124 protein-coding genes and 1 pseudogene (1 of these 125 only partly in view) are annotated in these 110949 nt (G+C 66.5%); 95 read left to right on the top strand and 30 right to left on the bottom strand.

The features are described from left to right. From ABUA37_RS08780 to map, 30 genes and pseudogenes are all read left to right on the top strand, one after another. A protein-coding gene (locus ABUA37_RS08780) for a hypothetical protein (protein ID WP_349898768.1) crosses the window boundary here: on the top strand, positions 1-537 show its 3' portion. It extends 162 nt beyond the left edge of the window; the window shows 537 of its 699 coding nt (coding positions 163-699); the start codon falls outside the window, past its left edge; it ends in the stop codon at positions 535-537. Positions 538-664: 127 nt separating this feature from the next. Then, on the top strand, positions 665-1588 hold the full coding sequence (locus tag ABUA37_RS08775; protein WP_349898767.1) for a hypothetical protein: 924 nt from the start codon (positions 665-667) through the stop codon (positions 1586-1588). Further along, a complete protein-coding gene (locus tag ABUA37_RS08770) occupies positions 1554-2075 on the top strand; it encodes a DUF6121 family protein (RefSeq protein ID WP_349898766.1) in 522 nt (173 codons plus the stop codon). Before ABUA37_RS08775 ends, ABUA37_RS08770 begins: the two co-directional genes overlap by 35 nt. A gap of 312 nt (positions 2076-2387) precedes the next feature. Continuing rightward, the gene (rpsL, locus tag ABUA37_RS08765) at positions 2388-2762 is read left to right on the top strand and encodes a 30S ribosomal protein S12 (RefSeq protein WP_325517316.1); all 375 of its coding nucleotides are present in this window, start codon (positions 2388-2390) and stop codon (positions 2760-2762) included. Continuing rightward, positions 2762-3232, top strand: coding sequence for a 30S ribosomal protein S7 (gene rpsG / locus ABUA37_RS08760; protein ID WP_325517318.1), 471 nt, complete (start codon positions 2762-2764; stop codon positions 3230-3232). The genes rpsL and rpsG overlap by 1 nt, the downstream gene beginning before the upstream one ends. Before the next feature lie 117 nt (positions 3233-3349). Next, a complete protein-coding gene (fusA, locus tag ABUA37_RS08755; protein WP_349898765.1) occupies positions 3350-5464 on the top strand; it encodes an elongation factor G in 2115 nt (704 codons plus the stop codon). A 157-nt stretch (positions 5465-5621) separates the two neighbouring features. After that, entirely contained in the window at positions 5622-6815 is a 1194-nt protein-coding gene (gene tuf / locus ABUA37_RS08750) for an elongation factor Tu (protein ID WP_349898764.1), read from the top strand. Positions 6816-7441: 626 nt separating this feature from the next. Then, positions 7442-7750 carry a 30S ribosomal protein S10 gene (gene rpsJ / locus ABUA37_RS08745; protein ID WP_009773132.1) on the top strand — a complete coding sequence of 103 codons (309 nt, stop codon included), beginning with the start codon at positions 7442-7444 and terminating at the stop codon, positions 7748-7750. Between the two features lie 26 nt (positions 7751-7776). Further along, a complete protein-coding gene (gene rplC / locus ABUA37_RS08740; RefSeq protein ID WP_349898763.1) occupies positions 7777-8427 on the top strand; it encodes a 50S ribosomal protein L3 in 651 nt (216 codons plus the stop codon). Positions 8428-8431: 4 nt separating this feature from the next. Then, positions 8432-9085, top strand: a complete 654-nt coding sequence (gene rplD / locus ABUA37_RS08735) for a 50S ribosomal protein L4 (RefSeq protein ID WP_349898762.1) — start codon at positions 8432-8434, stop codon at positions 9083-9085. Continuing rightward, a complete protein-coding gene (gene rplW / locus ABUA37_RS08730) occupies positions 9082-9381 on the top strand; it encodes a 50S ribosomal protein L23 (RefSeq protein ID WP_325517329.1) in 300 nt (99 codons plus the stop codon). The genes rplD and rplW overlap by 4 nt, the downstream gene beginning before the upstream one ends. Before the next feature lie 18 nt (positions 9382-9399). Then, positions 9400-10239 carry a 50S ribosomal protein L2 gene (rplB, locus tag ABUA37_RS08725; protein WP_349898761.1) on the top strand — a complete coding sequence of 280 codons (840 nt, stop codon included), beginning with the start codon at positions 9400-9402 and terminating at the stop codon, positions 10237-10239. Between the two features lie 12 nt (positions 10240-10251). Further along, the gene (gene rpsS / locus ABUA37_RS08720; protein WP_325517333.1) at positions 10252-10533 is read left to right on the top strand and encodes a 30S ribosomal protein S19; all 282 of its coding nucleotides are present in this window, start codon (positions 10252-10254) and stop codon (positions 10531-10533) included. Positions 10534-10557: 24 nt separating this feature from the next. Then, on the top strand, positions 10558-10962 hold the full coding sequence (rplV, locus tag ABUA37_RS08715; RefSeq protein ID WP_349898760.1) for a 50S ribosomal protein L22: 405 nt from the start codon (positions 10558-10560) through the stop codon (positions 10960-10962). Beyond that, the gene (gene rpsC, locus ABUA37_RS08710; protein ID WP_349898759.1) at positions 10962-11765 is read left to right on the top strand and encodes a 30S ribosomal protein S3; all 804 of its coding nucleotides are present in this window, start codon (positions 10962-10964) and stop codon (positions 11763-11765) included. Before rplV ends, rpsC begins: the two co-directional genes overlap by 1 nt. A 2-nt stretch (positions 11766-11767) precedes the next feature. Next, positions 11768-12187, top strand: coding sequence for a 50S ribosomal protein L16 (rplP, locus tag ABUA37_RS08705; protein ID WP_325517339.1), 420 nt, complete (start codon positions 11768-11770; stop codon positions 12185-12187). Then, positions 12187-12534: a 50S ribosomal protein L29 gene (rpmC, locus tag ABUA37_RS08700; RefSeq protein WP_349898758.1), complete on the top strand. Its 348-nt coding sequence runs from the start codon at positions 12187-12189 to the stop codon at positions 12532-12534. The genes rplP and rpmC overlap by 1 nt, the downstream gene beginning before the upstream one ends. 2 nt (positions 12535-12536) lie before the next feature. Continuing rightward, on the top strand, positions 12537-12830 hold the full coding sequence (gene rpsQ, locus ABUA37_RS08695) for a 30S ribosomal protein S17 (protein ID WP_325517343.1): 294 nt from the start codon (positions 12537-12539) through the stop codon (positions 12828-12830). Between the two features lie 32 nt (positions 12831-12862). Next, the gene (rplN, locus tag ABUA37_RS08690) at positions 12863-13231 is read left to right on the top strand and encodes a 50S ribosomal protein L14 (RefSeq protein ID WP_325517345.1); all 369 of its coding nucleotides are present in this window, start codon (positions 12863-12865) and stop codon (positions 13229-13231) included. Between the two features lie 2 nt (positions 13232-13233). After that, positions 13234-13581 (top strand): annotated as a pseudogene (gene rplX, locus ABUA37_RS08685) (50S ribosomal protein L24); the annotation flags it as partial. 215 nt (positions 13582-13796) lie between these two features. Beyond that, positions 13797-14393 (top strand): 50S ribosomal protein L5, encoded by a 597-nt coding sequence (gene rplE, locus ABUA37_RS08680; protein WP_349898757.1) that lies wholly within the window; start codon positions 13797-13799, stop codon positions 14391-14393. Positions 14394-14469: 76 nt separating this feature from the next. Beyond that, positions 14470-14868 (top strand): 30S ribosomal protein S8, encoded by a 399-nt coding sequence (gene rpsH / locus ABUA37_RS08675; protein WP_147783464.1) that lies wholly within the window; start codon positions 14470-14472, stop codon positions 14866-14868. 6 nt (positions 14869-14874) lie between these two features. Further along, the gene (rplF, locus tag ABUA37_RS08670) at positions 14875-15411 is read left to right on the top strand and encodes a 50S ribosomal protein L6 (RefSeq protein ID WP_349898756.1); all 537 of its coding nucleotides are present in this window, start codon (positions 14875-14877) and stop codon (positions 15409-15411) included. A gap of 2 nt (positions 15412-15413) precedes the next feature. Continuing rightward, entirely contained in the window at positions 15414-15785 is a 372-nt protein-coding gene (gene rplR, locus ABUA37_RS08665; RefSeq protein WP_349898755.1) for a 50S ribosomal protein L18, read from the top strand. Between the two features lie 32 nt (positions 15786-15817). Continuing rightward, the gene (gene rpsE, locus ABUA37_RS08660; protein ID WP_407075367.1) at positions 15818-16492 is read left to right on the top strand and encodes a 30S ribosomal protein S5; all 675 of its coding nucleotides are present in this window, start codon (positions 15818-15820) and stop codon (positions 16490-16492) included. Next, positions 16492-16677: a 50S ribosomal protein L30 gene (gene rpmD, locus ABUA37_RS08655; protein ID WP_325518113.1), complete on the top strand. Its 186-nt coding sequence runs from the start codon at positions 16492-16494 to the stop codon at positions 16675-16677. The genes rpsE and rpmD overlap by 1 nt, the downstream gene beginning before the upstream one ends. Continuing rightward, positions 16677-17267: a 50S ribosomal protein L15 gene (gene rplO, locus ABUA37_RS08650; protein ID WP_349898754.1), complete on the top strand. Its 591-nt coding sequence runs from the start codon at positions 16677-16679 to the stop codon at positions 17265-17267. Before rpmD ends, rplO begins: the two co-directional genes overlap by 1 nt. A gap of 73 nt (positions 17268-17340) precedes the next feature. Beyond that, positions 17341-18666 carry a preprotein translocase subunit SecY gene (secY, locus tag ABUA37_RS08645; protein ID WP_349898753.1) on the top strand — a complete coding sequence of 442 codons (1326 nt, stop codon included), beginning with the start codon at positions 17341-17343 and terminating at the stop codon, positions 18664-18666. Further along, positions 18663-19268: an adenylate kinase gene (locus ABUA37_RS08640; RefSeq protein ID WP_349898752.1), complete on the top strand. Its 606-nt coding sequence runs from the start codon at positions 18663-18665 to the stop codon at positions 19266-19268. The genes secY and ABUA37_RS08640 overlap by 4 nt, the downstream gene beginning before the upstream one ends. Positions 19269-19274: 6 nt before the next feature. Next, a complete protein-coding gene (gene map / locus ABUA37_RS08635) occupies positions 19275-20105 on the top strand; it encodes a type I methionyl aminopeptidase (RefSeq protein WP_349898751.1) in 831 nt (276 codons plus the stop codon). Between the two features lie 89 nt (positions 20106-20194). Here the strand turns inward: map and ABUA37_RS08630 are convergent, their stop codons facing one another. After that, positions 20195-22117, bottom strand: coding sequence for a BglG family transcription antiterminator (locus tag ABUA37_RS08630; RefSeq protein WP_349898750.1), 1923 nt, complete (start codon positions 22115-22117; stop codon positions 20195-20197). Between the two features lie 260 nt (positions 22118-22377). Between ABUA37_RS08630 and ABUA37_RS08625 the strand changes: the two genes are divergently transcribed. The 13 genes from ABUA37_RS08625 to ligD all read left to right on the top strand — a co-directional run bounded on the left by ABUA37_RS08625 (position 22378) and on the right by ligD (position 32479). Next, complete coding sequence (locus ABUA37_RS08625; protein ID WP_349898749.1) at positions 22378-22743, top strand: PTS sugar transporter subunit IIB; 366 nt, start codon at positions 22378-22380, stop codon at positions 22741-22743. Continuing rightward, positions 22736-23002, top strand: a complete 267-nt coding sequence (locus ABUA37_RS08620) for an HPr family phosphocarrier protein (protein ID WP_349898748.1) — start codon at positions 22736-22738, stop codon at positions 23000-23002. Before ABUA37_RS08625 ends, ABUA37_RS08620 begins: the two co-directional genes overlap by 8 nt. A 9-nt stretch (positions 23003-23011) precedes the next feature. Beyond that, positions 23012-24688 carry a phosphoenolpyruvate--protein phosphotransferase gene (gene ptsP, locus ABUA37_RS08615; RefSeq protein ID WP_349898747.1) on the top strand — a complete coding sequence of 559 codons (1677 nt, stop codon included), beginning with the start codon at positions 23012-23014 and terminating at the stop codon, positions 24686-24688. A gap of 35 nt (positions 24689-24723) precedes the next feature. Next, positions 24724-26226, top strand: a complete 1503-nt coding sequence (locus ABUA37_RS08610; RefSeq protein WP_349898746.1) for a PTS mannitol transporter subunit IICB — start codon at positions 24724-24726, stop codon at positions 26224-26226. A 39-nt stretch (positions 26227-26265) separates the two neighbouring features. Next, entirely contained in the window at positions 26266-26703 is a 438-nt protein-coding gene (locus ABUA37_RS08605) for a PTS sugar transporter subunit IIA (RefSeq protein WP_349898745.1), read from the top strand. Next, positions 26703-27848, top strand: a complete 1146-nt coding sequence (locus ABUA37_RS08600; RefSeq protein WP_349898744.1) for a mannitol-1-phosphate 5-dehydrogenase — start codon at positions 26703-26705, stop codon at positions 27846-27848. Before ABUA37_RS08605 ends, ABUA37_RS08600 begins: the two co-directional genes overlap by 1 nt. A 241-nt stretch (positions 27849-28089) precedes the next feature. Then, positions 28090-28311: a translation initiation factor IF-1 gene (gene infA / locus ABUA37_RS08595; RefSeq protein WP_325516630.1), complete on the top strand. Its 222-nt coding sequence runs from the start codon at positions 28090-28092 to the stop codon at positions 28309-28311. Positions 28312-28403: 92 nt separating this feature from the next. Continuing rightward, a complete protein-coding gene (rpmJ, locus tag ABUA37_RS08590) occupies positions 28404-28520 on the top strand; it encodes a 50S ribosomal protein L36 (protein ID WP_325516628.1) in 117 nt (38 codons plus the stop codon). A gap of 201 nt (positions 28521-28721) precedes the next feature. Beyond that, entirely contained in the window at positions 28722-29096 is a 375-nt protein-coding gene (rpsM, locus tag ABUA37_RS08585) for a 30S ribosomal protein S13 (protein WP_349898743.1), read from the top strand. 48 nt (positions 29097-29144) lie between these two features. Continuing rightward, positions 29145-29543, top strand: a complete 399-nt coding sequence (gene rpsK / locus ABUA37_RS08580; RefSeq protein WP_325516626.1) for a 30S ribosomal protein S11 — start codon at positions 29145-29147, stop codon at positions 29541-29543. A gap of 177 nt (positions 29544-29720) precedes the next feature. Then, a complete protein-coding gene (locus ABUA37_RS08575; RefSeq protein ID WP_349898742.1) occupies positions 29721-30716 on the top strand; it encodes a DNA-directed RNA polymerase subunit alpha in 996 nt (331 codons plus the stop codon). Positions 30717-30764: 48 nt separating this feature from the next. Beyond that, complete coding sequence (gene rplQ, locus ABUA37_RS08570) at positions 30765-31367, top strand: 50S ribosomal protein L17 (protein WP_349898741.1); 603 nt, start codon at positions 30765-30767, stop codon at positions 31365-31367. Positions 31368-31468: 101 nt separating this feature from the next. Then, positions 31469-32479, top strand: coding sequence for a non-homologous end-joining DNA ligase (ligD, locus tag ABUA37_RS08565; protein WP_349898740.1), 1011 nt, complete (start codon positions 31469-31471; stop codon positions 32477-32479). Between the two features lie 5 nt (positions 32480-32484). Here the strand turns inward: ligD and ABUA37_RS08560 are convergent, their stop codons facing one another. After that, the gene (locus ABUA37_RS08560) at positions 32485-33537 is read right to left on the bottom strand and encodes an ATP-dependent DNA ligase (RefSeq protein WP_349898739.1); all 1053 of its coding nucleotides are present in this window, start codon (positions 33535-33537) and stop codon (positions 32485-32487) included. A gap of 63 nt (positions 33538-33600) precedes the next feature. Then, the gene (locus tag ABUA37_RS08555) at positions 33601-35526 is read right to left on the bottom strand and encodes an acyltransferase family protein (RefSeq protein WP_349898738.1); all 1926 of its coding nucleotides are present in this window, start codon (positions 35524-35526) and stop codon (positions 33601-33603) included. 93 nt (positions 35527-35619) lie between these two features. Between ABUA37_RS08555 and truA the strand changes: the two genes are divergently transcribed. From truA to glmM, 4 genes are all read left to right on the top strand, one after another. Further along, positions 35620-36564: a tRNA pseudouridine(38-40) synthase TruA gene (truA, locus tag ABUA37_RS08550; RefSeq protein WP_349898737.1), complete on the top strand. Its 945-nt coding sequence runs from the start codon at positions 35620-35622 to the stop codon at positions 36562-36564. A gap of 143 nt (positions 36565-36707) precedes the next feature. After that, positions 36708-37154, top strand: a complete 447-nt coding sequence (gene rplM, locus ABUA37_RS08545) for a 50S ribosomal protein L13 (protein ID WP_349898736.1) — start codon at positions 36708-36710, stop codon at positions 37152-37154. A gap of 31 nt (positions 37155-37185) precedes the next feature. Continuing rightward, entirely contained in the window at positions 37186-37689 is a 504-nt protein-coding gene (rpsI, locus tag ABUA37_RS08540; protein ID WP_349898735.1) for a 30S ribosomal protein S9, read from the top strand. A gap of 28 nt (positions 37690-37717) precedes the next feature. Further along, positions 37718-39079, top strand: coding sequence for a phosphoglucosamine mutase (gene glmM, locus ABUA37_RS08535; RefSeq protein WP_349898734.1), 1362 nt, complete (start codon positions 37718-37720; stop codon positions 39077-39079). Positions 39080-39196: 117 nt separating this feature from the next. On the opposite strand, the gene coaA is transcribed toward glmM, so the two are convergent. After that, positions 39197-40153: a type I pantothenate kinase gene (gene coaA, locus ABUA37_RS08530; RefSeq protein ID WP_349898733.1), complete on the bottom strand. Its 957-nt coding sequence runs from the start codon at positions 40151-40153 to the stop codon at positions 39197-39199. Between the two features lie 63 nt (positions 40154-40216). On the opposite strand from coaA, the gene glmS reads away from it, so the two are divergent. The 4 genes from glmS to tsaE are packed head-to-tail and all read left to right on the top strand — an operon-like array spanning position 40217 to position 44052. Then, positions 40217-42070: a glutamine--fructose-6-phosphate transaminase (isomerizing) gene (gene glmS / locus ABUA37_RS08525; RefSeq protein WP_349898732.1), complete on the top strand. Its 1854-nt coding sequence runs from the start codon at positions 40217-40219 to the stop codon at positions 42068-42070. Between the two features lie 4 nt (positions 42071-42074). Continuing rightward, the gene (locus ABUA37_RS08520) at positions 42075-42446 is read left to right on the top strand and encodes a holo-ACP synthase (RefSeq protein WP_349898731.1); all 372 of its coding nucleotides are present in this window, start codon (positions 42075-42077) and stop codon (positions 42444-42446) included. Beyond that, complete coding sequence (gene alr / locus ABUA37_RS08515) at positions 42443-43561, top strand: alanine racemase (protein WP_349898730.1); 1119 nt, start codon at positions 42443-42445, stop codon at positions 43559-43561. The genes ABUA37_RS08520 and alr overlap by 4 nt, the downstream gene beginning before the upstream one ends. Beyond that, a complete protein-coding gene (gene tsaE, locus ABUA37_RS08510) occupies positions 43558-44052 on the top strand; it encodes a tRNA (adenosine(37)-N6)-threonylcarbamoyltransferase complex ATPase subunit type 1 TsaE (RefSeq protein ID WP_349898729.1) in 495 nt (164 codons plus the stop codon). Before alr ends, tsaE begins: the two co-directional genes overlap by 4 nt. Positions 44053-44070: 18 nt before the next feature. On the opposite strand, the gene ABUA37_RS08505 is transcribed toward tsaE, so the two are convergent. Beyond that, the gene (locus ABUA37_RS08505; RefSeq protein WP_349898728.1) at positions 44071-44796 is read right to left on the bottom strand and encodes an AAA family ATPase; all 726 of its coding nucleotides are present in this window, start codon (positions 44794-44796) and stop codon (positions 44071-44073) included. Between the two features lie 71 nt (positions 44797-44867). On the opposite strand from ABUA37_RS08505, the gene tsaB reads away from it, so the two are divergent. The 4 genes from tsaB to ABUA37_RS08485 all read left to right on the top strand — a co-directional run bounded on the left by tsaB (position 44868) and on the right by ABUA37_RS08485 (position 47590). Further along, the gene (gene tsaB, locus ABUA37_RS08500) at positions 44868-45617 is read left to right on the top strand and encodes a tRNA (adenosine(37)-N6)-threonylcarbamoyltransferase complex dimerization subunit type 1 TsaB (protein ID WP_349898727.1); all 750 of its coding nucleotides are present in this window, start codon (positions 44868-44870) and stop codon (positions 45615-45617) included. Next, positions 45614-46102, top strand: a complete 489-nt coding sequence (rimI, locus tag ABUA37_RS08495; protein ID WP_349898726.1) for a ribosomal protein S18-alanine N-acetyltransferase — start codon at positions 45614-45616, stop codon at positions 46100-46102. Before tsaB ends, rimI begins: the two co-directional genes overlap by 4 nt. Continuing rightward, positions 46099-47142, top strand: a complete 1044-nt coding sequence (gene tsaD, locus ABUA37_RS08490) for a tRNA (adenosine(37)-N6)-threonylcarbamoyltransferase complex transferase subunit TsaD (RefSeq protein WP_349898725.1) — start codon at positions 46099-46101, stop codon at positions 47140-47142. Before rimI ends, tsaD begins: the two co-directional genes overlap by 4 nt. 100 nt (positions 47143-47242) lie before the next feature. Then, entirely contained in the window at positions 47243-47590 is a 348-nt protein-coding gene (locus ABUA37_RS08485) for a hypothetical protein (RefSeq protein WP_349898724.1), read from the top strand. A 92-nt stretch (positions 47591-47682) separates the two neighbouring features. Here the strand turns inward: ABUA37_RS08485 and ABUA37_RS08480 are convergent, their stop codons facing one another. Beyond that, a complete protein-coding gene (locus tag ABUA37_RS08480) occupies positions 47683-48909 on the bottom strand; it encodes a THUMP-like domain-containing protein (protein WP_349898723.1) in 1227 nt (408 codons plus the stop codon). A 227-nt stretch (positions 48910-49136) separates the two neighbouring features. Between ABUA37_RS08480 and groES the strand changes: the two genes are divergently transcribed. From groES to guaA, 12 genes are all read left to right on the top strand, one after another. Next, complete coding sequence (groES, locus tag ABUA37_RS08475; protein WP_325516914.1) at positions 49137-49433, top strand: co-chaperone GroES; 297 nt, start codon at positions 49137-49139, stop codon at positions 49431-49433. Positions 49434-49518: 85 nt separating this feature from the next. Further along, positions 49519-50454, top strand: coding sequence for an EamA family transporter RarD (rarD, locus tag ABUA37_RS08470; RefSeq protein WP_349898722.1), 936 nt, complete (start codon positions 49519-49521; stop codon positions 50452-50454). A 21-nt stretch (positions 50455-50475) separates the two neighbouring features. Continuing rightward, positions 50476-51756, top strand: coding sequence for an ABC transporter substrate-binding protein (locus tag ABUA37_RS08465; protein WP_349898721.1), 1281 nt, complete (start codon positions 50476-50478; stop codon positions 51754-51756). A 102-nt stretch (positions 51757-51858) separates the two neighbouring features. Beyond that, positions 51859-53361, top strand: a complete 1503-nt coding sequence (gene guaB / locus ABUA37_RS08460; RefSeq protein ID WP_349898720.1) for an IMP dehydrogenase — start codon at positions 51859-51861, stop codon at positions 53359-53361. A 221-nt stretch (positions 53362-53582) separates the two neighbouring features. After that, a complete protein-coding gene (locus ABUA37_RS08455; RefSeq protein ID WP_349898719.1) occupies positions 53583-54530 on the top strand; it encodes a type IV toxin-antitoxin system AbiEi family antitoxin domain-containing protein in 948 nt (315 codons plus the stop codon). Positions 54531-54710: 180 nt separating this feature from the next. Next, a complete protein-coding gene (locus ABUA37_RS08450) occupies positions 54711-55829 on the top strand; it encodes a GuaB3 family IMP dehydrogenase-related protein (RefSeq protein ID WP_349898718.1) in 1119 nt (372 codons plus the stop codon). 34 nt (positions 55830-55863) lie between these two features. Beyond that, positions 55864-57594, top strand: coding sequence for a glycerol-3-phosphate dehydrogenase/oxidase (locus tag ABUA37_RS08445; protein WP_349898717.1), 1731 nt, complete (start codon positions 55864-55866; stop codon positions 57592-57594). An 11-nt stretch (positions 57595-57605) separates the two neighbouring features. Further along, positions 57606-58181, top strand: coding sequence for a cation:proton antiporter regulatory subunit (locus tag ABUA37_RS08440; protein ID WP_349898716.1), 576 nt, complete (start codon positions 57606-57608; stop codon positions 58179-58181). An 8-nt stretch (positions 58182-58189) separates the two neighbouring features. Further along, on the top strand, positions 58190-59653 hold the full coding sequence (locus ABUA37_RS08435) for a cation:proton antiporter (RefSeq protein ID WP_407075366.1): 1464 nt from the start codon (positions 58190-58192) through the stop codon (positions 59651-59653). A gap of 5 nt (positions 59654-59658) precedes the next feature. Continuing rightward, positions 59659-60504 carry an SURF1 family protein gene (locus tag ABUA37_RS08430; RefSeq protein ID WP_349898714.1) on the top strand — a complete coding sequence of 282 codons (846 nt, stop codon included), beginning with the start codon at positions 59659-59661 and terminating at the stop codon, positions 60502-60504. A gap of 9 nt (positions 60505-60513) precedes the next feature. Then, complete coding sequence (locus tag ABUA37_RS08425) at positions 60514-60975, top strand: DUF3817 domain-containing protein (protein WP_349898713.1); 462 nt, start codon at positions 60514-60516, stop codon at positions 60973-60975. Then, positions 60965-62548 carry a glutamine-hydrolyzing GMP synthase gene (guaA, locus tag ABUA37_RS08420; RefSeq protein ID WP_349898712.1) on the top strand — a complete coding sequence of 528 codons (1584 nt, stop codon included), beginning with the start codon at positions 60965-60967 and terminating at the stop codon, positions 62546-62548. Before ABUA37_RS08425 ends, guaA begins: the two co-directional genes overlap by 11 nt. Positions 62549-62982: 434 nt before the next feature. Here the strand turns inward: guaA and ABUA37_RS08415 are convergent, their stop codons facing one another. The 5 genes from ABUA37_RS08415 to ABUA37_RS08395 all read right to left on the bottom strand — a co-directional run bounded on the left by ABUA37_RS08415 (position 62983) and on the right by ABUA37_RS08395 (position 67778). Beyond that, complete coding sequence (locus ABUA37_RS08415) at positions 62983-63870, bottom strand: CPBP family intramembrane glutamic endopeptidase (protein WP_349898711.1); 888 nt, start codon at positions 63868-63870, stop codon at positions 62983-62985. A gap of 98 nt (positions 63871-63968) precedes the next feature. Next, positions 63969-64829 carry a helix-turn-helix transcriptional regulator gene (locus ABUA37_RS08410; RefSeq protein WP_349898710.1) on the bottom strand — a complete coding sequence of 287 codons (861 nt, stop codon included), beginning with the start codon at positions 64827-64829 and terminating at the stop codon, positions 63969-63971. Between the two features lie 150 nt (positions 64830-64979). Continuing rightward, complete coding sequence (locus tag ABUA37_RS08405; RefSeq protein ID WP_349898709.1) at positions 64980-65945, bottom strand: hypothetical protein; 966 nt, start codon at positions 65943-65945, stop codon at positions 64980-64982. Next, the gene (locus tag ABUA37_RS08400) at positions 65942-66292 is read right to left on the bottom strand and encodes a PadR family transcriptional regulator (RefSeq protein ID WP_349898708.1); all 351 of its coding nucleotides are present in this window, start codon (positions 66290-66292) and stop codon (positions 65942-65944) included. Before ABUA37_RS08400 ends, ABUA37_RS08405 begins: the two co-directional genes overlap by 4 nt. A 70-nt stretch (positions 66293-66362) precedes the next feature. Next, positions 66363-67778 carry an outer membrane protein assembly factor BamB family protein gene (locus tag ABUA37_RS08395; protein WP_349898707.1) on the bottom strand — a complete coding sequence of 472 codons (1416 nt, stop codon included), beginning with the start codon at positions 67776-67778 and terminating at the stop codon, positions 66363-66365. A gap of 145 nt (positions 67779-67923) precedes the next feature. Here ABUA37_RS08395 and ABUA37_RS08390 point away from each other — a divergent pair, with 145 nt between their 5' ends. Further along, positions 67924-68355: a VOC family protein gene (locus ABUA37_RS08390; RefSeq protein ID WP_349898706.1), complete on the top strand. Its 432-nt coding sequence runs from the start codon at positions 67924-67926 to the stop codon at positions 68353-68355. 104 nt (positions 68356-68459) lie between these two features. On the opposite strand, the gene ABUA37_RS08385 is transcribed toward ABUA37_RS08390, so the two are convergent. Further along, positions 68460-69083: a dihydrofolate reductase family protein gene (locus ABUA37_RS08385; RefSeq protein WP_349898705.1), complete on the bottom strand. Its 624-nt coding sequence runs from the start codon at positions 69081-69083 to the stop codon at positions 68460-68462. Positions 69084-69217: 134 nt separating this feature from the next. Between ABUA37_RS08385 and ABUA37_RS08380 the strand changes: the two genes are divergently transcribed. The 5 genes from ABUA37_RS08380 (at position 69218) to ABUA37_RS08360 (ending at position 71960) form a co-directional block, all read left to right on the top strand. Beyond that, positions 69218-69766 (top strand): isochorismatase family protein, encoded by a 549-nt coding sequence (locus ABUA37_RS08380; protein ID WP_349898704.1) that lies wholly within the window; start codon positions 69218-69220, stop codon positions 69764-69766. A gap of 106 nt (positions 69767-69872) precedes the next feature. After that, positions 69873-70193 carry an ArsR/SmtB family transcription factor gene (locus tag ABUA37_RS08375; RefSeq protein WP_349898703.1) on the top strand — a complete coding sequence of 107 codons (321 nt, stop codon included), beginning with the start codon at positions 69873-69875 and terminating at the stop codon, positions 70191-70193. Next, the gene (locus ABUA37_RS08370) at positions 70190-70672 is read left to right on the top strand and encodes an SRPBCC domain-containing protein (RefSeq protein ID WP_349898702.1); all 483 of its coding nucleotides are present in this window, start codon (positions 70190-70192) and stop codon (positions 70670-70672) included. Before ABUA37_RS08375 ends, ABUA37_RS08370 begins: the two co-directional genes overlap by 4 nt. A gap of 73 nt (positions 70673-70745) precedes the next feature. Then, positions 70746-71111, top strand: a complete 366-nt coding sequence (locus ABUA37_RS08365; protein WP_349898701.1) for a hypothetical protein — start codon at positions 70746-70748, stop codon at positions 71109-71111. A gap of 12 nt (positions 71112-71123) precedes the next feature. Next, entirely contained in the window at positions 71124-71960 is an 837-nt protein-coding gene (locus tag ABUA37_RS08360; RefSeq protein WP_349898700.1) for an alpha/beta fold hydrolase, read from the top strand. Positions 71961-72128: 168 nt separating this feature from the next. On the opposite strand, the gene ABUA37_RS08355 is transcribed toward ABUA37_RS08360, so the two are convergent. Next, on the bottom strand, positions 72129-72917 hold the full coding sequence (locus tag ABUA37_RS08355; protein ID WP_349898699.1) for an alpha/beta fold hydrolase: 789 nt from the start codon (positions 72915-72917) through the stop codon (positions 72129-72131). A 72-nt stretch (positions 72918-72989) separates the two neighbouring features. Between ABUA37_RS08355 and ABUA37_RS08350 the strand changes: the two genes are divergently transcribed. Next, positions 72990-73313: a thioredoxin family protein gene (locus ABUA37_RS08350; RefSeq protein WP_349898698.1), complete on the top strand. Its 324-nt coding sequence runs from the start codon at positions 72990-72992 to the stop codon at positions 73311-73313. Here the strand turns inward: ABUA37_RS08350 and ABUA37_RS08345 are convergent. From ABUA37_RS08345 to ABUA37_RS08325, 5 genes are read right to left on the bottom strand one after another with little or no spacing between them, the layout of a single operon-like run. Beyond that, positions 73310-74080 carry an SDR family NAD(P)-dependent oxidoreductase gene (locus tag ABUA37_RS08345; protein ID WP_349898697.1) on the bottom strand — a complete coding sequence of 257 codons (771 nt, stop codon included), beginning with the start codon at positions 74078-74080 and terminating at the stop codon, positions 73310-73312. The two genes, ABUA37_RS08350 and ABUA37_RS08345, sit on opposite strands and share 4 nt — an antisense overlap. A 49-nt stretch (positions 74081-74129) precedes the next feature. After that, a complete protein-coding gene (locus ABUA37_RS08340; RefSeq protein ID WP_349898696.1) occupies positions 74130-74921 on the bottom strand; it encodes an HpcH/HpaI aldolase family protein in 792 nt (263 codons plus the stop codon). Then, positions 74918-75832 carry a cupin domain-containing protein gene (locus ABUA37_RS08335; RefSeq protein WP_349898695.1) on the bottom strand — a complete coding sequence of 305 codons (915 nt, stop codon included), beginning with the start codon at positions 75830-75832 and terminating at the stop codon, positions 74918-74920. Before ABUA37_RS08335 ends, ABUA37_RS08340 begins: the two co-directional genes overlap by 4 nt. Positions 75833-75846: 14 nt before the next feature. After that, the gene (locus tag ABUA37_RS08330) at positions 75847-76779 is read right to left on the bottom strand and encodes a BKACE family enzyme (protein WP_349898694.1); all 933 of its coding nucleotides are present in this window, start codon (positions 76777-76779) and stop codon (positions 75847-75849) included. After that, on the bottom strand, positions 76779-77699 hold the full coding sequence (locus ABUA37_RS08325) for a DUF6282 family protein (RefSeq protein WP_349898693.1): 921 nt from the start codon (positions 77697-77699) through the stop codon (positions 76779-76781). Before ABUA37_RS08325 ends, ABUA37_RS08330 begins: the two co-directional genes overlap by 1 nt. Before the next feature lie 209 nt (positions 77700-77908). Between ABUA37_RS08325 and ABUA37_RS08320 the strand changes: the two genes are divergently transcribed. The 7 genes from ABUA37_RS08320 to ABUA37_RS08290 all read left to right on the top strand — a co-directional run bounded on the left by ABUA37_RS08320 (position 77909) and on the right by ABUA37_RS08290 (position 84768). Continuing rightward, on the top strand, positions 77909-78697 hold the full coding sequence (locus tag ABUA37_RS08320) for an IclR family transcriptional regulator (protein WP_349898692.1): 789 nt from the start codon (positions 77909-77911) through the stop codon (positions 78695-78697). Between the two features lie 76 nt (positions 78698-78773). Further along, positions 78774-79646, top strand: coding sequence for an ABC transporter permease (locus tag ABUA37_RS08315; RefSeq protein WP_349898691.1), 873 nt, complete (start codon positions 78774-78776; stop codon positions 79644-79646). After that, positions 79643-80503, top strand: a complete 861-nt coding sequence (locus tag ABUA37_RS08310) for an ABC transporter permease (RefSeq protein WP_349898690.1) — start codon at positions 79643-79645, stop codon at positions 80501-80503. The genes ABUA37_RS08315 and ABUA37_RS08310 overlap by 4 nt, the downstream gene beginning before the upstream one ends. 31 nt (positions 80504-80534) lie before the next feature. After that, on the top strand, positions 80535-81653 hold the full coding sequence (locus ABUA37_RS08305; protein WP_349898689.1) for an ABC transporter ATP-binding protein: 1119 nt from the start codon (positions 80535-80537) through the stop codon (positions 81651-81653). Between the two features lie 227 nt (positions 81654-81880). Then, entirely contained in the window at positions 81881-82966 is a 1086-nt protein-coding gene (locus ABUA37_RS08300; RefSeq protein ID WP_349898688.1) for an extracellular solute-binding protein, read from the top strand. A gap of 55 nt (positions 82967-83021) precedes the next feature. Beyond that, positions 83022-83810, top strand: coding sequence for an IclR family transcriptional regulator (locus ABUA37_RS08295; RefSeq protein WP_349898687.1), 789 nt, complete (start codon positions 83022-83024; stop codon positions 83808-83810). Further along, on the top strand, positions 83794-84768 hold the full coding sequence (locus ABUA37_RS08290) for a cyclase family protein (RefSeq protein WP_349898686.1): 975 nt from the start codon (positions 83794-83796) through the stop codon (positions 84766-84768). The genes ABUA37_RS08295 and ABUA37_RS08290 overlap by 17 nt, the downstream gene beginning before the upstream one ends. A gap of 57 nt (positions 84769-84825) precedes the next feature. On the opposite strand, the gene ABUA37_RS08285 is transcribed toward ABUA37_RS08290, so the two are convergent. From ABUA37_RS08285 to ABUA37_RS08265, 5 genes are all read right to left on the bottom strand, one after another. Continuing rightward, entirely contained in the window at positions 84826-86253 is a 1428-nt protein-coding gene (locus tag ABUA37_RS08285) for an NAD-dependent succinate-semialdehyde dehydrogenase (protein ID WP_349898685.1), read from the bottom strand. After that, a complete protein-coding gene (locus ABUA37_RS08280; protein WP_349898684.1) occupies positions 86250-87476 on the bottom strand; it encodes an iron-containing alcohol dehydrogenase in 1227 nt (408 codons plus the stop codon). The genes ABUA37_RS08285 and ABUA37_RS08280 overlap by 4 nt, the downstream gene beginning before the upstream one ends. 62 nt (positions 87477-87538) lie before the next feature. Beyond that, the gene (locus tag ABUA37_RS08275; RefSeq protein ID WP_349898683.1) at positions 87539-88711 is read right to left on the bottom strand and encodes an acetyl-CoA C-acyltransferase; all 1173 of its coding nucleotides are present in this window, start codon (positions 88709-88711) and stop codon (positions 87539-87541) included. Then, positions 88708-89370: a CoA transferase subunit B gene (locus ABUA37_RS08270; protein ID WP_349898682.1), complete on the bottom strand. Its 663-nt coding sequence runs from the start codon at positions 89368-89370 to the stop codon at positions 88708-88710. The genes ABUA37_RS08275 and ABUA37_RS08270 overlap by 4 nt, the downstream gene beginning before the upstream one ends. A 1-nt stretch (position 89371) precedes the next feature. Continuing rightward, positions 89372-90100, bottom strand: a complete 729-nt coding sequence (locus ABUA37_RS08265; RefSeq protein WP_349898681.1) for a CoA transferase subunit A — start codon at positions 90098-90100, stop codon at positions 89372-89374. A gap of 122 nt (positions 90101-90222) precedes the next feature. On the opposite strand from ABUA37_RS08265, the gene ABUA37_RS08260 reads away from it, so the two are divergent. Then, positions 90223-91008, top strand: coding sequence for an IclR family transcriptional regulator (locus ABUA37_RS08260; protein WP_349898680.1), 786 nt, complete (start codon positions 90223-90225; stop codon positions 91006-91008). A 148-nt stretch (positions 91009-91156) separates the two neighbouring features. Here the strand turns inward: ABUA37_RS08260 and ABUA37_RS08255 are convergent, their stop codons facing one another. Continuing rightward, positions 91157-91582: a MarR family winged helix-turn-helix transcriptional regulator gene (locus ABUA37_RS08255; RefSeq protein WP_349898679.1), complete on the bottom strand. Its 426-nt coding sequence runs from the start codon at positions 91580-91582 to the stop codon at positions 91157-91159. An 84-nt stretch (positions 91583-91666) separates the two neighbouring features. Between ABUA37_RS08255 and ABUA37_RS08250 the strand changes: the two genes are divergently transcribed. The 3 genes from ABUA37_RS08250 (at position 91667) to ABUA37_RS08240 (ending at position 93529) form a co-directional block, all read left to right on the top strand. Continuing rightward, positions 91667-92566: an alpha/beta hydrolase family esterase gene (locus ABUA37_RS08250; protein WP_349898678.1), complete on the top strand. Its 900-nt coding sequence runs from the start codon at positions 91667-91669 to the stop codon at positions 92564-92566. Between the two features lie 46 nt (positions 92567-92612). Beyond that, positions 92613-93215 (top strand): dihydrofolate reductase family protein, encoded by a 603-nt coding sequence (locus ABUA37_RS08245; protein ID WP_349898677.1) that lies wholly within the window; start codon positions 92613-92615, stop codon positions 93213-93215. 143 nt (positions 93216-93358) lie between these two features. Then, the gene (locus ABUA37_RS08240) at positions 93359-93529 is read left to right on the top strand and encodes an MYXO-CTERM sorting domain-containing protein (protein WP_349898676.1); all 171 of its coding nucleotides are present in this window, start codon (positions 93359-93361) and stop codon (positions 93527-93529) included. A gap of 342 nt (positions 93530-93871) precedes the next feature. Here ABUA37_RS08240 and ABUA37_RS08235 read toward each other — a convergent pair whose 3' ends face one another. The 3 genes from ABUA37_RS08235 to ABUA37_RS08225 are packed head-to-tail and all read right to left on the bottom strand — an operon-like array spanning position 93872 to position 95999. Then, the gene (locus ABUA37_RS08235) at positions 93872-94690 is read right to left on the bottom strand and encodes a Bax inhibitor-1/YccA family protein (protein WP_349898675.1); all 819 of its coding nucleotides are present in this window, start codon (positions 94688-94690) and stop codon (positions 93872-93874) included. A gap of 9 nt (positions 94691-94699) precedes the next feature. Continuing rightward, entirely contained in the window at positions 94700-95239 is a 540-nt protein-coding gene (locus ABUA37_RS08230; protein WP_349898674.1) for a hypothetical protein, read from the bottom strand. Then, on the bottom strand, positions 95232-95999 hold the full coding sequence (locus tag ABUA37_RS08225; RefSeq protein ID WP_349898673.1) for a zinc ribbon domain-containing protein: 768 nt from the start codon (positions 95997-95999) through the stop codon (positions 95232-95234). Before ABUA37_RS08225 ends, ABUA37_RS08230 begins: the two co-directional genes overlap by 8 nt. Before the next feature lie 48 nt (positions 96000-96047). Between ABUA37_RS08225 and ABUA37_RS08220 the strand changes: the two genes are divergently transcribed. Both ABUA37_RS08220 and ABUA37_RS08215 read left to right on the top strand, forming a co-directional pair. Beyond that, positions 96048-97052 (top strand): glycerophosphodiester phosphodiesterase family protein, encoded by a 1005-nt coding sequence (locus ABUA37_RS08220; RefSeq protein WP_349898672.1) that lies wholly within the window; start codon positions 96048-96050, stop codon positions 97050-97052. A 157-nt stretch (positions 97053-97209) separates the two neighbouring features. Further along, positions 97210-99660 (top strand): ATP-dependent helicase, encoded by a 2451-nt coding sequence (locus ABUA37_RS08215; RefSeq protein ID WP_349898671.1) that lies wholly within the window; start codon positions 97210-97212, stop codon positions 99658-99660. 22 nt (positions 99661-99682) lie between these two features. Here ABUA37_RS08215 and ABUA37_RS08210 read toward each other — a convergent pair whose 3' ends face one another. Both ABUA37_RS08210 and ABUA37_RS08205 read right to left on the bottom strand, forming a co-directional pair. Beyond that, positions 99683-100591 carry an SDR family NAD(P)-dependent oxidoreductase gene (locus tag ABUA37_RS08210; protein WP_349898670.1) on the bottom strand — a complete coding sequence of 303 codons (909 nt, stop codon included), beginning with the start codon at positions 100589-100591 and terminating at the stop codon, positions 99683-99685. After that, a complete protein-coding gene (locus ABUA37_RS08205) occupies positions 100588-101064 on the bottom strand; it encodes a MaoC family dehydratase (protein WP_407075364.1) in 477 nt (158 codons plus the stop codon). Before ABUA37_RS08205 ends, ABUA37_RS08210 begins: the two co-directional genes overlap by 4 nt. A 226-nt stretch (positions 101065-101290) precedes the next feature. Between ABUA37_RS08205 and ABUA37_RS08200 the strand changes: the two genes are divergently transcribed. After that, entirely contained in the window at positions 101291-102838 is a 1548-nt protein-coding gene (locus tag ABUA37_RS08200) for an acyl-CoA synthetase (RefSeq protein ID WP_349898668.1), read from the top strand. Here ABUA37_RS08200 and ABUA37_RS08195 read toward each other — a convergent pair. Then, the gene (locus ABUA37_RS08195; protein WP_349898667.1) at positions 102826-103353 is read right to left on the bottom strand and encodes a MarR family winged helix-turn-helix transcriptional regulator; all 528 of its coding nucleotides are present in this window, start codon (positions 103351-103353) and stop codon (positions 102826-102828) included. The two genes, ABUA37_RS08200 and ABUA37_RS08195, sit on opposite strands and share 13 nt — an antisense overlap. 162 nt (positions 103354-103515) lie before the next feature. On the opposite strand from ABUA37_RS08195, the gene ABUA37_RS08190 reads away from it, so the two are divergent. From ABUA37_RS08190 to ABUA37_RS08160, 7 genes are all read left to right on the top strand, one after another. Then, positions 103516-104007, top strand: coding sequence for a MarR family winged helix-turn-helix transcriptional regulator (locus ABUA37_RS08190; RefSeq protein WP_349898666.1), 492 nt, complete (start codon positions 103516-103518; stop codon positions 104005-104007). Between the two features lie 122 nt (positions 104008-104129). Next, positions 104130-105611 carry an aldehyde dehydrogenase family protein gene (locus tag ABUA37_RS08185; protein ID WP_349898665.1) on the top strand — a complete coding sequence of 494 codons (1482 nt, stop codon included), beginning with the start codon at positions 104130-104132 and terminating at the stop codon, positions 105609-105611. A 205-nt stretch (positions 105612-105816) separates the two neighbouring features. Continuing rightward, positions 105817-106980 carry an ADP-forming succinate--CoA ligase subunit beta gene (gene sucC, locus ABUA37_RS08180; protein ID WP_349898664.1) on the top strand — a complete coding sequence of 388 codons (1164 nt, stop codon included), beginning with the start codon at positions 105817-105819 and terminating at the stop codon, positions 106978-106980. Between the two features lie 50 nt (positions 106981-107030). After that, positions 107031-107918: a succinate--CoA ligase subunit alpha gene (gene sucD, locus ABUA37_RS08175; RefSeq protein WP_349898663.1), complete on the top strand. Its 888-nt coding sequence runs from the start codon at positions 107031-107033 to the stop codon at positions 107916-107918. Between the two features lie 268 nt (positions 107919-108186). After that, on the top strand, positions 108187-109401 hold the full coding sequence (locus ABUA37_RS08170) for a cell division protein PerM (protein ID WP_349898662.1): 1215 nt from the start codon (positions 108187-108189) through the stop codon (positions 109399-109401). A gap of 138 nt (positions 109402-109539) precedes the next feature. Further along, entirely contained in the window at positions 109540-110139 is a 600-nt protein-coding gene (gene purN / locus ABUA37_RS08165; protein ID WP_349898661.1) for a phosphoribosylglycinamide formyltransferase, read from the top strand. 226 nt (positions 110140-110365) lie between these two features. After that, entirely contained in the window at positions 110366-110854 is a 489-nt protein-coding gene (locus tag ABUA37_RS08160; protein WP_349898660.1) for an FBP domain-containing protein, read from the top strand. Positions 110855-110949: the final 95 nt, after the last annotated feature.

The raw sequence follows: 110949 nt of genomic DNA, 5'->3' as shown, positions 1-110949 counted from the left end.
CTGGTGAAGTTGAAGCGCCAATATGACACACTGCCCGAGCTCAAGAAGGAGCTGCAGAAGCTGCAGATTTCCGCGCCGGAGTCACCGGATCTCGATGACTTCCTCGATCAGCTCCAGGCGCTGGCGGAGGCGAACGGCGTGACGCTCACCGCGGTCACGGCAGCAGAGGCGACCGCGTACGGAGGGGAAGCAGGCTCGACGGCGGCCCCGACGGCCCCGGCACCGACCGTCCCGGCACCGACGAGCACCGCGACCCCCGCAGCGGGCGGGTCGCCTTCTCAGTCCGGCACGGGCGTCGCATCGACTCCCGCCCCAACCACCGACGGGGTCTTCACGGTGCCGGTGACGGTGGCGCTAAAGGGCACGCCGGAGCAGATCATGGCATTCATCGATGCGGCACAGAAGGGTCCTCGATTCTTCCTCGTGACGAACAGTTCATTCACGGGAACGAAACCCGCCGAGGACAGCACAGGCACGCTCGCCGGTTTCGTGTTCGTTGTGAAGGATGCACCCGCCGTAACCACCACGACAAAGTGACGGCGCCCAGCGGCCGGGCTCCAGTGCGGGCCCGGCCGCTGTCAACCGCTGTCGGCACGTGAGACTGCATTGCTAGAGTGACTCCGTCGGAACCGGATGCCCGCAGGGGCCAGGCGAGGAGTGCATCATGAGCGAGAAAACCCCAGCAACGCCAGAAAGTGACGCCGCAAAAGAAGGTGCTCCCGCCGTGGAGCCCGTGGATTCTCTCGAGCCTCACGGCGAAGCGCTCATCCTGCCGCCCGAGCCCCAGTCCGTGCGGTCCACGGATTCTGCGGTCGGCGCGCCCGCCGTCGAGCCCACCGTGACGGAGTCGTCCACCCCCGAGTCGCCTGCCGATTCCACAACCGTCGTAGAGCCCGTGGATTCACACACCGTCGATGACGAAGTCGACTACGGACCCGTCGAAACCTCCGACGATGCCGAGGCAGACAGGGCGCCCGAGGCCGTTGCCAAGCCTGCGCCCACACAGACCGTGTACGTGCACGCGCCGGTACCTCCACGCAAGCGTGGCAACCGTGGCATCGGTTCCCTCATCGCGCTCGGCTCGGCCATTATCTTCGGGGCGATCTACGCCGTTGTCGTGCTTGCCATCACGCCGCTGTTCGCACCTCCGCGTGCCGTGGGGTTCGAGTTCCTCGGCTTCCTCACCAGCGCCGCATTCTTCGTGCCGGTGCTCGTCTTCGCTGTCGTCTTCATCCTGCTTGTGCTGCTTCTGAACCGCGCCAACTGGTGGGCCTACATCCTCGGCAGTCTCTTCGTCGGAGTGCTGGTCTACTTCGTCAGCATCGGTATCCTGCTGCTCGTCAACGGTGTGGTCGGGCTCACTCCAAGCGCCGCAGCGAGGGCGTTCCGGGCGGCCGCGCAATCACCCGTCATCGTCGCAGGGGCGCTGGTGGCCAGGGAGGTCTCCCTCTGGATGGGTGCGGCGGTGGCGGCTCGCGGACGCCGGGTCAGGGCCCGCAACGCCGAGGATCGCGCCGCATTCGATCGCGACACCGCGAGGGCGCGCGCCGAGTATGAGCGAGCGGTGGCCGCAAACGCTGCCCAGTGATCCTGCAGGCCCGCCGGACGAGCCGGAGGCTCCGCGAGAGGCATCGTCGCTGAGCCGAGCTCTGCTCGCCGCGATCATGGCGGTCGTGCTCTTCGCCGCCTTGCTCATCGCCACCTATGGCGCGATCAGCCTGTTCACCGGGCTCGACCCGATCAGTCAACCGGATGTCAGTCCCCTGATCGGTCCCATGATGGCCGCCGTCGCCTGTGCACTGGTCTTCGTGTCGGTGTTGATGAGCCTCCGGCCCCGGGGCGGCCCGCTTCGACTGCCGTGGGCGCGGTCGATCATCACCGCGATCACCGTCTACCTCGTGGGACCAGCGGTGGGTGCAATCCTCGTCGCCATCGATCGGGCCGACCTCTTCGCCGCGGTGCTCTTCTTCGCCGCGGCCGTCACCGGGCCCTTCATCGTCGCGTCCGCACTCCTGGCGATTCCCGTCGTTCTGTTCACGCCGCTTCTCGCCTCGAGCACCAGCCGTCCGCGCTAGCGGTTCTTCGCTCACAGCGCAGCGGACTCATTTGACCGCATACACCCTGAAGAGCTATTCTTCTTCGTGGTGTGCGCTTTGCCGTGCGCTTGACGTGTGTCCGCTGGTCGTATAGTTTCCAGCCCCGCACCAAGCACAGGCATCAGGCATACAAGCTGGGTTTATTCGTCACCGAACGGCCCCCACGGCATACCACTCAGAAACTCGCACCGTGGGTTTCGCGTGTGGTGCAAAACGATCCGAACCAGTCATGTTCCGGGTCGGATGCTAAGAACAATCTGTCACCGTGCAGTAAATACAAGGAGTATGTAGTTGCCCACCATTCAGCAGTTGGTCCGTAAGGGCCGCAGCCCGAAGGTCGTCAAGACCAAGGCGCCCGCCCTCAAGGCGAACCCACAGCAGCGCGGTGTGTGCACCCGCGTGTACACGACCACCCCGAAGAAGCCGAACTCGGCTCTGCGCAAGGTCGCTCGTGTGAAGCTTTCCAACGGCACCGAGGTCACCGCCTACATCCCCGGCGAGGGCCACAACCTGCAGGAGCACTCGATGGTGCTCGTCCGCGGCGGTCGCGTGAAGGACCTCCCCGGTGTGCGCTACAAGATCGTGCGCGGCGCGCTCGACACCCAGGCAGTCAAGAATCGTAAGCAGGCTCGCAGCCGCTACGGAGCGAAAATGGACAAGAAGTAATGCCACGTAAAGGACCAGCACCGAAGCGTCCCGTTGTAGCGGACCCGGTCTACGGAGCCCCCATCGTCAGCCAGCTCGTCAACAAGATCCTTCTTGATGGCAAGAAGGGCCTTGCTGAGAAGATCGTCTACGACGCCCTGCTCGGCGTCTCGGCCAAGACCGGTGCGGATGCGGTGGTCACCCTCAAGAAGGCGCTCGACAACGTGCGCCCCACCCTCGAGGTCAAGTCCCGCCGTGTCGGTGGATCGACGTACCAGGTGCCGGTCGAGGTCAAGCCTCACCGCGCCAACACCCTCGCACTGCGTTGGCTCACCACCTACGCCAAGGGTCGCCGCGAGAAGACCATGACCGAGCGCCTCACCAACGAGATCCTCGACGCATCCAACGGCCTCGGTGCCGCGGTGAAGCGTCGTGAAGACACTCACAAGATGGCTGACGCCAACAAGGCGTTCGCGCACTACCGCTGGTAATCAATCACGTTATGTGAGCCTGTCGCGTTCGTTCCCTGAGCTTGTCAAAGGGGCGAACGCGACGGGCTCAATCGCCGGGTTTCGCCGGCATTCATCCCCAATCTTTCGGAGGAACCTGTGGCACAGGAAGTGCTCACCGACCTGAACAAGGTCCGCAATATCGGCATCATGGCGCACATCGATGCCGGCAAGACCACCACGACTGAGCGCATCCTGTTCTACACGGGCGTCAACCACAAGATCGGCGAGACCCACGATGGGGCATCGACGACGGACTGGATGGAGCAGGAGCAGGAGCGTGGAATCACGATCACCTCCGCCGCTGTCACCTGTTTCTGGAACAAGAACCAGATCAACATCATCGACACCCCCGGCCACGTCGACTTCACGGTCGAGGTCGAGCGCTCGCTGCGTGTGCTCGACGGCGCCGTTGCTGTCTTCGACGGCAAGGAGGGCGTTGAGCCCCAGTCGGAGACCGTGTGGCGTCAGGCCGACAAGTACGACGTTCCGCGCATCTGCTTCGTCAACAAGATGGACAAGCTCGGTGCCGACTTCTACTTCACCGTCGACACCATCATCAACCGCCTGGGCGCGAAGCCGCTGGTCCTCCAGCTGCCGATCGGCTCCGAGAGCGACTTCGTTGGTGTCGTCGACCTCGTCGAGATGCGTGCCCTCGTCTGGGAGGCCGACTCCAAGGGCGACGTCACCATGGGTGCCAAGTACGAGGTTCGGGAGATCCCGGATGATCTCAAGGAGAAGGCTGCGGAGTACCGCCAGCTGCTGCTCGAGACCGTCGCCGAGACCGACGACGCCCTGCTTGAGAAGTTCTTCGGTGGCGAGGAACTGACGGTCGCCGAAATCAAGGCCGGCATCCGCAAGCTCACCGTCGCTAGCGAGATCTACCCGGTCCTGTGTGGCTCGGCGTTCAAGAACCGCGGCGTGCAGCCGATGCTCGACGCGGTCATCGACTACCTGCCCAACCCGCTCGACGTCCCCGCCATTCAGGGTACGGACCCGCGCGACGAGGAGAAGGTCATCGAGCGCCACCCGGATGCGAAGGAGCCGTTCGCGGCTCTCGCGTTCAAGGTTGCCGTGCACCCGTTCTTCGGGCGTCTCACCTACATCCGCGTGTACTCCGGACACCTCGACAGTGGCGGCGCAGTCACCAACTCGACGAAGGGCAAGAAGGAGCGCATCGGAAAGATCTTCCAGATGTACGCGAACAAGGAGAACCCGGTCGACTCGGTCACCGCGGGTCACATCTACGCGGTCATCGGCCTCAAGGACACCACCACCGGTGACACGCTATGTGACTCGAACAACCAGGTTGTTCTCGAGTCGATGACGTTCCCGGAGCCGGTCATCGAGGTCGCGATCGAGCCGAAGACCAAGGCCGACCAGGAGAAGTTGGGTATCGCTATCCAGAAGCTCGCTGAGGAAGACCCGACGTTCCGCACCGAGCAGAACCAGGACACGGGCCAGACGGTCATCAAGGGAATGGGCGAGCTTCACCTCGACATCCTGGTCGACCGGATGAAGCGCGAGTTCAACGTCGAGGCCAACGTGGGCAAGCCCCAGGTTGCGTACCGCGAGACGATCCGTCGCGTTGTGGACAAGTACGACTACACCCACAAGAAGCAGACCGGTGGCTCTGGCCAGTTCGCCAAGATCCAAATCTCGCTCGAGCCGCTCGAGGTGACGGCGGAGAAGACCTACGAGTTCGAGAACAAGGTCACGGGTGGCCGCGTTCCGCGCGAGTACATCCCGTCCGTCGATCACGGTATCCAGGATGCGCTGCAGGTCGGCGTGCTCGCGGGATACCCGATGGTGGGCGTCAAGGCGATCCTGCTCGATGGTGCATCGCACGACGTCGACTCGTCCGAAATGGCGTTCAAGATCGCCGGCTCGATGGCGTTCAAGGAGGCGGCTCGCAAGGCCGACCCCGCGCTGCTCGAGCCGCTCATGGCCGTCGAGGTGCGCACCCCTGAGGAATACATGGGTGACGTCATCGGCGACCTCAACTCGCGTCGTGGCCAGATCCAGTCGATGGAAGACGCGACTGGCGTCAAGGTCATCTCGGCGAAAGTTCCGCTGTCGGAGATGTTCGGGTATGTTGGCGACCTGAGGTCGAAGACCTCTGGCCGTGCGGTGTACTCAATGTCCTTCGACAGCTACTCAGAGGTGCCGCGTGCGGTGGCCGACGAGATCATCCAGAAGAACAAGGGCGAGTAATCGGCCGGCCTGGCAACAGGCGCTTCTGGGTGGGCAGCGACCTCGGTCGTGAAACCGCTCGGGTACACCGAGTAACATATCTACACACTCCAAACCAAGAGCGTCCGGTCTCATCTCGGATCGGGCGCACTCGACGAACGTCCTGAGGAGGACCACTGTGGCTAAGGCCAAGTTCGAGCGGTCGAAGCCGCACGTAAACATCGGAACCATCGGTCACGTTGACCACGGAAAGACCACGCTGACGGCGGCCATCTCCAAGGTGCTTGCCGACAAGTACCCTTCCGCCACCAACGTTCAGCGCGACTTCGCGTCGATCGACTCCGCTCCAGAAGAGCGCCAGCGCGGCATCACGATCAACATCTCGCACGTCGAGTACGAGACGCCGAAGCGCCACTACGCGCACGTCGACGCCCCGGGCCACGCTGACTACATCAAGAACATGATCACCGGTGCCGCTCAGATGGATGGTGCAATCCTCGTGGTTGCAGCTACCGACGGCCCGATGGCCCAGACCCGTGAGCACGTGCTGCTCGCGAAGCAGGTCGGCGTGCCGTACCTGCTGGTCGCGCTCAACAAGTCCGACATGGTCGACGACGAGGAGATCCTGGAGCTCGTTGAGCTCGAGGTTCGCGAGTTGCTCTCCAGCCAGGACTTCGACGGCGAGAACGCTCCCGTTGTCCGCGTCTCCGCGCTCAAGGCTCTTGAGGGTGAAGAGAAGTGGGTGCAGAGCGTCCTCGACCTCATGCAGGCCGTTGACGACAACGTGCCTGACCCGGTGCGCGACAAGGACAAGCCGTTCCTCATGCCGATCGAGGACGTCTTCACGATCACCGGTCGTGGAACCGTCGTCACGGGCCGCGCAGAGCGCGGAACCCTCGCTATCAACTCCGAGGTCGAGATCGTCGGCATCCGCCCGACGCAGAAGACCATCGTCACGGGTATCGAGATGTTCCACAAGCAGCTCGACGAGGCATGGGCCGGCGAGAACTGTGGTCTCCTGCTCCGCGGCACCAAGCGTGAGGATGTCGAGCGCGGCCAGGTCGTCGTGAAGCCCGGCTCCACGACCCCGCACACGAACTTCGAGGGCACCGCCTACATCCTGTCCAAGGATGAGGGTGGCCGTCACAACCCGTTCTATGCGAACTACCGCCCGCAGTTCTACTTCCGCACCACCGACGTCACCGGCGTCATCACGCTGCCCGAGGGCACCGAGATGGTCATGCCCGGCGACACCACGGAAATGTCGGTCGAGCTGATCCAGCCGATCGCCATGGAAGAGGGACTCAGCTTCGCGATCCGTGAGGGTGGCCGCACCGTCGGCGCCGGCACGGTGACCAAGGTCGTCAAGTAACACCAGTTCCACCAGCGAAGGGCCGCACCCCTCGGGTGCGGCCCTTCGTCGTTCCGCGCCCCACCTCACCCTCGTGCGACGGCTGCCGCTTGTCGCGACGGCGCACGTTCGAACTGCAGCCCTCGCGCCAAACGCCAGCCCTCGGTCGAAACCGAGAGCGCGACACGCCCGGGTTTGCGACGCGTGTCAGAGTGTGGCAAACTCGTCTAGTTCAACATTCCCGGCGATTGCGTCGGGATCACTGCCAGGCAGTGCATAGATGTGGACGCCGGGCAGTCAATGCCAGCGGGTGTCGATCTAGGCCGCGGGTAGCAGAACCGGTACCGAGAACGGCGACAACCAGCAGTGGTAGACGCTGATTCGAGGTGCACAGCTTAATCGACCTCGAGAATCATGCGGTGACGTGTGTGCCTCATCCGGGCAACACGCCCGAGCGCGGGGGTCGGCCAGTGTCCAATAAACACCGGCGAGGTGAGCACGGGAGCAATCGCGTGTGAGCCGCACATTGAAACATCAACAGTGGTGCGACAGCAGAAGTGCTTCGCAGCGCGCGAGCCCTCGGGCCCGCCGCAAGCAGACCAAGCCAGAACACGTAACACCCAAGTACTACAGAGAGAGAGTCAGACATGGCGGGACAGAAGATCCGCATTCGACTTAAGTCGTATGACCACGAGGTCATCGACAGCTCGGCGCGCAAGATCGTCGACACGGTGACCCGCGCGGGTGCGACGGTCGTCGGCCCGGTTCCGCTGCCTACTGAGAAGAACGTGATCGCCGTGATCCGCTCCCCTCACAAGTACAAGGACAGCCGCGAGCACTTCGAGAAGCGCACCCACAAGCGACTGATCGACATCATCGATCCGACGCCGAAGGCTGTCGACTCGCTCATGCGCCTCGACCTGCCGGCCGACGTCAACATCGAGATCAAGCTCTAGAGCAGATAGACCAATAGGGAAAACCAATGTCTACAACTAAGACGAGCAAGGGCCTCCTGGGCACCAAGCTCGGCATGACCCAGGTCTGGGATGCCAACAACAAGCTGATCCCGGTGACCGTCGTGGAGATCACGCCGAACGTCGTGACGCAGGTTCGCACGCCGGAGATCGACGGCTATAGCGCCGTTCAGATCGCCTACGGCCAGATCGACCCGCGCAAGGCGAACAAGCCGGCCACCGGCCACTTCGACAAGGCCGGTGTCACGCCGCGCCGCCACCTCACCGAGGTTCGCACCGCAGACGCCGCCGAGTACTCGCTCGGCCAGGAGATCGCGGTTGACATCTTCGAGGTCGGCCAGAAGGTCGACGTCGTCGGCACCAGCAAGGGCAAGGGCTTCGCCGGTGTCATGAAGCGCCACAACTTCAAGGGCGTCAGCTCTTCCCACGGTTCGCACCGCAACCACCGCAAGCCGGGCTCGATCGGTGCATCTTCGACCCCGAGCCGCGTCTTCAAGGGCATGCGCATGGCGGGCCGGATGGGTGGCGAGCGGGTCACCGCGATGAACCTCACCGTTCACGCCGTCGACCTCGAGAAGAACATCATCCTGGTCAAGGGCGCCGTTCCCGGCGCTCGCGGCCGCATCGTATTCGTTCGCAACGCAGTGAAGGGGGCGTAGTTACATGGCTACCTCACTTGACGTCATCGACTCCTCGGGCAAGAAGGTCGGCTCTGTCGACCTGCCCGCCGAGACCTTCGATGTCCAGACCAACGTGCCGCTCATCCACCAGGTAGTCGTCGCGCAGCGCGCTGCGGCTCGCCAGGGAACGCACAACACCCTCCGCCGCGGCGAGGTGTCGGGAGCGGGCCGCAAGCCGTTCAAGCAGAAGGGAACTGGTCGCGCTCGTCAGGGCTCGATCCGTGCGCCTCAGATGACCGGCGGTGGCATCGTCCACGGACCCCACCCGCGCGACTATGCGCAGCGCACCCCCAAGAAGATGATCGCGGCGGCCCTGCGTGGCGCGCTCTCCGATCGTGCTCGTGGCGAGCGCATCCACGTCATCGACTCGCTGTCCGTCGGCAACACGCCGTCGACCAAGGCGATCGTTACGCTGCTGAACACGATTGCGTCGAGCAAGCACGTTCTCGTGGTGCTCGAGCGCAGCGACGAGCTCAGCTACAAGAGCGTTCGCAACATCCCGACGGTGCACGTGCTGCCGTACGACCAGCTCAACGCCTACGACGTGCTCGTGAGCGACGACATCGTCTTCACCCAGGGTGCATTCGAGGCGTTCACCGCTGCGAAGGAAGACAAGAAGGAGAAGGTCAGCGCATGACCGCCACCAACAAGGACCCGCGCGACGTCATCCTGTCGCCCGTCGTCTCCGAGAAGAGCTACGGTCTGATCGATCAGGGCAAGTACACGTTCATCGTGGACCCGCGCTCGAACAAGACCGAGATCAAGCTGGCGATCGAGAAGATCTTCAGCGTGGAGGTTGCGTCGATCAACACCCTGAACAAAAAGGGCAAGACCCGTCGCACCAAGTTCGGCACCGGCAAGCGCAAGGACACCAAGCGCGCCATCGTCACACTCAAGTCCGGTTCCATCGACATCTTCACGGCTGTCGGCTAGGGATCAGGGAGATAACTCATGGCTATTCGTAAGTACAAGCCCACGACCCCTGGTCGCCGCGGTTCCTCGGTTGCAGACTTTGCCGAGATCACGCGCTCGACTCCGGAGAAGTCGCTCCTGCGTCCGCTGCCGAAGACCGGTGGTCGCAACAACGCCGGTCGCATCACGACCCGTCACATCGGTGGTGGCCACAAGCGCCAGTACCGCGTCATCGACTTCCGTCGCAATGACAAGGACGGCGTGAACGCCAAGGTCGCCGAGATCGAGTACGACCCGAACCGCACGGCTCGCATCGCACTGCTGCACTTCCTCGATGGCACGAAGCGTTACATCATCGCGCCAGACAAGCTCAAGCAGGGCGACATCGTCGAGTCCGGTCCTTCCGCCGACATCAAGCCGGGCAACAACCTGCCGCTCAAGAACATCCCCGTCGGTACCGTGATCCACGCGATCGAACTGAAGCCGGGCGGCGGTGCCAAGATGGCACGCTCGGCCGGTGCATCAGTTCGACTCGTTGCCAAGGACGGCCCGTACGCGCAGCTTCGTCTGCCGTCCGGCGAGATCCGCAACGTGGATGCGCGTTGCCGCGCAACCATCGGCGAGGTCGGCAACGCCGAGCAGTCGAACATCAACTGGGGTAAGGCCGGCCGCATGCGCTGGAAGGGCGTCCGCCCGACCGTGCGTGGTGTCGTCATGAACCCGGTCGACCACCCGCACGGTGGTGGTGAGGGTAAGACCTCTGGTGGACGTCACCCGGTGACGCCGTGGGGCCAGAAAGAGGGCCGCACCCGTCATGCCAACAAAGAGAGCGACCAGCTCATCGTTCGCCGCCGTAACGCCGGCAAGAAGCGCAAGTAGGAGTTCGAGAAGATGCCACGCAGTCTTAAGAAGGGCCCCTTCGTCGACGACCACCTGTTTCGCAAGGTGGCGAAGGCGAATGAGGCCAACAGCAAGAACGTGATCAAGACCTGGTCGCGCCGTTCGATGATCATCCCGTCTTTCCTGGGACACACCATCGCGGTGCACGACGGTCGCAAGCACATTCCGGTGTTCATCACCGAAACCATGGTTGGGCACAAGCTCGGCGAGTTTGCGCCCACCCGCACCTTCCGTGGACACGTGAAGGACGACAAGAAGGGTCGCCGCCGCTAACGCGGGGGCGCAAGGAGGAGAGAAATGGTGGAGTCGATCGCACGCGTGCGTCATATCCGCGTGACCCCCACGAAAGCTCGTCGTGTCGTCAACATGATCCGCGGCAAGCAGGCGCAGGAGGCCCTGGCCATCCTGAAGTTCGCACCGCAGGGCGCGAGCGAGCCGGTATACAAGCTGGTCGCCTCGGCCATCGCCAACGCGCGAGTCAAGGCGGATGCCAGCAACAGCTACCTGGACGAGCAAGACCTGTTCGTGTCGTCGGCTTTCGTCGACGAGGGCGCGACGCTCAAGCGTTTCCAGCCCCGCGCACAGGGACGCGCGTTCCAGATCCTGAAGCGCACCAGCCACATCACGATCGTGCTGGCGACACCAGATGAGACCAGCACAGCCGACGTGGCAGTCACTGCCAGGAAGGCGGGAAAGAAGTAATGGGCCAGAAAGTAAACCCCTACGGTTTCCGTCTGGGAATCACCACCGACCACGTGTCGCGTTGGTTCTCGGACAGCACCAAGGCCGGTCAGCGCTACAGCGACTATGTCGCAGAAGACGTGAAGATCCGCAACCTGCTCAAGACCTCGCTCGACCGCGCAGGTGTTGCGCGCATCGAGATCGAGCGCACCCGTGACCGCGTTCGCGTCGACATCCACACCGCCCGTCCGGGCATTGTGATCGGCCGTCGTGGCGCCGAGGCGGAGCGCATTCGCACCGACCTCGAGAAGCTCTCGGGCAAGCAGATCCAGCTGAACATCCTCGAGGTGAAGAACCCCGAGGCCGAGGCTCAGCTCGTCGCCCAGGGCATCGCAGAGCAGCTCTCCGCACGTGTGGCGTTCCGCCGCGCAATGCGCAAGGGTCTGCAGGGCGCTCAGCGCGCCGGTGCCAAGGGTGTTCGCATCCAGGTCTCCGGTCGACTCGGTGGCGCAGAAATGAGCCGCTCGGAGTTCTACCGCGAAGGCCGCGTCCCGCTGCACACGCTGCGCGCCAACATCGACTACGGCTTCTACGAGGCGCGTACGACGTTCGGCCGCATCGGCGTGAAGGTGTGGATCTACAAGGGCGACATCACCAACAAGGAACTTGCTCGCGAGCAGGCCAACGCCAAGTCACAGCGGCCAGACCGTCGTGACGACCGCCGCGATGGGGGTCGTGACAACGACCGCCCGCGTCGCGGTGCCGCGGCCTCCGCTGCGCCCAAGGCAGAGGCTGCTCCGGCAGCAGTAGGAGCAGAAGGCTAATCATGTTGATTCCCCGCAGAGTCAAGCACCGTAAGCAGCACCACCCCGGCCGTACCGGCCAGGCGACCGGTGGCACCACGGTGAGCTTCGGCGAGTTCGGTATCCAGGCGCTGACCCCGGCATACGTGACGAACCGCCAGATCGAGGCCGCGCGTATCGCGATGACCCGCCACATCAAGCGTGGTGGAAAGGTCTGGATCAACATCTATCCTGACCGCCCGATCACGAAGAAGCCGGCCGAAACCCGCATGGGTTCCGGTAAGGGTTCCCCCGAGTGGTGGGTTGCCAACGTCAAGCCGGGTCGCGTGCTCTTCGAGCTCGCCGGCGTCAACGAGACCATCGCTCGTGAGGCGCTGACCCGTGCCATTCACAAGCTGCCCCTCAAGGCACGCATCATCAAGCGCGAGGAGGGCGACGCATAATGGCGATCGGATCCAAGGAGCTCGCCACGAGCGAACTCGACACCTTCGAAGACGGCAGGCTCGTCGACGAACTGAAGAAGGCCAAGGAAGAGCTGTTCAACCTGCGCTTCCAGTCCGCCACGGGCCAGTTGGAGAGCCACGGTCGACTGCGCGCCGTCAAGCGCGACATCGCCCGCATCTACACGGTGATCCGCGAGCGCGAGCTCGGCATCCGTGCCACCCCTGTCGCGGTCGAGGCGAAGGCCACCAAGAAGACCACGAAGACTAAGAAGACCGAGGATGCCGCTGCAACGGCTCCGGAGTCCGCCGATGCTTCGACAAGCTCAGCAACCACGAAGGAGGCCTAGTCATGGCGCAATCCAAGAACGCCGCCGCGGCTACCACCGCCGAGCGCGAGGGTCATCGCAAGAGCCGTCGCGGTTACGTGACGAGCGACAAGATGGACAAGACCGTCGTCGTCGAGGTCGAAGACCGCGTCAAGCACCCGCTGTACGGCAAGGTCATCCGCCGCACCTCCAAGGTGAAGGCGCACGACGAAGGCAACACGGCTGGCATCGGTGACCTCGTTCTCATCAGCGAGACCCGCCCGCTCAGCGCCTCGAAGCGTTGGCGCCTGGTCGAGATCCTCGAGAAGGCCAAGTAGGCCGCTGGCTTACTTCGAATAAGGACACTTAAATGCTCCAGCAGGAATCCAGGCTCAAGGTCGCCGACAACACCGGCGCCAAGGTGCTGCTCACGATTCGCGTTCTCGGCGGCTCCGGCCGTCGCTACGCCGGCCTCGGCGATGTCATCGTCGCGACGGTCAAGGACGCGATCCCGGGCGGCAACGTGAAGAAGGGTGACGTCGTCAAGGCGGTCATCGTTCGCACCAAGAAGGAGACCCGTCGTCCCGACGGCTCCTACATCAAGTTTGACGAGAACGCGGCGGTCATCCTGAAGGCCGACGGGGACCCTCGTGGTACCCGCATCTTCGGGCCGGTCGGTCGTGAACTTCGCGACAAGAAGTTCATGAAGATCATCTCGCTCGCACCGGAGGTCATTTAGTCATGGCGAACATCAAAAAGGGCGACCTCGTCCAGCTCATCAGTGGGCGCAGCCAGGCTCGCGGCGGAGACCGTGGCAAGCAGGGCCGCGTGCTAGAGGTGCTGGTCGATCGGAACCGCGTCGTCGTCGAGGGACTCAACTTCATCACGAAGCACTCCCGCGTCGGACAGTCGCAGCGCGGCACGAAGACCGGTGGCATCGAGACCCTCGAGGCCCCGATCCATGTGTCGAACCTGCAGCTCGTGAACCCCGACACCAAGCAGCCGGCTCGCGTCGGCTTCAAGGTCGAGACGGATGACCGCGGCAAGACGGTGCGTGTGCGCTACTTCAAGGACTCGCGCCGCACACCCGTGAAGCGCCGCACTGAGTCTGTCGAAGCGAAGACGGCGGCGAAGGCCGACAGCAAGACCGAGACCGGTGCAGCCGCGAAGAGCGACAAGCCGGCCAAGGCAGCAGCGTCGACCAAGGCCAGCACCGAGAAGGCCAGCACGGCGAAGACCGACACGGCCAAGTCGGCGCCGGCCAAGAAGGCAACGACCTCAAGCAAGGCTAAGGACGCAGAGTAATGACTGACACCGCAACTGCTGCCCCCGCTGGCAAAATCCAGCCGAGGCTCAAGCAGAAGTACAAGAGCGAGATTTCCGCGCAGCTCACCAAGGACTTCGGCTTCACGAACGTGCACCAGGTGCCCGGGCTCGTGAAGATCGTCGTCAACACCGGTGTCGGCGAGGCTGCCCGCGATGGCAAGGTCATCGATGGCGCGGTCAGGGATCTCACCGCGATCACCGGCCAGAAGCCGCAGGTCACCGCCGCTCGCAAGTCCATCGCGCAGTTCAAACTGCGTGAGGGCCAGCCGATCGGCGCCCACGTCACCCTTCGCGGTGACCGGGCCTGGGAGTTCCTCGACCGACTGCTGTCGCTCGCTCTGCCGCGCATCCGTGACTTCCGCGGTCTCAGCGACAAGCAGTTCGACGGCCACGGCAACTACACCTTCGGTCTCACCGAGCAGTCGATGTTCCACGAGATCGACCAGGACAAGATCGACCGGGTTCGCGGCTTCGACATCACTGTCGTCACCACGGCCAAGAACGACGAAGAGGGTCGCGCACTGCTCAAGGCGCTCGGCTTCCCCTTCCGCACGGCAGAAAACACCCCGCAGTAATTACGCACCACCGATCGATGAGGTCGGCATTCGTGTACCGGATGTCGAAACCAATCGAGATGAGGAAATACACCACATGACAATGACAGATCCGGTCGCAGACCTGCTGACCAGACTGCGGAACGCCAACTCGGCGTACCACGAGACCGTGTCGATGCCGAGCAGCAAGCTCAAGTCCCACATCGCCGAGATCCTCAAGTCCGAGGGTTACATCGGTGGATGGAAGATCGAGGACGCGCGCGTAGGCAAGACCCTGACCATCGACCTGAAGTACGGCCCCAACCGCGAGCGCTCCATTGCGGGCATCAAGCGCGTGTCGAAGCCTGGACTTCGCGTGTACGCAAAGTCGACCGAGATCCCTCGCGTTCTCGGCGGACTCGGCGTCGCTATCCTGTCGACCTCCTCTGGCCTCCTCACGGACCGCCAGGCGTCGAAGAAGGGCGTGGGTGGGGAAGTCCTCGCCTACGTGTGGTAATCGAACATGTCACGTATCGGAAGACTTCCCATCGACATCCCCGCGGGTGTCGACGTCAAGGTCGACGGCTCGGCCGTCACCGTCAAGGGCCCGAAGGGTGAGCTTCAGCTCACCGTCGCAAGCCCCATCGAGGTCAAGCTCGAGGATGGCCAGCTGCTGGTCACTCGTCCGGACGACGAGCGCGAATCGCGTTCGCTGCACGGCCTGACTCGCACGCTGATCGCGAACCAGATCATCGGCGTCACCGCCGGATACTCCAAGGGCCTTGAAATCGTGGGTACCGGATACCGCGTCGCCGCGAAGGGCAACTCGCTCGAGTTCGCCCTCGGCTACTCGCACTCGATCACGGTCGATCCCCCGGCAGGCATCACTTTTGCTGTCGATGGCAACACCAAGCTGACGGTGCACGGCATCGACAAGCAGGCCGTCGGTGAGGTGGCCGCCAACATTCGTAAGCTGCGCAAGCCAGAGCCCTACAAGGGCAAGGGTGTGCGCTATGCGGGCGAAGTAGTCCGCCGCAAGGCCGGAAAGAGTGGTAAGTAATCATGGCTCTCGGAACTAGAGGCAAGAGCAAGTCGGCCGCCAAGGGTCGCCGTCACGCGCGTCTGCGCAAGAAGGTCGTTGGCACGGAGGCGCGTCCGCGCCTGGTCGTCACCCGTTCTGCGCGTCACGTCTTCGTACAGGTCGTCGACGACAGCAAGGGCTTCACCCTCGCGTCGGCTTCCACCATGGAGTCGGACCTGCGCGGATTCACCGGTGACAAGACCGCCAAGGCGCACAAGGTGGGCGAACTCATCGCCGACCGCGCGAAGAAGGCAGGCATCGACGCCGTCGTATTCGACCGTGGTGGTAGCAAGTACGCGGGTCGCGTCGCTGCCATTGCCGAGGGAGCTCGAGAGGGTGGTCTGGACCTGTGAGCGACACCGCATCAGCTAACAAGGAGCAGCAAGTGACAGAAGCAACCAAGGTCGAGACGACCGAGGCTGCCGTGGTAGAGACTGCTGCGGGAACGCAGAGCGCGGCGAACGAGCCTCGCGAGGCTCGCCGCGGCGGTCGGGAGCGTAACCCCAACCAGCAGCGGGGGAGCCGCGACTCTGACAAGAGCCAGTTCCTCGAGCGCGTCGTCACCATCAACCGCGTTTCCAAGGTGGTGAAGGGTGGTCGTCGCTTCAGCTTCACCGCTCTCGTCGTCGTCGGTGACGGCAACGGACTGGTCGGCGTCGGCTACGGCAAGGCCCGCGAGGTGCCTACCGCGATCTCCAAGGGCGTCGAGGAAGCGAAGAAGAACTTCTTCCGCGTTCCCCGAGTCGGCAAGTCGATCCCGCACCCCGTGCAGGGTGAAGCCGCGGCAGGCGTCGTTCTGCTGCGTCCCGCCGCTGCCGGTACCGGTGTTATCGCCGGTGGTCCGGTGCGCGCCGTACTCGAGTGCGCCGGCATCCATGACGTTCTGAGCAAGTCGCTCGGTTCCTCGAACACGATCAACATCGTCCACGCAACGGTGGCCGCGCTCCAGCAGCTCGAAGAGCCCGCTGCCGTCGCCGCCCGTCGCGGACTGTCGATCGAGCATGTCGTGCCAGCCCAGGTCCTGCGGATCCAGGCAGAGTCAGCAAAGGCAGGTGTCTGATGGCCGCGCGCCTGAAGGTGACCCAGATCAAGTCCAAAATCAGTGAAAAGCAAAACCAGCGCGACACCCTGCGCAGCTTGGGACTCAAGCGCATCGGCGATTCTGTCGTCAGGGAAGACAACTCGCAGAACCGCGGGTACGTCAAGACCGTCGCTCACCTGGTGAAGGTCGAGGAGATTGACTAATGGCTGACACAGAGAAGTCAGAAGCCGCGGCGCCCGCAAAGGCGACCACGGCCAAGGCCCCTGCGGCCAAGGCTGCGGCGAAGCCCGCAGCAGAGAAGGCGCCCGCAAAGGCCGCCGCGAAGAGTGCGCCCAAGGCCGAGTCTGAGGCTCGTCCGCAGGTGCTCAAGATGCACCACCTGCGCCCGGCTCCCGGTGCCAAGACCGCACGCACGCGTGTCGGTCGTGGTGAGGGCTCGAAGGGTAAGACGGCCGGTCGCGGTACCAAGGGAACGAAGGCTCGTTACCAGGTTCGCGTCGGTCTCGAGGGTGGAAACCTGAACAGCGTGATGCGCACCCCGAAGCTGCGCGGGTTCAAGAACCCGTTCCGCGTCGAGTACCAGGTCGTGAACCTCGAGAAGCTTGCGGAACTGTACCCGAAGGGTGGAGAGGTGACCACGGTCGACCTCGTCGCCAAGGGTGCCGTGCGCAAGAACGAGAAGGTCAAGGTTCTTGGGCAGGGTGACATTGCGGTTAAGCTGAACGTTGCCGTGGACAAAGTCTCCGGCTCTGCCCAGCAGAAGATCGTTGCAGCGGGCGGCTCGGTTAAGTAACCACAGCCGTCTTCGCGGGTGGCCCGCAAGGGCCACCCGACCTGCAAGCTCAATGTTTTAGCCAGGAGGCCTCGTGTTCAGTGCCGTAGCGCGGATCTTCCGCACGCCGGATCTTCGCAAGAAGATCGGGTTCACGATCGGCATGATCGCCCTGTTCCGGCTGGGTTCGTTCATCCCCACCCCGTTCATCGACTACGGCAACGTGCAGAAGTGTCTCACCAGCAGTACGAGCACGAGTGGTCTCTATGACCTCGTCAACCTGTTCAGCGGCGGCGCGCTGCTGCAGCTCTCGGTCTTCGCTCTCGGGATCATGCCGTACATCACGGCCTCGATCATCGTGCAGCTCCTGCGCGTGGTCATCCCACACTTCGACGCCCTGTACCAGGAGGGCCAGGCCGGCCAGGCCCGCCTGACCCAGTACACGCGCTACCTCACCGTCGCGCTCGGCGTACTTCAGTCCACGACCCTCGTCACGGTCGCTCGCAGCGGCGCCCTGTTCCCGGCGTCCAGCGGCACCCCCGAGTGCAGCCAGCTCATCACCAACAACGCCTGGTACGCCATCCTGCTCATGGTCATCACGATGACCGCCGGCACCGGCCTCATCATGTGGATGGGTGAGCTGATCACCGAGCGTGGCGTCGGCAACGGCATGTCGCTCCTCATCTTCATCTCCATCGCCGCGCAGTTCCCGAGCTCGCTCTGGGCCATCCAGACGTCGAAGGGCTTCGAGGTCTTCCTCCTCGTGCTCGTGCTCGGACTGGTGATCACGGGACTCGTGGTCTACGTCGAGCAGTCTCAACGCCGAGTTCCGGTGCAATACGCGAAGCGGATGATCGGCCGGCGCACCTACGGCGGCAACAACACGTACATCCCGATCAAGGTGAACATGGCCGGGGTCATCCCGATCATCTTCGCCTCCTCGCTGCTGTACCTGCCGGCGCTGATCGCGCAGTTCAACGCCCCGAAGGATGGCAAGCTGCCGGCGCCTTGGGTCACCTGGATCACCGACAACCTGCAGTCCGGCGACAGCCCGATGTACGTGCTCGTCTACTTCCTGCTCAACGTCGGGTTCACCTACTTCTACGTGGCGATCACATTCAACCCCGAGGAGGTGGCCGACAACATGAAGAAGTATGGCGGCTTCATCCCCGGCATTCGCGCGGGCCGCCCCACGGCGGAATACCTCGACTACGTGCTCACGCGAGTCACGCTCGCCGGCGCGCTGTACCTCGCCCTCATCGCCCTGATTCCGCTTGTGGCTCTCGCCTTGTTCGGCGCCAACCAGAACTTCCCGTTCGGCGGCGCGAGCCTCCTCATCATCGTCGGCGTCGGCCTAGAGACCGTCAAACAGATCGATGCGCAGCTGCAGCAACGGCACTACGAGGGCCTTCTCCGGTGACCCGGCTGTTGATCGTCGGCCCCCCGGGCGCAGGCAAGGGCACTCAGGCCAAGCGGATCACCGCCCTCTACGGCGTCCCCACCATCTCCACGGGCGACATCTTCCGCTTCAACATCGCAAACAAGACGAAGCTCGGCCTGCAGGTGCAGGCGATCGTCGACGCCGGTGACTATGTTCCCGACGAGCTCACCAACGCTCTCGTGAGCCATCGCCTCGACGAATCCGACGCGCTCGACGGATTCCTGCTCGATGGCTATCCACGCACGACCGACCAGGTGCGCTTCCTCGACTCGCTTCTCGCCGAGCGCGGCACAGCGGTCGACGCCGTCATCCGCTTGGTTGCCGACCGCGACGCCATCGTCGAACGCCTTCGCAAGCGCGCCGTCGCCGAAGGCCGCGTCGATGACTCCGAAGAGGCCATCCGTCACCGCCAGGATGTCTACCTCCGCGAGACCGAACCGCTCATCGCCATCTACCGCACGCGCGGCCTCCTGATCGAGGTCGATGGCCTGGGATCGGTCGAGGACGTGGCAGAGCGCATCTCCACAGCGCTGGCCGAACGCGGCATCCGCCCTGTGGAGAACGACCGCGCCGTAGGCTGATCGCCGGTGCGCAGGCGCAGCAGTATCTACAAGACTCCGGCCGAACTGCGGCTGATGACGAAGCCGGGTCTTCTGACGGCCGCGTCACTGAACGCGGTGCGAGCCGCGATCAGACCGGGCGTCACAACGGCGGAGCTCGACGCGCTGGCCGAGTCGGCCATCCGCGACGGCGGCGGCGTTCCCAACTTCATGAAGGAACCCGGCTACCGACACACGATCTGCACATCGGTGAATGACGACGTCGTGCACGGCATCCCAGGTGATCGTGTGCTCGAGGCCGGCGACATCGTCTCGATCGACAGCGGCGCAGAATTCGGAGGCTGGAACGGCGATGCGGCCTTCAGTCTCGTGGTGCCCGATCGCACCCGGCCCGAGCTGGTAGCCGACCGTCAGAAGCTTGCGGATGTCACCGAACAGTCCCTCTGGCACGGCATCGCTGCGCTGGCGAGGGCGCGCCATCTCGGCGAGGTCGGCGGCGCGATCGAGGACTACATCGAATCGAGGGGTAGCTACGGCATCCTCGAGGACTACGTGGGCCACGGCATCGGTCGCTCGATGCACGAGGAGCCGCCGGTGTTCAACTACCGGGTGCGCGATCGCGGCCCGGCGGTGCGGCCCGGTCTCGTGGTCGCGGTCGAGCCCATGGTGACGCTCGGCGGCATCGATACCTTCGTGCGCGAGGACGGCTGGACGGTGACGACGAAAGACGGAAGCACCGCCGCCCACTGGGAGCACTCGATCGCCGTGCACGCCGACGGCATCTGGGTGCTGACCGCGGAGGATGGTGGCGCGGCCGGGCTCGCTCCGCTCGGCGTCACCCCGGTCCCCATCCCGTAGTTCGCTTCTCGACACGGCTGCTCCTTCGTCGCGGCCTACTCGACCAGCGTGTTTGTCGGCGCGATTTCCGACGACTGAGCGGCGACGCGCTACTTTTCGATGCCGTGCACCAGCGCCTCGATGAACGAGGGGAAATCGACGGCGCGGTGCACGAGCCGCTGCACGTCGTCGCGGTCGGAGAAGACAGAGACGAACTGGTCGAATACCGACTGGAAATTGGTGCGGTCGCTCGCGCTGAAGGCGATGAGCGCGATGACGTTCACGCGATTCTCTCCCCAGTCCATGGGCGCGTCGTTCACCACGATGCAGATCGCGGTGCGCTTCGCGGACATGGCCATGGCGTGCGGAACGGCGATGTTGTCCGTGAAAGCCGTCGACGACATCCGCTCTCGTTCGATCGCGCCGTCGATGTAGGCCGGTTGAATGACTCCGGCCTCGACCATGCGTTCGCCGAGCGCGCGGATCATCGCGATCTCGTCTGCCGCGTGGAAGTTGCGCAGGAACAGCGACTCGTCGAAGAACATGAGCAGCTCGTCCTTGAGGTGCAGGCGGCGGCGCTGGCGGCGCACCCGACTGACCGCTCGACGGATTGCGTCGATGTCGTTCTCCGTGAGGAAGGGTTGGATGATGACGACGTTGTCGGCAAAGGGTGCGCTGGGGATCGTGGTGAGCACGAGGTCGGCCGCGAGCTCGCCCCAGTCGACGTCGTTGCGCGTGATGACGATATCGACCTGCAGTTCGTCGCCCAGCACCGCCTCCAGCCGCTCGCGCAGAATCAGGTGCAGGTCGTAGTAGTTGGGGCAGACGATCGCGCAGGTGACCCGCTCCTCGCGCCGGGCCTGTCGCTCGAGGTACGAGCCGATGTGCAGCGCGATGTAGGAGATCTCGTCATCGTGGATGGTGATGGACTCGGCGCGCTGGATCTCACTGGCCATGAAGACCGCGAGCTCGTAGATCATCGGGTACGACGTCTTGATCGACCTCGTCATCGGGTTGCGCGAATACGACTTGTCCTGCGCGCGGGCGACGAGGTTCTGCACGTGCAGCGAGAGGCGCACGGTGAACTCGTCGTCGTCGAGGTCGATCATGTACTCCTCGGCGACCCTCGCAATGATGCGGCGGATGCTCGCGAGCGTCTCGTCATTCGAGGTTGCGACAGCCTTCAGCGCCTCGTCCGGGTCGCGACCCGGCGTGACGACGCGGGTGGTGAGCAGCAGGGCGAGGTAGTCGAGGTCAGGGCCGCGGAGCGTCGCACCGAAGTGGCGCACGATCAGCTCGGAGAGTTGGTCGGGGATGTCGGCGATGGGCCTGCCGCCCGGTCCGGGGGTCTCCCCGAACGGCAGCTGTCCCTTCGAGGTGCGATCGACCGCTATCGCGACGTGGAGCAGCACATTGTTGATGCCGTATTCGTTCACGAAATAGCCGTGCGCATCCAGCATCGCGATGAGGTCGGTCTTGAAGGCCCGCAGGTCTGCGGATTCGAACTCGCGCTGGATGCTCTCGAGCTCGAGGAAGCCCTGGGCGCCGCCCTCGCGGAACATTCGGCTGAGCAGCCGGCGCAGGTCGTATTCGGAACCGGCGAGAGAGATCTGCGTTCCCCTGCGAACGAGGGTGAGCTCTGACTCCTCGACGAGCGTCTTCACCTTGCGCAGATCGGTCTCGATGGTCGACTCGCTGACGAAGAGGCTCTCCGCCAGCGAATACACATCGAGTCCCTCCGGCGCATCGACGAGTCGGCGCACGAGGTGGTAGACGCGATCCCGGGGCGTCTCCGGTTCGCCGCCGGGCTGCCTGGTCTTCGCGAGGAACGCGGTGTACGACTCGCGGCTGAGCCGGTAGCCGCTCGTCGACGACTCGATCACCTCGAGCGGTCTGGCCGACGCCTTGATGGCGGTGACGTAGCTCCTGACGCTGCGCGTGGTGACACCCAACTGATCCGCGAGTTCCGCGGCCGTGACCCAGCCCTCAACCTGAACGAGATAATCGAGCAGGCGTTCGTGCTTGTCGATCATCTGATCCCACTCGTGGAGTGCATCGCGCGATCTCCTCTGATCAAGGACCAGGCCCGTGGCCAAGGTCCGGCGCCCCTCACGTCATTCTTGCAGAGAGGGCGCGTCCGCGCCGGGGAGCGGTGCGCTCGCTCGCGGCGGTGACCCTCTTCCGGGGGTGCGGAACCAAGTCTGTTGGCGGGCCGGCGAGCGGCTGGGCCATCATGGGGGCACGGTCGATCGTCGGGTTCGGCCGGTGTTCGACAGTCGCGAGGAGGCGAGCCGTGCAGCGAATTCTGGTCGTGTGCGGCGCCGGGGCATCGAGCACCTTCCTCGTGCACTGGATGCGCAGGGTCGCCGCTTCTCGCGGCCTCCAGCTGGCGATCGACGCCGGCAGCCAGGCTGACGTGGCCGAGCGACTGGGCGAGCTCAGCGCCGTTCTCGTCGGTTCTCACCTCGCCGACGAGTTTGCGCGACTCCGTGGGGACGCGGCCGCCGCCGGTGTGCCCGCGATACTGCTCCCGCCACTGGCATTCGATGCCGCGGGAGCCTCGAAGGCGCTCGATCTTCTCGACGAACTTCTCACCCCATCCGCAGACGACGGAGTCGCGATCGCCGGCTCCCCGACCCCAGGGAGTTCCCGTGGCTGAACAGACCATTCGCATCGCATCCGCTCACGGATTGCACGCGAGGCCGGCATCGATCTTCACGCAGGCCGCGGCCGCGGCCGGAGTTCCGGTGCAGCTCAGCAAGGGCGGCAAGTCGGTGAATGCCGCGAGCATCCTCGGCGTCATCTCGCTCGGAATCGACCACGGCGACGAGGTGACCGTGAGCGCGGAGGGCGAGGACGCGGAGCGCATCGTCGGCGACCTGGTTGCGCTGCTGGCCAACGATCTCGACGAGAACTGACGGTCGGTCATGGGAGACACAGTGCAGCTGCAGGGAGTCGGGATCGGTCGCGGACTCGCGATCGGCCCCGTTCTGCGGATGCCGGAACCGCTGCCGGAACCCGCCGACGTTCCGAGCACCCTCGGCGCCGATGCCGAGAAGGAGCGCGCGACCGCGGCCCTCGCTGAGGTGGCAGCCCTGATCCGGCTGCGCGGCGAGCGTGCCGGGGGTACCGCCAAGGACGTACTCGATGCGCAGGCGCTCATGGCCGAGGACCCGACGCTCAGCGACGACATCGCGACGCGCATCGCGGCGGGTAAGACCGCGGAGCGCGCCACTTTCGAAGCCTTCGCGAGCTTCCGTGACCTGCTGAGCAGCATGGGCGGTTACATGGGGGAGCGGGCGAGCGACCTCGACGACGTGTCGCAGCGCGTTGTCGCCCAGCTCAGGGGTGTGCCGGCGCCCGGCGTGCCCGACCCCGACTATCCCTTCGTGCTCGTCGCGCGCGACCTCGCACCCGCCGACACCGCGCTGCTCGACCTCGACAAGATCATCGCCCTCGTGACCAGCGACGGCGGACCGACCTCGCACACCGCCATCCTCGCGCGCGAAAAGTCGATCGTGGCCATCGTCGGTGCCGTCGACGCACTCTCGGTCGATGACGGCACCGTCGTAATCGTGGATGCCACGGCCGGCCTCGTCACGGTCGACCCGGACGAGAAGACCCTGGCCGAGACGCGCGATCGCATCACCGAACGCGCAGCTGAGGTGGCCGTTCCGGTCGGGCCGGGTGCGCTCGCCGATGGCACGCCGATTCCGCTGTTGGCCAACCTCGGCTCTGCGAAGGGAACCGCAGAGGCGATCGAACTCGGCGCGGAGGGCGTTGGTCTGTTCCGCACCGAGTTCCTCTTCCTCGACGCCACGACCGCACCGACGGTGGCCGAGCAGCAGGAGCACTACACCAAGCTGCTCGCAGCGTTCCCGGGCCGCAAGGTCGTCGTGCGAGCCCTCGATGCCGGCGCCGACAAGCCACTGAGTTTCCTCAACGCGGCGCAGGAAGAGAACCCCGCGCTCGGACTGCGCGGGCTGCGGGCGCTCCGGGCGAACGAGCAGATCCTGCGCGATCAGCTCAGCGCTCTCGCCGCGGCCGACGCCGCGACGGAGGCGGAGCTCTGGGTCATGGCACCGATGGTCTCCACCGTGGAGGAGGCGCACTACTTCACCACTCTCGCGAGGGAGGCCGGAGTGACCACCGCCGGGGTGATGGTCGAGGTGCCCTCGTCCGCGTTGCTCGCGGACCGCATCCTCGCCGAAGCGGATTTTGCCAGCATCGGCACGAATGACCTCACTCAGTACACGCTCGCGGCAGACCGCCTGCTCGGCTCGGTCTCCGCGTTCCAGGACCCGTGGCATCCGGCCGTACTGCGCCTCGTCGGCGAGGTCGGCCGCGCGGGAGCGACCCTCGGCAAGCCTGTGGGCATCTGCGGCGAGGCTGCGGCCGATCCGTTGCTCGCCGTCGTGCTCGTCGGGCTGGGGGCGACATCACTCTCGATGTCGCCCGCAGCCCTCGCCGGAGTGCGCGCGGAGCTTCGCCGTTTCACGCTTGTGCAAGCACAGGAGTTCGCCGAGATTGCACTCTCGGCGAGCAGCGCTACCGAGGCCCGCTCCGCGGTACTCGCAGCGAGTTCGTCCAATCCCAACCCATAACCCGATCACAACAACACAGAAAATGGAGTGAAACCATGACGACGACGTCAAACCTACCGGCAGAGAAGACCGGTGGCGGCGCACGGGTCCGCGTGCAGCGCTTCGGTACCTTCCTCAGCGGCATGATCATGCCGAACCTCGCGGCGTTCATCGCGTGGGGCATCATCACGGCGCTGTTCATCAAGACCGGATGGGCGCCAAACGGCCTTCTGGGAGGCTTCACCGATGACCCCAAGGCCGTCGCCCCCACGGGCCTCGTCGGCCCGATGATCACCTACCTCCTGCCGCTCCTGATCGCCAACACCGGTGGCCGCATGGTCTACGGCGTTCGCGGGGGCGTGGTGGCGTCGATCGCAACGATGGGTGTCATCGTCGGCAGCCCGGTTCCGATGTTCATCGGTGCGATGATCGTCGGTCCGCTTGCGGCCTGGCTGACCAAGCAGATGGACAAGCTGTGGGCGGGCAAGATCCGCGCCGGCTTCGAGATGCTCGTCGACAACTTCTCCGCGGGCATCCTCGCCTTCGGACTGGCGCTCGGCGCGTTCTTCGGAATCGCCCCGGTGGTCACGGGCCTCAGCAACGTGCTGGGAGCGGCGGTCGAGTTCCTCGTGCACAACGGCCTGCTTCCGCTCGCGAGCATCTTCATCGAGCCGGGCAAGGTGCTGTTCCTGAACAACGCCATCAACCACGGCATCCTGACCCCGCTCGGAATCGAGCAGTCCAAGGCGACCGGAAAGTCGATCCTGTTCCTGCTCGAGGCGAACCCCGGACCCGGCGTGGGCATCCTGCTCGCGTTCATGTTCTTCGGTGTCGGTATCTCGAAGGCCAGCGCACCGGGCGCGATCATCATCCAGTTCCTCGGTGGTATTCACGAGATTTACTTCCCGTACGTGCTGATGAAGCCGATGCTGATCTTCGCCGCGATCGGTGGAGGCATGACCGGTGTCGCGATCAACGCCGCCTTCCGCACCGGACTGGTTGCACCCGCATCGCCGGGAAGCATCTTCGCGATCCTCTTCCAGACCTCGAGGGACAGCTACCTCGGCGTCATCCTGTCGGTCGTCGGTGCGGCACTCGTCTCGTTCCTGATCTCTGCGCTCATCCTCAGGGCCTCGCGCAAGCGTGACCTCGAGGCGCTCGCTGCGGGAGACGACGCGCTTGCCGCGGCCGTCGCCAAGAACGAGATGAACAAGGGTGGCGACAGCCGCGTCGGCAACCTGCTCGGCGTTCAGAGCGAGAGCGGTGTGGCAACGGCGACGAAGATCGAGAACATCGTCTTCGCCTGTGACGCCGGGATGGGATCGAGCGCCATGGGTGCGACCGTTCTGCGCAACAAGATCAAGAAGGCCGGCATCGAAGGGGTGACGGTGACGAATAAGTCGATCGCGAACCTCGACGGCAGCGAAGACCTGATCGTCACGCAGAACACGCTCACCGATCGGGCGAGGCAGAAGAATCCGAACGCCGTTCACGTCTCCGTCGACAACTTCATGGCAAGCCCGAAGTACGACGACGTGGTCGAAATGGCGCGACACTAGGTAGAACGAGCGGACGCCAGGAAGAAGTAGAGGGACATCATGAGCCAGAACGTACTGGAGCCAGAGCAGATCAAGGCTGCGGGATCGGCGAGCACGAAGGAGGATGCGATCCGGGAGGCCGGCGCGATCCTCCTGAAGGCTGGCGCCGTCACCGCGGAGTACGTCGACTACATGATGCAGCGGGAGGCGCTGACCTCCACCTACATGGGCAACTTCCTGGCGATCCCGCACGGCACGAACGAGGGCAAGGACACGATCCTCGCATCCGCGCTCTCGTTCGTGCGCTACACCGAGCCAATTGACTGGGACGGCAACGAGGTGCGTTTCGTCGTCGGCATCGCAGGCAAGGACAACGGCCACATGGAGATCCTGTCGAAGATCGCCCTCATCTTCAGCGATGAGGACGAGGTGCAGAAGCTTCTGGATGCCCCGGGCGAAGCAGCGATTCTGGCGATCCTCGACGAGGTGAACAACTGATGAAAGCTGTGCACTTCGGCGCGGGTAACATCGGCCGTGGCTTCATCGGACTCGTGCTGCACGACGCCGGGTACGAGGTGGTCTTCGCCGACGTGGATGCGGCCGTCATCGACGCGCTGGCGAGCACGCCGAGCTATGAGGTGCACGAGGTGGGCAATAACCCGCGCACGCGCACCGTGAGCAACTACCGGGCTCTCAACAGCGGCACCAACGAGGCGGATGTCGTGGCCGAGATCGCCACGGCCGACATCGTCACCACGGCGGTCGGCCCCAGCATCCTTCGCTTCGTCGCTCCGCTCATCGCGGCCGGAATCGCCGAGCGCGACGCCTCGTTGCCCGCACTGCAGGTGATGGCCTGCGAGAACGCCATCAGCGCGACCGATCTGCTGCGAGCCGAGGTGCAGAAGTCGCTGGAGACGAGCGGGCGCACCGTGCTCATCGACGACGCGATCTTCGCCAACACTGCGGTCGATCGGATCGTCCCCGCGCAGGACCGCGGAGACGGCCTCGACGTGACCGTCGAGGAGTTCTTCGAGTGGGCGATCGAGAGCGGCCCGTTCGGCGGCGCCCTGCCGGTGATCCCCGACGCGCACTTCGTCGACGATCTCGCACCGTACATCGAGCGCAAGCTCTTCACGGTGAACACCGGCCACGCAACGCTCGCGTATCACGGCTTCCTGCACGGGGCAGCGACCATCGCGGAGGCCATGCGCATCCCGGAGGTGCTCACCGAGGTGCAGGCCGTGCTCAGTGAGACCAAGGAACTGCTCGTCGCCAAGCACGAGTTCGAGTCCGAGGTGCAGCAGGCCTACATCCGCAAGAACCTCGCTCGCTTCGCCAATCCCTACCTGCCAGACACCCCGGAGCGGGTCGGTCGCTCGCCGCTGAGAAAGCTGAGCAGGCACGAGCGATTCATCCGCCCCGCACTGGGCCTCGCAGAGCAGGGAGTTCATCCAGCCGCCCTGTTGCGTGCAATCGGCGCCGCGCTGCGCTTCGACATGCCGGGCGATGCGGAGAGCGTCTCGATGCTGCACCAGCTCGGCACGCTCAGCGCGGAGGTCTTCACCACCCAGGTGACCGGTCTCGAACCCGGGGACGCCATCTACGCGGACGTCGTCGCCGTTGTGAGAGACGCACAATCCTGACGGCGAAGGACGCGGGCTTTCAGCCTTCGGCGAAGCGCCGCGCGATTATAGATGCGGGCTTGGCGAAATAGCGCGTCATCCCATAGGATTGATCCTTGGTGTCTGCGGTCTGCATTTGTCATGCCGCCATTTCCCGGATCAGGTAGTTCGATCAGCAATCATCGACTCGCGATTGTCGGGATGACTGACGCCGCAATCCAACGCACGACCAGTATTCACAACTTTTAGCGACGAAGAGGCTATGGCCAACAAAGACGGTGTCATCGAGATCGAGGGCGCAGTAGTCGAAGCTCTGCCCAACGCGATGTTCCGCGTTGAGCTGACCAACGGCCACCGCGTGCTTGCCCACATTTCGGGCAAAATGCGTCAGCACTACATCCGCATCCTCCCTGAGGACCGCGTGATCGTGGAGCTGAGCCCCTACGACTTGACCCGGGGCCGCATCGTCTACCGCTACAAGTAGTGACGTGAACGGATGCGCCCCGCGCATCCGGCTGGAAAGTAACGGCCCGTGGCACTCCACGGGTACGAAGACAGTGAGTAAGAGGAAACACAATGAAGGTCAACCCCAGCGTCAAGCCCATCTGCGAGCACTGCAAGGTGATCCGTCGCAACGGCAACGTCATGGTCATCTGCAAGTCCAACCCGCGTCACAAGCAGCGCCAGGGCTAAGTCGTACCGCTGGTCGAGCCTGTCGAGACCTCACAGCGAGTTACGCTCCGTGAGATTTCGACAGGCTCAATCCGCGGGCCACCACAACTGAATACGAATAAATAGCAGCACCAGAACTCGCACAAGCGGGGGACACCATCGGTTGGAGGCCGGTGTACAGGTTCCGCTACAGACCTCCACTCATATCCAGGAGAAGCCACCATGGCACGTCTAGCCGGCGTTGACATTCCGCGCGATAAGCGCGTTGAAGTCGCACTGACCTACATCTACGGAGTTGGCCGCACGAGGGCGCTGAAGACCCTCGCCGACACCGACATCAGCGGAGAGATCCGCGTCAAGGACCTCAGCGATGACCAACTCATCGCTCTTCGCGACTACATCGAAGGCAACTTCAAGGTAGAAGGTGACCTTCGTCGTGAGGTCGCAGCGGACATCCGCCGCAAGGTCGAGATCGGAAGCTACCAGGGCATCCGTCACCGCAAGGGGCTGCCCGTGCACGGCCAGCGCACCAAGACCAACGCTCGCACCCGTAAGGGCCCGAAGCGCACCGTAGCCGGCAAGAAGAAGGCCCGATAGGCGCTGGGTAACTCCCACCGTCATCGCCATAATTTTTAGGAGAATACATTGGCAGCACCTAAGTCGGCCGCTCGCAAGCCGCGTCGCAAAGAGAAGAAGAACATCGCCGTGGGCCAGGCCCACATCAAGTCGACGTTCAACAACACCATCGTCACCATCACCGACCCGACCGGCGCCGTTCTGAGCTGGTCGTCGTCAGGCGTCGTGGGCTTCAAGGGTTCGCGCAAGTCGACCCCCTACGCCGCGCAGATGTCGGCAGAGTCGGCCGCTCGCCAGGCGCAGGAGCACGGCATGAAGAAGGTCGACGTCTTCGTCAAGGGACCGGGCTCGGGGCGCGAGACTGCGATCCGTTCGCTTCAGGCCGCCGGCCTGGAGGTCGGCTCGATCACCGACGTGACGCCCCAGGCTCACAACGGATGCCGTCCGCCGAAGCGCCGCCGCGTCTAATTTCGTCCGCCTATTGAGCCCGTCGAAATCCGCCCGCGATCAGTCGTCGGCGAGGTCTCGACAAGCTCGACCGGCGTACTGATTCGCCCGCGACCTGGTCCGGAACTTTTCACAACTCAATAGTTTGAACTCCCCACAAGTGTCATATAGCGGACACTTTGCCGAAAGGAAACAACAGTGCTCATTGCACAACGTCCCACTCTGACCGAAGAGAACATCTCCGAGTTCCGTTCGCGGTTCATCATCGAGCCGCTTGAGCCCGGATTCGGTTACACCCTCGGCAACTCGCTCCGCCGTACCCTGCTCTCCTCGATCCCGGGTGCCGCCGTGACGAGCATCCGCATCGACGGCGTGCTGCACGAGTTCAGCACCGTGCCCGGCGTGAAGGAAGATGTCACCGAGATCATCCTGAACATCAAGGGCCTCGTCGTCTCGAGCGAGCACGACGAGCCGATCACCGCGTACCTGCGCAAGACGGGTGCCGGCCAGGTGACCGCCGCGGACATCTCCGCTCCCGCCGGTGTCGAGATCCACAACCCCGAGCTGCTCATCGCCACGCTGAACGACAAGGCGAAGTTCGAGCTCGAGCTGACCATCGAGCGTGGCCGTGGCTACGTCTCGGCGTCGCAGAACCGCAGCGAGTTCAGCGAGGCGGGCCAGGTTCCGATCGACTCGATCTACTCGCCCGTGCTCAAGGTGACCTACCGCGTCGAGGCGACTCGTGCCGGTGAGCGCACCGACTTCGACCGCCTGGTCGTGGATGTCGAGACCAAGTCGGCGATCACCCCGCGTGACGCCATCGCATCCGCCGGTCGCACCCTGACCGAGCTGTTCGGCCTGGCACGCGAGTTGAACTCCGCTGCCGAGGGCATCGAGATCGGCCCGGCTCCCGTCGACGCCGTGCTCTCGAGCGAGCTCAGCATGCCGATCGAAGACCTCGACCTCTCGGTGCGCAGCTACAACTGCCTCAAGCGCGAGGGCATCAACACCGTGAGCGAACTGGTCGCCCTGTCGGAGACGCAGCTCATGAACATCCGCAACTTCGGTCAGAAGTCGGTGGATGAGGTCAAGGACAAGCTCGTGGAGATGGGCCTCTCACTCAAGGACACCGTTCCTGGGTTTGACGGCGCGCACTTCTACAGCGGGTACGACGACGCCGACGAGAACAACTAGGGCTCGTCGATCTCGACGCCCACGACCATCTGATTCTGGAGAAAAACCATGCCAACGCCAACCAAGGGTCCGCGCCTCGGTGGAGGTCCGGCTCACGAGCGCCTGATGCTCGCGAACCTCGCCGCCGCGCTGTTCACCCACAAGAGCATCAAGACGACGGAGACGAAGGCCAAGCGCCTGCGTCCGGTCGCCGAGCGGCTCATCACCTTTGCCAAGCGCGGAGACCTGCACGCTCGTCGTCGCGTTCTCGGCGTGATTGGTGACAAGACCGTCGTGCACGAGCTGTTCACGCAGATCGCACCCCTCGTCGCCGAGCGCGACGGCGGCTACACCCGGATCACCAAGCTCGGCTTCCGCAAGGGAGACAACGCATCCATGGTGCAGATCGAGCTCGTTCTCGAGCCCGTGAACGCCAAGCCGAAGCGCCGTCCTGAGTCTGCCGAAGGGGCCAAGGCCGAGAAGCCCGCCAAGGCTGCTCCGGTCGAGGAGGCTCCCGCTGAGGACGCTGCCGCGGAGGTCGTCGCTGACGAGACTCCCGAGACCGCCACTCCCGCCGAGGACGTCGTCGAGACGCCGGAGCAGGCCGAGGCGATCGACGCCGAGACCGCAGAGGTCACGGCTCAGGAGACTCCCGCCGAGGACGCCAAGTAGCGCTCAGCACAGTCTGTACAGGAAGGGCCCCGCTCATCGAGTGGGGCCCTTCCTGCGTTCACGCTCGGCGAAATCGGAGCAGCAGCGGGTAGCGTTGACGGATGGCAGACGACGCGGTTGTGCTGACGGTGGGCGAGCGTGAGGTGCGGATCTCGCATCCGGAGCGGGTGCTCTGGCCGGAGCCCGGACTGACGAAGCTCGATCTGGCCCAGTACCTCATCGACGTGGGCGATGCGTTCATCGCCGCGAATGGCGACCGACCGGTCTCGCTGCAGAGGTTCCCGGGCGGCATCGACGGCGAACAGTTCTTCTCCAAGAACCCGCCGAAGGGCGCACCGAAGTACGTGCGGTCGGTGACCGTCGTCTACCCGAGCGCCCGCTCGCATCCGCAGCTCGTTCTCGACGAACCCGCCGCCGCGGTCTGGGCCGCGCAGATGAACACGGTGGTCTTCCACCCCTGGCCCTCGCGCGCCGAGAACTCCGACAATCCGGACCAGCTGCGCATCGACCTCGATCCGCAGCCCGGCACCGACTTCGACGACGCGATCCCCGCGGCGCTCGAGCTGCGCACGGTGCTCGCCGAGGCGGGCCTCACCGCTTTTGTCAAGACATCCGGCAACCGCGGCCTGCACGTGTTCGCGCCGATCGAGGCGACCCACGAGTTCCAGGATGTTCGGCACGCCGTGATCGCAGCAGCTCGCGAACTAGAACGACGGATGCCGAAGAAGGTCACGACGGCGTGGTGGAAGGAGGAGCGTGGCGAGCGCGTCTTCGTCGACTTCAACCAGGCGAACCGCGACCGCACGATGGCGGGCGCGTACAGCCCGCGAGCCCTCGCACACGCCCCGGTATCCACCCCGCTCGAGTGGGACGAACTGGAGGGCGCCGACCCGCGCGAGTTCACCGTCGTCACCGTGCCGAAGCGGCTCAAGGCGACGGGCGACCCATGGGCCAACTTCGGCGCCGAGCCCGGCACGATCGACACTCTGCTCGAGTGGTGGCAGCGCGACCTCGCGAACGGCCTCGGCGAATTACCGTTCCCGCCCGACTATCCGAAGATGCCTGGAGAGCCGCCGCGCGTGCAGCCGAGCCGAGCCCGCAAGCCCGACTGATTGTTCTAGAGCAGCACGCGGTCGAGGTCGTAGGCGATCGGCTTCTCGAGCTGCTCGAAGGTGCAGGATCGCGCGTCGCGGTCCGGCCGCCAGCGAAAGAACTGCGCCGTGTGCCGAAAGCGTGAGCCCTCCATCTGGTCGTAGCGCACCTCCGCCACCAGAGTCGGTGTGAGTCGAACGTACGAGACATCCTTGCTTCCGGAGAAGCGGCTGCGCTCGGTCTCGCCCCTGACCGGTTCGCCGGACTCGTCTCGCACCACGAGGCGCTCGAGCTCGTCGATCAGCTCAAGCCGTCGCGCATCCGAGAACGCGGATGCCCCACCGACGTTCTGCAGTTCCCCGTCGGCGTTGTAGAGGCCGAGCAGCAGCGAGCCGACGCCTGCGCCGCTCTTGTGGATGCGGTACCCGACCACCACGACATCCGCGGTGCGATGATGCTTGGTCTTGAGCATCGTGCGCTTGCCCTCGGCGTAGCTCGCGTCGAGCGGCTTGGACACGACGCCATCGAGGCCGGCCCCCTCGAAGTCCACCAGCCACTGCTTCGCGAGTTCGACATCCCGACTCGTCTGCGTGATGTACAGCGGAGCGCCCACGCCCGCCATGAGCTCCTCCAGCGCGGCCCGTCGCTGTTCGAACGGCGTGGACAGTAGCGATTCGTCGCCGCGCGCGAGCAGGTCGAAGGCGACGAACGCCGCCGGCGTCTCGGTAGAGAGGCGCGTGATGCGGCTCTCGGCCGGGTGGATGCGCTGGCTCAGAGCCTCCCAGTCGAGGCGCTCGTGACCTGCGGCGCCCGTGCGAACGATGATCTCGCCGTCGAGCACGCAGGGTTCGGGCAGAAGCCGGGAACAGGCATCCACGAGCTCGGGAAAGTAGCGGGTGAGCATCTTCGCACCCCGGCTGCCGATCTGCACGTCGTCGCCGTTGACGTAGATGATGGCGCGGAAGCCGTCCCACTTGGGCTCGTAGGCGAGCCCGCCCTCGACCGAGTCCGGCGCGGGCACCGTATCGATCGCCTTGGCGAGCATGGGTGAGATCGAACCGGGGGCTGGCGTTGTCATCCTTCGATCTTTGTCGCTCGCGCTGCGCGCGTCGAGGGGTGGCGCAACGGCCACCGACCGTGCTCAGAGCGGGGTCGGTGCGAGGCCGTAGTCGTTCGGTCCGAGCAGGGGTGGCAGTTCGGCGAGACGCTGGAGCGCATCCTTGATGACACCCGCGTAGATCTCGCCGCCGCGACTGCCGGGATGGATCTGGTCGCGGGCGAGCAGGTTCAACTGCCCGGAGATGGCGTCGCGCCAATTGGCGAGCTCGACGTCGCGATACTGCTGTGCGTAGCGAGAGAGCGTTGCGTCGACGCCGTCCGTCCAGCCGCGCGGTGCCTGGACGTTGACGAGTACGAGCTGCGCGCTCTGGCCGATCATCGAGCGCGCGGCGTCCAGGGAGCTTCGATCGATCGGTCCGTTCGTGCCGAGCCCGACAATGATGATCGGGCGCAGCGAACCCGCGGCCTTCATGCCCTCGATGATAGAGGGCAGCTGCGACATCTGCCGCGACACGACGGCGTCGATCCGGATGCCCGGGAAGGTCTGCTGCAGCCCGCCGGCCGAGGCGAGCATGACCGAGTCGCCGATCGCTGTGATCTGGTCGCCCCCGGGGAGGGGCGCCGGAGCGTTCGGCGTGGGTGTCGGCACGGGCTCGGACCGCTTCTGGTCGATCGCGTGCTGCCCGCGCGCGATCTGCACCTCCGCATCGCTCTGCCCCGGGTCGCCGCTCAGCGCGGTCGCGGTGCCGACGCCCGCACCGGCGATGACGAGAACGGTCGCGAGAATGCCCGCGGCCCGCGCCAGGCGTGGCCGCGCCGCACTCGGCCATCCGGTGAACACCGTCGTGAACGTCGCGCGGAAGCCCCGACGGCGAATCGGCTGCTCGACGAAACGATAGGAGAGCGCGGCCGCGACCGTGGTGATGGCGAGCGCGATGCCGCCGAGCGCCCAGCCGGCTGCGCCGAGCCGCGGCCAGCGCGGCAGTGCGGCGACGACGAGCACGAACACCGGCCAGTGCCAGAGGTAGAGGCCGTACGACCTCTCGCCGATCCAGCGCAGCGGCGGCAGGTCGAGCGCGCGGCCGAGCCAGGACCCGGGCACGAAGGCACCCGTGATGGTCACGAGGGTGAGCACGGCGACGACCGCAAGACCGCCCTGGTACACGAGCGGGGCATCCGCGGGCATGAGGATGGCGGCCGCCGTGAGGCCGGCCAGTCCGAGCATGCCGAGCGTGGGTAGCAGCCATCGTGACGTGTGCGACCACCACAGCGGCAGTGACGACCACCGCTGGCTGAGCACCGCGAGAACGGCACCGGCCGCGAGCCCGAAGCTGTGGGTGTCTGTGCCGTAGTACACGCGAGTGGCGTCGGCACCCGGCAGGTAGACGAGCGCCATCCCGAGGGCCGAGGCGGCTCCGAGTGCCCCTACGATGGCGAGCCTCAGCCACCGCTTCTTCACGAGCACCAATGCCAGGATCGCGAGCGGCCAGACGAGGTAGAACTGCTCCTCGACGGCGAGCGACCAGAGGTTGCGGAACAGTTCGGGGGCGGTGTCGTCGAAGTAGCTTCTGTGCCCCGCGATGGCCAGCCAGTTGCTGCTGAAGGTGGCTGCACCGAGCACCTGCCGCCCGAGGTCGACCAGCACGTTGCCGCCGATCGCCCATGCCGCTGAGCAGCAGGCGAGTACGAGCACGGCAAGCGCGGGCAGCAACCTGCGCGCGCGCCTGCGCCAGAAATAACCGAGACGGATGGTGCCGGTCGAGGCCTTCTCGCGCAGCAGCAGGGCCGTGATGAGGAAGCCGCTGATGACGAAGAAGACGTCGACACCGAGGTAGCCGCCCACGACCTCGCCGGGGGTGAGGTGGTACAGGATGACCACCAGCACCGCGAACGCCCGGAGCCCATCGAGGCCGGCGATTCGCGTCCCGGCGATGCCGCGATCGGTCGGCGCCGGAGCCGCCGGTGCCGTGGATGCGGTGCCTGATGCGGCGCGAGAGGGAGTTTTCATGGGAGGACCAACGTCCATGCTGACTTCCCCCGTCCCCAAGGTCAACTCGACGACCCGGTACCTGAGAGGGCGCTGTGGCCTACTGTTTAACCCGTGGCCGATCGCGCAGGAGAACTCATCGAATCGGCTGATCTGACCGCCGCGCCCGTCCGCATCCGACTCGATATCGCCTACGAGGGAACGCACTTTCTCGGTTGGGCTAAGCAGCCGGGGCTCCGCACTGTGCAGGGTGAACTTGAGGCCGCGCTCGCGACCGTCTTCGGTCGATTCGGCCCAGCGCCGACGCTCACCGTCGCTGGTCGCACGGATGCCGGCGTGCACGCACTCGACCAGGTCGCGCACCTTGACCTCACGAGCGCCCAGTTCGAGAGTCTCGTGCGGTCTGACCGTGGCGGTGCCAAGGGCAAGGCCGCCAGACCGGATGGCCCCGCCGCACTCCAGCGCCGCCTCAACGGAATCGCCGGGCTCAACAGCGACGTCTACGTCACTCGCGCATCCGTCGCCCCGCCGGGATTCGACGCGCGCTTCTCCGCGGTGTGGCGCCGCTACGAATACCGCGTCTCCGACACGAGCGGGCCCCGAAATCCGCTCGAGCGCAACCGCACCCTGTGGTATCCGGCAGAGCTCGATCTCGAGCTCATGCGCGCGGCGGCGGGCTCACTGCTCGGCCTGCACGACTGGGCGTCGTACTGCAAGCCGCGCGTCGGGGCGACGACCATCCGCACGCTTCAGGAATTCGACTGGATGCGCGGGGCCGATGGCGTGCTCGTCGCGCAGGTGAAGGCCGACGCGTTCTGCCACAGCATGGTGCGCGCGCTCGTCGGCGCGACGCTTGCGGTGGGGGAGGGCAAGCTCTCGCCCGAGCGGCTCGTCTTGCTTCGCGACGAACTTACGCGCACGAGCGAGTTCAAGGTCGTGCCCGCGAAGGGACTCACCCTGGTCGAACTCGGCTACCCCGCGGATGCCGAACTAGCCGCCCGCGCGGAACAGACGCGGGCACGACGCACGGGTTTGACCCTGCCAGCCATCGTCGGCTAATCTTGACCCTTGGTGCCTGCGCTTTCCTGGCGCGTCACCCGAACTTGAGCCCTCCATCGATGGGGTTCCGCGACACTCTTCGCGGAACACGCAACGGAGTGGGATTCACGATCACCTCATGTCGACAAGAAAGCAGCACTACTGTGACGCGCACCTTTTCTCCGAAGCCCGATGATGTCCAGCGTGACTGGCTCATCATCGACGCAACCGACGTCGTTCTCGGCCGTCTGGCGAGCCACGCGGCGACCCTGCTCCGCGGCAAGCACAAGGCAACCTTTGCTCCGCACATGGACATGGGCGACTTCGTCATCATCATCAACGCCGAGAAGATTGCCCTGACCGGCGCCAAGCTCACGCAGAAGAGGGCGTACCGCCACTCGGGTTACCCGGGCGGCATCAGCTCCGAGACCTACGTCGAAATGCTCGAGAAGCACCCGGCCCGCGCGGTCGAGAAGGCCGTGCGCGGCATGCTCCCCAAGAATTCGATCGGCCGCGCCCAGCTCACCAAGCTCAAGGTCTACGCAGGCGCAGAGCACCCTCACGCTGCACAGCAGCCCAAGACCTACACCCTCGGCCAGGTCGCGCAGTAGCGCGCCAAGAACTCAAAAGGATTTCCAGATAATGGCGAAGATCGCAGATTCACTCGAGGGCGCTGGCTCCATCGACACCGAGACCGGCAGCTACTCGACCGAGACGCCGGCCGAGGCCGCCGTCAAGGCTCCGCGCGCGGTGCTCAACGTTCCCGGTGCGGCCGTCGGCCGTCGCAAGCAGGCCATCGCTCGCGTGCGCATCACCCCGGGCTCCGGCAACTTCACGGTCAACGGCCGTGAGCTCGCCGAGTACTTCCCCAATAAGCTGCACCAGCAGCTCATCAACGACCCGTTCAAGGTGCTCGACCTGCTCGGCAGCTACGACGTCATCGCTCGCATCACCGGCGGTGGCCCCTCCGGCCAGGCCGGCGCGCTGCGCCTCGGCATTGCTCGCTCGCTCAACCAGATCGACGAGGAGAACAACCGTTCCTCGCTCAAGAAGGCCGGCTTCCTCAGCCGCGACGCGCGAGTGAAGGAACGCAAGAAGGCCGGACTCAAGAAGGCTCGCAAGGCTCCGCAGTTCTCGAAGCGTTAATTCGGCGTCGTAGCTGGCAGCAGCTGACATGCCGCGTCTTTTCGGAACGGATGGCGTTCGCGGACTCGCGAACCACGACCTGACGGTCGAGCTTTCGCTCGGTCTCGCGCAGGCCGCGGCCGTCGTGCTCGGCAAGGGCAGGGTGGCCGACGGCCGACGCGCGTCCGGGCGTCGTCCGGTCGCGGTCGTCGCTCGCGATCCACGAGTGTCGGGGGAGTTCATCTCCTCCGCGGTCGCGGCGGGGCTGGCGAGTTCCGGCGTCGACATCTACGACGCCGGCGTCATCCCGACACCGGCGCTTGCCTTCCTCGTGGGTGACTTCAAGGCCGACTTCGGCGTGATGATCTCGGCGTCGCACAATCCGGCGCCAGACAACGGCATCAAGTTCTTCGCCGTCGGTGGCACCAAGCTGCCGGATGTGGTCGAAGACCGCATCGAGGCGGCGCTGGGCGAGCCGAAGCTGGCGCCCACGGGCGTGGAGGTCGGACGCATCCGCCGGTTCGCGGACGCGGAAGATCGCTACACGCTGCACCTCGTCTCGACCCTCCCGCATCGTCTCGATGGACTCCATGTGGTGCTCGACTGTGCGCACGGCGCGGCCTCGGGCGTCTCACCCGAGGTGTTCAGCCTCGCGGGTGCCAAGGTCACCGTACTGGGCGCCGAACCGGACGGCTACAACATCAACGACGGCGTCGGCTCCACGCACCTCGACCAGCTCGCCGCGGCCGTCGTTGAGCACGGTGCAGACCTCGGCATCGCGCACGACGGCGACGCCGACCGGTGTCTCGCGGTCGACCACCTCGGCCGCGTCGTTGACGGCGACCAGATCATGGCCGTGCTCGCGCTCGCAATGAAAGAGCGCGGCACACTCACCGACAACACGCTCGTCGCCACGGTGATGAGCAACCTCGGGTTGCGCGTCGCCATGGAGCAGCACGGCATCACCGTGCTGCAGACCGCCGTGGGCGACCGCTACGTGCTCGAGGCGCTCAACGAGAAGCGGCTCGCCCTCGGCGGTGAGCAGTCGGGTCACGTGATCATGAGCGAGTTCGCGACCACCGGCGACGGCATTCTCACGGGCCTCCACCTCGCCTCCGAGATGGCGCGCACGGGAAAGTCGCTCGCCGAGCTCGCCTCGGTGATGACGGTGTACCCGCAGATCCTGGTGAACGTGCGCGGTGTCGACCGCAGCAGGGTGCACACGGATGAGACGGTGGAGGCTGCGGTGAAGGCGGCGGAAGCAGAGCTCGGCGACACCGGGCGCGTGCTGCTGCGGGCATCCGGAACCGAGCCGCTCGTGCGCGTGATGGTCGAGGCTGCAGACCAGGACACCGCGGACCGGCTGGCGCACTCGCTCGCCGCGGTCGTGCGCGGGCAGCTCGCGCTGTAGAGCTGCCCGTTCCCTGAGCCTGGGCCCCCACCGGTACGGCCGCCCGGTTCTCCGAATCGTTCGGAACCGGCGGTGTGGGCCCAGGCTCAGCGACTGGGGAGGCTCAGCGACCGCCTGCTAGAGCTTGCGCAGCAGGACGCTGCTGACCGTGTGGTCGGCGTCCTTGCGCAGCACGAGGTCGGCGCGCGACCGGGTCGGCAGCACGTTCTGCAGCAGGTTGGGCTCGTTGATGCGATGCCAGATGTCGCGGGCCTTGGCCCTGGCCTCCGCTTCGTTGAGGGAGGCGTAGCGGTGAAAGTACGACTTGGGGTTGGCGAACGCACCGCGCTGCAACTTGAGGAAGCGTTCCTCGTACCAGTTGGCGACATCCGCGGTTCTGGCGTCGACATAGATCGTGAAGTCGAAGAGGTCGCTGACAGCGAGCCCGCGTCCGTCGGTGGGCGGCTGCAGCACGTTGAGCCCCTCGACAATGAGCACGTCTGGCCGACGCACGACGATCTCCGCGTCCTTGACGATGTCGTAGCTGAGGTGCGAATAGAACGGGGCGCGCACCTCCTCGGCGCCGCTCTTCACCTCGCTGACGAAACGCAGGAGGGCGCGACGATCGTAGGACTCCGGAAATCCCTTGCGCTCCATGAGCTCGCGGCGCTGGAGTTCGGCATTCGGGAGCAGGAATCCGTCGGTCGTGACGAGCTCGACCCGGGGGGTGTCGTCCCAGCGGGCGAGGAGTTCCCGCAGCAGGCGTGCAACGGTGGACTTGCCGACCGCCACGGAGCCCGCGACACCGATGACGAAGGGCGTGCCGGATGACTGCTGCCCGAGAAACTCGCTCGTCGCGCGATGAAGCCTGCGGGCGCCAGCCGCGTAGAGGTTCAGGAGCCGGCTCAGCGGCATGTAGACCTCGGTGACCTCGCGCAGATCGAGTCGGTCACCAAGACCCTGGATGCCAATGATCTCGGTGGGCGTGAGGGGCAGCGCGGCCGTCGGCGCGAGTTCCGCCCAGCGTGCGCGATCGATCTCGACGAACGGGGTGGTGTGCCCGTTGCCCGCAGCATTCGCCCCACGCTCAGACATAGGTCACCAGCGTAGTGCGTGCTCGCAGCCTCGCCGCACGCTCGCCCCGTAGAATCTTGTTCCATGTGTGGAATCGTGGGCTACGTCGGAACCAACAGAAGCGTCGAGGTGCTCCTGGGCGGGTTACGCCGGCTCGAATACCGCGGTTACGACTCCGCCGGCATCGCCGTCATCGACGACGAGGGCGGCCTGCACACGCGCAAGCGTGCAGGCAAGCTTCACGTGCTCACCGACGATCTTGCGGCATCCCCGATCGTCGAGGGCGGCACGGGAATCGGGCACACCCGCTGGGCGACGCACGGCGGACCGAACGACCAGAACGCGCATCCGCACCTCGGCGACAACGGCAAGCTCGCGCTCATCCACAACGGCATCATCGAGAACTTCGCCGAGCTCAAGGCCGAACTGCTCGCCGCGCACCCCGACACCGTGTTCACGAGCGAGACCGACACCGAGGTCGCGGCCCTGCTCGTCGGCCTCGAATACCAGAAGACGGGCGACCTGTCGGAGGCCCTGCGCAACGTCGTCGGCCGACTGCACGGCGCATTCACCCTGCTCGTGCTGCACAAGGACCAGCCCGGTGTGGTGGTCGGCGCACGCCGCAATTCACCGCTCGTGATCGGGCTCGGCGACGGCGAGAACTTCCTCGGCTCGGATGTCGCGGCCTTCGTCGAGCACACCCGCCGCGGCGTGGCGATCGGCCAGGACCAGATCGTGACCATCACCGCGGATGCCGTGACCGTCACCGACTTCGACGGCGTGCCCGTCGTCGCAGAAGAGTTCACCGTGGACTGGGATGCCGCCGCCGCCGAGAAGGGCGGCTGGTCGAGCTTCATGGCGAAGGAGATCAGCGAGGAGCCCGAGGCTATCGCGAAGACGTTGCTCGGCCGGGTCGTGGACGGCGCCGTGACGCTGAGCGAACTCGACGGCCTCGACGACGCGCTGCGCGAGATCGACCGGGTCGTCATCCTGGGCTGTGGAACCGCCGCATACTCCGGCATGCTCGGCAAGTACGCCATCGAGAAGTGGGCACGGATTCCCGTGGAGGTCGAGCTCTCGCACGAGTTCCGCTACCGCGACCCCGTGATCGACGCGCGCACCCTCGTCGTCTCGATCAGCCAGTCGGGCGAGACCATGGACACGTTGATGGCGGTCAAGTACGCCATTGACGGCGGTGCGCGCACGCTCTCGATCTGCAACACGCAGGGTGCGACGATCGCCCGTGAGTCCGATGCCGTCATCTACACGCACGCGGGGCCCGAAGTCGCCGTGGCCTCCACCAAGGCGTTCGTCGCCCAGGTAGCCGCGTTGTACCTGCTCGGCCTGCACTTGGCGAGCGTGCGCGGCACGCTTTCGGCGGGCGAGATCTCGGGTCTGGCCGGCGAGCTGCAGGCCCTGCCCGCGCAGCTCGAGACGGTGCTCGAGCAGCACGACGCCATCAAGCAACTCGCGGGGTGGATGACCGACGCGCGCTCGGTGCTCTTCCTCGGTCGCCACGCGGGCTATCCGGTTGCGCTCGAGGGGGCCCTGAAGCTCAAGGAACTCGCGTACATCCACGCCGAGGGCTTCGCCGCCGGCGAGTTGAAGCACGGCCCGATCGCGCTGATCGAGCCCGGTCAGCCCGTGTTCGTCATCGTGCCGAGCCCGCGAGCCACCGACTCCCTGCACAAGAAGGTCGTCTCGAACATCCAGGAGATTCGTGCTCGTGGTGCTCGCGTGCTCGCGATCGCAGAGCAGGGAGACGTCGCGGTGCTGCCATACGCCGACGAGGTGATCGTGATCCCGCTCGCCTCCACCCTGTTCGAACCACTGCTTGCTGTGGCGCCGCTGCAGATCTTCGCGATGGAGCTCGCGGCGGCCAAGGGCCTCGATGTTGACCAGCCGCGCAATCTGGCCAAGTCCGTGACCGTGGAGTAACGCGGTGATCGTCGGCATCGGGGTTGACGTGGTGGACATCGCCAGGTTCGAGCGAGCCGCCGACCGCACGCCCAAGCTCCTCCCGCGCCTGTTCGCTGAGAGCGAACGGATGGATGGCGATCGTGAGCGTCCGTTGCGTTCACTGGCCGCGCGCTTCGGCGCGAAGGAGGCCCTCATCAAGGCGCTCGGAAGCGCCGCCGGGGTGCACTGGCACGACATCCAGGTGGTCTCGGACGGACAGCGAAACCCGTCGTTTTCGATCACGGGCGAGCTCGCGGATGTGGTGGCCGAGCGCGGAATCACGACCATGCACCTGTCGATGAGCCACGATGCCGGAGTGGCGATCGCCTACGTGATCGCGGAGAGCCTGCCGTGACGGGCGAGCAACGCCCGTTCCGCGAGGCGCTCGTTGACCTCGGCGCCATCGCTCACAACGTTCGGTTGTTGCGGGAGGCCGCCGGTGGAGCGATCGTCATGGCCGTGGTCAAGTCGAACGGCTACGGACACGGAGCGGTGCGCGTTGCGCGCGCCGCGCTCGACAGCGGTGCGGAGTGGCTCGGCGTCGCCGACCTCACGGAGGCGGGCGAGCTTCGCGACGCCGGCATCGACGCCCCGCTGCTCGCCTGGCTGCACCCTCCCGGGCAGGACTTCGAGGGCGCGGTCGCCGCGGGAATCGATATCGGTGTCAGCTATCGTGAGCAGCTTGACCGGGTGGCCGCGACATCCGGCATCGCCTCGGTTCATCTCAAGGTCGACACCGGCCTGAGCCGCAACGGCGCGGACCGGCCGCAGTGGCGAGAGCTGTTCGAGGCCGCGGCGGATCACGAACGGCGCGGCCGGCTGCGGGTGCGAGGCATCTGGAGTCACCTCGCGAACGCGGGTGAGGCCGAGGATCGTGCGCAGGTCGAGGCCTTCGAGCAGGCGATCGAGCTCGCCCGGGACGCCGGCCTCACGCCTGAGCTCCTGCACATCGCGTCGACCGCGGCGACGCTTCGACGGCCCGAGGCACGCTTCTCGATGGTGCGACTCGGCATCGGGATGTACGGACTGTCACCCTTCGACGACGTCACCTCGGTGGCGCTCGGCCTTCGCCCCGCGATGCAACTGACCGCTCAGATCGCCGCGGTCAAGCACGTTCCGGCCGGTTCGGGCATCTCCTATGACTACGCCTATCGCACCGCGGTCGACAGTACTCTCGCGCTCGTGCCGATCGGCTACGGTGACGGGATTCCGCGCTCGGCATCCGGCAGCGCGCCCGTGTTGATCAATGGCAGCACCTACCGCGTCGCTGGTCGCATCGCGATGGACCAGTTCGTGCTCGACCTAGGCTCCGACGCGGATGTCGTGGCCATGGGCGACCGCGCCGTGCTGTTCGGCGACCCGGCCACCGGCGTGCCGAGCGTGGACGACTGGGCGGCCGCCGCGGGCACCATCAACCACGAGATCGTGTGCAGGCTCGGCAGGCGCATCGAGCGCAGGTACCGCTCATGACCACGATGACGATCGCCACGCCGGAAGACATGGCGGTGCTCGGGGCGCGCATTGCGGCCGAACTGCGCGCCGGTGACCTGGTCGCGCTCAACGGAGAGCTCGGCGCCGGCAAGACGACGCTCACCCGCGGTCTCGGAGCCGCGCTCGGCGTGCGCGGCACGGTGACGAGTCCCACCTTCGTGCTTGCGCGCACCCACCAGCGCGACTCCGGGGAGCCACCTCTCGTGCACGTCGACGCGTACCGGCTGTCGAGCCCCGCGGAACTGGACGATCTCGACATCGACTATGCGGCATCCATCGTCGTCGTGGAATGGGCGGCCGGGATGCTCGACGGACTCACCGAGGACTGGCTCGAGCTGTCGATAGCGCGGCCGACCGGCGGCGACGCCCCGGCCGAGTTTGACGAAGCGGATGACGATGTGCCGGAGCCGCGGGAGGTCACGATCACCGCTCACGGTGCTCGCTGGGCGGGCGTCTCCTTCGCATCCTGACGCAGGCCCCGGCTCTCTCTAACGCTCTCCGCCGCGGATGTGCCGCTGCGGGGCGGCAAGGAACGAGCGCCAGCTCATCACGAGTTCCGATTCCGTCCACGGCGTCGGGCGGAACCCCCAGTCGCCGACCTCGAGAATGGTCGCGCCGGGCAGCGCGGCGAGCACCGGCGAATGGGTCGACATGATCACCTGCGAGCGGCCGTCTTCGAGAGCCTCGGCGAGCATCCGCACCAGCCGCAGGCATCCGTTGAACGACAGCGCAGCCTCGGGCTCATCGAGCACCCAGAACCCCACACCCCGGAACTTCGACTCGACGAGCGACAGAAATGATTCGCCGTGCGAAAGCTCGTGGAAGACGGGCTCCGGCCCCTGCCCCGGGTTCTGCTCCAGATAGGTGAAGAGACCGTGGGCGGTCTCGCCTCGCAGGAAGTACCCGCGGCGCGTGGCGCCGGCATTGCGCACGAGGGTCACGTGCTCCCGCAACTCCGACTCGCTCGGCCGGGTGGACAGGCGCGCGCCCGTCGAGCCTCCCTCCGGCGAGAGACCGAAGGCACCCGCGATGGCCTCGACGAGCGTCGACTTTCCCGATCCGTTCTCCCCGACGAGAATCGTCGCCTGGCCGAGTTCGAGACCGTCGTCGAGAAGCTGGCGAACCGCCGGGATCGTGCAGGGCCACCTCGAGCGGTCGAGCTCGGACCCCGGCGGGCACGTCACCTCGCGGATCGGGAAGAGGTCGTCGCGCATGCTGCCATCCTCGCAGCACCTTCCGACGCCGGGCGACAGCGGCGACCGGCGCGAGCGGGGATACTTGAGGGGTGCTTCTCGCGATCGATACCTCGGCTGGAACGAGTGTCGCCGTCGTCGACCGTGAGCGCGGCGTGCTCGCCGAACGGGGAGAAGCCGACACGCGCCGGCATGCCGAAGTCATTGGCGAGTTGATCGCCGAGTGCCTGAGAGAGGCGGATGTCCCGGTAACCGCCCTATCCGGTGTAGCCGTGGGCATGGGGCCAGGTCCGTTCACAGGACTGCGGGTCGGCATCGCGGCTGCGCAGGCCTTCGCGCTCGGCGCGGGTAAGCCCGTCGTGCGGATCGTGAGCCACGACGCGATCGCCTTCGAGCGCTACGCCGCCGGGGACAGCGGTCCCCTGCTTGTCGTGACGGATGCGCGTCGCAGGGAGGTCTACTGGTCCACGTACAGCGGCGCCGACGAGCTCGGGCTGCCGGTGCGGGCGTCGGGGCCGGGACTCGCGCGCCCCGAGAACCTCGCGACCGAGGTGCCGGGGTTCGAGAGTTACCGCGGGGCCGGCGACGCCGCTTCGCTCCCCACCGGCACGGCCGCCCGATTCTCCGAATCGTTCGGAACCGGCGCTGTGAGCCCAGGCTCAGCGACCGCGGCCCATTCGTTCCCTGAGCTTGTCGAAGGGAACCTGGTCTCCGCGGCATCCCTCGGTCTGCTCGCCGAGGCCATGTACCTGCACGGCCGCCCGTTCGCCGGCAAAGATGCGCTTTACCTGCGCTCGCCCGACGTCACCCTCTCCGCGGGCCCGAAGCGGGTGACCGGATGACCTGGCAGCTGCGACGCGCAACGCCCGCCGATCTCGACGCGATCATGCTGCTCGAGACGAGCATCTTCACCACGGATGCCTGGTCGCCCGAAAGCATGCGCTCCGAGCTTGCGAGCGCCCACACCTACTATCTCGTCGCCGAGCGGCTGGACGATGCGAACATCGTCGGCTACGCCGGACTGCTCGCCCCGCGAGGCGCTCACGACGGCGAGATCCAGACGATCGCCGTGGCGGAATCCGCGAGGCGAGGCGGCCTCGGTCGCACGTTCATCCGGTCTCTCGTCGCGGAGGCGCGGACGCGCGGGGCCAGCCGGGTGTTCCTCGAGGTGCGCGCCGATAACGCCGGCGCCCAGCGGCTCTACGAGAGCCTCGGCTTCGCTGCCATCGCCGAGCGGCCCGGCTACTACCAACCAGACAATGTGGACGCCATCGTGATGAAACTCGACATTCCCGAACCCGTGTTGCGGCCCGCGGTGGGCGCATGAGTGCGCTCGTGCTCGGCATCGAGACGAGCTGCGACGAGACCGGAGTGGGCATCGTGCTGGGGCGCGAGTTGCTCGCGAATGTCATCGCGTCATCCATGGAGGAACACGCTCGCTATGGCGGCGTGGTTCCTGAGATCGCCGCCCGGGCCCACCTCGAGGCGCTGACGCCGACGCTCGAGGCTGCGCTCGCCGAGGCGGGCGTGACACTGCAGCAGCTCGACGCGATCGCCGTGACGAGCGGGCCCGGTCTCTCTGGCGCGCTCATGGTGGGTGTTGGCGCTGCGAAGGCGCTCGCCGTGGCACTCGACAAGCCTCTCTACGCCGTGAATCACCTCGTCGGCCACGTCGGCGCGGACGTGCTCTCGACGGCCGGCCCGATCGAGTATCCGACGGTCGCGCTCCTCGTCTCCGGCGGTCACACCTCGCTGCTTCTCGTGCGCGACCTCGTCTCCGACGTCGAACTGCTCGGCGAGACCATCGATGACGCGGCGGGCGAGGCCTTCGACAAGGTCGCGAGACTGCTTGGGCTGCCCTACCCCGGCGGACCGCAGATCGATCGCGCGGCGGTCGGCGGCGACCCCGCCGCCATCCGTTTCCCACGCGGGCTCTCAAAGCCCAAGGACCTCGCCGAACACCGCTACGACTTCTCGTTCTCGGGCCTGAAGACGGCGGTTGCCAGGTACGTCGAGAAGCTGCGCGACGCGGGCGAAGAAGTGCCCATGGCGGATGTCGCGGCCGGCTTCCGCGAGGCCGTCGCCGACGTGCTCCTCAGCAAGGCTCTCGCGGCCTGCGCCGACCTCGGGGTGCCGCGCCTGCTGCTCGGCGGCGGAGTCATTGCCAACGCCCGACTGCGCCAGCTGGCCGAAGAGCGGTGCGCCGCCGCGGGCGTCGACCTGCGCATCCCGCCGCTGTCGCTGTGCACCGACAATGGCGCAATGATTGCGGCGCTCGCCGCCCAACTCGTGGAGGCGGGGTACCCGCCGTCCGCGCTCGACTTCCCGGCCGACTCCACCCTCCCGGTGACCGCAATTCAGGCCTGAACGGCCTTTCGACACAGGCCGCGGGTGGATTGACACCCCTTCGGGTGGCTGTCACTATTGCATCGCCGAATGTATGTTCCCTACGATCCTGGAGTTCGCTATGTCCGATCAGATTCCTGCTGCACCCACCCCGCCGCCGGCCTCACCCTACGGCGCCCCGACTCCCGGCGCGGGCCCCAAGCAGACCCTCAGCCTCACGTCCTTCATCCTCGGTCTCGCCGGCCTCGTCTTCAGCTGGGTGCCGATCCTCGGCTTCCTCGCCTCGCTCGCCGCGATCATCATCGGTTTCATCGCCAAGGGCAAGGAACCGGGCGCGCCGAAGTGGATGTGGCTCGTCGGCGTGATCGCCGGTTTCGTCGCCGTCGTCATCAGCCTGATCGTGCTCATCCTCTTCTTTGTGAGCATCGCGATCCTCGCGTCGGTACCTGGATCGATCCACTCGTACTGATCTCGAACTGAATGGAGAGACCCGGGCCATCGGCCCGGGTCTCTATGTTTTTCGGGTGCGCGTGCTTGTGGGTGCCGTTCGCTCAGACGCGCTCAGACGCGCTCGGCCAGCAATGCCACGTGCCGTCCCGCCACACGCGTCAGGATGAGCGTGGCTGAGGCGCGCCCCTTCGGGGACAGGCGCTTGCGCAACTGGGCCGGGTCGACATCCACGCGCCGTTTCTTGATCTCGAGCCTGCCGATGCCGCGCGCACTCAGCTCGCGCCGCAGCAACTTTTCGTCGAACGGAAACTGCTCGAGAACGCGGAAGCAGCTCGCGAACGGTGTCTCGATCGCCGTGCCGGAGCTCAGGTACGCGATGCCGTCGCTCACCATCGACGCGCCGAGCCTTCGTCCGAGTTCCCCGATCAGGCGCGCGCGGATCACGGCACCGTCTGGCTCGTAGAGGTATTCGCCGAGCTCGCCGGTCTCCACGTCCTCGCTGTCGGCATCGGCGCTGAGCTCGGCTGTGCCGTGATCTCCCAGCACGAGAGCAGAACGACGGATGCGGGGCCTCGCGACCGCGCCGAACCAGAGTCCCAGCTCCACGACCTCGTGGTCCACCGAGATCCACTGCGCCTCCGCGTCGCTCGGAATCAGCTCCCGATCCACGCCTGGCCCGAGCTTGACGCCGGTCGGAACGCGCTCGGCGAGGGCGAAGGCGAAATCGAGCGAGGGGGAGAAGTCGGCCGGATCGGTGATGCGAGCGCTGTGCTGATGGCCGGCCGCGCGCCTGGCGGGGTCGAGGTACACGCCGTCGAAAGCCTCCGGGATCGCGTCGAGCGGGTCTGCGTGGCTGCTGCCGTCCGGGCGGAACGCGGCGACATCCGCGTTCACGACGGCCGCATTCGGCCACGGCGCCAGGTTGTAGGCGGCGATAGCCGCGGTCACCTCGTCGATCTCCACCGCGGTGACCTGGAGGTCGAGCGCGGCCATGGCCAGCGCATCCGCCCCGATGCCGCAGCCGAGATCGGCGATGCGACTCAGCCCGGCCGCCTGGAATCGTCCCGCGTGCAGTGCGGCCACCCGCAGTCTGGTCGCCTGCTCAAGCCCCGCCTCGGTGAACAGCATGCGGCCGGCGAAAGGGCCGAATTTCCCGGATGCGCGCGCCCGCAGCTTCGACTGGCTGAGCACGCTCGCGACGAGGCCGGGCGAGTGGCCGGCCTTGCGCAGCTCGCTGACCGAGCGCAGCACATCCGTCGTCGACTCGTACGGCGGCAGCGAATCGAGCAGCCGCAGACCATCGGCAGTCAGCAACTCGACCAACTCGCTCGTCTCCATCCGCTCATTCTGCCTGTTCTGGTCCCCTCTCGATCTCCCGCATGAAGGAGTGGAGCGCTCCCACGCGACGGCACTCCCCGCAAACACGGGTGAGCGGATGCGCGACCCGCGGCGGAGTCTGGCACTCCGATTGCGAGAGTGCTAATCGACCGGTACAGTAGTTCTGGCACACTCGCAGTGAGAGTGCTAACCCAAGTTTTCGAAGTTTTGAGAAAGAAGAGGTCAACGTGGCAGTCTCCATCAAGCCGCTCGAGGATCGCATTGTCATCAAACAGGTCGAGGCCGAGCAGACCACTGCTTCCGGTCTCGTCATTCCTGACACCGCGAAGGAGAAGCCCCAGGAGGGCGAGGTCGTCGCGGTAGGCCCAGGCCGCATCGACGACAACGGCAACCGCGTTCCGCTCGACATCGCGGTTGGCGACAAGGTCATCTACTCCAAGTACGGCGGAACCGAGGTCAAGTACGGCGGCGAGGACCTGCTGGTCCTGTCCGCTCGCGACGTGCTCGCCGTGGTCGTTCGCTAGTAGTTCTTCACCGAAGGCCCGCCCGGGAAACCGGGCGGGCCTTCGTGGTTCTTCGGGGCCGAAAGAACGGAGTAACGTTTTCAGGATGCCGCCAGCGACACCCAGCCCAGCCACGGCATCCGCGCACGAGCGCTCTGGCATCTTCTTCGCCGTCGCCGCCTTCGCGATGTGGGGCGCGTTCCCCGCATACTTTCTGCTGCTGCGCCCGGCCGGTGCGTTCGAGATCGTCGACTGGCGGGTGCTCTTCTCGCTCGGGTTCTGCCTGATCGTCATCACGATCACGCGCACCTGGCCGGCGCTCGGCGCCATCGTGCGGCAGCCACGCCAGTTGTTCATGCTCGCGCTCGCAGCCGTGCTCATCTTCATCAACTGGGAGGTCTACGTCTGGGCCGTGCTCGCCGGGCACGTGGTCGAGACCGCGCTCGGCTACTTCATCAATCCGATCGTGACGGTGCTGCTCGGGGTCGTGCTGCTGCGCGAACGACTCCGGATGGCGCAGTGGGCGGCCGTGGGCATCAGCGCAATCGCCGTGCTCATCCTCGCGATCGGATACGGCTCCTTCCCGTGGGTCGCCCTCAGCCTCGCGTTCTCCTTCGGCCTCTACGGCCTCGTCAAGAAGCGGGTCGGTCCGCAGGTCGATGCGCTGAGTGGACTCACGCTGGAGACGTCCTGGCTCGTCCCCCTCGCGGTGGTACAGCTCGTCTTCGTGCAGTTCGACACCGGTCTCTCCTTCGGCCACGGCTTTGGGCACAGCCTGCTGCTGCTGAGCGCCGGCATCGTCACCGCGCTGCCGCTCCTCGCATTCGCGGCCGCCGCGCGCAGGCTGCCCCTCGTCTACATGGGGCTCATCCAGTACCTCACCCCCGTGCTGCAGTTCGTGTTCGGCGCGTTCGTGCTGCACGAGGCGATGCCCACGGAGCGCTGGGTCGGTTTCGGTCTCGTGTGGCTCGCGCTCATCGTGTTGAGCGTCGACCTCATCGTCACCGGCCGTGCCCGTCGCGCCTCAGCGCTGCCCGCCTGAGGCTTCGGTAGTGTTCCGAGGGTGAACTCCGGCACCCGAAGGCTCGGCATGGCTCGTCTCGCCGCTGCCGTCGCCGCGGTCGCCGCATTATCGCTGGCTCTAGCCGCCTGCGCGCCCGAGCCCAAGCCCGTGAAGACCAGCCCACCACCGACGGTCGCCGCGCCGAGCGGAGACGGCATCCTTCGCATCGGAACGCTCTTCCCCACGACGGGCACGGCATCCTTCATCGGCCCGGCGCAGGTGGCCGGCGTCGAGGTCGCGGTCAAGGAGATCAACCTGGCCGGTGGCGTGCTGGGCAAGCCCGTCGAGGTGCTCCACCGCGACTCGGGCGATGCATCCACGACTACCGCCGAAACGTCGTTCGCCGACCTCGTCGCGAAGAAGACCGACGTGATCATCGGACCGTCGTCATCCGTTCTGGCCCTCCGGCTCGTGCCGAAGATCGTCGAGGCCAAGGTCGCCGTGATCGCAACGGCGGCGACGGCGCCCGCGCTCAGTGACGCTCAGGATGCCGGCCTGCTTTCGCGCACCATCCCCTCCGACGCCCTCGAGGGCACCGCACTCGGCCAGTTTCTCGGCAAGACCAAGGGTGTGAAGGCGGCGCTCGTCTACTTCGACGATGACCAGGGCAATGGCGTGCACGGCACCTTCGCGAAGGCGCTCAAAAAGACGGGCGGCACACTCGTCACGGCGCAGAAGCTCGACGCGAAGAGCGACGTCGCCAGCATCCTGGGCGCGGTGACCAAGACGAAACCGGATGTCGTGGTCGTGACGAGTCCGTTCACCGCGATCGAGCAGAACAAGGCCATCATCACCGGGCTGAACGCCGCGGGACTCGGTGGCGCGAAGCTGTGGCTCACCGGCGGAGCGATGGCGGACTACTCGCAGGCGATGCCAAACGGTGCGCTCACGAACGTGAACGGCATCCTCGAGGGCGTGGCCCCGACTGACGCGTTCAAGGCGCGAGTTAAGGCGGCCGACCCCAACGTCACCGACTATCGCTTCGCCGCCGAGGCCTACGACGCGACGATTCTCGCGGCGCTCGCCGCCTCCTCCGCGAAGGACGACAGCGGTGCATCCCTCGCCGGGGCGCTGCGGGGCGTCTCCGAAAAGGGCATCAAGTGCCTCAGCTGCGGCGAGTGCCGCGAGGTGCTCAAAACGCAGAGTGACATCGACTACGACGGCGCGACGGGCCTCATCAACTTCGATGCGCACGGCGACCCGCAGACCGCGCACTTCGGCGTCTACAAGTACGACGGCGAGAGCCGATTCCAGCTCTCCAGCTCCACCGCCGTCGGCTGAAAATCGCGGGTGGGAATCGCGAGCTCCCGTTAACCGTTAATATTGGGTACCGGCATCCAGCGTCGCATCCGGGCCTATTGACACGCGCATAAAGGGAACTCAATGAGCCAGCCAGATCCATTCGGTTTTATCGGCCTCACCTACGACGACGTCATGCTGCTGCCCGGGCATACCGATGTCATCCCCAGCGAGGTCGATACGTCGTCGAGGCTGACCAGGCGCATCCGGGTGAACACGCCGCTCGTGTCGGCCGCCATGGACACCGTGACCGAGGCCCGCATGGCCATCGCGATGGCGCGGCACGGCGGGCTCGGCATCCTGCATCGCAACCTCTCGGTCGAAGACCAGGCCACCTACGTCGACAAGGTGAAGCGCTCGGAGTCGGGCATGATCACGAACCCCGTGACCACCACGCCGGATGCGACGGTCGCCGAGGTCGACAAGCTCTGCGGTCAGTTCCGCATCTCCGGGCTCCCGGTCGTCGAGGGCGACGGCAGGCTCGTGGGCATCATCACCAACCGCGACATGCGCTTCGTCTCCCAGTTCGAAAAAGAGACCACGCTCGTGCGTGACGTCATGACGAAGACGCCACTCATCACCGCGCCAACCGGCATCGATCCGGATGGGGCGGTCGCCATTTTCGCCCAGCACAAGATCGAGAAGCTTCCGCTCGTCGATGCGGCGGGGCGCCTCACGGGCCTCATCACGGTTAAGGACTTCGACAAGACCGAGCAGTACCCCTATGCGACTAAGGACGACGAGGGCCGCCTCCGTGTTGGCGCCGCCATCGGATTCTTCGGCGACGCCTGGGAGCGCGCCGGCGCGCTCGCCGACGCCGGAGTCGACGTCATCGTCGTGGACACGGCCAACGGCGACTCGAAGGGTGAGATCGACGTCATCCGCAGGCTCAAGTCCGACCCCGCGTTCAAGAACATCGACGTGATCGGCGGCAACGTCGCGACCCGCTCCGGCGCCCAGGCGCTCGTGGATGCCGGTGCCGACGCGATCAAGGTCGGTGTCGGTCCCGGGTCCATCTGCACCACTCGCGTCGTGGCCGGCGTGGGCGTGCCGCAGGTGACCGCCGTGTACGAGGCATCGCTCGCGGCTCGCGAGGCGAACATCCCGGTGATTGCGGATGGCGGCCTGCAGTACTCGGGAGACATCGCGAAGGCGCTGGTCGCTGGCGCCGAGACGGTCATGCTCGGATCCCTCCTCGCCGGAACGGACGAGAGCCCCGGCGACATGCTCTTCGTCAACGGCAAGCAGTTCAAGTCGTATCGCGGCATGGGTTCGCTCGGGGCGATGCAGTCCCGCGGCAAGAAGACGTCGTACTCTCGCGACCGGTACTTCCAGGCCGACGTGCCGAGCGACGAGCAACTGATCGCGGAAGGCATCGAAGGCAAGGTCGCCTACCGTGGCCCCGTGGGATCCGTGACCTACCAGCTGCTCGGCGGGCTGCGTCAGTCGATGTTCTACGTGGGCGCGCGCACGATCGAGGAGCTGCGCAACAAGGGCAAGTTCGTGCGCATCACGGCTGCCGGCCTGAAGGAATCGCACCCCCACGACATCCAGATGGTCATGGAGGCCCCGAACTACAACCGCTGACGGCGCACTGCGGCCCGCGCGGCGTCGCTGCGAGGGTGCACACGCAAAATGGGCCAGAGCGTGCGGATAGGGCCGACGCGTCGGCCCATGAGGGACGAAGTGGCCCATTTCGCGATTCAACGCCGATGCAGCTACTCCTACACACGCTCTCGCTGATCCGGTTTTCCCCAGAAGTCACAGTTGGCGGAGCGGGCTCAGCAAGCGCTGACCAGTCTGGGTGCGTGGAACCTATCGCCAGTGCCAATGGAATTGTTCTCACCAAAGAGCTGGTGCGGCTCGGCGTCGATGACGCCGCGTACCGGAAAGCGGCTGCCCGCGGCGATGTGGAGAGGCTCCACCGCGGCGCATACATGGATGCTGGCGAGTGGAAGAAGCTCGAAGCGCACGAACGCTACAGACAGCGAGTCATTGCCGCGCTGCTCGCGAGCCGCGGAAATCCCGTCGCCAGCCACGCTTCCGCTGCCGCTCTGTGGCGACTTCCGATCATCGGGCAGTGGCCCGAGCTCGTGCATGTGCTTGCATCCCGTTCCACAGGAACCCGCACCGAGAACGGTTTTCGGCGCCACGCGGTTGATCGTGAGGATGTCGACGTCGTTGAGCTGGATGGGATTCGTGTCACGAGCATTGAGCGCACCCTCATCGATGTAGCGGCGGCGGCAACGTTCGCGTCAGCCGTGGCCACGGTCGACCATGCCTTGCGTCGCAAGCTCGCAACGACATCCGCCCTTCGTCGATACTTCGAGGCCGTGCCGCACGCCCGGTTTCAGAAGCGAGTCATTCGTGTGCTCGATTTCGCCACCCCGCTGGCAGGCTCCCCGGGTGAATCACTCAGCCGGGTCAACATTCACGAACTCGGATTCCCCGCTCCGGAACTGCAGGTGGTGTTCACCGACCGGGCCGGGAGAGTGGGCGATGTCGACTTCTGGTGGCGGTCAGCGAACCTCATCGGGGAGTTCGACGGCCTGGTTAAGTACACTCGCGCCGAATACCTGCAGGGCCGTTCGATCGAGGACGTCGTCATCGCCGAGAAGATTCGAGAAGACAGGCTGCGCGCGCTCGGCCCAAACGTGTCGCGCTGGCTGTGGGGAGTTGCTCTGCGCCCGAGAGAGTTGTACGCGCACCTCAGCAGCGCTGGCCTGCGCCCGGTGCGGACCTCCTCGCACTTCTGAGATGCGGCGCGAAATGGGCCAAAGCGTCCGGATGGGGCCAACGCGTCGGCCCATGGGGGACGAATTGGCCCATTCCGGGATTTCGGCGGCGGTGGACGCGGCCGGGCCGGACGCGCAGGCTGCAGGCCCGGGGCGCGCAGGCCCGAGGCGCGCGCGGCGACCCGACGGTAGGCTGGGGAGGTGACTGAGGTAGAGATCGGCCGCGCCAAGCGCGCCCGCCGCGTGTACTCGTTCGACGACATCGCGATTGTGCCGAGCCGTCGCACGCGAGACCCGCAGGATGTGTCGGTCGGCTGGACGATCGACGCCTACCAGTTCGAGATCCCCTTCCTCGCCGCGCCCATGGACTCCGTGGTCTCGCCGGCCATGGCCATCCGAATGGGACAGCTCGGCGGCCTCGGCGTGCTGAACCTCGAGGGCATCTGGACCCGCTACGAGAACCCGGAGCCGCTGCTCGAGGAGATCGCCTCCCTTCCGGCTGACCAGGCCACCGCCCGCATGCAGACGATCTATGCCGAACCGATCAAGCCCGAGCTCATCGGTGCGCGCCTCGCGGAGATTCGCGAGGCCGGCGTCACCGTCGCCGCGGCCCTCTCGCCCCAGCGCACCCAGGAGCTGTACAAGACCGTCGTCGCAGCGGGCGTCGACCTCTTCGTTATCCGGGGCACCACGGTGAGCGCCGAGCACGTGTCCAAGACGCAGGAGCCGCTCAACCTCAAGGAATTCATCTACGAGCTCGACGTTCCCGTCATCGTGGGCGGCGCCGCTGGCTACACGCCGGCGCTGCACCTCATGCGCACGGGAGCCGCGGGCGTGCTCGTCGGCTTCGGCGGCGGTGCGGCCTCGACCACGCGGGCCAGCCTCGGCATCCACGCCCCCATGGCCACGGCCGTTGCGGATGTCGCTGGCGCACGACGCGACTACATGGACGAGTCCGGCGGCCGCTACGTGCACGTCATCGCCGACGGCGGTCTCGGAACGAGCGGTGACATCGCCAAGGCCTTCTCCGTGGGCGCCGACGCCGTCATGCTCGGCAGCACCCTGGCAAAGGCGACGGATGCGCCCGGCCGCGGCTGGCACTGGGGTGGCGAGGCGCACCACTCCGAACTGCCGCGCGGCCACCGCGTCGAGGTCGGCTCGGTCGCTCCGCTCGAACAGATCCTGTACGGCCCGTCTACGGTCGCCAACGGTAGCGTCAATCTCGTCGGCGCCCTGCGTCGCGCGATGGCGACGACCGGCTACTCCGACCTCAAGGAATTCCAGCGCGTGGAAGTGGTTGTAGCTCCGTATCACCAGTGACAGGCGCGACAGCAGCAGTGACAAGGGGATGACGATGGCGAAACTCAAGACGGTGACCCGCTCGGCGAAGCTCGGGCCGGATGAACGTCGCTCGGCCATTGAGGCGCTCAAGGTCAAGGAACTCGACATCCTCGTGATCGGCGGCGGCATCGTTGGCACGGGAAGCGCACTCGACGCAGTGACGCGCGGCCTGCGGGTCGGCATGGTTGAGGCCCGAGACTGGGCCAGCGGAACCTCGAGCCGGTCGTCCAAGCTCGTCCACGGCGGCATCCGCTATCTGGAGCAGCTTGATTTCCGTCTCGTGCGCGAGGCACTCACCGAGCGCGGGCTGCTGCTGCAGCGCATCGCGCCGCACCTGGTCAAGCCAGTGCGCTTCCTCTACCCGTTGAACACGCCTCTCGTCGAACGCGCCTACGTCGGCGCTGGGATGCTGCTCTACGACGTCTTCAGCTACACGGGCGGGCGTCCGCCTGGCGTTCCCCACCACCGCCACCTCAGCAAGGCGCAGGTGCGCCGCGCCATTCCCGGGCTCTCGAGCGACGCTCTTATCGGTGGCATCACCTATTACGACGCTCAGGTCGACGACGCTCGCTACGTCGCGAGCCTCGCGCGCACCGCATCCTTCTACGGCGCTCACGTCGCCAGCCGGGTGCGGGTGGAGGGCTTCATCAAGGTCGGCGAACGCGTCGTCGGCGTGCGGGCGCACGACCTCGAGACGGATGAGCGCTTCGAGATCCACGCGAAGCAGGTCGTCAACGCGACCGGGGTGTGGACGGATGACACCCAGGCCATGGTGGGCGAGCGCGGCCAGTTCAAGGTGCGGGCCTCCAAGGGCGTGCACCTGGTTGTCCCTCGGGATCGATTCCAGTCCACCATGGGCCTCCTGCTGCGCACCGAGAAGAGCGTGCTGTTCGTCATTCCGTGGGGCAGACACTGGCTCATCGGCACGACCGACACCGACTGGGATCTCGACAAGGCGCATCCCGCTGCGACGGCGGCCGACATCGATTACCTGCTCGAACACGTCAATAAGGTGCTGTCGGTGAAGCTCACTCGGGACGATGTCGAGGGTGTCTACGCGGGCCTCCGCCCGCTGCTCGCCGGTGAGTCTGAGGAGACTTCGAAGCTGTCCCGCGAGCACCTCGTCGGCCATTCCGTGCCAGGGCTCGTCGTCATCGCCGGCGGCAAGTGGACCACCTACCGCATCATGGCGAAGGATGCGATCGACGCGGCCGTGTCGTCCCTCGACGGCAAGGTTCCGGAGAGCGTCACGCAAGATATCGGGCTGCTCGGCGCCGAGGGCTACCAGGCGGCATGGAACAAGCGGGCGAAAATCGCGAGGGCGTTCGGCGTGCACAAGGTGCGCATCGAACACCTGCTGAACCGCTATGGCGTGCTGACGGATGAACTGCTCGACCTCATCCGGGAACGTCCGGAGCTCGGCAATCCCCTTCCCGGTGCCGACGACTACCTCGAGGCCGAGGTCGTCTACGCGGCGACCCACGAGGGAGCGCTGCACCTTGAAGACGTGCTCGCGCGCCGCACCCGCATCTCCATCGAGGCCTGGGATCGTGGTGTCTCCGCCGCTCCCGTGGCCGCGAGGCTCATGGCCGCGGCTCTCGGCTGGAGCAGCGAGCAGGAGGCGAACGAGGTGGGCAACTACCTCAAGCGGGTGGCGGCGGAACGCGCCAGCCAGAATCAGCCGGATGACGCATCCGCGGATCGTGTGCGCCTCGAAGCGCCCGATATTGTCGCCAGCAGGTAAAGGAGCCTCCCATGGTCGATGTGAGACGGGTCAAACTACCCGGCGTCGGTGTGCTGCACACCTTCGTCACCGCGGACGGCGGCAAGGCGGGCGTGATCACGCACCGCTCGGGCCACAGCGACCTCATCACCTTCGCGGATGAGGGCGACGGCGCGGATTCGAGCAAGGTCTCGCTGCGGCTCACCGAAGACGAGGCGCACACGCTCGCCGAACTGCTCGGCGGCACGCGCATCACCGAGTCGCTCGACCGGCTCGAACAGCTGCCGGGGCTGAGCATCGACTGGTTCACCGTGGACTACGACGACCACATCGCTGGGCAGAAGCTCGGCGACCTCGCCTCTCGCGGAGTGGTGGGCCTCACCGTGGTCGCGGTCGTGCGCGGCGAGTCGGCGAACCCGGCGCCATCCGATGACTTCACCGTCTTTCCCGGCGACACGCTCGTCGTCGCAGGCTCGCCGGAGAAGGTGACGAAGGCCTTCAACTTCTACCGCACGGGCGACATGATGCTCGCGTCGAAGCCCGGGGCGGCCGCGGAATCCGGAACCTCGCAGGCGACGCCCGCACGCAACACTCCGCCGGGAGGCTGACCGTGGGGGTGGGTGAAGAGCTTGCGATCCTGGGCGCGCTCCTCCTCATCGCGTATGTGTTCGGGCGTCTCGGCAAGCTGATCGGTCTGCCGGCCATTCCCATCTACATGCTGGTGGGGTTGCTGGCGAGTCCGCACAGCGGGTGGTTCCCGTTGAACCTCGGCACGGCGCACATCGAGCTCATCGCGGTGTTCGGGCTGATCCTGCTGCTGTTCAACCTCGGTCTCGAGTTCGATCAGGACGAGTTCTTCGGCAATGCGGGGTCACTACTGCTCTCGGGCGGCACCCGCATCGCGATCAACATGGGCGTGGGCTTCGTGTTCGGCCTGTGGGTGGGCTGGGGCACCAGGGAGGCGCTCATCATCGCCGGGATGACCGCGACATCCTCAAGCGCGATCGTGACCAAGCTCCTCATCGAACTGAAGCGGCTGCCGAATCACGAGACCCCGGTCATCCTGGGCATCACCGTGGTCGAAGACGTCTTCATCGCGATCTACCTTGCGATCGTCGCGGTCGTCATCGGCGGTAAGACGGATGTCTGGGCGATCGTGCTTGAGCTCGCGATCTCGTTCACGTTCCTGGTCGGCATGTTCGCGCTCGCTCGCTGGGGCGGCAGGGTCGTCTCGCGGCTCATCCAGACCAAGGATGACGAGCTGTTCACCATCCTGTTCTTCGGGCTCGCCGTGGCGTTCGGCGGCATCGGTGAACTTCTCGGCGTCTCGGATGCGATCGGCGCGTTCCTGATCGGCCTCGTGCTGGGTGCCACCAGGTTCCGCGGTCGCATCGAGCAGCTCGCGCTGCCGATGCGGGATGTGTTTGGCGCCTTCTTCTTCCTGAACTTCGGCCTGACCCTGAACCCCTCGACCTTTGGCAGCGTGCTCTGGCCGGTCACCGTCGCGGTCGTGATGACGCTCGTCATCAACACCCTCGGCGGGCAGCTCATCGCGTGGCTCAACAAGTTGACGGCGGCCGAGGGCTTCAACGCCTCCGCGATGCTGCAGAACCGCGGCGAGTTCGCGCTCATCCTCGCGACCCTCGCCACCGCGGCGGGGCTGGATGAGCGACTCACGCCGTTCGCCGGTCTCTACGTGCTCAGCATGGCCATCATCGGTCCCGTCCTGGCGGTCAACTCCGAGCGCTGGGGAGCCGCCATCTTCCGCAGGAGCAAGAAGAAAAGTGCCGGCGCTACGCCCTCACGTCTCGAACGGGACGAGAACATCGCGCTCGTCGAGGCGGCGTTCGCGGGCGAGAGCGACGGCAGGCTGGCCGAGAAGGCGAACGATAGCGAGGCATTTCCGGAGGCCGAGCCGCCGCGCGAGCGCGACGAGATCGACGACGAGATCGAGCGCGCGGAGTCTGAGAGACTCATCGAGGATGCCATGCGAGAATCGGGGGAGTCGGTCGAGGATGCGCAGCCCGCATCCGGCATCACCGAGCCCCCGCGCGAACGCCAGAGAGACCCGGAGTACTGAACAGAATGTGGTCCGTTGCCCGGCGTCCGCGCTGGATCGCGCTACTCGCGCTCGCCCTCGTCATCGCCGCCGGATTCGCCGCGCTCAGCCAGTGGCAGCTCTCCCGTGCCGTCGCGACGGGCACCGTCGTGCACCGCGAGACCGAGCGCGCCGTTCCGCTCGACACGATGGCCAAGCCGCAGTCCGCGGTGCGCGAGGTGTCGAACGGACAGAACGTCACCGTCTCGGGCCAGTGGGTTCCCGGCGACTATCTCGTCTTCAGTGACCGCCTCAATCGCGGCCAGAAGGGCTACTGGGTCGTCGGGCATCTCTCCGCCGACACCGCCTCGGGCACCGCGGGGCTGCCGGTAGCTGTCGGCTGGACGCCGAGCGAGAACCGTGCCAAGGATGCCGCTGCCGCGCTCTCGAAGCAGCCCGCGGCACCCGTGACGATCACGGGTCGGTATCTGCCGGGCGAGGCCCCGCAGGACACCGACTTCGAGCACGGACAGCTCAGCAGCGTCGCTCCGGCCACGATCGTGAATCTGTGGAAGACCGTCGACCCGGCCGGGATCTACGGGGGCTTCGTCGTCATCCACTCTGCCGTGCCGGGGCTTGAGCGCATCGACTCGCCGGTGCCGACATCCGAGGTCGAACTGAACTGGCTCAACATCTTCTACGCCGTCGAGTGGGTGGTCTTCGCGGGCTTCGCATTCTTCCTCTGGTATCGACTGGTGAAGGATGCCTGGGAGCGCGAGGTCGAGGAGGAACTCGAGGCGATGCAGGCGGCATCCGGGGCTGGTCCGGACGGCGCGGACGGCGGCGGGAGCAACCCACCGGCCGCGCAGGAACAACCCGGCGCTGGCTCCTAGAATTAGGGCATGGCGCTCAAACCCAAACTCTCCGACGTTCCCCGAATCCGCGGGGCGCTCAAGCTCTACCGGGTCTTCGCCTACATCACGGGAACGATGCTGCTGCTGCTCGTTCTCGAGATGATTCTCAAGTACACGCCCATCCAGCGCGAGATCGAACTCGGCGGTGCTCACGGCTTCATCGCCCTCGTGCCCGACGGCCAGGTGCTCGCGATCAACCTCTCGATCGGGATTCTGATCGCCCATGGCTGGCTGTACGTCGTGTATCTGTTCAGCGACTTCCGGTTGTGGAGCATCCTGCGCTGGCCGTTCAGCCGCTTCGTGGCGATCGCGCTCGGCGGCGTCGTGCCGTTCCTCTCCTTCGTCGTTGAGCACTACATCACCAGGCGGGTGCGGGCTGAGCTCGCGGAACTCGAGGCCACTGCGCCCGCCGCATCCGCCGTCGCCCCCGAGGTGTCTCGTGAGCGCTGACCAGCCCACCGCGCACCAGCCCGTTCTCGTCGTCGACTTCGGCGCCCAGTACGCGCAGCTCATCGCGCGCCGCGTGCGCGAGGCGAACGTGTACTCCGAGATCGTTCCACACACCATCAGCGCGGCCGAGGTCGCGGCCAAGAACCCCGCGGGCATCGTGCTGAGTGGAGGCCCGTCGAGCGTGTACGAGGCCGGATCTCCGGAACTCGACCCCGGCATCCTCGAGCTCGGCGTTCCCGTGCTCGGCATCTGCTACGGCTTCCAGGTGATGGCGCAGCAGCTCGGCGGCGAGGTCGCCAACTCCGGCCTGCGCGAATACGGGGCAACGGATGTCGCACTCACGCCGATCGAGAGCGTTCTGCTCGCGGGGCAGCCGGCCTCCCAGACCACCTGGATGAGCCACGGGGACTCCGTTGCGAAGGCGCCGGAGGGCTTCACCGTGCTCGCGTCGAGCGAGAGCACTCCGGTCGCCGCGTTCGCGAGCGACGAGCGCAAACTCTACGGCGTGCAGTGGCACCCCGAGGTGAAGCACTCGGAGTTCGGGCAGCGCGTGCTCGAAAACTTTCTGCACGACGCCGCGGGCATCCCCGCCGACTGGAATAGCGGAAGCGTGATCGCCGAGCAGGTTGAGCGCATCCGCGAGCAGGTCGGCACCTCCCGCGTCATCTGCGGCCTCTCCGGCGGGGTCGACTCGGCCGTCGCCGCCGCACTCGTGCACAAGGCAGTCGGTGACCAGCTCGTCTGCATCTTCGTCGACCACGGTCTGCTGCGACAGGATGAGCGCCGCCAGGTCGAGGAGGACTACGTCGCCTCCACGGGCGTGCGGCTCGTCACCGTCGATGCCGTCGACCAGTTCCTCGACGCGCTCGCCGGAGTCACCGACCCCGAGGAGAAGCGCAAGATCATCGGGCGCGAGTTCATCCGCTCGTTCGAGAAGGCGGCCGCGGATCTCGTCGCGGAAGCGGCATCCGACGGCGCGCCGATCGACTTTCTCGTGCAGGGCACCCTGTACCCGGATGTCGTGGAGAGCGGCGGGGGAACCGGCACCGCCAACATCAAGAGCCACCACAACGTCGGCGGCCTGCCAGAAGACCTGCAATTCAAGCTCGTCGAGCCGCTGCGCACCCTGTTCAAAGACGAGGTGCGCGCGATCGGCCGCGAGCTCGGGCTGCCCGAGGTCATCGTCGGCCGCCAGCCATTCCCTGGGCCCGGCCTCGGCATCCGCATCGTCGGCGAGGTCACCCGCGAGCGCCTCGAGCTGCTGCGCAAGGCGGATGCGATCGCTCGCCACGAACTCATGCTGGCCGGCCTCGACAACGAGATCTGGCAGTGCCCGGTCGTGCTGCTCGCGGATGTTCGCTCGGTCGGCGTGCAGGGCGACGGACGCACCTACGGCCACCCGATCGTGCTGCGTCCCGTGTCATCCGAGGATGCCATGACCGCCGACTGGACGCGCCTGCCCTATGACGTGCTCGCGCGCATCTCGAACCGCATCACGAACGAGGTCGCCGGCGTCAACCGGGTCGTGCTCGACGTCACGTCGAAGCCGCCGGGGACGATCGAGTGGGAGTGACGCCGAGGTCGGGAAGTATCGATTTTCAGCTCAAACAATGAAGCGTTCTGACGGGCGAAAAGCGTGCCCGTCAGAACGCTTCATAACTCGCGAGAAAATCGACACTCCCCGACCTCGGCTGAGTTTTTCGGTGGTCGAGTAGGCCGCGACGAACGCGGCCTGGCGGCATTGTCGTTCGTCGAGCTTGTCGAGACGCCCACGGTCAACAGCCACTCGGTGGTGCTCTCGGCTGTGTGAGGCGGGTCGAGTAGGCCGCGACGGAGGAGCATCCGTATCGAGACCTCCGGTGGTCGGGTGTCGAGCACTACCGCTCCGCCGACGCGTGCCGGGTCTTTGCATAACTCAGGCAATTCGTGACGAAGCCTCCCGCAGTTGCCGAGAACGCCGGCTCTCGAACGGGCGGCCGCCACTAATTGCCTGAGTTATGGGTGGGGTTACGAGTGGAGCTGGCTCTTGCGACGACGGGCCAGGAAGACCAGGCCCGCGGAGAGCAGCAGGCTCACGACGACCGGCACGCTCGAGGCCTCCAGGCCGAAGCCACCGCCGGTGAGGGCGGCCGGGCCGTGAACGGTCGTCAACCACAGCCCCGGCTCGCGATGCCCGGACACGGGAATGCCAAGCAGCGACTCGAGCACGTTCCAGGAGAAGTGCAGCGCGATGACGAGCCACAGGCTGCGACGCCACACGAAGGCGCAACCGCATAGCACTCCGGCCTCGATGGCAATCGCGACCGACGACCAGAGGGATGCCGCGGGGTTGAGCAGGTGCGCTCCGCCAAAGAGCAGGGCGGTCACGATGATCGCGACCCAGGGTCCCGCGAGGCGTTCCACTGCCTGAAGCAGGAGTCCGCGGAAGATGAGCTCTTCGACCACGGCTGCACCGAAGTTCACGGCAACCGCGGTGGCGATCGTCGCGGTCTGCTGCGACGGATTCCAGGTAATGGTGTAGCCGCCGAGGGCCGCGACGATCAGGGCCGACAGCGTGACGAAGCCGGCGCCGATCGCGAGGCCGAGCAGCACATCCCGAACCACCGGACCCGCGAGCTCCGGCACACGGCGCCCGGCAAGGGCGCGCATGGTCAGGATGTACAGCCCCAGCGCGAGCAACGCGCCGAGGATCGAACCGCCGATCAGGAACGGCGCGCCGAGGTCGCCACCCACTCCGACGAGCACGCCATCCGCGATGGCGATCGCCGCGGCGCCGAGCGCAGCCCAGACCAGCGGGAATGCCAGGATTCGTCTCCCGATTCCCGGGCGAGAACCGGGTGGTGTCGCCGCATCCGGCCGTGTGTCGCGTGATCGAGCTGAAGTTGTCGTGGTCATTCCGTGTCTCCCTTCGAGCCGAATTTCGGCCCCAGAAAGACGCTAGAAAACGGATGGCGACGACGCGTCCCCCAAAGGATGACAATGCCCGCTCGACGTCATTCTGCGATGCCGTTGCGGTGTGCGAACAGGGCGGCCTGGGTGCGATCGCGCAGCCCGAGCTTGGAGAGCAGCCGTGACACGTAGGTCTTCACGGTCTCTCGCGTGACGAACATTTCTGATGCGATCTCGCTGTTCGAGAGTCCGCGAGCGAGCAGTTGCAGCACCTCGAACTCGCGAGCGGTCAGGATGTCCGACGCCGCGGGTTCGGCGCGCGGTGAGACCTCACCCATTCCGGTCGCGATTGGAGGCGGGGCGGCGTCGGTGTCCGCGGGAGCGGCATCCGGATGCTGGGCTGTCGGCGCGAAGCCGGCCTTCCTGAGCGCCTCCTCGACCAGGAGGCGCTGGCGCTGGTCATCTTGCGCTCGGCGGCGTCGAACGAGTTCGCCGAGGATCCATGGCAGGGCGAGCACGGCGGCGAAGGTGAACCAGTCGAGGAGGGCCTGCGTCGAGCCGGACCGGCTCAGGGTGATCGCGAGCGCGACGTATCCGATGGCTACGGCGGCACCCACCCATGCCCGATATCGCCGCTGAAAGGCCGCGACCGAATAGATGGCGAGGAGCAGACCGAGCCCGCCGAGTCCGACATTGGCGGCCGTGAGTTCGGAAGCTGCGTAACCGGCGCCGCTCAGCGCGAGTGCAAGCGCGGGCACGAACCGACGGAGAGTGAGCGGCAGCGTGATGACGGCGGCGAAGGCCGGTCCGGTCCACGCCGGCGCGGTGCGCGACAACTCCCCGAGTTCAAGGCCGCGCACGCCCAGCGGCACCAGGGAGATCCCGAACAGCAACAGCGCGATGATGCCGTCGCGAGCTACGACTGGCAGTCCGCCCCACAGTGCCTCGATGCGCGAGCGCGTCACAGAGTGGCCGCTACGGTGCCAGGAATGGCCGACTGCCGGTTGTCCGAGCCGAGCGTCGGCGCGTCGTGAAGCATGGATAGAGCCTAATGAAACGGACGCCGACGCCGACAGTTCGTGGCGGAGGCATCGCTGGCCGTGATTGGTCGTGTGCTATCGCTGGTGGGTTTCAGCGGGGTGTTGATTCGGCTTTCTGCGAAAGACCAGAGGCAAGAGTGCCCCCAAGCCGACGAGGGCAGCCGCGATAGTCAGTAACCCGAGTGCAGTCCATAGGTCTTGAGACCCCGAGAATCGCAGGAGCACCAGGAGCCAGGGCGCCGCGGAGATCGCGATTGTCTGGGCTGCGGCCCTGCGATGCCGTAGCCCGAGGGCGATCAGGGCGATCACGGCAACCGCGAGCAGCAGCGCTAAGGCGCCCGAAATGTTGTGCCAGAAGTAGAGTTCGTCGAAGTAGAGCCGTTGCAGAACGAGCTGGGTCGCCAGGTAGCCACTGCTGATCGCAACAAAGACAATGCCTGTCGGAATCAACAACCGCACCCCGCGAGCGGGAGTTCCGATAAGCGCGAGGGCGCCGAGCAGGGCGAGGAAGAGCATGGTCGTCGTCGTCAACCCATACCAGCCGTTTCCGGAGCCAGGGATCCTGTAAATCACCATGAGCGAAATAGACGCGAGGATTGCGAGCGCGATGGTTGGCATCAGGACCCGCCGTCGCGGGGCCCCGATTGACGCCAGCACGAGCGCAACCAGCCATAAGCCGGCGAGGAGCAAGCCCGGGTTCAGGAGCGGGTTGAAGCCCCATGCAGTGGCATCGGGAGCATGTGCTGTGCTCAACGGCGACCACAGCTGGAACGCGAAGTAGGCGAGCGGATACGCGGCAGCCGTCGCGAGTGCGATCGTCGCTATTGCGTCGCGGGCCCGGGGTTCGAGCAGGAGGCCGAGGCGAGTGGCGATTCCGGATACGGCGAGGTTCGCGAGTTCGCCCACGCGCGGGTGGGTGCGGTGTTCTGCGTCGGCGACGTCCAGAAGGGTACCGGCCACGACATCCGCGTTCTTCTCCCGCCAGGCGCGCGGATACCAGGCGAGGGCGCGGCGGTAGCGACGTTCCAGTTCGGCGCTCATGCGATGCCCGCCGCCGGCTTCGCGGAAGCGCGAGCGGCCAAATTCTTTCTGGCGCCGGCGGCGGTGCTCTCGAGGCGCTCGATCTGGGTCTCGAGTGCGACCAGGCCGCTGTCGGTGAGCTCGTAGTAGCGGCGGTGTCGGCCGTCCACCACTTCTTCGCCGGCCTCCGCGACGAGTCCCTGTTCGGCGAGCCGGTCGAGCGCGGCGTAGAGCGTGCCGACGTTCAGCTTGACGCGTCCCTCGGATATCTGCTCGGCATCCGCGATGAGGCCGTAGCCGTGCTTTCGGCCTCCGGCGAGCGCCGCCAGCACCAGGAAGGTGGGCTCGCGCATCTCTGTACTGGTCATGGGGCGAAGCTACTCCTCATGCCGCTATATATCAATAGTCAGACTATAGGACTTGAGGCCCACACCGCTTCTAGCGCCCGAAGCCAGCGATGGAGTCACGAAGCGCGACCACATAGGGTCCGCCGTCGCTGAGCCCGAGGGCTCGAGCATTGGCCGTGGTCAGCGCAAAGTCCGCGCGCGGCTTCAGATGTGCGTCGCAGCTCGCCGCGAGCCAGCCGCCCGTTCGATAGCCCTTGATCTCGTCGTCGAACGGCACGAAGTAGTTGAAGTCAAACGCCTTCGCGCACAGAAGACGTGCGTGGCGCTTCGCCTTCGTCGTGTGGCCGGTTCGGACGTCGAGAACGGTCGCAGCGCCGTCGTGCATGATGCGCGGATGCGCGGAGTCGCTGAGGAAGCGCCAGGTTGAGTCGAAGACCAGCGAGTCTTCTGCGCCTGCGGGGAGGGTCCAGAGCACCTTTCCCGACACCGGATCGTATCCCTTCATGGTCACGTCCAAGTTGTCGATATGGTCCCACTTGCCGTCGTCGCCGTACGCAATCGAACCGCGGTAGGCGCAGCCCACAGCGTTCGGCAGGGAATCGCCAGGCGAGGGGAACACGCCGAACGTTCCGCCACAGTTGAGGTCGATGTTTTCGTGAGACCATCTGACCGCTCCGGTCGACCCATCGAGGGCAACCGTGGTCACGGATCCGAGGTCGTCCGGGAAGTCTATGGACCCGAGAAGGCCCACGTACAGGTCGTCCTTTTTCGAATACTGCCAAGACCATCCGTACCAACTCGCGTAGCCGTAGTCGAAGATCTCGGCAACGGGCCGCTGCCACAACTCGACTCCGTCCACGACCGCACCGAGTTCCTGGATGTTGGAGTCTGGATCCGTCAGCACGTAGAGCCCGTGGTTTCCAACGCGTTGAGCGTTCGGGGGGAGTCTCTCCGACTTATCGTGACTCAGCTTGCCCGACCTCAGGTTCAACCTGAGCTCGGCAGAGTCGTCCGTGGTACCGAGGGTGGCCGTGACGCAGGCATCGCGCACGTCAGCACAGCCATGAAGGTATGAGTATGCGGTGATCGGACGGCTCACCACGAGGTCTCGGCCGCTGTGCAGGTCAGCAGCGACGATCCGCGTGTTCGCGAGTTGATCAGCGTCTCGGCCAGGGCGAAGGTACACGGCGTAGTTCCGTCCGCGCACATCCGCACTGACTAGCGGGCTGAGGGCGCTCCCGGGTACTCCGAAGCCGGGACTGGCGGGATGGGACCACAGCTGGCGACCTGTCTTGGCGTCGAGCCCGAGCATCCGCAGCTCGTGTGTATCCGTCATTGTGTAGACGACCGCAACACCGTCCGCGATGACAGGTTGGCCGATCGCCTTCGCACTCAGGGACCATGTCTTGTCAAGCGACACGTCTGCGACCGGGCCTGGTGCGCATCCGGCAAGCAGAGACGTGAGGCCGAGGATGGCGGTGAGGCGCAGAAAGCGAAGTCGAGTCACGATCGGGAAAGTTAGCAGCGATCCCCAGAGGGACGAGCGGGTTATCCCCAGGTGACGCGTCGCCGGCGTAGCGTGCGAGGGGGAGGGTAGTGAGGGCTAAGCGCGATCCGCTCGGTCGAAGCGATCGCACCACTACGCTAACGGCATGGACCAGCGCATCCACTTCATTACCTTTGCGACCGCCGATCTCGACGCGGCCCGCGCCTTCTATCGTGACGGACTCGGATGGGGCCCGCTCATCGACGTCCCCGATGAGATCATCTTCTTCCAGGTCGCACCGGGCCTCGTGCTCGGCCTGTTCGACGCCGAGAAGTTCAACGAGGACCTCATGGGCCAGACAACGACGACCGCGGTGTCTGGCGTGACGCTCTCACACAATGTCGACAGCCCGGCGGAGGTCGACAGCACCGTGCAGGCGCTCGTGGCGGCCGGGGCGACCGTGCTGAAGCATCCGCAGCAGGGAGCGTTCGGCGGCATCTATCACGCCCATGTCACCGACCCGAACGGTCTCATCTGGGAGATCGCGCACAACCCCGGGTGGCGCATCGCCGACGACGGAGCGGTCAGTTTCGGCTGACAGCTAGGCGCGGTCCGCGCGGGTGCCTCCCCGGCGAGCCGCGAGATACTCGGCCGGCATGCACAGCTGCACGAGCAGGTCGCCGAAGCAGCTCGCGCGCGTCGCTAGTTTGCGCCGTCGATCGTCGTCATGTCGCCGACATCCGGCGTGCCCTCGGCGAGCTCGTAGCGCTGCGTGATCGTGCCCCTCGATGAGACCACGACCGGCTCGATGAGCCGCAGGTTGGTGGGCCTCGTGCCGCCCGCGAAGACCTTTTTCCCCTCGCCCAGGAGGATCGGGTAGACCCAGAGCGTGAGGCGGTCGAACAGCTGTTCCGCGAGCAGCGTCTGCACGAAGTCGAGACTGCCGATGACGTGGATGTTCTCGTGGCGCTCGCGTAGCTCGCGAACGGAGGTGGCGACATCCGGACCCAGCTGCGTGGAACCCGCCCATCCGAGGCTGAGGGACTGGCGTGACGCCACATATTTGGGGATGCGATTGAACAGCTCGGCGATGGGCCCACCCTCGCCGGGCCAGTATGCCGCGAAGATGTCGTAGGTGCGGCGGCCGAGCAGGAGCGCGTCCATTCCCTTCATCCCGGCGTCGATCTGCTCGCCGTCGACCTCATCGATGAGCGGAGCCTGCCAGCCGCCGAAGCTGAACCCGCCGTCCGGATCTTCCTCCGGACCTCCCGGGGCCTGTGCGACGCCGTCGAGCGTCGTGAAGAGATCGATGTGGATGAGTCCCATGGTGTGCTCCGTTCGAGCCGGCCGTTGTGATGTCGAGGGTGCCACGCGGCGTCTCGTCGCGCAATGTTTCGTACTGCGATTGTCGGATGCGGGAGCTAACGTGAAGAATCAGCCCACCACGTTTGGAGGTCGCCATGACGCACCCCGCTGACCGTTCCGGCACCGCGCTGCTCGTGATCGATGTGCAGAACGGAGTCTTCGCCGCCGCGCACGAACGGGAGGCGGTGATCGCCAATATCTCCAGTCTGGTCGACCGTGCCCGGGCGGAGTCGGTTCCCGTCGTGTGGGTGCAGCACTCCTCGGAGGAGCTGCCCATCGACAGCGAGGTCTGGCGGATCGTTCCCGAGCTCCAGCCGGCCGATGGCGAGAGTGTGATCCGCAAGCGGTACGGCGACTCCTTCGAGGCGACCGATCTGGAGCGGGTGCTTAACGAGGCGGGTGTCGGTCAACTCGTGGTGGTCGGCGGGCAGACGGATGCCTGCGTCCGCTCGACGCTGCACGGCGGATTCACTCGCGGGTATGACGCCACACTGGTCTCCGACGCGCACACCACCGAAGACCTCACCGAATGGGGCGCGCCACCGCCCGCGCAGGTCATCGCGCACACGAACCTCTACTGGAGCTTCGAAACCGCTCCCGGCAGAACCGCCTCGGTCGTGCCTACCGCCGATGTCGAGTTCTAGCGCGGAGACACTGCGGCCGGATAACGTGGCGCCACCGTGGCCCGTTCACTCTGTCGGGAAGAACCTATCCTTGACAGGTGACTAATAGGTCACCTATTATTCCAGGATGGATGACGGCGATCTCGTATTCAAGGCGTTGGCCGACCCGACCCGCCGCCACCTGCTTGACCAGCTCTTCGAGCGTGATGGCCGCGCGCTCGGCGAGCTGGAGACCGATGCGGAGATGACCCGTTTCGGCGTGATGAAGCACCTCAGGGTGCTCGAGGATGCCGGACTCATCACCTCCCGCAAGGTCGGGCGGGAACGGCTGCACTTTCTCAATCCGGTCCCGATTCGACTGATCCACGACAGGTGGATCAACAAGTACACCGAGCGACGCGTCAGCGCGCTCACCGAACTCAAAGAACAATTGGAGGGCGAAAAATGAACACTACGAACACGCTCACCGGCACGACGACCCAGGTCTACCAGGTCCTGATCCGGGCGAGTGCCCAGCGGATCTGGGACGCCATCACTACACCGGAATTCACCAGCAGGTACTTCCACGGCGCTCGCGTCGAGACGACCGGGGAGGCCGGAACTCCATTTCGGTACTACGCGCCCGACGGGACGACGCTGTGGGGCGACGAGATCATCGAAGAGGCCGATCCGCCGCACAGGCTGGTCGTGCCCTGGCGCTCACTCTATGACGAGGAAATGGCCGCCGAACCGCGGAGTCGGGTCACCTGGCTGATCGAGGAACAGGGTCGCGGTGTCTGTCTGCTCACCGCAACACACGACCGGCTGGAGAACTCCCCGAAGACCGCTCAGAGCATCGGAGGCATCGGTTGGCTCACCGTCATCGACGGACTGAAGACCCTGCTGGAGACCGGACAGCCGCTCTTCGACCCGGAGCCGGCTGCCTGACCGGCCGCACGTGAGCACGCCAAGACAGAAGATTCGTGGGGCAGCAATCTGCCCCACGAATTAGTGTGGACTCATGAGCAAGCCAGTGGATATGCAGGTGTTGGCGAAGACCGTCGCGGAGTACGGGTTCGCCTATCTGGTCACCATCGCGGACGGTGATCGCATCCACACCTCGCCCGTGAAGCCGGCACTCTCGGCTGACCGGCTGGTGGTGCCCGCTCCGAGCTCACGCGTGCAGAAGAACACGAGCCAGCGGCCGAAGGTCTCGCTCGTGTGGCCACCGGCTCAGCCCGACGGCTACTCGCTCATCGTTGACGGAGCCGCCCAGTTCGACGGCGACGTGCTTGCGGTGATCCCCTCCCGCGCAATCCTGCACCGCCCCGAGGTCCTCACGCCGCCGGACGGCGACAGCTGCGTCGCGGACTGCATCGAGATCTGAGTTCGCGGCCCGATGACGACGGTTCAGGATGTGCGGCTCGACGACGGCCGCACGGTTCGAGTCCACGACACGAATTCCCCCGAGGCATTCACCGTGCTGTGGCACCACGGATCGCCGCAGACCGGTGCACCGCTCGCGCCTCTCGTTGCGGCGGCAGCCGAGCGCGGCATCCGTCTGGTCTCGTACGGTCGGCCGAGCTATGGCGGCTCGACGCCTAAACCGGGTCGGGATGTCGCTTCCGCGGCATCCGATGTGGCGCAGCTCGCCGACGCACTCGGTGTCGATCGCTTCGCGGTGATGGGCGCATCGGGCGGTGGGCCGCACGCCCTCGCGTGCGGCGCGCTGCTGCCGGATCGCGTCAGTGCCGTGGCATGCCTGGCAACGCTCGCACCCTTCGGCGCGGACGGTCTCGACTGGTACGGGGGCATGGCTGGCGGCGGTCCGTCTCTGCGTGCGGCCGAACAGGGGCGCGCGGCGCGTGCGCTCTTTGAGGAGTCGAGCGAGTTCGACCCCACGAGCTTCATCGGCCGCGACTATGCCGCCCTCGAGGGCACCTGGTCGTCCCTCGGGGATGACGTGGGCGTCGCATCCGCTGCTGGATTGGATGGGCTGATCGACGATGACCTCGCCTACGTCGCACCGTGGGGCTTCGAGGTTTCGGCCATCACGCAGCCGGTGCTGCTCGCGCACGGCGGCCGCGATCGCGTTGTGCCGCGGTCACACTCCGAGTGGCTGCTGGGGCACTGCCCCGACGCGGAACTCTGGGTGCGTCCGCACGACGGCCACGTCTCGATCCTCGACGTGGCGCCGGTCGCCATGGATTGGCTCCGCGCCCGCGCGCAGTGCTAATCGTTCTCGGTGTACGCGGTCGGTGCCGACTCGCATTTCATAACTCAGGCAGACTTCCGAAACGGCGAGGTTTCGTGCCGCGGATTCGGGTCGTGCGGAGCTCGCGCGACGATATTGCCTGAGTTATGAATGCTCGACGCGCCGCGGCGACGAGCGCGACGAGCTCGCTCAGCGCGGCAGCGCGGCGAGGAACTCGCGGATGGCCGGCCTGGCCTCCGCGTGCCGCGGCGTGTCGCCGTGGTGGGCGCCCTCGAGCACGCGCAGGGTCGCGGACGGCATGACCTCGGCCGCAGCACGTGCCGCGACCAGCCGCTCCTCGTCGCGGGAGCCGACCAGCAGCAGGGTGGGCACGCGGATGCCCGCGAGCACGTGGTCCGCGACGCCCGGGTCGTTCTGCGACTCGCGCATGTATGCCGCGAGGGCGAGCGGGTCGTTGGCGGTGAAGGCCGCGCGGGTGGACGCATCCAGTCTCGCTCCGGAGCGCTCCCACCCCTCGATGAAGCCCTCCATGCCTCCCGACTCGAGCGCGTCGATGCAGCCGGGGAAGAAGACGCGATCGAAGGTGTCTGCACGGATGCGGGGCGAGCCTCCGACGCTGACGAAGCTCAGCATCCGCTCGGCATGCGTCGCCGCGAGCGAGAAGCCAACCCGCCCGCCGAGCGAATAGCCGAGGTAGTGCGCGCGGTCGGTGCCGGTCTCATCGAGCACGGCCAGAACATCCGACACCATCGATTCGGCGCTGTAGGCCGACCGCTCGTGCGGCCTGTCGCTGCGCCCGTGCCCGCGCAGGTCGAGCGTGATCGTCGTGTACTCGGTCTCGAAGTCGCGCACGTAGCCGAAGCCGCGCCAGATCGCCTGCGACAGCGCAGTGCCGTGCAGCATCACGAGCGCCGGGCCGCTTCCACTCACTCGATAGGCGATACGGATGCCGTCGGCCGGATTCTGCACATAGTCCACGCACCCAGCCTGCACCACTTCGCATCGCGCGCAGCACCAGCGCCGCCGGGAGTCGCGAGGCAGGATGGAAGCATGGAGATCACGCTGCTGCACATCACGGAATGTCCGAACTGGGAGGAGACGGGCGAGCGCCTCGCCCGCGCGCTCGGCGCAACCGGTCACGGCGATGCTCCCGTGAATGTCGTGCTGCTGAACACGGCGGAGGACGCGGCGAGGTATCTGTTCGCGGGCTCGCCGACGATCCTCGTGGATGGCGCCGACCTCTTTCCCGGTGCGGAAACGCTGCCGGAGCTTGCCTGTCGCGTCTACCGCGTTGGCACCCGGTTTGCCGGGGCGCCGAGCGAGGAGCAGCTCGTCGACGCGCTTCGTCAGTTGCCCGGCCGCGCTCAGCGTTAGGAGCTGAAGCCGCCGTCCACCGGCAGGATGACGCCGCTGATGTGGCTCGCGCGGTCGCTCAGCAGCCAGGCCGCGGTGTTGCCGACCTCGACGGTGGTGCCGACCTTGCGCAGCGGCGTGGCGGCAATGCGCGCCTCGACGCCGCCGGGGATGGCGATGCGGGTCTGCGCGAGCATCGGCGTCTCGATCGGCCCGGGGGCGATCGCGTTGACCCGGATGCCAGCGGGTCCGTTGTCGTGCGCGGCCGTGCGGGTGAGACCGATGACCGCGTGCTTCGAGGCCTGATACGCGCCCATCCCGGAGCTGCCGCGCAGTCCGCCGATGCTGCTCGCATTGACGATTGCGCCGGAGCCTGCCGCGCGCATGGCACGAACCTCCTCGCGGATGCAGAGCCACACGCCCTTCACGTTCACCGCCATCATCCGGTCGAAGTCTTCCTCGGGCACCTCGTGCAGCAGGCCCGATCCCGTCATCGCGGCGTTGTTGAACGCGCCGTCGAGCCGGCCGAAGCGCTCGAGAGTGGCGTCGACGAAGTGCGCGACGTCCTGGGCCACGCTCACGTCACCCACGACGTACGCGGCATCGTGGCCCTCGTCGGTGAGAGACGCGGCGAGCTGCTTGAGCGGCCCCTCCGAGCGCGCGGCGAGCATGACTGACGCGCCCTCGCGCGCGAAGACGCCCGCGGCATCTGCGCCGATGCCCGCGCTCGCGCCGACGACGAGCACGACCTTGCCTTCGAGCAGTCCGGTGGACGGGGTGGTGGTCATGAGCTCTCCTTTGTGCTGTTCTTGGATGGTATCGACCGCCGGCGCGCGACTAGCGATAGCCCACAGTGCGTCCCGCCGCGACGGCGGCCGCGGCGGCGGAACCGAGCAGGCTCGCGTCGTTGCTCATCAGGGTGAAGCTGTAGCCCGCGTCGACGGCGGCCTGCACCGACGCCGCGGATGCGCCACCGGCGTTGCCGATCGGCTTGCCCACGGCTTTAGTCGCGGCGATCGCGTCGGCGATGATGGCGACGATCCCGGGGTCCGATTCCGTCTTGCCCTCGCTCGTGGAGAGGTCCGCCGCGCCGATCAGCAGGGTGTCGACGCCGTCGACGGCCGCGATGGCTCCCGCGTTCCGGGCTGCGACCGCGCTCTCGATCTGCGCGATCAGCACGACCTCCTCCTGGCCGTAGCGCAGGTACTCCGCGCGGGAGACCGCGCCCCACGAGCCCGCGCGACTGGTGCTGCCGACCCCGCGGGTGCCCACCGGCGGGAAGCGCATGGCCGACACCGCGGCCTGCGCCTGCTCGACGGTGTCGACGTGCGGGAGCATGATGCCCTCCGCACCGGCATCGAGGATGCGCTGCACGATGCCGCCATCCAGGCTCGGAACACGCACGATCGGCGACACCCCGCTGAGCAGCGCGACGCCGATCTGACGGTACGCGCTCTCGAGGCTCATCGCGGAGTGCTCGAGGTCGATCACCACGAAGTCGAAGCCCGCGAGGGCCACCAGCTCCATGCTCTCCATCGCCGGGATCTTGACCCACGTGCCGAGAGCCGGCGCATCCGGGTTGGCGATGGCCTTCCTGAACAGGCTCCTGGACCTGCGCAGCTCGGTCACTTCGACGGGTAATCGTCGGCGTTGAGCACCCAGCCGGATGCCGAGAAGTCTTCCCGAGGCGGCGAGAAGACGTCGATCAGCTGCTGGTGATCGCCGATGCCCTGGGTGGTGTGCACCGTGGGCGGCGGGATGATGCAGATCGACGGGGTCGCGATCTGGCGGCTCTCGTCCGGGCGCCACTGCGTCGAGTCCGGACCCCAGGGGTAACGGATGTGGTGGATGAAGCTACCCTTGACCGCGAGCGAGATCTGCTCGAAGTCGTCGTGGAAGTGCGGCGAGAGCTTGAACTTGTTGCGCGGGCCCGGCTCCTCGGCGAGGAAGTTGACCATGAGATTGGTCGTGCGGAAGATGCGACCAAAGCGCCCCTCGGCGATCGGGGTGTCCGCCAGTTTGTAGACGCGAAGCCGGAAACCGCCGACCGGATCGGGCCACGGCACGAGGTCCGCCGCGCGCAGGTCAGGCTCGGCATAGGCGTCGGCGTTGAGCGCGCCCTCGCGCAGGTCGTCGGCCACCGTCGAGAACAGGCGGATGAGCACGCCGTCGGCCATGACCTCGATGCGGCTGTCCCCGGGAGGCACGACGACGAACGCCTCCTCCGTCACGGTCGCCGTGTCCGAACCGGCGGCGACGTGGAAGGGTGCGCTCTCGGAGTACTGCAGCACCGCGTACTCGTCTGGCTGGCCCTCGCGAGCGAAGACATCGCCGGCCTTCGCCTGCGTGTAGGCGATCACGAGGTTCGTGGCCCGGGCGATCCAGGTGCGGCTGCCGTGCTCTGCGGTTTCGCTCGGCTCGAGCGAGAGGAACTCGATCCACTGCGACGGCTTGATCGGCGTGGACGGGTCAACGGCCCGCGCAGGCGCCGATGCTGGCGCGAGCTTCGAGCGGATGTCGTCCTTGGCATACATGGTCATGGTGATGTCTTTCTCTACAGCGTTACTTTGTCGACGCCCTTAAGGGCGAGCATCCGGCGTGCGTCGTCTGGTGTCGCGATCTGCTTACCGAGGTCTTCGACCACGGCGCGAATCTTCTCGACCTGCTGGGCGTTGCTCGTGGCGAGCTCGCCCTTGCCGATCCACAGACTGTCTTCGAGGCCCACGCGCACGTGGCCGCCGAGCCAGGCGCTGTGCGTACCGAACTGCATCTGGCCGCGACCGGCAGCGAAGGCGGAGAAGTAGTAGTCGTCGCCGAAGAGCTTGTCGGCGACGGCGACCATGTGGGTGAGGTTCTCGTGGTCGGCGCCGATTCCGCCGAGGATGCCGAACACACCCTGAATGAGAAACGGCGGCTTGGCGAGACCCTTGTCCACGAAGTGCGCGAGGGAGTAGAGGTGCCCGATGTCGTAGCACTCGTACTCGAAGCGCGTGCCGCCGTTCTCGCCGAGCTCCCGCAGCGCGTACTCGATCTTGTCGAAGGAGTTGACGAACGGATTGGAGTAGGTGTTCAGCACGTACTGTTTCTCCCAGTCGTACTTCCAGTGGCTGACCTTGTCGGCGATCCCGGAGTAGACGAAGTTCATCGAGCCCATGTTGAGCGACGCGAGTTCGGGGCTGAAGCGCCTCGACGCGGCGAGCCGCTCATCCATGGTCATCGAGGACGCACCACCCGTGCTGATGTTGATGACAGCGTCGGTCTTCTCGAGGATCGCGGGGATGATCTGCTCGAACACCTCGGGCTCGAACGCGGGTCGGCCGTCGGGGTGCCTGGCGTGCAGGTGGATGATCGCGGAGCCCGCGGCGACGGCCTCGAGCGACGCCTGCACCACCTGCTCGGGGCCGAGAGGGAGATACTCGCTCTGCGACGGTACGTTGACGCTTCCCGTGATCGCCGTGCTGATGATCACCTTCTCGGCCCTGCGCATCAGTTGGACTCCTCCAGGCCGAGCAGGAACGCGGTGTTGCGGCAGATCATCTGGCGGATGTCCTTCTCCGCGACGCCGTGGTCGAGCAGCTGCTGGATGACGTAGAGGTAGCCGTCGACCGGAAGCGGGTTGCCCACTTGACCGAGGTCCGAATCGAGCACAGTGCGCTCCGGCCCGATCTTGTGAATCCAGTCCACGAGCTGCTGGATCGGGAACTGCGGTGCCGCCACGGCGGGGTGGTACATCGAGAACTCGTGTTCCACGAAGGCACCGTAACCCAGCATCTCCTCGATGTCTGCGTCGCCCGCGTTGACGATGAAGTCCGGGTGGTGCAGCAGTAGGCGGCGCACGCCGTTCTCCTTGGCGGTGGCGAAGAACGCCTTCATCGACTCGGCGTCGAGGTGACCGCCCGACAGCAGGATGTCCGCTTCGGCGACGAGCTGGGTCACGCGCACGGTGTCGGCCGAGACGTTCCCGTTCTCGTCGAAGATCGACACCTCCTTCTCCTCGAGGTTCGAGCCCGCGCTGGGGAAACCATCGTCATGGCTGTGAGCCCGGATGTGCTGGCCGGCCGACACGGTCGGGCCCCAGACACAGCGACCGCCCATTTGAATCGCGACCGCCACGGCAGAGGGATTGATGCCGCCGACCTCGGAGTTGAGCGCGACGCCACCGTACGCGGGAGTGGGCGCATCCTTCAGCTGCGCCTCCATCGCGAGGAGATCCATCACAGTGTTGTGGTGGTGCGACTTGATGAGGATGGCGCGCATGTTGATGCGGGCCGCATCGTAGGAGGCCTCGACGTGGTTGAGGCGGCGCGGGAAGGGGCTGGGGCCCGAGTGCACGTGCAGGTCGACGGCGCCGTCGAGAACTTTGAGCAGGGCTGGGGACGGGGCGACAGCGTCGTCGGTTGCGAGCATCCGGGATCTCCTTGTGTTCGGATCGTGTAATTACTGTTCAGAATACGGATTCTCGCCGCGCTTGTCCATCTGAAAAATGGGCGCAATTCGCGGCATTCTCATCACTTAGGATGTTCATAATCTGAAAGACCAGATTGCACTATGAACATTTGCTTGCTTTACTAAGTGCTCCAGTAGACATTTTTGAGCCCTCGATGGGGAGGTGTGGCATGGCGGGTGAAGCCGTGGCGGAGTCCGCCGACGAGGCCGCCGTGCAACTCGATGTCATGCCGTCCGCGAGCGAGCGGGGCTCGATCCAGTCGATCGATCGGGCGGCCAACGTGCTCTCCCTCTTCGACCAGAACACGCGCACCCTCACCGCGGCTCTCGTCTCCGAGCGGCTCGGGCTCAACCGCACGACGGCGCACCGCTACCTGCAGTCACTGCAGAGCTCCGGCTTTCTCTCGGCCTCATACAGCCCGGGCCCGCTTCTCGACCAGCTCTCGGCCTTCGTTTCGGCCAGGCAGCAGATCCTCACCCTCGCCCCCGCGGTGATGCGGCAGCTCTCCGATCACACCGGTCTCACCGCGGTTCTCAGCTTTCTCGGCCGATCGGGAGCGGTGGTCACCCTCGTCGAGGAGGCCAACGAGGGCACCATCGTGCTCACCGTGCGTGTCGGCACGCTGCTCGAGATCAAGGCCGCGCAGTCGCGCGTGCTTCTTGCCTTCCAGTCTGATCCCGGTGTCGCGGCCCGCATCCACGCCGAGCTCGATCCGGCGGAGGCGCGCTACGAGGCGTCCGAACTCGCGAGGGTGCGGCGGGAGCGCATCGCGTGGGCCGATCTCAATCGGGCTGGGCTCGCATCCGTCGCCGCCCCCGTGTTCGGAAGGCACGACATCCAGGCGGCCATGGCGCTGCTCGGAACGAGCACCATTCTTTCGCCCTCCGACCGGAAGGCCGAACGCGTGCGCCTGCTCAAGGCAGCCGCCGACCACCTCAGCAGCCTGATGGGTACCTAGCTCCCGCCATGGCCAGTGCGCAGAAAGTGACAGTGATGAACCGGACAGAAATGACACCGCAGAGACGGGGCATGGCATGACGATCACGTCGAGACCCAGACGTTTGCCGAGTGCGAGTTGGCTGCTGCTCGTGCCCGCCCTCGCGCTGCTCGCCGCCATTCTGCTCGTGCCGCTCGGGCAGAGCCTGCTGCGCAGCATCGGCACGCCGCAGTTCACTGTGCAGCACTACGCGAGCCTGTTCACGGATGGGGTCACCCTCAAGATCCTGGGGCGCACGGCCCTCACAGCCGCCATCGTGACGGTGGTCGCTCTGGTGCTCGGCTACCCCTACGCGTACCTCATGACGCGGGTGGGTCCGCGCACGCGCGGCATCCTGCTGACGATCGTGCTGATCCCGTTCTGGACCTCGGTGATGGCCCGCAACTTCGCGTGGATCATCATCCTTCAGCGCGGCGGCCCGGTCGACACCTTCTTCTCCTTCTTTGGGATCAAGGATGCCGTCTTCTACGGCAACGTCACCGGCGTCACCATTGCGATGAGCCAGGTGCTGTTGCCGTTCATGGTGCTTCCCCTCTATAGCTCGCTCGGCGCGATCGACCGCAAGCTGCTCCTCGCCGCGCGCGGCCTCGGGTCGCCGCCGATCGTCGCGTTCTGGAAGATCTACTGGCCGCTGTCGCGCGGTGGCGTGGTGGCGGGCCTCATCCTCGTCTTCACCCTGAGCCTCGGCTTCTATGTCACCCCGGCGTTGCTCGGCTCTCCGCAGGAGTCGCTCATCGCCCAGCTGCTCGCCACCCGCACCACCCAGTTGCTCGACTTCGCGGGAGCCGGTGCCCTCGGCATGCTCGTGCTGATCGTCACCCTCGCCCTGGTCGCCTGGGCGAACCGGGTGGGCGGAAGCGTCACGGCACTCGGAGCCGTCGCCACGGCCGGAACGAAGGAGCGCTCATGAGCTCGTTGGACACAAGGTCCATCCTGGCCGCGTCAACCGCGCCTCGACGCGGGAAGCGGCGACGGTATCGCGGCGTCGATCCCATCCCGTGGTGGCTCTCGGTGACGGGCGCGCTGGTGGCGATGTACCTCATCCTTCCCACGCTCTTCGTCATCCCTATGAGCTTCAGTTCCTCGTCGACGTTCCAGTTTCCGCCGAAGGACTTCTCGCTCGACCTCTACGTGAACTTCTTTACGAAGCCGGTGTGGCTCACCTCGCTAGGCAACTCGGTGCTCGTCGCCATCCTCGCGGCCATCCTGGCGACCGTCGTCGGAACCGCGGCGGCCGTGGGGCTCGATCGGCTCACCGGTCGAGTCGCGGGGCTCATGCGCACCCTGCTCATGGTCTCGATTGTCACGCCGGGCATCGTCATAGCGGTCGCCGTGTATGCCTCGTTCCTGCAGTGGCACCTCACCGGTTCGCTCCTCGGCTACGTGCTCGCTCACGCGGCGCTCGGCGTGCCCTTCGTGCTCGTCTCGGTGACGAGCGCCCTGGGTGGATTCGACCCGGCGCTGCTGCGGGCATCCGCGTCACTCGGTGCGAGCCCCCTGCGATCGTTCGTTCGGGTGACGATGCCGCTCATCAGTCGTGGCATCGTGACCGGCGCGATCTTCGCCTTCGTCACGTCGTTCGACGAGGTGGTCATCGCTCTCTTCCTGCGGGCGCCCACGTTCCAGACGCTTCCCGTGCAGATGTACAACAGCGTCACCGTGGAGATCGACCCCACCATTTCGGCCGCGTCGAGCCTCATCGTCGTCGCCGTGACCATCATCTTCCTCGTGCCGCAACTGGTCGGCACCCGCAAAAAGAACCGTTAGGAACCCCGTGACCATCGTGAAGGAAGCAGCCGTGACCAAAGACACCCCAGCATCCGCTGAAGGAAAGCGTGGCACCGAGATTCGTCTCGACCACGTCACGAAGGACTACGGGCTCGTTGTGCCGGCCGTAGACGACATCTCGCTCGTCATCGAGCCGGGCGAATTCATGACCTTCCTGGGCCCGAGTGGCTCGGGCAAGACGACGACCCTCAACCTCATCGCCGGATTCGAGACCCTGACCGCAGGCACCATCGCCCTCAACGGCGCTGAGGTGGGCAGCCTGCCGCCGCACAAGCGCAACCTCGGCATGCTGTTCCAGAACTACGCACTCTTTCCGCACCTCACGGTGGCGCAGAATGTCGCGTACCCGCTGCGCGAGCGCAAGCTGCCGAAACCCGAGATCGTGCGGAAGGTCGCCGAGGTGCTCGAGCTCGTGCAACTCACGGGCCGCGACGACAACTTCCCCTCGCAGCTCTCGGGTGGTCAGCAGCAGCGTGTGGCGCTCGCACGCGCGATCGTCTTCGATCCCAAGGTGCTGCTGCTCGACGAGCCACTCGGCGCCCTCGACCGCAACCTGCGCGCGAGTCTGCAGGCGGAGATCCGCAGGATCCATCGCGAGGTCGGGTCGACGTTCGTCTTCGTGACGCACGACCAGGAAGAGGCGATGAACCTCTCGGATCGCATCGCGCTGTTCAACGCCGGTCACCTCGAGCAAGTGGGAACTCCCGAGGCGCTCTATCGCGAGCCGGAGACCCTCTTCGCCGCGCGATTCCTCGGCGATTCGAACGTCTTCGAACTCGACGAGGAGCCTCGTGGCGCGACGACCTCGTGGCACGGCCTGACCTGGGCCGTCGCGCCGGGGACGGTAGCGGCGCCACGCCCCTCTCTCTCGCACTACGCCGTCGTTGTGCGCCCGGAAGACGTGAACATCGCCAGGTCCGCCTCCGAGGCGCCCGGCGCCGCGAATGCCGTGCCGGCGAGGGTGCGGGATGTCGAATTCATGGGCTCCTACCGCACGCTCATGCTCGAGTTCGGTACGTCGGGCGCGGTCGGCCGAGCCAGGATCGATGCCTCGGAGTCGCAGGTGGCTCTCGGCGACGAGGTGTTCGCGTGGTGGAACCCGGAGCGCCAGCGCATCGTCGCGGCGTGAGTGTGGGTTCGCGCGTCGGCCTCGAGGGGGTCATTGCTGCCGTGGCGGCCGCATCCGTTCACATTGTGAACTGCAATTTCAGAGAGTGTACCCAAATGGTAACGATTCGCCCGTTTTAACTTGTTTGCCCCGCATTTCGCTCGCTACTGTTCGTATAACGAGTTTCGGAATCATATTCTGAACAAACAGCGTCCGCCCCGCGGACCCCTACCCGGAGGAAAATGACAATGGTGTCCAGATCACAGAAGGCCCTCATCGGCCTGAGTACGATCGCAATCGTCGGCATGCTCGCCGGCTGTGCCGGTGGAACAACCGAACCCAAGAACGACAAGCCCAAGGCTGACAACGCTCCCGCCACGCTGACCTTCGTCGGTTACGGCGGCGTGGGGCAGGACGCGATGATCAAGTCGTGGCAGGAGCCGTTCACGGCCGATCACCCCAACGTGAGCTTCGTCAACACTTCGCCGCCCGACGTGGCGCAGGTCAAGGCTCAGGTCGAGAGCAACGCGGTGCAGTGGGACGTCATGGCCGTCTCGCCCGCCGCCGCCGAGCAGAACTGTGGCACGCTCTTCGAGCCGCTCAAGCTCGCCGACGTCGACCAGAAGGATCTCGTCAAGGGCACGGTGGGCAAGTGCTACATCGGCAACTTCATCAACGCCTCGCCGTTCGCGTACCGCACCGCGGCCTTCCCCGACGCGAGCAAGGCACCGAAGACCATCAAGGACTTCTTCGATGTGAAGAAGTTCCCGGGCAAGCGCGGCATCCTCACCAACCTGCAGAACGGCATCCTCGAGTACCCGCTGCTCGCCGATGGCGTCAAGCCGAAGGACATGTACCCGCTGGATGTCGACCGTGCGCTCAAGAAGCTCGACACCATCCGTAGCGTGACGACCTTCGCGCCGAACGTCGGTGCGCTGCAGCAGGCGGTGGGCTCCGGACAGGTGGACATGTTCCTCCTGGCCGACTCGCGCATCGTGCCGCTCATGAACGAGGGAACCGACATCACCGTGGTGTGGGACAAGACCGTTGCGTCGATCAATGGCTTCGCCATCCCCAAGGGAAGCAAGAACGTGAAGGCCGCGACCGAGTTCATCAAGTCGGTCGTCAAGCCCGGCCCGGCAGCGAGCATCTCTGCCGCCCTCGGCGTCGCACCCGTGAACCTCGCGGCCAAGCCGAAGCTCACCGAGAACGGCAAGAAGCTCGAGGTCTTCGGAGCGGCGAACACCGGTGAGACGGTCGTGCAGGACGTCGCCTGGTACGCGAAGAACTTCAACGAGGTGACGACCAAGCTGACCAACTGGTTGGCCGGCTGAGCCTCGGGCCCACGCTCATCCCGTCCATGTTCTCCATCTGAAATACACTTCAGCCATGGTGAACAACGACATCAGCAGCGAAGCATCGAGTTCCGATATTCAGGCAGTGGCCCGCGTCGGCCAGATCTGCGCCCTGTTCGGTCCGCACACGACCGAACTCACGGCAGCAGCCGTCGCAGAGCAGCTGAATCTGAATCGGACCACCGCCTATCGCTACTGTGTGTCGCTCGTGGCGGCCGGGATCCTTGAGCGTGGGCCGGGCAGGGGCACCTTCACGCTCGGAGGGCTCATGCTCGAGCTCGGGATTCACGCCCTCGGCCGCCGCCGCGTGGTCGAGATCGCCCCGGCCCATCTCAGGGAGCTGAGTGCCACCGTCAGGATGACGACGGTACTCGGCCTCTGGGGGGCCCGGGGTCCCGTGGTCGCCCTCGTGCAGGAGGACATGAGCCGGGCGCTCGTCGTCACGGTTCATCCCGGTACTCAGCTCGATGCCAAGGCGGCACAGATGATCGTGCACCTGGCGCACCAGGCCGACCCGCACGCGATCGACCGGATCGCCGCGGGGCTCTCGAACACCGAGCGCAGTGAACTCGAGGCGGCGGTCTACGCGGCCCGACGCAACGGCTATGCGATCGTCGACCACTCCGACGGCCTGTTGGCCCTCGCCGCTCCCGTCTTCGACGAGCACGGCATGGCGGCGACAGTGGCCCTTCTCGGGGCCGAATCGGCCGAGAACTTCGCACCGGGCTCACCCAAACTCAAGAACTTACTCGACACCGCCGCCGCCCTCAGCGACGAACTCGGCGGTGGCCACGAAGGACACAGAATTGAAGAAATACAATGAGCTCGCCACGGCCGAGCCCGCCGGGTCGAGCTGGGACGTCTTCGGGCGTGACGACCAGCTGGGCACCGTCAACTTCCTGACCCCCGAGCGCGTCGCCGCCGCGGCCAGGCTCATTCGCACCGGGCGCCGCTTCGGCCTCGATCACCCGCTCACCGCCTTCGAGCCGTATCCCACCGGCACCAGACGACCGATCGAGCATCACCTGTTCTCGAGCAACGAGCACCACCGCGACGACTGGATCGACTCCTTCTACCTGCAGTCCTCGTCGCAGCTCGACGCCCTGCGCCACATCGGACATCCGCAGCATGGCTTCTACAACGGCCTCGCTCCCGCAGACAACACCGAGGAGTCAACGACACTCGGCATTCACAACTACGCGCAGTCGGGTATCGCCGGTCGCGGCGTGCTGCTCGACGTTCCCCGCTTCTTCGCCGCCCAGGGCAAGCCGTACGACGCCTCCGCCACGATCGTGATCGGTGCGACCATGCTCGACGAGATCGCCGAAGCCCAGGGCGTGACGTTCGGCGGCGGCGAGATGCTCCTGCTGCGCACCGCTTGGGCCGAGCAGTACCTGGCCAAGACGCCGGATGAACGGCTCGCGACACCGTGGCGCCAGTCGCCCGGTCTCGCCCAGCGCGAGGAGATTCTCCGCTGGCTCTGGGATCACGAGATTGCCCTCGTCGCCGCGGACAATCTCGCGGTGGAAGCAGACCCGGTAATCGAATCCGACTTCCGCACGCCGGGGGAGAAGCCGCCCGCCAAGGGCGTCGACCACAGTGGGATGCTGCACCGCCCGCTCATCGCCCTGCTCGGCATGGCCGTCGGTGAGCTGTGGAAGCTCGACGAGCTCGCGGGCGACTGCGCCGCCGATGGCGTCTACGACTTCTTCCTCACCTGCAAGCCGCTCAACCTGATCGGCGGCGTCGGCTCACCGCCCAACGCGATCGCGTTCAAGTAGCGCCTCGACCAGTGCGCATTGCGCCCGCCGCCTCAGCGACGGGCGCAATGCGCGTTTCTATGCCGTGAGGGCGATGTACTTCTCTTCGAGGAATTCGAGGATGCCCTCGGAGCTTCCTTCGCGACCGAGTCCACTCTGCTTGACGCCGCCGAAGGGTGCTGCGGGGTCACTGACGACACCGCGGTTGATCGCGATCATGCCGGACTCGAGGCGGTGCGCCACGGCGATCGCCTCGCGCTCCTCGCCGAAGACGTAGGCCATGAGCCCGTAGATCGTGTCGTTGGCCATGCGCACGGCGTCGTCGACGTCGTCGAATTTCACGACGGCGGTGACCGGTCCGAAGATCTCGTTGCGGTTGATGGTGCTGCCGTGCGTGACGTCGGTGAGCAGCGTGGCGTCGTAGAAGGCGCCGGTCTGCGAGGCCTGGCCGCCTCGAACAACGGTGGCTCCCTCGGCGACGGCGGCGTCGACGAGGCCGGCGACCTTGTCACGCTCGGCCACCGAAACGAGCGCCCCCAGCTGATTCGAACGGTCGAGGCCGGAACCGACGGGCATCGCGGCGAGTGCCGCGGACATCCGCTCGACGAACGCGTCGTGCAGCGAGCTGTGGACGTAGAAGCGATTGGCCGCGGTGCAGGCGGAGCCGCCGTTGCGCATCTTGGCCAGCATGGCGCCCTCGACGGCGACCTCCAGGTCGGCACCGGGGAGCACGATCACGGGGGCGTTGCCGCCGAGCTCCATTGAGGCGCTGACGACGGTGCCCGCGCAGGCAGCGAGCAGGTCGCGGCCCACCTCCGTGGAGCCCGTGAAAGAGAGCTTGCGCACCTCGGGCCGGTCGATCATCTTTGCCACGAGCGGGCCGGTCGGCACGGGGGTGACGAGGTTCACGACACCCTTCGGCACGCCGACGCGACGCAGCACCTCAACGACGTAGGCGGCGGTGAGCGGCGTCTCTCGCGCGGGCTTCAGGATGGTCGTGCAGCCGGCCGCGAGGGCCGGCGCGAGCTTGCGGGTCGCCATCGCGGCGGGGAAGTTCCACGGCGTGATGAGCAGCGAGACACCGATCGGCTGGCGGTCGACGATGATGCGCTTGTCTCCCGTGGGCGAGAGCCGGTAGTCGCCGGGGATGCGCACGGCCTCCTCGGCGAACCAGCGGAAGAACTCCTTGGCGTAGTTCGCCTCGCCCATTGCGTCGGACCAGGACTTGCCGTTCTCGCGCACCATGAGCTCCGCGAAGTACTCGACCTCGTCGGTGAGCACCTCGTAGACCGCACGCAACAACTCGCTGCGCTGCCTGGCGGGCGTGGCCGCCCAGCCCTCCTGCGCGGCGCTCGCGGCATCCACGGCGTCCATGCAGTCGGTCTCGTTGGCGGCGGCGAACTGCGCGATCACCGAGAGGTCGGAGGGGTCGATCACGTCGAAGCGCTTGCCGTCGCCACCCGGGCGCCACTCGCCGTCGATGAAGAGGTCGGCGATGTAGTTCATGCTGAGATCCGTTCGCTGAGGTGCCCGGCGTGGGCGTGTTCGAGGATGTCGAGGAGCAGTTCCGTCGTCGCCGGCACGGGGGAGATGCCCACGAGCCGGGCCGACTTCATGCCGAGTTCCGCGAAGCGCGGCAGTTCGTCTCGCGTGACGCCGATGTCGGCGAGAGAGGAGGGCACGCCGATCGACCGGTTGATGCGCACGATCGCCGCGATGGCGTCATCCGCTCGCTCTGCGGATGTTGTTGCCTGGGAGCCGAGGGCGGCGCCGACCGCGGCGATGCGCTCGACGACCGCGGCATCCGCCCTGAAGGCGTCGAGCACGTAGGGCAGCATGAGCCCGGTTCCGAGCCCGTGCGGCGTCTTCGTGCTTGCGCCGATGGGGTACTGCAGGGCGTGCGAGAGGTGGGTTCCGGTGGGCCCGAACGACATGCCGCCGAGGAGGCTCGCGAAGGCGACCTTCTCGCGGGCGAGGCGGTTCTGCGGCTCGGCCACGGCGACGGGGAGCCACGAGCCGAGCTGTTCGATCCCCTGCAGGGCGATCAGCTCGGAGAACACGTTGCGCCCGGTGAAGACCGGAAGCTCGCCGGCCCAGTCGTGCTCGAGCGAGGCCGCGGTGTACGACTCCACGAGGTGCACGAGCGCGTCGATGCCCGAGAACGCGGTGACGCTGGCCGGGGCGCCGAGGGTCAGTTCCGGATCGACGACGGCGCCGACCGGAATGAGGTGCGGGCTCGAGATTCCCACCTTGAGTTCGCGGTCCGGATCGGAGATCACGGCCACGGGGGTCGCCTCGGAGCCGGTCCCGGCCGTCGTGGGCACCGCGATGACCGGCGCGATCGGGCCGGGAACCGCATTCTCGCCATAGAACCGGCTGAGCGGGCCGCCATGGGCCACCAGGAGGCCGACGAGCTTGGCCGCGTCAATCGCGCTTCCACCGCCGATTGCCAGGATGGCATCCGGTGCGAAGGCGCGCGCGATGTCGCCCGCCGCATCGAGCGAGGAGACCGGGAGTTCCGGGCGGATGCTGCTGTAGACCTCCACCTCGAGCCCGGCGGCCTCAAGCGCCGCCAGGGTTTCGCTGAACAGCGGCGTTCCCGGAAGGAACGGGTCCACAATCGCGAGCACCCGCCTGCCGTGGGCGGCGAGCAGCTCTGGCAACTGCGCGCGCGATCCGAATCCGAAGTGGATCGCGGCGGGCAGTCGCAGGGTTCCGACGGGTGTCATGGGCGTGGTCTCCTAGGGGGATGTGGCCGGCCTGGTGCCGGAGGTGCTGTCGTCGCGCTGGGTCAGAGGGACTGAAGGATGATCGCGGAGCCCTGGCCGCCGCCGCCGCAGATGCCCGCCGCGCCGATCGAGCCGCTTCCCGCCTCCGCCAGTCGCCGGGCGAGATGACCCACGATGCGGGTGCCCGATGCGCCGATCGGATGCCCGAGCGCGATGGCGCCGCCGTGGGCGTTCACGATCGCGGGATCGACGCCGAGCAGGTCGGTGGAGTGCACACCGACCGCCGCGAACGCCTCGTTGATCTCGACTGCGGCGAGCTGGTCCGCACCGAGCGAGGCCTTGGCCAGAGCCGCGGTGATCGCGTTGGCGGGCTGGGCGTGCAGGGAGACATCCGGGCCCGCGACGAGCGCGTGGCTCAGGATGCGGGCGAGCGGCTGGATGCCCTCGGCCCGCGCGGTCTCCTCGGTCATGATCACGACCGCGGCGGCGCCATCCGAGATCTGCGAGGAGTTGCCCGCCGTGATGCTGCCGTCGGGGGTGAAAGCCGGCCTGAGCTTCGCGAGGGATTCGACCGTCGTGTCGGCCCGCACTCCGTCGTCGGCGTCGACCACGGTGTCCCCGCGGCGACCGCGCACGGTGTACGGCGCGATCTCGCCGGCGAGAAAGTCCGCGGATGCCGCGAGCCGCTGGTGCGAGGCGGCCGCCAGTTCGTCCTGCGCCTGCCGGCTGATCGCCAGCGGCTCACCGTAGGCCTCCGTGGAGGCGCCCATCGAGCGTGACTCGAAGGCATCCGAGAGCCCGTCGTGCTCCATCGTGTCGAGCAGTTCCATCGCTCCGTAGCGCACGCCCGTGCGCGAGTGGGGGAGCACGTGCGGCGCGAGCGACATTGACTCCTGACCGACGGCGACGACGATGCGCGCCTCGCCGCTCTCGACGAGCCGGGTCGCGGCGGCGATCGCCTCGATGCCCGAGAGGCACACCACGTTGAGCGTCATCGACGGTACCGAGAGCGGGATGCCCGCACCCACCGCGGACTGGCGGGCCGGGTTCTGTCCGGCGCCGGCCTGCAGCACCTGCCCGGCGACGACCTGGTCGACGCTCTCCGGCGCAATGCCGGCGTTCTCGAGCGCGGCCTTGATGGCGTGGGCGCCGAGCTCGGTGGCCTTCACGGTCGCGAAGGCGCCGAGGTAGCGCGCGAAGGGAGTGCGCGCGTAGCCGGCAATTACGGTGGTCATGATGTTGCTCCTGTCGCTGCTTCGTCGAGGTCAACGGTGAATGATGCGTCCGTGTGCTCGCGAATCTCGTCGACCGTGTGGCCGGGAGCCGTCGCGCGCAGAACGAGTCCGGCATCCGTCACGTCGAAGACCGCGAGGTCGGTGACGATGCGGTCGACGACGCCTCGGCCGGTGAGCGGAAGGTCGCACTCCTTGACGATCTTGGAGCTGCCGTCCTTCGAGCTGTGGTCGGTGAGCACGATGATGCGGGGCGAACCCGCGACGAGGTCCATCGCGCCGCCCATGCCCTTCACGAGCTTGCCGGGGATGGTCCAGTTGGCGAGGTCGCCGCGTTCGGAGACCTGCATGGCGCCGAGGATGGCGAGGTTGACGTGTCCACCGCGGATCATGCCGAACGAGGTGGCCGAATCGAAGAAGCTGCCGCCGGGAAGCAGGGTGACGGTCTGCTTGCCCGCGTTGATGAGGTCGGCATCCTCTTCGCCTTCGAACGGGAACGGGCCCATGCCGAGCAGACCGTTCTCGCTCTGCAGGATCACCGAGACCCCGGGCCTCAGGTGGTTGGCGACGAGGGTCGGGATGCCGATGCCGAGATTCACATACTGGCCGTCGGCGATCTCCGCGGCCGCAATCGCCGCCATCTGGTCTCGGGTCCAGGCCATGTCAGGCTCCCTTCACTGCGGATGCGGCATCCGCCGGTCGCGGACGCACGGTGCGCTGCTCGATGTCCTTCTCGCGCGTCGTCGCCACGAGACCCTGCACGAAGATGCCTGGGGTGATGACGATGTCCGGATCGATGAAGCTGTCGGTGAGCACATGCTCGGCTTCGGCGATGGTGAGCTTGCTCGCCGTGGCGACGATCGGGTTGAAGTTGCGCGCCGTGTGCCGATAGATGAGGTTGCCGGCGGCATCCGCGGTGTTGGCGTGCACGAGTGCGAGATCGGCGACGATGCCGCGTTCGAGCACATACTCGTCGCCGTCGAAGAACTCGGTCGGCTTGCCCTCGGCGATCATCGTGCCGACGCCCGTCTTCGTGTAGAAGCCCGCGATGCCTGCGCCGCCCGCGCGCAGCCGCTCGGCGAGCGTTCCCTGCGGAACGAACTCGACCTCGAGCTTGCCCGCGAGGTACTGCTCGGCGAAGAGCTTGTTCTCGCCAACGTAGGAGGCGACGACCTTGACGACCTGGCTGTTCTCCAGCAGCAGGCCGAGTCCCTTGCCGTCGACGCCCATGTTGTTGGAGACGATGGTGAGGTCTTTCGCTCCGGTGTCGCGGAGCGCCTCGATGAGGTCGGTCGGGTTGCCGCTCAGCCCGAAACCGCCCACGGCGATGATGGCCCCGTCTTTCACGACGCCGTCGAGCGCCTCGGCGGCTGTGTTCCACAATCTGGGCATAGGGTGCTTCCTCGCATTCCGTTGGCCGGTCTGCTTTCGACACTAGAATCCCCGCTGGATGCTGTCAACGCAGCGCAGATACGGCGCTCACCGCGTGGTTATCCTTCCCATCGCGTCCCACCATGTGGGAATATGATCCGATGGGCGATGTGCACGGTACCCAGGTGGTGCGCCGGGTCGGAGCGATTCTGCGCGCCGTGGGCAGCACGGGGCTCGAGGGCATCACCGCCAGTGATCTCGCCGCAGAGGTCGGACTCTCGCGCTCGACAGTGCACCGGCTACTCACGGCGCTCGCCGTAGAAGGCTTTCTCGACCACGAGGGCGCGCGCTGGCGCACCGGCCCGGAGCTATACCTGCTCGGCGCCGCATCCTCGCCGCGCTATAACGTGCGCGGCGTCGCCCTGCCGACGGTGCTCGAGCTCGCGGAACTGAGCGGCGAGAGCGCCTTCTTCTCCGCTCGCCGTGGTGTCGAGTCCGTGTGTCTCATCCGCGAGGACGGCAGCTTCCCCGTGCGCTCCTTCGTGCTGCACGAGGGGGTGCGCTTTCCGCTCGGCGTCGCGTCGGCCGGCCTCGCGCTGCTCGCGTTCGAATCGGATGGTTGGATCGACGACTACCTCGCGACCGCCGACCTCGAGACGCGCTTCGGGGAACCGCACTCGGCATCCGCCATTCGTGAGCGCATCACGGCTACCCGCGAGACCGGCTATGCGGTGAACCCGGGGCTGATCGTGGAGGGCAGCTGGGGCATGGGCGCCGCGGTCTTCGATGCCGCCGGGGAACCGCAGTGGGCACTGAGCCTCAACGGCATCGAGTCCCGCTTTCGCCCGGAGCGGCAGGAGGAGCTGGGGCGGATGCTCGTGGAGCACGCCCACGTCCTCAGCCGCGAGCTCATCAACTGGCACTCCTGACCACGATCGCTGAGCCCGGTCCCATCCTTCAACAGGATGAGGGGCGACACGCCGTTCAAAACTGCCTGTTCAACGTGGCGCGTCGCCGCTCATCCTGTTGAAGCGACGGAACCGATGCGCATTTCGGCGCGAGGCCAACTCGCCCGGGCTAGGTTCCGTGTGCGAATAGTGCCTCGCGCAGCGCGGCGAGGGTGCTCTCATCGAGCGTGGAGAGGGGGGATGCCTGCACGACTGCGACCTGTGTCGCGCTCCAGGCGGCGTGCCCCTCGTCGGTCAGCTTCAGAATTCGCCGCCGGCGGTCGTGCGGATCGGGGATGCGCTCGGCGAGCCCGAGGCGTTCGAGTTGCTCCGCGAGCAGGGTGACGTTCGAGGGATCGCAGAAGAGCCTGTCCGCGAGCTGGCTCATGGAGAGATTGGTCTCGGCTGTGCCGAGGGCCCAGATGAGTCCGGAGGTAGCGCCGCTCACTCCGTAGCGGTCGAGGGCCGCGGCGGCCGTGGCGCTGTGCGTGCGCGCCACTGTTTCGAATCGGGCAGCGATCTCGAGAATCTCGCGTTCCTTAGTCGGGTCTCGCACGCCGCCTCCAATAGCTTGAGATTCTCAAGGAATGAATACATACTTGAATAGCTCAAGCATAGGGCGCAGCGAAGGATGGGGCAGATGGCAGTTATTACAGCGCCGCATGGTGGCCCGGTCGTCGAGAACCTCACTCTCGTTGTAGACGGGAAAGAGCGCCGGATGCTCCTTGTTCGGCCCATGAGCCCGGCCCGCAATGCGCCGCTCGTGCTGGTCTTCCACGGGTCGAATCAGACGGCAGCCACCATCCGCGGCTTCACCGAGCCGGGGTTCGACAGCTATGTCGCCCGGTACGGCGCCGTGGTCGTGTACCTCGAGGGCTACCGAAAGCACTGGAACGATGCGAGGCGAAGCTCGAACTTCGCCGCCCGCACGGAGGGCTACGACGACGTCGCGTTCGCCGGTGCGGTGATTGGTGAGTCGCAACGTCGCTTCGGCATCGACGCCGCGCCCGCCTACGCGATCGGCTTTTCCAATGGCGCGCAGCTCGTCCTGCGACTGGTGCACGAGATGCCGGGTCGCTTGGCCGCCGTCGCGCTGATCTCGGCGACGCAGCCGGCACCGGAGAACTTCGCGCCCGCGAGCGATGCCGCTCTGCCGATGCCGGTGCTCCTCATCCATGGCACGAAAGACCCGCTCGTGCCGTACCAGGGCGGCGTCGCCAGTCTTTGGGGCCTCCGTCCGCGCGGGCTCGGACTCTCCGCGCCGCAGACGGCGGAGTACTTTGCCCGGCGCAACGGCATCCGTACCGCGCCCGTGACCGAGAACCTGTCGGTCCTCTCATCGACGGATGACACCCGCGTCAGCCGCACCAGCTACCGCGAGGCGGGACTGGCACCGGTGGCACTGGTGACTGTGCACGGTGGCGGGCACGTCATCCCGGGCCGCAAGCGCGCGCCGCGCATCATGGGTCGCACCTCGACTCAGCTCAGTGCCGCTGACGAGATCTCGACGTTCTTCGGTTTCGGACGGGCCGGCAGGTAGCGGGCGCACACTATCCGGCGTCGTTGGCTCCCTCTACACTTTCGGCATGACCGCAGTCACCGCTGACATGACCATCTCTCTCGACGGCTTCGTCGCGGGGCCCAGACAGACCCTCGAGCATCCGATGGGGGAGGGCACGGAGCACCTGCACCGCTGGCAGTTCGAGCAGCCCGAAGAGAACGCCACTCAGATCGCCGCGATCGTCGAGGCCGGCGCGTTCATCATGGGGCGCAACATGTTCGGCCCGATTCGCGGCGAGTGGGAGGGCGACTGGACCGGTTGGTGGGGCGAGAATCCGCCGTATCACGCACCGGTTTTCGTGCTCACCCACCACCCGCGCGAGCCCCTCGTCATGCAGGGCGGCACCACGTTCTACTTCGTGACGGATGGCGTGGAGTCGGCGATGGAGCAGGCTCGCGCCGCCGCCGGCGACGCCATGATCTCGATCGGTGGCGGAGCGGACACCATGCGTCAATTCCTGAACGCTGGCCTCATCGACGAGCTACGCCTGCACACCTCGCCCGTTCTGCTTCACGAGGGTGAGCGCCTCTTCGACGGTGTGCGCGACCTGACCCTCGAGCCCATCGCGGTCAAGAGCAACCCGCTCGTCACTCACACGACCTACCGGGTCACCTATCCCGTTCGCTGAGCCGGTCTCCGTTCGCTGACGCCGGCTCCGTTCGCTGAGTTTGTCGAAGCGTCCTCGCCGGTCGAGTAGCGCGACCAAGGAGCCGGATATCGAGACCCCAACGCCTCCCTTGCTCATCCAGACCGCCGCTGCTGTAATGGGGCATGCTGCCCGTCGACGCGTTCGCATCCTGCGCCTACGCCGTGCCCGTGTGTAACGACACCAACTCTTCCGTGTTCCTCGCAGGGGACAACGCCTGGATTGGGATGCCCATCCTTGCCGCATTCATCGCGGTCATCCTCATCGTGGTGCTGCTTCGTCGCCGTAGGCGATAGCCGCAACGACAAGCTGCGCAGCGCAGCACACCGTGGATTCGAGCACGGGCGCGTGGGCGGGCAGCGGGTCATCCGGCCGTTCAACAGGATGAGATGCGACATGCCGAGTGAAACTGACGGATCATGCGGCGTGTTGCATCGGGTCCTGTTGCAGGTACGCGTCTGGGCCTCCAGCGCTTGCGAGTGCTGAGCATCGCGTCTGGGTATGCTCGTTGCCCCGCCACTGGACCTTCCGGAACGGCGCACCCACGGCATCCACTCGTTAACGACGATAGGCCGCCCCGAAGGACGGCCTATCGCGAGCGTCAGGCTCAGCGAACGGAACCTGTCAACGAGGGATAACTAGCGACGCAGGATCGCCAGCAGGCGCAGGATCTCGAGGTACAGCCAGACCACGGTGACCATGATGCCGAAGGCGGCGGTCCAGCCGTAGATGCGGGGTGCACCGCGCTTGACGCCGGTCTGGATGCTGTCGAAGTCGAGCACGAGCGAGTATGCCGCCATGATGATCACGAGCACGCCGATCACGACACCGAAGGGCAGCCCGCCGAGGAACGGGATGGGCGCGCTGCTCAGGCCGAAGGCATCCTTATTGACGCCGGTGGCCATCAGGATCACGTTGATCACGGAGAACACGAGGTACCCCACCATCGCGATGAGGAAGACCTTGGTCGCCTTCTTCGACGCGCGGATCTTGCCGCTCGCGAACAGGGCGAGGGTCACGCCGACCACGACGAGGGTTCCGATCACGGCCTGCACGGCGATGTTCGGGTAGAGCGACTCGAAGAACATCGTGATGCCACCGACGAAGACACCCTCGACGGCCGCGTAGCTGAGCACGAGCGCCGGTGACGGCTTCTTCTTGAAGATGTTCACGAGAGCGAGAACGAAGCCGACGAGGGCGGCGGGCAGCGCGAGGGCCGGCACGAACCAGCCGACCGCGGCACCGACGAGCAGGATGGCGAAGCTCGCGACGATCTTCACCATCACGTCTTCGTAGCTCATGCGGTTGGTCTCGGCAGCGGTGGCGGACGGCTGGCTGTACAGCTCGGTGAGCTGCTCCGCCGTCATCGCCGGCGTTGCCGTGCGCAGTTGGGCCGCCTTCGTCGCGTTGGACGAGAACGCTGGCGAGTTGTTGAATGCAGGGTTGGAGGAAGCCATGCGGTCAATCTACCCTGTGGATGTCGCCCCGTGGCTGGGGATTCGCCCGTTGTTCGCCAACAGCCGAGCGAGCCAGGCAGAGCCCACCAGCACGGCACCCGCCACCGCGAGAACAACGGCGCCGAAACCGTACTGCGGAAAGCCCTGACCGAGGATCACACCGGCCGCGAAAGGCGCCAGTAGCACCACGTAACAGCGGGCCGGGCGCTGTCGAACATAGAGCCAGCCGGCGAGCGGCACGACGAGGGCTGCGGATGAAGGCCCGCCCGTCAGCAGCACCAGCATGACCAGGCCGCTCGGCAGCGACATCCAGAACCTGCGCCAGCCGCGGCCGGGCAGGATCCACCAGCCGAGCAGGTGCGCACCCACGCCGATGGACAAGAGGTATGGCGCGTACGCCGAGGTGGCCTGCACGAGCAGTCCGCCGACGAAGATCAGCGCGACGGCGGCGAGATAGCGGCCGCGGTAGCCTCCCCAGCGCAGGGGCAACAGGGAGGTCGGCTCGCGCCATCCGTTCTCTGAGGGCGAGCTGGCAGCCGGCTCAGCCACGGGCCCCGAACACGAGAATCGCGAGGTAGACGATGAGCACCACGCCGGCGACGCCGACGCTGATGCTCACGATGAGCGGCACGTTGACCTTGCGTGCGGTCGGCAGGGGATCCGTGCTGCGGAAGGCGGCGGGGATCTCGTCGGCGCGATCCGGCGAGGGAGATGGGACCGCATTGGTGGTGTGGTATTCGGCATTCGCCGCGGTGGCATTGCGCGACCGAGTGCCGGCGCGTTCTGCGGCTTTGGCCTCGGCGCGAGTCTGCGGCTGGATCGTCCGTGCGGCAACTTCGGGCTGCAGCGCGGGCGGCACCGACGCGGTGGGCGACGGGAATTCGGACTGGGCGCGGCGGGGCCTCTGCGCGGCCGAGGGTTCTGTCGCGGCTGCGGCCTCGCCGGGAGCGGCATTCGTGGGCGCTGCCGACTCCGAGGCGGCCGTTGTGGCCGCGGCCGCGGTTGCGGCAGCAGACTCGGTCGCCTGCGCGGGGGTGGGCGTCGTTTGCGGCGAGACCACCCGCACCCTGCGATTCACGCGCGGGCGGGGCAGCGGGGTGGAGGACGCGGCGGCATCCGTGGGTGCAGCCTCTGGGGTTGCGGCTTCCGCGCGCGCAACCTCCGGCGTGGCAGCGGGCGCGTGGGCACCAGCGGCGCTCGGCTCGTTACGCGGCTGGGGAGTGACATCCGTGGAGACGCGTGTGCCGCACTTGATGCAAAATTTCCAACTCGGGTCGAGCTTTGCAGCACAATTGGCGCAAATCTCCATGGAGAGCAGAGTACCAACTGCGACCGTGTGGTCGCGTAGCGTTGTCGCGTGAGCGAAGCGCAGCGTGACCGGCCGATGGTGATCGCACATCGCGGCGCCAGCGGATATCGGCCGGAGCACAGCCGTTTGGCCTACCTCCTCGCCATCGCCCAGGGGGCGGATGCCGTCGAGCCCGACCTGGTGCCCACGCGCGATGGTGTGCTCGTGATCCGCCACGAAAACGAGATCTCGGGCACCACGGATGTCGCCTCCCACCCCGAGTTCGCCGACCGCCGCACCACGAAGACCATCGAGGGGCAGAAACTCACGGGCTGGTTCACCGAAGACTTCGACTGGGCCGAACTCAGCACCCTGCGCGTGCGCGAGCGGCTGCCCAAACTGCGCCCCGCGAACCGCGACTTCGAGGGCGACGACGGCATCCTGCGCTTCGCCGACCTGCTCGAGATTCTGGATGCCGCTCCGCCCGTTCCCGATACCGGCCGCCGAGTGGGGCTCGTGGCCGAGCTCAAGCACGCGAGCTACTTCGAGGCGATCGGGCTCCCGCTCGACGGCCTGTTCGCCGCCGAACTCGAGCGCGCCGGCTGGAACGACGACGCGCGACTCACCGTCGAAAGCTTCGAGTCGACCGTGCTCGGCCAGGTGCGCGGTCGCGGCATCCACGCTCGGTACGTCTTTCTCATCGAGGCGAGCGGCGGCCCGGCCGACTATCCCGAGCGCAGCTACGCCGACTACCTCACGTCGCCGGCGCTCACCGAACTCGCCGAGTCCGGACTGCAGGGCATCAGCGTCAACAAGCAACTGCTGCTGGCGGATGCCGCTGCCCGCGGCGACGAGGCAAGCCTCGTCGAGCGCGCCCACGCCGCTGGCCTCGTGGTGTTCGTGTGGACGCTGCGAGCCGAGAACCACTTCCTCGAGCGCGAACTGCGGCTGCACGACTCGGACTTCGGGCGCTGGCAAGAGGAGTTCGCGCTCATCCTGGGCACCGGCGTCGACGGCGTCTTCGCCGACCAGCCTGACCTGGCGCTCGAGGCCCGCGCGGCCCTGGCCCAGTAAATAACGTTGGTCGAGCCTGTCGAGGCCGGGACGTGGTTCAGTCACGTGGGGGTCACTTCGACAGGCTCAGTACGGTGCTCGACAAGCTCGACCAACGAGGTGCCCGCCGACCGCTACGACACCGAGTGACAGGGGGCGCGCCTACAATTGGGCGGACATGACCTTCATCCTCGAGCCGCCAGCAGCCGGCGAATCTCCGCTCCTCGATGGCCTCAATCCTCGGCAGCGCGAGGCCGTCGAATACCGCGGGCCCTCCCTGCTCATCGTCGCGGGCGCGGGCTCCGGCAAGACGAGCGTGCTCACGCGTCGCATAGCCCACCTGATCGAGACGCGCGAAGCGTGGCCGAGCCAGATCCTCGCCATCACCTTCACGAACAAGGCCGCGGCCGAGATGCGCGAACGCGTTCAGTCGCTGCTCGGGCAATCGGCCGAGGGCATGTGGATCTCCACGTTCCACTCGGCGTGTGTGCGCATCCTTCGCCGCGAAGCGGAGCACTTCGGCTACAGCAAGAGCTTCACCATCTACGACTCCGCCGACAGCAAGGCGCTCGTCAAACGGATCATCAAAGACCTGGATGCAGACAGCTTCGGCTTCACCCCGAGCAAGGCGCTCGGCAAGATCTCCAAGCTCAAGAACGAGCTCCACGACGTGGAGTCCTACGCGCGCGACGCGAACTTCGCCGACCCGGCCGAGCGGGTCTTCCTCGAGATCTTCCGCGAGTACACGCGCAGCCTCACCCGCGCCAACGCCTTCGACTTCGACGACCTCATCGGCCAGACCGTCTATCTGTTCCGCGCGTTCCCCGCGGTGGCCGCGCTCTACCAGCGGCGCTTCCGCCACATCCTCGTCGACGAGTATCAGGACACGAACCACGCGCAGTATTCGCTCATCCGCGAACTCACGAAGACCCCGCGCACCGACCTGCTCGAAGACGCCGTCGGATTCGACGGGCAGCCGCTTCGCGACCCCACCCGCGCGCTCGACGCGCCATCGCTCACCGTCGTCGGCGACAGCGACCAGTCGATCTACGCGTTCCGCGGCGCCGACATCCGCAACATCGTCGAGTTCGAGCGCGACTTCCCGCGCTCGAAGGTCGTGCTGCTCGAGCAGAACTACCGCTCGACCCAGAACATCCTCGATGCGGCCAACGCCGTCATCTCGAACAACTTCGACCGCAAAGACAAGAAGCTGTTCACGACGATCGGGGCTGGCGACAAGATCACCGGCTTTACCGGTTACAGCCAGCACGACGAGGCGCAGTTCGTGGCGGATGAGATCCAGACCCTGCGAGAGGCGGGCGTCAGCTACAACGACGTCGCGGTCTTCTATCGCACCAACGCGCAGACGCGAGCGCTGGAGGAGATCTTCATCCGCTCTGCCCTGCCCTATCGGGTGCTCGGCGGCACCAAGTTCTATGAGCGCGCCGAGATCAAGGACGCGCTCGCGTACCTCACCGCGGTCGCGAACCCCGCCGATCCGCTGGCGCTGCGCCGCATCATGAACACCCCGAAGCGCGGCATCGGCCCCGCAACCGAGACGGCGCTGCAGAACTGGGCGGATCGCAACGACATGACGCTGCGCGATGCGATGCGCCACGCGGATGAGCTGGGTCTCGGCCCGAAGGTCACCGGCGCGATCACGGGGCTGGCCTCCATTCTCGACGAGGTCGGTGCAACGGTGGACCCGCCGGGCGGCACCCCGGCACCCGCCGCGGACATCCTCATCGCACTGCTCGAACGCACCGACTTCATCGCCTCCCTGCGTCACACCGGAGATGCACAGGACGAGGCGCGCGCCGAGAACGTGGAGGAACTCGTCTCCGTGGCGAAGGAGTTCACGAAGAACAACCCCGAGGGCACGCTTCTCGACTTCCTCACCGAGGTGTCGCTTGTCGCCGCCGCCGACGAACTGGATGACTCCAGTGGCACGGTCTCGCTCATGACCCTGCACACGGCGAAGGGCCTCGAGTACGAGGCGGTGTTCCTCACCGGCGTCGAGGAGGGGCTGCTGCCGCACCAGATGTCGGCGAACGAGCCCGGGGGCCTCGCGGAGGAGCGCCGGCTGTTCTACGTCGGCATCACGCGCGCCCGCAGGAAGTTCTACTTCTCCCTCGCGATGACCCGGTCTCAGTTCGGCGAGGTCAACGTGGCGATGCCGTCGAGGTTCCTGCAGGAGATCCCGGTCGACCTCATCGACTGGCGGCAGTCTCCCGGCATGGCGAACTCACGCGGAGGCACGCAGCCGCGCGCGATCAACGCCCGCAGGGGCGGCTTCGGCGCGGAACTCGGTGCAGGCGGCTTCACAGGTGGCTCGGGCTCTGGCTACGAGCGCGGAGACTCAGGCCCCGGCGCGATCGCCCGGGCGAGGGCGGCGCGCAACGCCGAGAAGCCGAAGACCGAGTGGTCCAACCGGGTCACGGGAACCGTGCGCGACAATGGCGACCTGACGCTTGCCGCGGGGGACCGCATCCGTCACGTCGACTTCGGCGAGGGCCGCGTCTCGGCCGTCACCGGGGTCGGCCCCAAGAGCGTGGCCGAGGTGCAGTTCGACGGACCGGCAGGCCGCAAGCGCCTCCTCATCAAAATCAGTCCGATAGAAAAGCTCTGACGAGAGGCGCGCCCTCCGCTGCTCAGTCGAGGGCGGGAAGCGTGATGCCCGAGGCCTGCAGGTGCTCCGCGAACTTCTCCGGCCACGCGGCCTGAATCGCGTCGGGATCCCAGCCGCCCTCCCGGTATTCGAGGGCGATCTCGGTCGAGTGCGAGTAGAGCGAGAGCTTGTCGCCGCCGATGCCGATCGCCTGACCGGTCACGGATGCCGAGCCGTCGGAGGCGAGCCACACCACGAGCGGCGCCACGTCCTCCGGTCCACCCAAGGCGTGCTCCTGACGAACCCGCTTCGGCAGCGGTTCGCCGGCCTCATAGGCCTTCACGACATCCGCATAGATGGGGATGGTGGCCGTCATCGCGGTGAGCGCCGTCGGCACGACCGCGTTCACGGTGATGCCAGCGCGCGCGAGTTCGAGCGACCAGGTGCGCGCGAAGGCCACGATGCCCGCCTTGGCCGCCGCGTAGTTGGTCTGGCCGAAGTTGCCGTGCTGCCCCGCGGGTGAGCCGATGAGGATGATCCTGCCGCCCTCGCCCTGCTCACGCATCGCGATCGCGGCGGCGCGAGCGACGGTGAACGTGCCGCGCAGGTGGGTCTGGATGACGAGGTCGAAGTCGTCGTCCTCCATCTTCCATAGCACCTTGTCGCGCAGCACTCCGGCGTTGCTCACCAGGATGTCCAGTCGGCCGAACTCGTTCTTCGCGGCCGCCACCAGCGCATCCGCGGTCTCGGTCGGACCGACGGGCGCGACCACGGCGACCGCCTTGCCGCCGGCGTCGCGAATAGTGCGCACGGTGTCATCCGCCGTCTCGGCGCGAACGTCGTTCACGACCACGGATGCGCCAGCCGCAGCGAGCGCCTCCGCATACGCGCGGCCGAGCCCCTGCCCGCTGCCGGTGACGATCGCGACCTTGCCATCGAGCAACCCGCTCATGCGTAGTACCTCACAACCATGGTCATCACGCAGGCGGGTTTCGCCTGCCCTTCCACCTCAAAGGTGACGTCGAATTTGGCCTGGATTCCGCCGGCGACCTCGGTGGCCTCGGTGAGACGCACGCTCGCCCGGATGCGCGAGCCGACCGGCACCGGGGCCGGGAAGCGGAGCTTGTCGAGACCGTAGTTGATGCCCGTGCCGAGGTCGGTGACCTCGAACACCTCGGCCATGAGCGGTACGACGAGCGAGACCGTCAGGTAGCCGTGCACGATGGTCGTGCCGAAGGGGGTGCGAGCGGCGGCCTCCGCGTCGAGGTGGATCGGATTGTGGTCGCCCGTGAGGTCGGCGAAGGTGTTGACCTCCTCCTGCGAGATGGTGCGCCAGCTCGATGTCCCGAGTTCCGTGCCGACGAGGTCGGGGATGCCCGCGATCGTCGTTCTGACCTGCGCGGTCGTTGCTTCAGCGGTCACCATTTCTCCTTGGATTGCTCGGGGCACTCGCTCGGGCCCGGCGCTACATTATCAGGTTTACTGCTAATCTCAGCGGTATCGCACGAAAATATTCGTGCCGTCGAGAATGGCGGAAAATCAATTGACTTTCTCAACGATCGATTTTACGGTGTAGCTACCGTGGCCATCGTCTGGGCCATATCGTCTACGAGGCACCCAGCGCTGGATGCCGTGAAGGGTCGTGCGTTCGATGCTGAACCAGGGACTGGGATCCTGGATTGACCGCCGTCGTGCGAAATCCGGACCGAAGGCGGCTCTGATCTTTCGCGATGTCGAGATCACCTACGCGGAGCTCGCATCCCGCATCGATCGCCTCGCCAACGCCCTGCGCGAGCGCGGCGTGGAGCCCGGCTCCAGGGTCGCCTTCCTTGGTGAGAACCACCCCGCCTTCCTCGAAACTTTTTTTGCCGCTGGAACGCTCGGCGCGATCTTCGTGCCGCTCAACACGAGGCTCGCCGCGCCCGAGGTGCAGTTTGCGCTTCGGGATGCCGGCAGCAGCATCCTCGTGCACGCCGAAAGCCTGTCGGCACTCGCCATCGCGGGCTCGCGTGACACCGAGGTCACCCGTCGCATCGTCGTCGCCGACACCCAGTCCAGCGAGCAGGCGGCCACGGACGACCTCGTCGTCGAGGACCTCGACTCGGTGATTGGCTCGGCCGAGGATGGTCGCCTCGACGTCGCGGTCTCGCAGGACGATCCGGCCATGATCCTCTACACGTCCGGCACCACGGGCTTCCCGAAGGGCGCCGTGCTCACCCACGGCAACATCACCTGGAACTGCTTCAACGTGCTCGTCGACTACGACTTCCTGAGTACGGATGTCGCCCTGATGATCTCGCCGCTCTTCCACGTCGCTTCGCTCGATATGGGACTGTTGCCCACCCTGCTCAAGGGCGGAACGGTCGTGCTCGAGACCCGGTTTGACCCCGCTCGCGCACTCGCACTGATCGAAAAGTATCGAGTGACCTCGCTGAGCGGCGTGCCCACGACCTTCCAGCTCCTCTGCGAGCACCCCGACTGGGCGAGCACCGACATCAGCTCGCTTCAGAAGCTCACCTGTGGCGGCTCCGCCGTGCCATTGCGCGTGCTCGAGGCCTACGAGAGCAGGGGGCTCGCGTTCTCTAGCGGCTACGGGATGACCGAGACCGCACCCGGCGCCACGAGCCTCTCGCCGGAGAAGAGCCGCGAGAAGGCGGGCTCGGGCGGTCTGCCGCACTTCTTCACCGACCTCAGAATCGTGGATGCCGAGGGTCGGCCGCTGCCCGCAGGCGAGACGGGTGAGATCCAGCTCTCCGGGCCGAACGTGATCACCGAATACTGGAACCGCCCCGAGGTGATCGCCGAATGCTACGCGGATGACTACTGGTTCAGGTCGGGAGACATGGGCTACGTCGACGAGGACGGCTACCTCTTCATCGCCGACCGGCTGAAAGACATGATCATCTCGGGCGGAGAGAACATCTACTCCGCCGAGGTTGAACAGGCCGTGGCCGAGTTCGAGGCCGTCGCTAGCGTCGCGGTGATCGGAGTGCCGGACAAGAAGTGGGGCGAGGTGCCCATCGCGGTGCTCACGGTGCGCGAGGGCTATGAAATCGCGACCGAGGACATCCGCGCGCACCTCGAGAACAGAATCGCCAGGTACAAGATCCCGAAGCGCGTCGAGATCGTCGCCGAGCTGCCGCGCACGGCGAGCGGCAAGGTGCGCAAGGCCGAGCTGCGCAGGATCTACCCGGCCTGATCGGCGAAGGCGATCCGCCGCAGCAGCGCTCGCAGCTGGCGTCGCTCGGCGTCATCGAGCGTTCCGAGCGATTCGTCTTCGGCCCGTTGCACGATGGCCCGTGCCTGGGTGTAGAGCCGCCTGCCCGGCTCGGTGGCGCGCACGCCCTTCGAGCGGCGATCCCGCGGATTGGTCTGCCGGCTCACGAGGCCGCGCTCCTCGAGCTCGTCGACGAGGGCGACGATCTGGCTCGGGTCAAGCACCAGGAACTCAGCGAGCTCTCGTTGCGATGGGCTCTGCTCGCTGCAGGCGAGGGCCAGCACGGAGTACGACCGCACCCTCAGCGCGAGCGGCACGAGCGCCGCATTCGCCCTCGCGATGCCGATCGACCGCGACCGCGCCGCAAGAAACTCGATCTCGTGGGCCAGGTCGCTCGAGACGAGTGCGCCGTCATGCGAAAGAGCGGCGGCGTCGGCCACCCCCGCTTCGACGTTGATGGGAATGTTCGAGATTGCGTGCTCCCTGCGCCTGTCCACCGCGGACGAGCCGAGAGTGGATGTCGACTCAAAATCGTTGACTTCTTCAAGGATATAAGTTCCCCTCTGCAGGCTGTGGCCTCGTGCTAATCTGCGACGTGCTGTTCAACCCGCGGCAGACTTCCGCGTCAGAGGTCGCGGACACGGGAGAAATGGTGAGTGATGCCTGAACTGCATGCCCCGGAGGAGCTCGTGGGCGCTGCTCGTGCGCAGCAGACCACTTCCCCAGAGATCACGCTGCTCTACCTGATCAAGCAGGTCGAGCTTGCGGTGCGATCACAGCTGGATGAGGCGGCGCGCGCGCAGGGACTGACCGCCCTGCAGTACACGGCCCTCACGGTGCTCGAGCGCCATCCGGAGCTCACCTCGGCGGAACTCGCACGCAACTCCTTCGTGCGCGCGCAGACCATGGCCCAGATGATCACCGTGCTGGATGAGCGTGGGCTGATCATGCGGCAGCGCGATCCGAACAGCCACCGCCAGTACCTGCTGTCGCTCACGCCAGAGGGCCAGGGCATCTTGGATGCGCTGCGCGAGGCCGTGCAGGGCATCGAAGAGAAGATGGTCGCAGACCTTACGGTGCAGCAGTCGCGGCACCTGCGCGAGGCGCTGCACGCCTGCCGTGTCGCCCTCGGCGGCGGCCGCGCGCACTGACGACATCGTCATTGTGAAATCCCGAGCCCGGGGGGATAATCAGGCAACCTGATGGTCGTTCCCCGCGTCGAGCAGGATGGCCATCCGCAGTTTCTCAGTGACGAGATGGATGAGGTGCGGTCATGACCATGACGGAAGCGAACCCGCAGCAGGATACGGCAACGTTCGGACCCGGCAGGCTTTTCATCGGCGGTGAGTGGCGAGAGGCGGCGAACGGCGCACGCCACGACGTCGTGAATCCCGCCAACGGCTCGGTCGTCACGACGGTCGCCTGGGCGGGCGAGTCGGATGTCGACGCCGCCGTGGAGGCCGCGCGTGCGGCGTTCGATAGCGGCGTGTGGTCCGGTCTCAGCGCGCGCGAGCGGTCCCGCATCCTGTACCGGGCGTCGCAACTCATCCGTGACCACGCAGAACAACTCGCGCTCGCCGAGAGCGTGGACGTCGGCAAGCCGATCAGCTTCGCGAGCATGATCGATGTGACCACCGCCGCCGACCAGTACGAATACATGGCGAGCCTCGCGCAGCACCTGGACGGTGCGAGCCGGCCGACCCCGTTGTCGACCTTCGCGTACACGCGCCGTGAGCCGATCGGCGTCGTCGCAGCCATCACGCCGTTCAACTTCCCGCTCATCCTGTCGAGCACCAAGATCGCGCCGGCGCTCGCGGCGGGCAACACCGTTGTGCACAAGCCGTCGAGCGACACTCCGCTCAGTGCGCTGCTCATGGCCGACATCCTCGCCGAGGCGGGAGTCCCCGCGGGCGTGTTCAACGTGGTGACCGGATCGGGTGCGGTCATCGGCGACAGGCTGCTGCAGCATCCGGATGTCGACAAGGTCGCGTTCACCGGCTCGACCGAGGTGGGTCGCCGGGCCGCCAGCCTCGCGGGAGAGAGACTCAAGCCGGTGACGATGGAGCTCGGCGGCAACGGCCCGAACCTTCTCTTCGCGGATGCCGACCTCGACCAGGCGATCGGCACCGTCATCTCCGCGTTCGTCTTCAACACCGGGCAGTTCTGCATGGCGGGACCGCGCCTGCTCGTCGAGCGGCCGATCTATGACACCGTGCTCGGCATCCTGGGGCAGGCCGTCGGCGGAGTGCCGCTCGGCGACCCAATGAACCCCGATACCGTGATCGGACCCATGGTGAGCCTCAAGCAGCTCGAGAAGGTGGAGAGCTACGTCGAGTCGGCGAAGGCGGCCGGCGGCACGGTCGTTGCCGGTGGTGAACGCCTCGACCTCGACGGTGGCTACTACTACAAGGCGACCGTGATCGCCGGGCTGTCGAACGACGCGGCCGCGGTGCAGGAGGAGGTCTTCGGCCCGGTGCTCACCGTGCAACCCTTCGACACTGAGGAGGAGGCGATCTCGCTCGCGAACAGCACTCCCTATGGCCTCGCCGCCGGGGTGCAGACAAGCGACATCTCGCGTGCGCACCGCGTCTCCGCGAAACTGGACGCCGGCATCGTCTGGGTCAACGGCTGGGCGCTACTCGACCCCGCCGTTCCATTCGGCGGCACGAAGGATTCGGGGTTCGGCAGGGAGAACGGGCCGGAGGCGCTCGCCTCCTACGCCCGCACGAAGTCGGTCGTGATCGCACTGAACTGAGCGATTTCCGCGATCGCCGCCGCCTTGGGAGAAAGAATGCGCGAACTTAAGGTGCGCTGTGGCGGCTCTCTGTGAATGCCCACCGGGCGAGCGGGTAGAGTTCATTCTGGTCCAAGTCTCTTGATGTCGAGATATCTCTACGTCGAGACAACTGCGAATGACAGTGGACGAATCAGACATACGACCTGCGGATTGGACAAGCAGCGTGGATCTATTTGAATACCAGGCCAGGGATCTTTTTGAGGCCTACGACGTGCCGGTTCTCGCCGGCATCATCGCGGACAGCCCCGAGGAGGTTCGCGCGGCAGCCGAGAAGATCGGCGGCACCGTCGTCGTCAAGGCACAGGTGAAGGCCGGAGGCCGCGGCAAGGCCGGCGGTGTGAAGGTCGCCCACAGCGCTGCGGATGCGGAAGAGGCATCCAGAAGCATCTTCGGCCTCGACATCAAGGGCCACGTCGTCAAGCGCGTCATGGTTGCCGCCGGTGCACGCATCGACAAGGAGTTCTACTTCTCGGTGCTGCTCGACCGCGCCAACCGCTCATACCTCTCGCTCTGCAGCGTCGAGGGCGGCATGGAGATCGAGGAGCTCGCCGTCGAGCGCCCGGACGCGCTCGCCCGCATCGAGGTGGACCCGGCCAAGGGCATCGACCTCGCCAAGGCGCGCGAGATCGCAACCGCGGGGCACTTCCCGGCCGAGCTCGTGGAGAAGGTCGCGCCCGTCATCGTCAAGCTTTACGACGTGTACAAGGGTGAGGACGCGACGCTCGTCGAGGTCAACCCACTGGTGCTCACCGAGGAGGGCACCATTGTCGCCCTCGACGGCAAGGTCTCGATCGATGAGAACGCCGACTTCCGCCACCCGAACCACGCAGAGCTCGAGGATGCCGCTGCGGCAGACCCGCTCGAGGCGAAGGCCAAGGCGCACGGCCTCAACTACGTGAAGCTCGATGGGCAGGTCGGCGTGATCGGCAACGGCGCGGGGCTCGTGATGTCCACTCTTGACGTGGTCAGCTACGCGGGTGAAAAGCACGGCGGCGTGAAGCCGGCCAACTTCCTCGACATCGGTGGCGGAGCATCCGCCGAGGTGATGGCGAACGGCCTCGACGTGATCCTGGGCGACGCGCAGGTGAAGAGCGTGTTCGTCAACGTCTTCGGCGGCATCACCGCGTGTGACGCGGTGGCCAATGGCATCGTCGGTGCGCTGAAGACCCTCGGCGACGCGGCGAGCAAGCCGCTCGTCGTTCGTCTCGATGGCAACAAGGTTGAGGAGGGTCGTCGCATCCTCGCGGAGGCGAACCACCCGCTGGTCACGCTCGCGACCACCATGGACGAGGGCGCCGCCAAGGCCGCCGAGCTGGCGAACCGCTGACCGCGGGTTGAGCCTGTCGAAATCTCACCGACGAAATAAGGACTAGCAGAATGTCAATCTTCCTCAACAAGGATTCCAAGGTCATCGTGCAGGGCATCACCGGCGGTGAGGGCACCAAGCACACCGCCCTCATGCTGAAGGCCGGCACGCAGGTCGTCGGTGGCGTCAACGCCCGCAAGGCTGGCACCACGGTGACCCACGGCGACGTGGAACTGCCCGTCTTCGGTGCCGTGGCCGAGGCGATGGAGAAGACCGGGGCGGATGTCTCGATCATCTTCGTGCCGCCGGCCCACGCCAAAGATGCGATGATCGAGGCGATCGACGCGGCCATCCCGCTGCTCGTCGTGATCACCGAGGGCATCCCCGTGCAGGACTCGGCCGAGGCTTGGGCCCACGCGAAGGCCAAGGGCGGCACGACCCGCATCATCGGCCCGAACTGCCCCGGCGTCATCACCCCGGGCGAGGCTCTCGTCGGCATCACTCCCGCGAACATCACGGGCAAGGGACCGATCGGCCTCGTCTCGAAGTCGGGCACCCTCACGTACCAGATGATGTACGAGCTGCGCGACCTGGGCTTCTCCACCGCGATCGGCATCGGCGGCGACCCCGTCATCGGCACCACCCACATCGACGCGCTCGCCGCGTTCGAGGCCGACCCCGAGACGAAGGCGATCGTCATGATCGGCGAGATCGGCGGCGACGCCGAAGAGCGCGCGGCCGACTACATCAAGGCCAACGTCACGAAGCCGGTCGTCGGCTACGTCGCAGGCTTCACGGCACCGGAGGGCAAGACCATGGGCCACGCCGGCGCCATCGTCTCCGGCTCCTCGGGAACCGCGCAGGCCAAGAAGGAAGCGCTCGAGGCTGCGGGCGTCAAGGTCGGCAAGACGCCGTCCGAGACCGCGAACCTCATGCGCGACATCCTTGCCTCGCTGTAATCGTTAACCGTTCGAGAGGCCCGATTCGGCGGGCCTCTCGTCGTTTACCCGCCGCCCCCATCCGTGGTTCCGTCCCAAACGAAGGCATTTCAGAACCGCGCGCGTGAAGTTGCAGGCGTCTAGGCACCGCGCGACCTCGGTTGCCTTCATTTGGTACACGAAGCGGGGTGGGCGTTCGGATGCGGCTGGTGACGGGTCACGGGAAAGAACGCGGGGCCCGGAATGGCAGACAGATGGTGAGCGGATGCGCGGGTAGGCTCCAACGGGTATGAATCGCCCGCTCACCGCCCTGTTCGCCGCCCTCGAGGCGCTGCTCGTCGTGGGCATCGGCGTCGGAATCCCGCTCGTGCCGCTCACGATCCTCTGGGCCGTGCAGTACGGCCTGCAGATCGACTGGGTCGTGTTCTGGCGGGCATCCGTTGACATCTGGCTGCTCGGCAACGGCGGTGACCTCTACGTCACGCTCGATCCGCTGACCGCGACAACGCTCGGTTTGCCAGGCGCCAGCGCCCCCTTCCTGCTCAGCATCGCGCCGCTCGGCTTCGCGCTGCTCACCGTGCTGTTTGGCGTTCGCGCGGGGCGGCGCATCGGCGAGACGCCGCATCCGATCGTCGGCACGGTCACGGCGCTCGGCGTCTTCGTCGTGCTCGCGGCCGGCCTCACGCTCAGCGCGCTCTACCCGCTCGCCCGGCCATCCATCTGGCAGGGCGTGCTGCTGCCGACGGTCTTCTTCGCGGTGGGCATCGTCACCGGCCTGAGTCGGCGAGTCGGCGGTGTGGAACGCAAGAGCACCCGGATGTCCGGCCTGCTCCGCGGCTGGATCGCCCGACTTCCCGGTGCACTCACCCTTGGTTTCCGCGGCGGTGCCGTGGCCGCCGCGGCCGTCACCGCGGTGGCAGCCGTGGCCGTCGCCGTGATGATGCTCACGCACTACGCCGACATGATCGCCCTCTACGAGAGCGCGCACGCGGGCGTGCTCGGCGGCATCACCCTGACGATCGGCCAGCTCGCGTTCCTGCCGAACCTCGTGATCTGGACCTCCGCGTGGTTCGTCGGTCCCGGCTTCGCGATCGGCGCGGGCTCCGCGGTCTCGCCCCTCGGAACGAGCCTCGGCCCGCTCCCGACCGTTCCGATCCTCGGCGCCATCCCGACGGGCGACTTTGCCTTCGGCTTCATCGGCTTGCTGGTTCCCCTGCTCGTGGCGTTCCTCGTCGGCATCGTGATCCGCTCACGCGTGCTGCGGTTGACCGGCGGCCCCTCGCGACCGGTTTCGTTGGTGCTCGCGGGAGTGGGCGTGGGGATCGCCGGTGGCGTGCTGCTCGGCTTGCTCGCCTGGGCATCCGCTGGGGCCGCGGGCCCCGGGCGGCTCGTGGATGTCGGCCCGTCTCCGTGGCTCGTCGGCGGCTTCGCGGCGCTCGAGTTCGCAATCGCGGCGATCGTGGGACTCTTCGCCGCCGGCTCGACAGCCACGCGGGTTGAGTAGCGCACAGACGGCTTGTGTAGCGAGGGACGAGCGTATCGAAACCCTTGTCGCGTCGCGGGTTTGGATACGCGAGCTCGTACCTCGCGCCCTACTCAACCCGCCACGGGGGAGGACCAGCCGCCACGGTAGGCTCATCTGGTGCTGTCACTGGTCGTGCTCATCTCGGGCTCAGGGTCCAACCTTCGCGCGCTGCTGGAGGCATCCGAAGACGCGGAGTTCCCGGCCAGGGTCGTGGCCATCGGGGCCGACCGCGACGCCGACGGATTCGCCCACGCCGAGGAGTACGGCATCCCGACGTTCTCCGCGGTGCTGTCGAACTATCCCGATCGGGATGCCTGGGGTGACGCCCTGCTCGAGCAGATCAACGTCTGGAGCCCCGATCTGGTTGTGCTCAGCGGTTTCATGAAGCTGCTCCCACCCCGCGTCGTCGCCACACTGTCTCCGCGGCTCATCAACACTCATCCGGCCTATCTTCCGGAGTTCCCGGGCGCTCACGGAGTGCGCGACGCGCTCGCCGCGGGAGCGACGGAGACCGGCGCGAGTGTGATCGTCGTTGACAACGGCGTCGACAGCGGACCAATCGTCTCCCAGCGTCGCGTTCCCGTGCTGCCGGACGACACCGAGTCTGAGCTGCACGACCGAATCAAGATCGTGGAGCGCGAGCTGCTCATCCAGGCCGTGCTTGACATTGCGAACGGCGTCGTCGACCTGCAGCACCCGGTGTCACACCGCGCCTGAGCGGCGCCGCGTACGATGGTCGCATGAGTTCTTCCGTTGTGATGCCCGCGGGGCGTGGGGAGGTCGTCGGCAGCGCGTCTGCCGACGGCAGATAGTCTTTTCGAACCTGATTCGTGTCGCGCACCGCGTGACAGCGACCTGCGCATGAGGACTCACCGCCATGCCGTCGCGTTCCCTCACAGAACTCTTCGCCCGTCTTCGACGGGCCACATCGATTGGCCTTTTCATGATCTTTCTCGACGAGACGTCCATCCGGGCGTCCTTCATCAACGCGAGCCGCAAGGAGCTCTCCGAGCTCGTGCTGCCCGAACTCTCCGACCTCGACCGGGAGCGCCTCGACTACCTGGGCTGGCGCGACCGCAAGCTGCCGAGGCGCGCCTATGCCGTCATTCCCGTCGACGGCAAGCCCGTCGGCATCGTGCTGAAGCAGGCGCAGGCGGCAACCCGCTCGCGCGCGCAGTGCTCCTGGTGCCAGGATGTGCGGCTGCCGAACGACGTCGTCTTCTACAGCACGCGTCGCGCCGGCCAGGCGGGCCGCAACGGCGACAGCCTGGGGACGCTCGTCTGCGCGAACTTCGAGTGCTCATCGAACGTGCGCAAACTGCCGCCGGTGGCCTACATCGGCTTCGACGTGGAGGCGGCGAGGCAGAAACGCATCGTGGGGCTGCGGGAGCGCTCTGCGGCCTTCGCTTCGGCAGTGCTCGAGGGCAGCTAGGTGTACTCGGTCAGCAGGTTGGTGGCACTTTTCGGGTCGTGAGATAGCGAAGACCTCCTAGGTTGTGAGTAATCACACACCACGTTCTAGGAGGT

Source organism: Parafrigoribacterium soli, from assembly GCF_040227235.1.
Lineage (GTDB): Bacteria > Actinomycetota > Actinomycetes > Actinomycetales > Microbacteriaceae > Parafrigoribacterium_A > Parafrigoribacterium_A soli.
The sequence above is the reverse complement of the archived record's forward strand: the minus strand, read 5'-3'. Positions and strand labels throughout refer to the sequence as shown.

Coding starts and splice junctions, on each gene's coding strand:
- ABUA37_RS08775 (WP_349898767.1), top strand. CDS start 665: ATGAGCGAGAAAACCCCAGCAACGCCAGAAAGTGACGCCGCAAAAGAA.
- ABUA37_RS08770 (WP_349898766.1), top strand. CDS start 1,554: ATGAGCGAGCGGTGGCCGCAAACGCTGCCCAGTGATCCTGCAGGCCCG.
- rpsG (WP_325517318.1), top strand. CDS start 2,762: ATGCCACGTAAAGGACCAGCACCGAAGCGTCCCGTTGTAGCGGACCCG.
- rpsJ (WP_009773132.1), top strand. CDS start 7,442: ATGGCGGGACAGAAGATCCGCATTCGACTTAAGTCGTATGACCACGAG.
- rplC (WP_349898763.1), top strand. CDS start 7,777: ATGTCTACAACTAAGACGAGCAAGGGCCTCCTGGGCACCAAGCTCGGC.
- rplD (WP_349898762.1), top strand. CDS start 8,432: ATGGCTACCTCACTTGACGTCATCGACTCCTCGGGCAAGAAGGTCGGC.
- rplW (WP_325517329.1), top strand. CDS start 9,082: ATGACCGCCACCAACAAGGACCCGCGCGACGTCATCCTGTCGCCCGTC.
- rplB (WP_349898761.1), top strand. CDS start 9,400: ATGGCTATTCGTAAGTACAAGCCCACGACCCCTGGTCGCCGCGGTTCC.
- rpsS (WP_325517333.1), top strand. CDS start 10,252: ATGCCACGCAGTCTTAAGAAGGGCCCCTTCGTCGACGACCACCTGTTT.
- rplV (WP_349898760.1), top strand. CDS start 10,558: ATGGTGGAGTCGATCGCACGCGTGCGTCATATCCGCGTGACCCCCACG.
- rpsC (WP_349898759.1), top strand. CDS start 10,962: ATGGGCCAGAAAGTAAACCCCTACGGTTTCCGTCTGGGAATCACCACC.
- rplP (WP_325517339.1), top strand. CDS start 11,768: ATGTTGATTCCCCGCAGAGTCAAGCACCGTAAGCAGCACCACCCCGGC.
- rpmC (WP_349898758.1), top strand. CDS start 12,187: ATGGCGATCGGATCCAAGGAGCTCGCCACGAGCGAACTCGACACCTTC.
- rpsQ (WP_325517343.1), top strand. CDS start 12,537: ATGGCGCAATCCAAGAACGCCGCCGCGGCTACCACCGCCGAGCGCGAG.
- rplN (WP_325517345.1), top strand. CDS start 12,863: ATGCTCCAGCAGGAATCCAGGCTCAAGGTCGCCGACAACACCGGCGCC.
- rplE (WP_349898757.1), top strand. CDS start 13,797: ATGACTGACACCGCAACTGCTGCCCCCGCTGGCAAAATCCAGCCGAGG.
- rpsH (WP_147783464.1), top strand. CDS start 14,470: ATGACAATGACAGATCCGGTCGCAGACCTGCTGACCAGACTGCGGAAC.
- rplF (WP_349898756.1), top strand. CDS start 14,875: ATGTCACGTATCGGAAGACTTCCCATCGACATCCCCGCGGGTGTCGAC.
- rplR (WP_349898755.1), top strand. CDS start 15,414: ATGGCTCTCGGAACTAGAGGCAAGAGCAAGTCGGCCGCCAAGGGTCGC.
- rpmD (WP_325518113.1), top strand. CDS start 16,492: ATGGCCGCGCGCCTGAAGGTGACCCAGATCAAGTCCAAAATCAGTGAA.
- rplO (WP_349898754.1), top strand. CDS start 16,677: ATGGCTGACACAGAGAAGTCAGAAGCCGCGGCGCCCGCAAAGGCGACC.
- ABUA37_RS08630 (WP_349898750.1), bottom strand. CDS start 22,117: ATGATCGACAAGCACGAACGCCTGCTCGATTATCTCGTTCAGGTTGAG.
- ptsP (WP_349898747.1), top strand. CDS start 23,012: ATGGGAGACACAGTGCAGCTGCAGGGAGTCGGGATCGGTCGCGGACTC.
- ABUA37_RS08610 (WP_349898746.1), top strand. CDS start 24,724: ATGACGACGACGTCAAACCTACCGGCAGAGAAGACCGGTGGCGGCGCA.
- ABUA37_RS08605 (WP_349898745.1), top strand. CDS start 26,266: ATGAGCCAGAACGTACTGGAGCCAGAGCAGATCAAGGCTGCGGGATCG.
- ABUA37_RS08600 (WP_349898744.1), top strand. CDS start 26,703: ATGAAAGCTGTGCACTTCGGCGCGGGTAACATCGGCCGTGGCTTCATC.
- infA (WP_325516630.1), top strand. CDS start 28,090: ATGGCCAACAAAGACGGTGTCATCGAGATCGAGGGCGCAGTAGTCGAA.
- rpmJ (WP_325516628.1), top strand. CDS start 28,404: ATGAAGGTCAACCCCAGCGTCAAGCCCATCTGCGAGCACTGCAAGGTG.
- rpsM (WP_349898743.1), top strand. CDS start 28,722: ATGGCACGTCTAGCCGGCGTTGACATTCCGCGCGATAAGCGCGTTGAA.
- rplQ (WP_349898741.1), top strand. CDS start 30,765: ATGCCAACGCCAACCAAGGGTCCGCGCCTCGGTGGAGGTCCGGCTCAC.
- ligD (WP_349898740.1), top strand. CDS start 31,469: ATGGCAGACGACGCGGTTGTGCTGACGGTGGGCGAGCGTGAGGTGCGG.
- ABUA37_RS08560 (WP_349898739.1), bottom strand. CDS start 33,537: ATGACAACGCCAGCCCCCGGTTCGATCTCACCCATGCTCGCCAAGGCG.
- ABUA37_RS08555 (WP_349898738.1), bottom strand. CDS start 35,526: ATGAAAACTCCCTCTCGCGCCGCATCAGGCACCGCATCCACGGCACCG.
- rpsI (WP_349898735.1), top strand. CDS start 37,186: ATGGCGAAGATCGCAGATTCACTCGAGGGCGCTGGCTCCATCGACACC.
- glmM (WP_349898734.1), top strand. CDS start 37,718: ATGCCGCGTCTTTTCGGAACGGATGGCGTTCGCGGACTCGCGAACCAC.
- coaA (WP_349898733.1), bottom strand. CDS start 40,153: ATGTCTGAGCGTGGGGCGAATGCTGCGGGCAACGGGCACACCACCCCG.
- glmS (WP_349898732.1), top strand. CDS start 40,217: ATGTGTGGAATCGTGGGCTACGTCGGAACCAACAGAAGCGTCGAGGTG.
- tsaE (WP_349898729.1), top strand. CDS start 43,558: ATGACCACGATGACGATCGCCACGCCGGAAGACATGGCGGTGCTCGGG.
- ABUA37_RS08505 (WP_349898728.1), bottom strand. CDS start 44,796: ATGCGCGACGACCTCTTCCCGATCCGCGAGGTGACGTGCCCGCCGGGG.
- rimI (WP_349898726.1), top strand. CDS start 45,614: ATGACCTGGCAGCTGCGACGCGCAACGCCCGCCGATCTCGACGCGATC.
- tsaD (WP_349898725.1), top strand. CDS start 46,099: ATGAGTGCGCTCGTGCTCGGCATCGAGACGAGCTGCGACGAGACCGGA.
- ABUA37_RS08485 (WP_349898724.1), top strand. CDS start 47,243: ATGTCCGATCAGATTCCTGCTGCACCCACCCCGCCGCCGGCCTCACCC.
- ABUA37_RS08480 (WP_349898723.1), bottom strand. CDS start 48,909: ATGGAGACGAGCGAGTTGGTCGAGTTGCTGACTGCCGATGGTCTGCGG.
- rarD (WP_349898722.1), top strand. CDS start 49,519: ATGCCGCCAGCGACACCCAGCCCAGCCACGGCATCCGCGCACGAGCGC.
- guaB (WP_349898720.1), top strand. CDS start 51,859: ATGAGCCAGCCAGATCCATTCGGTTTTATCGGCCTCACCTACGACGAC.
- ABUA37_RS08445 (WP_349898717.1), top strand. CDS start 55,864: ATGGCGAAACTCAAGACGGTGACCCGCTCGGCGAAGCTCGGGCCGGAT.
- ABUA37_RS08440 (WP_349898716.1), top strand. CDS start 57,606: ATGGTCGATGTGAGACGGGTCAAACTACCCGGCGTCGGTGTGCTGCAC.
- ABUA37_RS08430 (WP_349898714.1), top strand. CDS start 59,659: ATGTGGTCCGTTGCCCGGCGTCCGCGCTGGATCGCGCTACTCGCGCTC.
- ABUA37_RS08425 (WP_349898713.1), top strand. CDS start 60,514: ATGGCGCTCAAACCCAAACTCTCCGACGTTCCCCGAATCCGCGGGGCG.
- ABUA37_RS08415 (WP_349898711.1), bottom strand. CDS start 63,870: ATGACCACGACAACTTCAGCTCGATCACGCGACACACGGCCGGATGCG.
- ABUA37_RS08405 (WP_349898709.1), bottom strand. CDS start 65,945: ATGAGCGCCGAACTGGAACGTCGCTACCGCCGCGCCCTCGCCTGGTAT.
- ABUA37_RS08400 (WP_349898708.1), bottom strand. CDS start 66,292: ATGACCAGTACAGAGATGCGCGAGCCCACCTTCCTGGTGCTGGCGGCG.
- ABUA37_RS08390 (WP_349898706.1), top strand. CDS start 67,924: ATGGACCAGCGCATCCACTTCATTACCTTTGCGACCGCCGATCTCGAC.
- ABUA37_RS08385 (WP_349898705.1), bottom strand. CDS start 69,083: ATGGGACTCATCCACATCGATCTCTTCACGACGCTCGACGGCGTCGCA.
- ABUA37_RS08380 (WP_349898704.1), top strand. CDS start 69,218: ATGACGCACCCCGCTGACCGTTCCGGCACCGCGCTGCTCGTGATCGAT.
- ABUA37_RS08375 (WP_349898703.1), top strand. CDS start 69,873: ATGGATGACGGCGATCTCGTATTCAAGGCGTTGGCCGACCCGACCCGC.
- ABUA37_RS08370 (WP_349898702.1), top strand. CDS start 70,190: ATGAACACTACGAACACGCTCACCGGCACGACGACCCAGGTCTACCAG.
- ABUA37_RS08365 (WP_349898701.1), top strand. CDS start 70,746: ATGAGCAAGCCAGTGGATATGCAGGTGTTGGCGAAGACCGTCGCGGAG.
- ABUA37_RS08360 (WP_349898700.1), top strand. CDS start 71,124: ATGACGACGGTTCAGGATGTGCGGCTCGACGACGGCCGCACGGTTCGA.
- ABUA37_RS08350 (WP_349898698.1), top strand. CDS start 72,990: ATGGAGATCACGCTGCTGCACATCACGGAATGTCCGAACTGGGAGGAG.
- ABUA37_RS08345 (WP_349898697.1), bottom strand. CDS start 74,080: ATGACCACCACCCCGTCCACCGGACTGCTCGAAGGCAAGGTCGTGCTC.
- ABUA37_RS08335 (WP_349898695.1), bottom strand. CDS start 75,832: ATGACCATGTATGCCAAGGACGACATCCGCTCGAAGCTCGCGCCAGCA.
- ABUA37_RS08330 (WP_349898694.1), bottom strand. CDS start 76,779: ATGCGCAGGGCCGAGAAGGTGATCATCAGCACGGCGATCACGGGAAGC.
- ABUA37_RS08325 (WP_349898693.1), bottom strand. CDS start 77,699: ATGCTCGCAACCGACGACGCTGTCGCCCCGTCCCCAGCCCTGCTCAAA.
- ABUA37_RS08320 (WP_349898692.1), top strand. CDS start 77,909: ATGGCGGGTGAAGCCGTGGCGGAGTCCGCCGACGAGGCCGCCGTGCAA.
- ABUA37_RS08315 (WP_349898691.1), top strand. CDS start 78,774: ATGACGATCACGTCGAGACCCAGACGTTTGCCGAGTGCGAGTTGGCTG.
- ABUA37_RS08310 (WP_349898690.1), top strand. CDS start 79,643: ATGAGCTCGTTGGACACAAGGTCCATCCTGGCCGCGTCAACCGCGCCT.
- ABUA37_RS08300 (WP_349898688.1), top strand. CDS start 81,881: ATGGTGTCCAGATCACAGAAGGCCCTCATCGGCCTGAGTACGATCGCA.
- ABUA37_RS08295 (WP_349898687.1), top strand. CDS start 83,022: ATGGTGAACAACGACATCAGCAGCGAAGCATCGAGTTCCGATATTCAG.
- ABUA37_RS08285 (WP_349898685.1), bottom strand. CDS start 86,253: ATGAACTACATCGCCGACCTCTTCATCGACGGCGAGTGGCGCCCGGGT.
- ABUA37_RS08280 (WP_349898684.1), bottom strand. CDS start 87,476: ATGACACCCGTCGGAACCCTGCGACTGCCCGCCGCGATCCACTTCGGA.
- ABUA37_RS08275 (WP_349898683.1), bottom strand. CDS start 88,711: ATGACCACCGTAATTGCCGGCTACGCGCGCACTCCCTTCGCGCGCTAC.
- ABUA37_RS08270 (WP_349898682.1), bottom strand. CDS start 89,370: ATGGCCTGGACCCGAGACCAGATGGCGGCGATTGCGGCCGCGGAGATC.
- ABUA37_RS08265 (WP_349898681.1), bottom strand. CDS start 90,100: ATGCCCAGATTGTGGAACACAGCCGCCGAGGCGCTCGACGGCGTCGTG.
- ABUA37_RS08260 (WP_349898680.1), top strand. CDS start 90,223: ATGTGGGAATATGATCCGATGGGCGATGTGCACGGTACCCAGGTGGTG.
- ABUA37_RS08250 (WP_349898678.1), top strand. CDS start 91,667: ATGGCAGTTATTACAGCGCCGCATGGTGGCCCGGTCGTCGAGAACCTC.
- ABUA37_RS08245 (WP_349898677.1), top strand. CDS start 92,613: ATGACCGCAGTCACCGCTGACATGACCATCTCTCTCGACGGCTTCGTC.
- ABUA37_RS08240 (WP_349898676.1), top strand. CDS start 93,359: ATGCTGCCCGTCGACGCGTTCGCATCCTGCGCCTACGCCGTGCCCGTG.
- ABUA37_RS08235 (WP_349898675.1), bottom strand. CDS start 94,690: ATGGCTTCCTCCAACCCTGCATTCAACAACTCGCCAGCGTTCTCGTCC.
- ABUA37_RS08225 (WP_349898673.1), bottom strand. CDS start 95,999: ATGGAGATTTGCGCCAATTGTGCTGCAAAGCTCGACCCGAGTTGGAAA.
- ABUA37_RS08215 (WP_349898671.1), top strand. CDS start 97,210: ATGACCTTCATCCTCGAGCCGCCAGCAGCCGGCGAATCTCCGCTCCTC.
- ABUA37_RS08210 (WP_349898670.1), bottom strand. CDS start 100,591: ATGAGCGGGTTGCTCGATGGCAAGGTCGCGATCGTCACCGGCAGCGGG.
- ABUA37_RS08205 (WP_407075364.1), bottom strand. CDS start 101,064: ATGGTGACCGCTGAAGCAACGACCGCGCAGGTCAGAACGACGATCGCG.
- ABUA37_RS08200 (WP_349898668.1), top strand. CDS start 101,291: ATGCTGAACCAGGGACTGGGATCCTGGATTGACCGCCGTCGTGCGAAA.
- ABUA37_RS08190 (WP_349898666.1), top strand. CDS start 103,516: ATGCCTGAACTGCATGCCCCGGAGGAGCTCGTGGGCGCTGCTCGTGCG.
- ABUA37_RS08185 (WP_349898665.1), top strand. CDS start 104,130: ATGACCATGACGGAAGCGAACCCGCAGCAGGATACGGCAACGTTCGGA.
- sucD (WP_349898663.1), top strand. CDS start 107,031: ATGTCAATCTTCCTCAACAAGGATTCCAAGGTCATCGTGCAGGGCATC.
- ABUA37_RS08170 (WP_349898662.1), top strand. CDS start 108,187: ATGAATCGCCCGCTCACCGCCCTGTTCGCCGCCCTCGAGGCGCTGCTC.
- ABUA37_RS08160 (WP_349898660.1), top strand. CDS start 110,366: ATGATCTTTCTCGACGAGACGTCCATCCGGGCGTCCTTCATCAACGCG.